Here is a 115,343-nt window from a genome sequence, read left to right as displayed (position 1 = left end):
AATCGCCATCTACACGCAGCCATTCATGCTCTTTTGTGAAATATAACGTCATGTCAGACTTTTCCTTAATAATCAGAATAAAAAATCAGAAAAAACCGGTGCTCAGCGCTTAAAACCAGCCGGCACAAATGGCAGAGCCGCAACGGTGACAGGCACAGCACGACCGCGCAGCTCTGCAAAAAGAGGTGTCTTCAACGCGGTATAAGCACTATCGACATAACCCATCGCAACAGGTGCCCCGACAGTGGGACCAAAAGCGCCAGATGCAATGTGTCCGACCTGCTGTGTTAATGCTTCATCCGCATACAGCTTTGTGCCGTGACGTACAGGCGCCCGCCCCTCAGGGCTCAGGCCAACACGACGGCGGCCTACACCCTGTTCAAGCTGCCTGAGAATAATATCAGCACCAGGGAAACCGCCTTCACGTTTACCACCTGCACGACGTGACTTCTGAACCGACCACTCAAGAGAAGCTTCAACCAGTGTTGTTGTCTCATCAATATCAACACCATACAGGCACAGACCACCTTCGAGACGCAGGCTGTCACGTGCACCGAGGCCGATGAGCTTCACTGAAGGGTGCTCAAGCAGTTTACGAGCAACACGCTCAACATCAGAAGAGGGAACAGAAATTTCAAATCCGTCCTCCCCCGTGTAGCCTGAGCGGGAGATAATGCAGGGCGCGCCATCAACATCAAAAGCCCGCACATCCATAAACGCCATATCTTTAACGTCAGGTACCAGAGCAGCCAGCACCAGCTCTGCTTCAGGCCCCTGAAGAGCAAGAAGCGAGCGGTCTGACAATAGCTCCGTCACACACTCTGTCAGCTCCGCTGTCAGGCGGGCAATATCTGCCTCTTTACAGGCGGCATTCACTACAAGAAGCAGTTCATCATCAAGGCGGGCGACCATCAGATCGTCGAACATGCCACCTGTCTGCGTTGTAAACTGGGTATAACGCTGCCGCCCGTTTTTAAGTGCGAGAATATCTGCCGGCACGAGGCGCTCAAGGGCCAGAGCGGCCGTATCAACATCACCAGAGCGTGCGCGCAAACGCACCTGCCCCATGTGAGACACATCAAACAACCCGGCATGCTGCCGTGTGTGACGATGCTCAGCCATAATACCGTCAGCATACTGCAAAGGCATTGCGTACCCTGCGAAGGGAACCATTTTGCCGCCGGCATCCACATGCAAATTATAAAGAGGAGTATGGAGAAGAGAATCTGTGCTCATGCACGCTGCCTTATGACAAAAGACACGGCAACCCTGCACATTGTTAACTCTGAAAACAGACAGAAAAACAACTCACGGGGCTCCGGATCAGGATAATACCGTCCACTGCCCCTTCTGTCTTTTTGCCTGAGATCGCTATCCCGTCGGCGGGTGAGTTAACACCTCTCTTCAGAAGTTTACTGCACAGGGTCCTTTTGCCTGAGAGTTTCCGGGGCGGTTGCTCCTTCGGCGCCGGCCTTGCAGCCGGTCTCTCCCTCTGTGCAGCTAAACTGGTGACATCATTACGCTAACAAGTCAATCGTGACCTGCTTACTTTACCTTTTTGTCAGCACCTGGCAGGTGGCGCGCAATGTAAGGTGGCAGATTAAACGCACCAACATGAATTTCAGGTGTCCAGTAATCCGTTTTACCCGCAATGCCAGCCTGAACTGCGCGAGCCCGCACTTCCTTTGCATTCTGCTGCGCAGGGTTTTTGCCTTTTGAAGCAATACCAAGTGTCATAAAGCCACCGACATAAGTCGGCACAGCAGCAACATAAGCTGATACATGAGGGAAGAACTGTGCACGACGCGCACTGGTTTCATGCAGCTCATCAGCCTGCATGAACGGCACACCGCACTGATTTACAATCAGCCCCTCGGCTGAAAGGATACGGGCACAGTTTTCGTAGAATTCGTCAGTAAACAGAACTTCGCCAACACCAATCGGGTCAGTGCTGTCAACAATGATCACATCGAACGAGCCATCAGCAGCACGCTTCACATAGTCAATGCCATCACCCACAATTACTTCAGCGCGCGGGTTGTTCCATGCATCACCGGCAATACCTGGCAGATATTTCTTTGAAAGCTCAATAACGCTGCCATCAATCTCAACCATGACTGCTTTTTCAACACCTGGGTGTTCAAGCACACGACGCAGCACACCGCCATCACCCGCGCCGATGATCAGAACACGACGTGGCTCAGCATGCGTAAACAGCGGCACGTGTGTCAGCATTTCCTGATAAACAAACTCATCACGCTCAGTAATCTGCACAACGCCATCAAGCAGAAGAACGCGCCCGTGAGAATCACTCTCGAAAACAACGATATCCTGAAAGTCACTTTTTACGCGGGCCAGTTCTTTAACCACGCGAAAACGCTGACCCCAGTTATCGTACAGGGTTTCTTCTATCCATTGCTGTGTCATGTATTTTATACCCGGTTCATAAAAACGAAGCCAGGACGCGCCACTTTCTGGCATGTCCCGGCTTCGGGCAGACTATCAGAAAAAAGAAAGTGACTGTGCTTACTTAACAGTAACGCGACCGCGACGCTGCTCATCCACTTCAATACGTTTTGCCTGGAAGAGACGCTGCATCACAGGAATAGCCAGATGCGGGTCACAAACACCACACATAAAAATATCCACAGCGGCGAAGTTACGCTCAGGCCATGTGTGGATAGAGATGTGGCTCTCTGCCAGAACGATCACACCTGACACACCACCATTGGGCGTGAAGTGATGAAAGTGACTGTGCAGAATAGTTGCACCCGCAGCAACAGCGGCTTCGCACAATGTACGATCGATCTGTGCCGGGTCATCAAGATTAGTAGCATCCCAAAGATCAATAAGCAGATGCGTGCCTGCAAATTTTTCGCCATCCCTTTCAACGAAATAATCTTTACGATCTTCGTCAAACGATGCGGGAAGAGTAGCTGTCTGGTTATCGCTCGGGAGTTCCGAGACCATCCCCAGTTGAGCAAGTGCGTTCATTGACGTACCCCTAAACCAGTAGATAGCCTGTTGGGCTGAATTGCCCCCTTGGGCCAAGAGGCCCCGTAACTAGGTCCTTATGCCTCCCTGGCGCAAGTGTTTTTTTTATATTTCACAAAAATAAATAAAAAATTAAAATATATCAGTGTGATGGCGGGCGAATCATTGCACCTTTAAACTGGCGTTCGAGAAGGAGATCCGCCTCATGCCCCATGGTCCGCCCGGAAAGAAAATTTTTAAGACGCTGCAGGGTATCTGTATCATGTGCTGAGACAGCATCAGCCGTAAGACGCGCCGCCAGACTTTGCTGCGCCTCAGTCAATGCCCCTGACTGAGGTAACTTCCGAGTCGCCAGACGACCGATAACCAGCACGGCATCAGGCCACTGATAGCTGGCCTCATACAGCTGACCACGCAAATCAAGCCCCTCATCTGTCTCATCATGAGCAAGCAGAGCCAGAGCCTGATCTGCTTTGCCTTTCTTTTTTGCCAGCAGGGCCAGATCATACGTTTTACGGGCTGCCAGAGCCGGAGAAAGGAACTGAGCCGGCATGCTCTCCAGCAACTGACCAGCCTCATCTGTCATCCCCTGAAGCAGAGCAGCGCGTGCCATCAGTTCTTTCGCCTGACTACGCTGTTCAGGTGCTGGGAACAGTACCATCGCCTGACTGAAAATATGCTGCGCTCGCGAAACATTATCAAGCGCCATCAGTAACTGACCATACCCCATCAGTATCTCTGCTTTTTCTGGCCCGTCAGTCAAAAAAGGTAAGTTCTGCCCTGACAGTGCAACTGTATCAGAAATCTGATTTTTCTGCGCAGAGGTAAGCTTTGTTGTATGTTTAATCAGATCAAGCTTCTCAAAAATCATTTTTCTGATGAGCTCGCGATACGCCTGCTCAAGTATATCCTGCGGAATCTCAGGTCCGGGCAACAGAAACGAAAGCATCATCATTGCTGATCTGTACTGCCTGAGCTGCATCAGGGCAGAAGAAAGCCCCAGATATAAAATCTGCCGCGATGATGCCGGTGCAATTCCCGCTTCATCTTCATCTTTCTGAAGACTGATATAATCCTGCACAATTTCATCAGGATAAGCGTGCCCCAGCACCTGCCGTAATCTGATTTGCATGACATGCCCGACAGAAGCCACTCCCCCGGAAGAGGAAGACGCCATCTGATCGAAGATAACCCGGGCGGCATCGCCTTTCTTCTCACGCATGAGTATCAGCCCGCGTACCAGAGCATACACCGGCGTATCAGGCAGATTACCAAGCTGTTTTACTTCGCCATTAGTACCATATCGTATTATAGCTGCCGCCACGGAAGACAAAATCAGATCGCGTAAAGCGTCAGGATATTGTTTAATTTTACTGATATTATCTGCGAGGTCGGGTAAGGTTTCCCAGCTTTTTTTACCAGCCTGCAGGCCATAAAAAGCACGCCAGAGAGTCATATCCGGCATCCCGATCCACCTGGTGTCCGCCAGAATTTCTGCGTCTTTTATTTTCCCGCTTAACAGAGCCACAACACCACTCAGGGCAAGGTTTTGCGGCGAATTTATAACTGCTTCGGCACCGCTTTTCTGAGCCTGTGATAACAACTCCTGTGCAGCTGGAAGATCCCCCGCAGCCAGAGCAGCTCGTACGGCATTAAACAATAAGGAGGGCTTCTCCTGACCTGAACTCTGCCCTGCTTTATCGGCAGCTTCCTTCTGACGATTCTTCAAATTCTGAGGTGTCGTATTCTGCAGCCCCTGGAAAATTAAATCCTGGTTCTGCGCGGTGTTATTAGCGTGAAAGACGAGAGCCCCCCCGACCGGGAGGCGCGTTGACTGAGCAGAAGATAAAACACCCCCTGCATGTGACAGAGAAAAAATAAGGCAGTCAGCATCAGCAATTACCACCACGCCTTCAAGAGAGGCACGCACGCGATAACCAGGACCACTGAAGGGAACTGTCACGCCACCAGATGCCGCTTTTGATGTCATCAACAACAACCGGGCACCTGTAGCAGGGTCAGGAAAAGAAACCACATGACCAGGCTGCGCCAGAGGGAACTCAAGCGCACCAGGCCTTACGACCGGCATCAGCCCGGATTTTGACGAGGCATGCCCGGCGACAAGCTGCCAGCCTCTCGAATCGCGTCGTATGCTCAGCTCAGGATGGGAAGGCAAATGGAACCGGATCAGCGTAGCATGATCAAGAGTGACAATACTCTGATCAGTAAAAGGCCCTGAGATTTTCCTGATACCATCCAGACTCAGCCCGATGCGATCAGCCACAATAATAAAATCATCACCAGACCAGAATGCTGCAATACCAGTCTGATCATCACATGGAATCAGAATAAAAGAATCATTCGGTTTTTGCGTCAGTGTCTCCTGCATCACTGCCACAGGGGGTAATTTATGCAGACCGTCGACTCCCTGTGCTACAGCCGCATCACTTATAGACGACACCGCAATAACCGCAGCTGCGGCTAATCCTGTTTTATAAAAATATCGCACAGAACTCTTAATTCTTTCTGGTCATAATAATTTAAAAAATTTCAGAAATTCCATGCAAATATATTATGCAGGAACGTATTACCCATGTTTTACGGGTCCATTACCACTTTCGATGTTATTATAATAGCAGGGTAAAAAGACCATTTCATACTATTTTAAAGAATATTTTTATCATGTTCTGCAATTACTAACTGAACACATAAGATTATACAGAAAACACATATTCAGACAAACAGAGGTCCGAAAACGTAAATTCATCCCATATGTGACAGATGCATCCACACAACATATTATCTGTGGATAACTGTGTGCATAAACTCTTTAATTTTTCTGCTTTAACATGAATAAAAAAGAAAAAACCCAGTAAAGCTGCCGTTTTTTCACGAGGAAAAATTAGCTTGCTTTTTGTGGAAAATATTTTTTTATAGATGGGGGATAATGGTGAGCCGGGAGGGACTCGAACCCTCGACCATTCGATTAAAAGTCGAATGCTCTACCAACTGAGCTACCGGCTCTCACCAAAGAGAAACACTTTTTAACCCTCTGAGAAGGCGGTGTGTTTCGTTGAAACGCTGTCTAAACGCATCATGCCCCCCCGTCAAGGCGCCTGGGGCATTTTTAACAGAATTAAATGAAAAAATTGCACCAGGAACAAAAAAAGGGAAGGCACCACAGATATGGCACCTTCCCTTTTTTATATAAAATCAGGCAGCGTCAGAGGAGGACGCACGCATCTTCGTAATACGATCCGGGTCTTTCACCTGACCGGACATGCCACTACCAGGCTTGATTTTATCAATAAACTCCATACCTTCGATAACTTCTCCAACAATCGTGTAATCACCATCAAGGTGTGGAGAAGGTTCAAACATAATGAAGAACTGGCTGTTCGCGCTATTTGGATTCGCCGAACGTGCCATGCCCACTGTACCACGCAGGAACTTAGCTTCGTTCGTAAACTCTGCTTTCAGGTCAGGCAGATCACTCCCGCCCATACCAGTACCTGTAGGGTCACCACCCTGGGCCATAAAGCCAGGAATAACACGATGGAACGGGACATTGTCGTAAAAGCCCTGCTCTGAAAGAGTCAGCAGACGCTCAGCAGCCAGAGGCGCCAGATCAGAGCGGAGCTGGATAACAACGCGACCGGCAGGTACGTCCATGTAGAGTTTGTTTTTATCAGAGTCAGATGACATTCTTTTTTCCTCAGACCGCTTTGAGCACTTAACGATCTTTTGCTTGTTTTGCCTTGCTCGCCTGTAAACAGGCCAGCAGACGCTCCTGCGTATATGGGGTCACAAAATGCGAAATATCACCCCCATAACGCGCAACCTCTTTTGTAAAACTTGATGAGATAAACTGAGTTCGCTCAGACGCCATAAGAAAAACTGTCTCAATCGACGAATCCAGACGACGATTAACCCCTGTCATCTGAATCTCATAGTCAAAGTCAGTCAGTGCCCGCAGCCCGCGAATAATAACAGAAGCTCCATGCTGCTTCACCGCATCAACCAGCAAGCAATCGAACGAAACAACGCGAATATCGCATTCCGTCTGTTCAACAACCGGAAGAATCACCTGCTCCATACAGTCTAACCGGTCGGCCAGGGGCATAAGCGGGTTTTTACGGGTATTTTCTGCAACGCCAATAATCAGCTTATCAACAAGTCGCGCAGCACGGGTAATAACGTCAAAATGGCCAGCTGTTACCGGGTCAAACGTACCGGCATAAAAGCCGGTACGCCGCGCCAGAGTCGTTGTCACCCTTCCTGCCCCGCGGCATCAGAGTCCGGAGCCGAAGACACCGGGGCAGACGAGGCTTCGTCAGAACTCTCGCTTTCCTCATCACCATCATCAATCACGGGGAACACACTGGTAACACGCTCATTCTCATTGAGACGGAACAATGTCACACCACTGGCCTGACGCGCCATAACGCGTACCTGATCAACCGGCACACGAATTAAACGTCCTGCATCTGTCACGAGCATCACGTCTGTGCCGTTAAGCACCTGCAGTGTTGCTGCCACTTCGCTCCCGCGCTTGTTCGCCGAGAAGGTCATATTCGTGAAACCCTGACCTCCACGACCGCTAACACGGTAATCGTAAGCTGAAGAACGACGACCAAAACCACCATCGCTCACGGTCAGCAAAATTTCTTCCGCTTCTTCCAGCTCGGCAAACCGCTCTGGCGTGAGAAGGTTCAGAGACTGAGAACCTTCCTCTTCCTCCTCTTTATCCTGAACGACAAGGTCTGCATCCTCCTCATCAGTCAGTTCAGCTGCATTCTCAGCACGGCGTTTCGCATTCGCCATACGCAGATAAGCCGAACGTTCTTCAACCGATGCCTCAACATGATTCAGCACTGAAAGACTGATAACCCTGTCATTTTTACCCAGCTTAATACCGCGTACGCCTGAAGAGCCGCGACCGGCAAATACGCGTACAGTTTCATCCGTAATCTGGAAACGGATGCAACGTGCATTACGGGTCGCCAGGAAGACATCCTGCCCTTCGCGGCAGGTTGCAACACCAATCAGGCTGTCTCCCTCATCCAGCTTCATAGCAATCAGGCCGGAGACACGAATATTACGGAAATCGCTAAGACGGTTACGGCGTACACCACCACTCGCTGTTGCGAAAACAAGGTGCAGGGCTTCCCACAGCTCCTCGTCATGCGGCAAAGGCAGTACAGCCGTAATCGTATCAGTACCAAGGTCAGGCAACAGGTTAACCAGCGCACGGCCTTTGGCTGTGGGGCTGGCTTCCGGCAAACGCCAGACCTTCTCACGATAGGCTTTTCCTCCCGATGAGAAGAACATAACCCACTGATGCGTGTGAGCGTTAAACGAACGCACAACAATATCGTCACCACGTGTGCCAGCACCGGTACGGCCACGGCCACCACGGTTTTGCGCACGGAAGACGTCAAGCGGTGTACGTTTAATAAAGCCATCACGCGTGATCGTTACAACCATCTGACCAGGCTCGATCAGACTTTCATCATCCTGATCACCTGCATAGTCAGAAATTTCGGTTGCACGCGGTGTTGCCACTTCAGCCCGGGCCAGCATCAGCTCATCGTGAAGGACTTCCATACGACGCACGTGGCTGCCGATAATCTCGAGCAGCTCGTTAATGCGAATGGCCACATCAGAAAGCTCTTTCTGAATTTTTTCACGTTCAAGGCCTGTAAGACGCTGCAGACGCAGCTCAAGAATACCGCGTGCCTGAGCCTCTGTCAGCCAGACTTTACCGTCAACAATCTGGTTGCCATCATCATGAATCAGCTCAAGTAGCGGAGCCACTTCACTGGCATCCCACTGGGCCTCCATAAGAGCAGCACGGGCCGCAGCTGCATCGGGCGCACCACGAATCAGAGCGATAACCGCATCAATATTGGCAACCGCAATCACCAGGCCAACCAGAATATGCCCGCGATCACGCGCTTTATTCAGTTCAAAGCGCGAACGACGCAGAATAACTTCTTCGCGGAAAGCAATAAAAGCTGTGAGAACATCTTTCAGGCCCATCAGGCGCGGCTGACCACCATCAAGCGCGAGCATATTCACGCCAAAAGAGGTCTGAAGCTGCGTGAAACGATAGAGCTGATTCAGCACAACCTCAGGGGTCGCATCACGCTTCACCTCGATAACCACGCGCATACCTGAACGATCGGATTCATCGCGGATATCTGCTACACCCTCAACCTGCTTATTGCGTACAAGCTCTGCAATACGCTCCTGCAGGGTAGCCTTATTCACCTGGTACGGGATTTCGGTAATAATGATCGCTTTACGATCTTTCCGAATTTCTTCAATCTCCGCACGGGCACGGATAATCACAGCGCCGCGTCCGGTCGCAAAGGCGTTACGAATACCAGAGCGCCCGAGAATAATACCACCGGTCGGGAAGTCAGGACCGGGGATGTAGGTCATCAGCTCTTCCAGCTCCATAGCCGGATTAGTGATCAGCGCAAGGGTCGCATCAATAACTTCAGCCGGATTATGAGGCGGGATATTGGTTGCCATACCAACAGCAATACCCGTCGCACCATTAATCAGCAGGTTCGGGAAAGCCGCTGGCAGAACTGTTGGTTCCTGCTCGCTTTCATCATAGTTTGGCTGAAAATCAACCGTATCACGGTCAATATCTTCAAGCAGAAATGTTGAAGCACGGGCAAGACGCGCTTCGGTGTAACGCATAGCGGCCGGGCTGTCGCCATCAACCGAACCAAAATTCCCCTGCCCGTCAATCAGCCGGACACGCATCGACCATGACTGCGCCATACGCACCATGGCATCATAAATAGAGGAGTCTCCATGCGGGTGATATTTACCCATAACCTCACCCACTGCACGGGCAGACTTACGGTAAGGCTTATCATGGGTAAAGCCACTCTCATGCATCGCGTAGAGAATACGACGGTGCACAGGCTTAAGGCCATCTCGCACATCAGGAAGTGCACGGCTCACGATTACCGACATCGCATAAGCGAGGTAGGAGGAGCGCATTTCCTCCTCAATCGTGACTGGCAAGAGAGCAGAAGGCTCGGGTGATCCCGGGTGATCAGGGGTATCGGTCAAGGTTTCATCCGTTCTGTCATGCCGCGTACCCGAGCAGCCAGGTACGCCTGAAGTAAATACATATCAGGCAATTCGCCAGGCAAGGCCGGGCGCCTGCTTAAACACCTGACAGGCAATGGACAATTTTTAGCACAAAATTGTGCCCGAACCTAGGGCAGGCATTTGTTTTCTGTTTTTTCCTCTACACCGAGAAAGAAGCACTGTATGCTACAGAACGTTGGCTCATTTTTACAAACCAGCGAGAAAACACACTATGCGTCTCCTTATAGCTCTTATCCTGCCATGGCTGTTATTTTTTACAATCAAACGCCCATTTGCAGGAATCATCTGCCTCATTTTGCATCTGACCATCATCGGCTGGGTGCCGGCAGCAATCTGGGCCGTTTATGCTCTGAATCAGTATGAAACAGACCAGAAACTTGCTCGCCTGGGTCGATGACCTGCAATAAGGTGATATAAAAAAAGCAGCCCTGACAGGCTGCTTTTTTAACATTTATATATCAGAAACCATCATCTCCCGCTGACAATTCTGTCAACGAGCTGCTGGACTGTTGGCACAAAACCATTCGCATAAAACGGATCTGAGCCAAAACGCCAGGCGTTTGTACCACCAAACATCAGATTATGATCCATAACAGCAGGACCATCAGCTACTGATGCATGGGCCGCATTTTGCAATGTTTTCTGAATACAGAAAGAACGCGGATCAGCTTTTCGGCCTGTAGAATAAGAAGGCCCGCGCTGGCTCCAGTTTGAGAATTTACATTCAGACAGACAACCCATGCATGCAACCTGATCAGCAACAATCTCACGCGCCTGGTCAGGTGTCACAAAGACAAGTGTTGAATCCGGGGTACGCAGTGCCTCTGTAAAGCCCTGCTGTTCCCAGCTCTGCATACGGGCGGCATCTTCTGCTGAGACAAAAATCTCACGCCTGCGCGCACCAATACCATAAGCCGTATTATGAACGTCAGTCTGCTCAGACGAAATACTAACCTGACGTTCTGAACGTGCTCTCAGATCCTGCAGGAAGCTATTATTAACCGCTGAGGAGTAAAATCCTGTCGGAGAAAAACGATTAAGATAAACGTCACCCTTTTTAAGAGTGAGCAACCGTTTTTTCCACGCATCAGGAATCGGGCTTTCCTGGGTCAGAAGCGGACGCGTACCAAACTGGAACACAACAGGCCCCAGCTCAGGATTATCAATCCAGTCCTGCCACTCTTCTAACCACCATACCCCGCCAGCCATGATAACCGGCACATGATCAAGGCCAAAACTACGCATAAGCTTACGCAGGGCAGCTACACGCTGGTATGGTTCTTCCGGGCTAAGTGGGTTTTCAGTATTAGAAAGCCCGTTATGCCCGCCGGCACGCCAGGGGTCTTCATACACAACGCCACCCAGCATGTCTGAAGCTTTGCTGTAAGAGCGCTTCCATAACGCATTAAATGCGCGTGCAGATGACACGATGGGGTAGTAGTACACCCCATGCTGTGCAGCGATCTCTGACAAACGATAGGGCATGCCCGCACCACAGGTCACACCATGAATGAGACCTTTAGCGCCTGACAGAACACCTTCTATAACATGCTCCGCCCCACCCATTTCCCACAGGATGTTTGCGTGGATACGTCCTTTTCCACCTGCCATCTCGTGAGCAATACGTGCCTGCGCGATACCGCCACGAACAGCATATTCTATCAGCTCTTCATGACGTTCACGCCGGGTGCGGCCATGGTAAATCTGGGGAATAATATTCCCCTCTTCATCATAACTATCTGCGTTCACAAGTGAAATCGTACCCGCACCGCCGGCCGCAGCCCAGGCCCCGGCCGAAGCTCCGGTAGAAACTGAAACACCTTTGCCACCTTCAATCAGTGGCAAAATTTCAGCTCCACCTATACGAACTGCATTGATCGACTTCATTCTTATCCTATCGTCGTTATGTCTGTCAGGATCAGCTGCTACCAAACCTCAGAGAAGAGGTTTATTCAGCATCCCGGCGCGGCGCACGACCAGGCTTTTCGCCTGCGATGTCTGTAATATCAGCACCGGTCTCCTGATTAACAACACGCATCGAAAGCTTAACTTTACCGCGGTCATCAAACCCGATCACTTTTACCTTCACAGCATCTCCCTGCTTAACAACATCGGTGGTTTTACCCACACGACCCTGTGTCAGCTCAGAGATATGCACTAACCCGTCCCGTGCACCAAGGAAGTTTACAAAAGCTCCGAAATCAGCTGTCTTTACGACTTTACCATCATAAATACGGCCAATTTCCGGCTCAGCTACAATACCATTAATACGCTCAATCGCTTTATTCGCCTGCTCTTCAGACATCGCAGCGATAGTAATAGTACCATCATCTCCGATATCGACCTTCGCACCCGAATATTCAACAATCTCACGAATAACTTTACCACCGGAACCAATCACATCACGAATTTTTTCGCGTGGAACGCTCATAGTGGTGATTTTTGGTGCTGTGGTAGAAACGCCTGAACGGCCTTCTGTCAGTGCACGGCTCATTTCACCCAGAATATGCATTCTGCCATCACGAGCCTGTTCAAGAGCGATCTTCATGATCTCAGGTGTGATTGAGGTGATTTTAATGTCCATCTGCAGAGCTGTAACACCCTGATCAGTTCCGGCCACTTTAAAGTCCATATCGCCAAGATGATCTTCATCACCCAGAATGTCTGACAGAACAGCAAAATTTTTGCCTTCTTTAATCAGACCCATAGCAATACCAGCAACAGGACGCTTCAGCGGCACACCGGCATCCATCAGAGCCAGCGAGCTGCCACACACTGTAGCCATAGAAGAAGAACCATTGCTTTCTGTGATCTCAGAAACAACACGCAGCGTATAAGGGAATTCTTTACGTGTTGGCAGCAGTGGATGCAGTGCACGCCATGCCAGCTTACCATGCCCGATTTCACGACGACCAGGAGAGCCAACGCGACCACACTCACCAACAGAGTATGGAGGGAAGTTATAATGCAGCAGGAAGTTTGTGCGATATTCGCCTTCAAGTGCGTCAATCACCTGTTCATCCTGAGCTGTACCAAGCGTGGTTACAACCAGAGCCTGAGTTTCACCGCGGGTAAACAGAGAAGAACCGTGAGCGCGTGGCAGAATACCAACTTCTGAAACGATCGGACGCACAGTGACCAGGTCGCGGCCGTCAATACGCAGGCCTGTTTTCAGCACAGCGGTACGTACAACGTCAGCCTCAAGGTCTTTAAGCATTGGTTTAGCGGCGTCAACATCGAGCTCTTCAGCTGTCAGCTTCTCAAGAATTGCTTCTTTCGCTGCACCAATTTTCTCATAACGCGCCTGCTTTTGCTTTTCTTTATAAGCTTCAGCAAAAAGCTTACGGCCTACTTTATCAACACGCGTACGCAGTTTCTGGGCTTCTTTTGATTCTTCAGGCAGATCCCACGGTGCTTTTGCAGCATGCTCAGCCAGAGAAATAATCGCATCAAGCACTGTCTGGAACGCTTTATGGCCAAAAGTAACGGCTTCAAGCATTACTTCTTCAGACAGTTCAGAAGCTTCTGATTCCACCATCAGAACGCCGTCGGCTGTACCTGCAACGACGAGATCAAGATCGGTATCTTTCATCTGCTCAAGAGTAGGGTTGAGCAGGAATGCACCATCTTTATATGCAACGCGTGCACCAGCAACCGGCCCGAAGAACGGAATACCAGACAATGTGAGTGCTGCTGAGCAGCCGATCAACGCAGCGATGGAAGGGTCATTTTCCATATCATGCGTGAGAACAGTCGCAATGACCTGCACTTCATTACGGAAGTTTTCAGGGAACAGCGGACGGATCGGACGGTCAATAAGGCGGGAAACCAGAGTTTCATTCTCTGACGGACGACCTTCACGCTTAAAGAAACCACCAGGAATTTTGCCCGCAGCATAGGCTTTTTCCTGATAATTAACAGTCAGAGGAAAGAAGTCCTGACCGGCTTTAACTGATTTTGCCCCAACAGCAGTACACAGTACAACAGTCTCACCGTAGGTTACGACAACTGCACCATCAGCCTGCCGGGCAATTTTGCCGGTTTCAAGAATCAGAGGGCGACCGCCCCACTCAATTTCTTTACGAAAATATTTAAAATCAATGCTCATTCAGCTCTGCTTTCGTTTTCAGTACCATCAGATTACAAAAAAACAGGTCAAACAGAAACTAACATAAACAGACAGCATCTCGGACGGCATGGAGACTGGCATGATTGCCCAGGCACCATGTGGTCGGAAACGCTGTGGTCCGGAAACTTCTGTTATCCCTCTTTATATCTGCAATCAGACTGACTGGTAATAAATCAAAAATAACACAAACAATGCGACAAGATTGTGAGGAAACGCAGCGATGCGCTCCCTCACGCTCAGCTTTTAGCGGCGCAGACCCAGACGGGCAATCAGTGCCTGGTAACGGGCAACGCTTTTACCGCGCAGATAGTCAAGAAGGCTACGACGGCGACCAACCAGAATCAGCAGACCACGGCGAGAGTGGAAGTCTTTCGCATGTTCTTTGAGATGTTCGGTCAGGTTGTTAATCCGCTCGGTCAGGATCGCGACCTGAACTTCAGGTGAACCCGTATCACCAGGTGAGGTCTGGTATTCGCTTATCAGTGCTGAGCGGCGTTCTGCAGTAATCGACATCACATATCTCCATTCAAAAAATCAGAAAATGCGTACCGGGCGCAGCAATCCGTCTCGCAGACGGCACAGCCCCAGCACACGCTCCCCCGTCATTGCCCGAATGGGTTCACCTTCACCAACCTCGGGGACACGCCCTTCAAGATCGGCAAGGCTCAGAGCCCGCCCATGCAATACAGAGGCTGCTTCATCCTCAGTCAGGGCCAGCGCCGGGATGTCGGCCAGCACGGTCGCAACCGGATAAAGCAGCTCCGGAGCAGTAGAGGATTTCTCATCATTTGTCACGAGCTTGTCGAGCGTTATTGCATCAGCTTCAGTAAAAGGACCAACCCTCAGCCGCCGAAGGGCCGTAATATACCCCACTGTACCGCAGGCGAGCGCCACATCACGCGCCAGAGCACGCATATAAACACCCTTCCCGGACTCGACTTCAAATATAGCCGTATCCCGATCTACACGCTCAATCAGTTCGAATCTGTCCACCCGTGCCGGGCGTGGCGGCAATTCGGGAGGCCTGCCTGCACGTGCCATATCATAAGAGCGCTGACCACCAACTTTAAGGGCTGAAAATACCGGAGGCACCTGCATAATATCGCCGGTCAGCGCCGGCAGAGCCGCCCGCAGCTCATCATCATCCGGACGAATAGCAGAATACCCCGTAACCGCACCTTCTGCGTCATCGCTGTCACGCGATTCACCCATTCTCAGGGTAAAGCGGTATACTTTTCTGCCATCCATTATATACGGTACTGTTTTTGTTGCCTTACCAAAGGCAATCGGCAACAGGCCGGTTGCCAGTGGATCAAGAGTACCTCCGTGACCAGCCTTACGGGCATCAAGCAGATAACGGGCACGCCCGACAACCTGTGTCGATGTCATACCTGAGGGTTTATCAATCACCAGCCAGCCATCAACTGGCATACCACGCTTGCGCCCCATGCATTCCCCCTCAGTTCGCACTCAATATCCTGCCTGGATATTTTCTGCCCTGTTATGGCAGAAAGCAGCCACTAGCGGAGCACACCCACTCCCGCAATAAAAAATTAATTACGTCATCCCAGGAAAAAATATCTTTAAAGAGCTTAGTGTTATCTGCTGCTGAATTATGGAAAAAAATTCACATTTTCATGATACGGGCTGGTCAGGTTAGTTTTTCTGCCTTAATGTCGTCACATATCATGACCAGCACACAGCCCCCATTGCCTTCAGAGGCCCGCACCGCACCGCCAGGAGGACCAGAATGGTCTCTTGATGTGCATGACACGACGATGGTCCTGTATGTTGGCGGAAACTGGAATAGCAGAAGCGATGATATTCCAGTTTTTAACACTGAGCATCTGAACGGGGGAACACCCTGTAAAAGCTGTGTCATTGATACGCAGGCTCTGGGCAGATGGGACTCCGGCTTCATCTCTTTCCTGTGGGATGTAAAACAAAAAGTAGCCGCAGCGCAGCTTGAACTGGACGATTCAGCCCTGCCCCCGGCAGCAAGAAATCTTCTTTCTCTGCTCCCGCAAAAAGCGGTGGAAGTAGCGGCCGATTATAAAAAGCCTCTGCCTTTCTTCGAAAAAGTCGGTGACAAAACACTTCAGACCCTTGAAGAGACTGGCACTCTCACAGATCTGGGCATTCAGACTGTTAAAGGAACCCTTCAGGCTCTGCGCGGCAAAAGCCGGATGCGGGTGAAAGACCTGGCTACAGATATCTGGAATGCCGGCCCCTCAGCCCTGCTGATTGTCGGAATTGTTAATTTTCTTATTGGTGCTATTCTGGCTTTTGTCGGGCTGATCGAATTACGCCGCTTCGCAGCAGAGATATATGTTGCGAACCTGGTTGGCATCGCATGTGCCCGTGAAATTTCTGCCATCATGACCGCCATTATTATGGCTGGCCGCACCGGCGGCGCTTACGCTGCGCGCATTTCGACAATGCAGGCCAATGAAGAGATTGACGCTCTGCAGGTCTTTGGCATTCCTGTCTCCACCTACATTCTGCTGCCTTCCATCCTCTCACTGTCTGTGATGATGCCTGTACTCTACGTATACGGTACGCTTATCGCTATTCTGGGTGGTTTCGTCGTGTCTATGACCATGATGAGCACCTCAGCCATTGGCTACTGGGTCACCACCATAAACGGTGTCTCCTTACATGAATTCGTGTTTGGATTTGTAAAGGCGTTTTTCTTTGCAGGCTATATTGGCCTGACCTCATGCCGGGTTGGTCTTAAAGCCGGGCGCAGCGCAGCAGATGTTGGTATTGCAGCAACCCGGGCTGTCGTGATTGGCATTGTCGGTATTATCGCTATGGATGCCGTATTTGCTGTCATTGCCAAAGTGCTGGACTTCTGACCATGACACACGATGAAACACTTATTTCAGTCCGTGATCTGAAAATTGCTTTTGGCCCTAAGCTTATTCAGCAAAATATTTCCTTCGACCTGAGGCGTGGATCTATTTTTGCCGTTATGGGCGGGTCAGGCTGCGGCAAAAGTACGCTGCTGAAAAGTATGATCGGATTGTTACGCCCTGCATCCGGGCAGATTCTGCTGGGTGGCGAGGATTACTGGGCACAGAACGAACAAAGACGCACAGAGCTTAACCACCGCTTTGGCGTGTTGTTTCAGAGTGGTGCCCTGTGGAGCTCAATGACAATCGGTGAAAACGTCGCCCTGCCTATGGAGATGTTCACCTCTTTCTCTGCAGACATGATCCATCGCCTGGTTAAGCTGAAACTCGGTCTGGTCGGTATGGAGCATGCCATCAACCTGATGCCTTCTGAAATCTCGGGTGGTATGCGCAAACGCGCAGGGCTTGCCCGTGCCATTGCCCTCGACCCCGATATCCTGTTTTTTGATGAACCGTCGGCTGGGCTTGACCCCATTACTTCTGCCAGACTGGATGAACTGATCCTGACTCTCCGTGACGGGCTTGGCGCAACGATTGTTATCGTCAGTCACGAACTCCCAAGCCTGTTTAAGCTTGCGGATGATGGTATTTTTCTTGATGCCCAGGCGCGCGAACCTATTGCGCATGGTGCACCTCGTGCCCTGCGCGACCACAACACAAACCCGACGGTCGTTTCTTTTATGAACCGTGCAGCAGACCTCTCATCTGCCCCCCAAACAAGAGGCTAATCGACTATGGCTGATACACATCACCGTAAAACTTTGCTTGGCGTCTTTGTCACCGGCGGTGCAGCACTGGGGCTGGGCATTATCATTTCATTTGGCCATATGAGACTGTTCACACCGACCCGTGAAGCCGTCGTAATTTTTCAGAGTTCAATTAACGGGCTTAGCCTGGGCGCTCCGGTAACTTTTCGCGGGGTTAAAGTCGGTTCTGTTCAGAACATCAAGCTCTCTTTTGATCCGCAGGATTATAAAGCCTATATTCCGGTGACTATCACGCTTGACCCCGACCAGGTTCATGTTGTTGACGGCTCAAACAAGAACTCCCCGGTTGACGTCAACAAACTCATTGCCAATGGCCTGCATGCTGAACTGAACATGCAAAGTTTTGTAACAGGCCAGTACAATATTAATCTTGATTTTGATAAAAATGCGCCCAGAAATCTGCATCCGCGCATTGCAACATTGCCGGAAATTCCTGTTCGCCTTTCTGATGTTGAAAAGCTCAGAACCTCACTTGGTCAGATACCCTTTAATAAAATTGCTGACCGTGCAGACAATACGCTTGCGTCAGCCAATTTACTCCTGGCCAGCCTGAATAAAGATCTTCCTCCTCTTATTTCAAGCCTGAAAACAACATCTGATGACTCGCATCAGACATTAACGGTTACCACCGAGGCGATCCGCAACCTGCAAACAAAGCTGGATGCGACATTAATCCATCTTGATACCCTGCTTGAAACCAGTAACTCTCAGCTCAATTCCCGTGGTGAAGACCTGCACAAAACACTGGTCTCTGCCACAAAGACGCTCGATTCATTGCAGGGTATGCTCTCGCCTCGTTCTGTTGACCGCGCCAACATGGATGCCGCCTTACGCGACATCGCCGCCGCCGCGGCGTCACTCCGTGGCTTTGCTGGCGATGTTGAACGTAATCCGCAACTCCTTCTGATGGGACGCCGCAAATGACATTCCTGATCCGTCGCCTTGCTCTGCCTGCTATGGGTGTGTCGCTGCTGCTGGCCGGCTGCGCCTCCTCAGCCCCGCCATTGAGTTTTTATACACTGGGCACACCCAACGGGCCTGCGGCAGCATCTCTGCCATCTTTATCAGCGCATACACCAACCGTTCAGATCGCGCGGGTTGTTTTGCCTGATTATATGGACACGCAGGATATGGTGCTGCGTGATCAGGAAAAAATAGTCCGCAGCGATAAAGGGCGCTGGGCTACAAGGCTTTCGGTCGGCGTTACCGATTTGATTACAAATCAGATCGCTCTCTCCCACCCTGACGAACTTATTACAGATCAGCCCGTCCCTGAAGCTGCCACCTGGCGGGTACAGATTAATATATCACGCTTTGATATTGATACGCATGGCCAGGCTGTACTCGACGCTAACTGGAGTGTACTGCCTGCAGATATGAAGCAGCCCATTGTGAAGCAAAGAGCACACATTGTAACTTCAGGCTCAGTCAGTTCAGATGCAAATGTCGCAAGCCTGATGCGTAAGCTGGTTGTTATCCTGGCGGGTCAGATTAATAGCTCCCTGCCCTCATAAAGTTTGAAAGACCTGATATCTGATGCAACACAGATATCAGGCAAAACCTCACGCAGGTTTAAGAGGCGCTTTGCGTCCCTTCATGTTGCGTGACATTCTGACAGATGTTTTTTTACTCGCAGCGGCACTGGCTGACGCCACCTTCCGTGTTGTCTTCCCCCTGGCAGGCGCTTTAACTGCATGAGATTTTTTTGATGCAGGTTCCTGAGAAATAACCTCAGGTTTATCTTTTTTCAGACGGCTAGCATTATCTGTAATGATGTGGTCGATCAGTTTTTTATATTCTGCAATAGAATGCTCTATATTCAGAGAATGTTCAGCCTCAGCCCGCGCCCCTTTACGAATAGTACGGGCCAGCACTTTGTCATTAAGTACCCTGACGATACCATCAGCAATCGCTTCAGGCTCATGGAAAGGTACCAGAACACCTGTCTCTCCATCCCTGATAAGTTCTCTGACCGGGGCTGTATCACTCCCGACAATTGCACAACCAGCAGCCATCGCCTCACGCAGAGACCATGACACCACAAACGGATAAGTCAGATAAACATGAGCATCAGAGCGTTTGATAAGTGTCAGGAAAGTCTCGTACTGCACCTTGCCAAGAAAATGTACACGAGAGAGGTCTGTCTGCCCCTCAAGCTCACGTAGCATAATCTCACGCCAGCAGCCTGCTGGCAGCTTCGCCCCGTAACTGATCTCATCACCACCTACCAGCAACACCCTGACATCTGGTTCCTGCTCAAGCAGGCTGGGAAGTGCACGCATAAACACATGAAAACCACGATAAGGCTCAAGGCCACGAGCGACGTAAGTAACAAGCTTATCTTTTGGTTTGATCGTTATATCACCAAAAACGACGTCTTTTCGGGCAAGTGTTTTATCAGCTTTACACTTTTCAAGATTAACACCCTCTTTTAGCACATGAATTTTTTTCTGTGCCCAATCAGGATACGTACTTAGCTGAAAAAGAGTAGGTGTCTGTCCATAACCGGGGTTGTTAAGTGCCAGAAGATTAATTGCATTCTTTGCCCGCACCAGCGACCTGAAAGCCTGATCCATAGGAAACTCAGGGTCAAAATCGACATCAAACCCGGGGCCTGAATGATAATAAAATTCGAAATAACCCAGCACAGGTACATCAGGATAAACATCCTGCATGTTCAGCAATTCACCCCAGCCATGGTGGCCGATAATAATATCTGGTGTGAAACCAAGCTGCCTGAGTGTCACAGCCGCAGCAGCGACTGCTTCAGCACGGATCATACCAGCTTCAAGTTCTTTTACGCCTGAATGGGCGCCTTCAGCGACAGGACGGGGCATACGGTAACGAACCCGCCGGACACCGGAGATAACATTATCATTATCTTCACTGATAAAAACAATTTCATGCTTCTCCTCGCGTGCAAGGTGCCTCACGAGATGTAAATACTGACCAGGAAAATTCTGGTGTACAAAAAGATACTTCAAGAAAAATACCTATAATATTTATTTTAATAATAAATGAAAAACCCGGCCATACAGCCGGGTCATTATAGTTTATCGGCGAGAAGCAGGTTTACGTCCACGGGTTGTTTTACGTGGAACGGAAACAGGCTTTTCTGCTTTCGGGGCAGCTGGCCTGCCGCGACGTGCTGGTACGGCTGGCACCGCTTTCACCGCCACAGCTTTCACGGCCACAGCTTTCGCTTTTCGGGCAGAGGTTTTACGCTTTTTAGGCGTTATAATTTCTTCTTCTTCAATAACCTCTGTAACCGGAGAATCGCCTTCTTCTTCGATGAACAGATCAAAATCATCTGCCTCGAAGATATCACCGTCCTCTTCGTCGAGCAGCACAGCCAGTTCAGCTTCAGCCTCTGCTTTTGCCTTAGCCGAAGCCTTCAGGCTTTTAGCTTTTTTGCCAGCACTGCCACGGGGAATAATTTCAAGTAAAAAAGCCTCAAGCGGAGCAAGAGATGCTGCTTCAACGGGCTCATCACCAGAAACTGGTCCGATCTCTGTACCATCTGTAAAGGTTGCTGTAATACGGCATTCAAATTTTTTCGCAGCCTGACCTTTGAGACGTACACGCAAACCAAGGATAGGAAGCGCCATACCACGGCTGCCACAATACTGCCCGCCGGCAACCCATGGTGACAACCAGCCTTTGCCCAGAACAGCCTGATATTCAATATCAGCCGGAGCGATCAGCGAAGCGGGAGCCACACCAAAACCTTCAATCCAGGCACGACTGCCCGGCTTACCCATCCATTCACCAAGGCGCGCGGCAACATCACCCCGGCGCTGAATATGCGCACCTATTTCAACTTCATCCTGTTTCACTGAGGCCTCAGCCTCCTGTGAGACAACAGCACCTTTAGCAGCCTGACCCTTTGTTGCTGCTGAAGCAACCAGCGGTGCTGCCGATGCGTCAGACTGCGCGCTGAGCTGAACGACCTGAAGACGGGGCGCTTCGTGCGGCGAACCATCTTCCTGATAAATTGTAACCATGACCTGAGCCGGACCCTGATGCACCCTGATCAGAGCTGCACCATTAACTGTGCTCATCCAGCCTTCACTATCAAACGTCAGAATTTCGACATTTGCTGTGTTTTTCACAGGTGGCTGCGAAATGCGTACACCAGGCAGGCCAGAGGCTGACGGAGGCTGTTGCCCTGGTGTAGAATACACACAGAACAGGCCCGTCTGAAGAGTCATCAGAGATCCTGAGACTTTTAAATCCGAAATTTTCTGCTGCGCCGACGCCTGGTTACTAGACATAAATCCTCATTCAATCAGGAATTTTTTTTAAAACTTACAAAAATAAGTTTAAATATCAGTGAATAAAGAAGCGAATGCTCCTGTGATCTCATCTCGTTCTATTTATTGCCTATATTTATGCTTTTTATCAACATCTCATTAAGCTCTGCACCTCTGAGATGCGGATTAATCACAACGCCCTGCCCTGTAGCACGAATGCGTTCAGCAGGCGCACCATGATCGAATGCAATAACAGACAACCCTGCTTTCCAGGCAAGCTCCAGTGTAAAACACCATGTTTCTGGCCAGACTGATGGTAAAAATGCAGCATCTGCCTGTATAGATTCCAGTAATGTGACTGCATCACCCTCTTTGTACCGACCGGTAATATAAACCCGACCAGTATTCAGCAAAGGAGTATCATCAGGGGTATGCCCGACCAGAACAAATTCAAGTGGCAAATCCCGGAGAGCCGCATCAAGAGCAGCCTGATACAGCACATCATACCCTTTTTCCCGGCCAACCGCGCCCACAATACATAGCCGTAAACGCCGGGATTCTGCCTGCCTGGGTGTTTTTAAAAAACCATCGGCAGGAACATAATGTCCTGCCGTTGCCTGTTTGCCACGACCTGGCAACTCTGCTCTCTTTACTCTCTTCTCAGCAGGTCTTACCACACAGGTGATTTCGGGAAAATGTTTCAACATTCTCTGCGCAGTATCACGAGACGGTACATATACAGTATCTGCCATACTGAGAACCGATGCAGAGCGCTGTACATATACTGCAACACTAATATCTTCTTCTATATTATTGCCGCCAGTAGAAATACAACGCTCGCACCCTGAAAGATCCGGCTCGCCACAATAGTTTCCAGATGGGTCAAGCAACGAGATACGCTGACAAAACCACATATAGTCATGTACAAACACATCACAGGAGCAGCATAATTCATTTGCAAGGTGTGCAATTGACGGATGGTGACCAAGCAGATGATGCAGCTCTACCTTCTGAACATTTTCATGCTGTAAAAGATCGAGCAGCCCGGCATGCTCATCAGGCAACGTAAAAACCAAAGACGGAAAATCCTCAGGGGCAGTACTATCTTCAATAAGGCATCCTTTTTTTGATGGCCTGAGAATTAAAACCCGAAAAGAACGCTTCCTGTAACTGGCGGCCCGCTCCTGAATAACCCGCTCAACTCCTCCGCCGTGATGATGCGTAACCAGTAAAACTGTTTTTTTACACACGCGGGCAGCCACCCCACGTGCGCGAAAACGCACCTGATCAAAACGCCGGCGCGCCTCAGACAGCGGATCACGCCTGATCCAGTCTGTCACCAGAGCATGATACCCAGGGTGCAGATCCTCAAGAATATCAGCATTGCGTGCCATCAGATCTGCCCGGGCACTGCCGAATGAGGCTGCCCCTGTATGTGCGACAAATACTCCTGGTGCGGCTTTATGCTTCCACCCCAGAGCACGGGCACGCATACAAAAATCATTTTCTTCGCCATATCCCTGGGCGAAAACATCTTCGCGCAACAATCCTGTCTGCTTCAGGCAATCATGACGTATATAAAGGCAAAATCCGTGACCTGTCGGGATGTCATATGACACCCCTTTATTGGCTACCAGTGCTGCAGCCATGAAAACCCTTGTCTGCATTGCATCAGGTTCAGCGTTTTCTCTCTCATGCGACGGGTATGACAAAATACTGGCATCGTTTGAAAATGGTGTCACCGTACCTGTCTGCTGATCACGGTAAGCAATCCGCCTCAGTTCTGCCAGCCAGCCCTCCGCGACGCATGTATCACTATTGAGCAAAATAACATCATGGCCCGCTAAAGCCCTCAGGCCCTTATTAACTGTACCGGGAAAACCAAGGTTACGCTCATTCTGATGACAGGAGAAATTATACTTCTCGCAAAAAGCGTTAACGAAATCGGTCAGCTCCCTCTCGGGGGAAGCATCATTGATAACCAGAACCTGAATTTTTATACCCTGAGTTGTCTTTCTGACAGCTTCAAGACAGCGCCTGGTACACGTCAGGTCACGAAATACAGGAATAATAATGGCAAGAGGTGCTCGCTGCCCTGAAACCTCGGGTGCGGGAATATTGTTTGTCAGGGCCGGAACGGGAAGAAAGCTTTCAGCCACACCTTTATCAGACGAAGAAAAAACCTCTGATGCAGTAAGGCGCATGCCGGCAAGGTACCTGGCAACCGCAACCGCACTCCGGGCCTTCTGCCCCGGAAAAAGCGGGCTGCCTGCCAGGTCGCGGCCATTTTCATCCCTGACACTTATAAAACCTGCAGGCAGCTCATGCTGCGAAAGTGAAAAATGACGGTACATGGCGCCCGGACGTTGAGCCCCGCCTGTTTCGTCAAGAACTGTTGCATGAACATGCTGCAGAGTTTTACCGCTCTGCACATCAATCACTTTGAGCACAGGCTCTCTTTGCGAGTCATAAGGAAACCAGGCCCAGCCTCTGAGACCTTCTGCCTCTTCTTCAACAAAGCCCTCGCATTTTATAATATGCTCTGGCCTGAAATCATTACCAAAGAAATGATCACCACCGGAAAATATAACTGAGACAACCTCAGCATGCTGCCAGCCTTCGGGGCAAAACCATTCTTTCCCTCTCCGGCATACAGGCTGAACCGTATCGTCATAACATACACTGACAGGCTTTAACGGAGAACGGCTCCCCCACCTGATCTGACCATTACCCTCAAGCCCGCACCAGCCTGCGGCCCCATTAAGATGGTAAATTTTGCTGACAAAATCAGCGATATCTGCATTACAGGAAAAATGAGACAACAAATGCTCTGCAGCGGCTAACGCACCAGCGACATCCTGCAATTCAAGGCGCAAACCTGAAAGCAGCATCCACCCTTCTTTAAAATCACACTCTGACAATAACGCAGAAAGAAGTATTTCTGCTTCAGACAGATCTCCTGTCATCTGGCGTGCAAGCACCAGGGCAAACATGACATGCTGGCTTTCAGGAGCCTGCCTGTTAGCATATTCAAGAAGGTCTCTGGCAGTTGCGTAGTCACGCTCTGCCCAGGCTTTCAGACCACTATAATAGGTTTTCTGCGCCTGCTGACTGGCAATGACCGCACGGGACCGGGCGCTCAGTGTCACATCCTGCCAGATCAGTGCTGCTCCGGAAGACCCGCTCATAAGAAAAACCTGGCTTTTCTGATACTCAAATAAAGAGACCGGCCTGCTGCTCAGCCGTCATGACTGGCGGCAGGAACACGGGTCTCAGCCTCAGCAGCCTCAAGGTTTGCAAGCTCAGCCGCTGCTTCAGAGATGCCCTGGGCTGCTGCCTTTTTATACCATATTTTTGCCTGTTCTGTATCCTGCTCACCAGCGCGGCCGGCAGCAAGGTAACGTCCCATCATCAACTGTGCAGGAGGGTTATTTTTCTCCGCCGCTTTCCTGAACCACTGCTGCGCAGCGACAAGGTCCTCAGGCACATCGTGCCCGCCGCCGTACATTGCACCAAGCGAGAACATTCCCCACACGTGCCCCTGAGCCGCTGCTTTTTTATATAACTCCAGTGCTTGCTGGTGGTCCATTGGCCCACCAGTGCCATTCACCAGAAGATCAGCATAAGCAACCTGGGCATCTGTCATACCAGCCTCGGCAGCTTTTCTGAGCCAGGCGCGACCTGCTTCGGGGTTCTTATCCGTGCCACGTCCATGCAGAGTAAGAATACCATACCAGTACTGTGCATTAACAATTTTATCAGCTGCAATACGCAGCCATCTGAGTGCCTCTGCATCACTCTTATAGCTTTGCTCTGTGCCTACCCCCTGAATAAGACACACGGCCAGATTAAAAGCTGACAAAGCATCACCCTGTTCAGCCTTTGTACGATATACCTGAATAAGGTCAGCGCTTATATCGGAAGAAGCCTGCCCCTGAAGCAGCATATTGCTCAGATCAATGGTTGCGTGATTGTGCCCCTGCTCGACTGCGAGCCTGAACCAGCGCTCAGCTTCACGCTCATCCCTGGCAACACCAACGCCCTCTTTAAACAGGGTCCCCAGCGTATAACTGGCAGCTGCATGACCGGCTTTTGCTGCCTGCTGATACCACGAAACAGCCTCGACATAATTTGGAGGCAAATCACCACCGCGACCGTACAGATCGCCCAGAGTAGCCGCCGCCTCTGCATCACCGCCTAATGCTGCACGCCTGAGCCAGGTCTCTCCGCGCACGACATCACGTTCCATACCGTGGCTACCAGCCATTAAGGCTACACCCAAACGAGCCTGAGCTTTTGGAACACCCTGCTCGGCAGCTTTACTGTAATATGAAAAAGCGGCACCTTCATCAGCAGAGCAGCCACCCATGCCATGCTCATACATCACACCCATCAGATATAATGCTGTAGATAAACCAGCATCAGCAGCCTTTCTCAGGTGCTGCGCTGCGACAATATAATCATCCTGAGAAGAGGCTGTCCCCAGTGTCAGCAGCCCCAGCCCAAGGTGGCCCTGAGCATTTCCCGCTTCAGCAGCCTTACGATACCAGTTTCGGCCTTCTTCAGGATTTCTGACATCCTCAGGCCCGTTACACAGCACATAACCATAAATTGCCTGGCCATCGACATCACCGAGCTCAGCCGACAATTTAGCCCAGACCGCGGCCCGGTGAAAATTAGGCTCACCTTTTTCAACAAGAGGCGAGCTCGCACCAAAAAGAGCACCGGAGCTGCCCTGATCTTCAATACTGGCCGGCAAACCGTTCAGATACAATGTTGCCATCGTAAAACCAGCTTTAGGCCAGCCTTTACGTGCAGCCTGGCGCATCCAGCGTACCCCCTCCGGCAGGTTGGGTGGCACCCCGTTACCTGTCAGATAAGCATCGGCAACAAGAAACTGCGCTTCAGGGATATCTTCACGAGCAAGCAGAGAAAGCTGCGAAAAACCCTTAATGGCTGTTTCGGGGGCAGCCATCAGAGCCTTTGCTCCCTCAAGACGGGCCTCGGCAGACCCATCGCGTCCGACCATCCGTTTGATTAAGCTTACGACCATAATGACTACCCTTATATTGTATGCCTGAACCGCAACTCTTCTTTTACGGCTCGCGCATTCCCTGGTTCATAAGCGGCATGATCGTATTAAGCATATACTGCATAATCGTTCTCTTACCGACCTTAATATCCGCTGTTATTGGCATACCAGGCTGAGGATGGAAGAAACTCGGAACGCCATGTAAAGTGTACTTATCAATTCTCATATGAACCCTGAAAAACGCCTGGTTTTTCGGATCAAGTGAGACACCGACCTGCTGCGCATCCTCATCCTGAACGAAGGAGTCCGCACTAATCGTTCTGACAACAGCCTCTGCACCGCCATACTGCTGAAAAGGGAAGGTTTCAAATTTAACCAGAGCTTTGTCACCCAGCTTTACAAAACCAACGTCTTTACCGGACAGAACAGTCTCAACCTCAAGCCCCTTACCAACCGGAATCAGGGTCATCATACGCTGCCCGGCAGAGAGAACACCGCCGACAGACACTCTGGCCAGACTAAGAATAATTGAGTCCTCAGGGGCCCTCATAATCACAAGCTGACTGTGAAGAACTGCTTTACGATATGATGCTTTTGATTCAGCCAGATGATGTTCAGCAGTATTCAGATCGCGATAAACCTCAGCCTTCCAGTTCTGAATATAACTCTCTTTTTCTGAAGTCTGTGCCGCAAGTTTATTGCTGGTTGATGCCGCCTGCTGCTGTGCAGCGATCTGCGAACGCTCAATATCCATCAGGGCATTCTGGGCACTCAGCGTTGAAAGCTTACTGCCAACCTGATCTTTCTGCAGCTGCATACGCATAGAGTGCACATCTGCTGCGACTTTACTTTGCGCTGCATACATAGCTGCACTTGCCTGATACCCTTTCATATCATGCTGAAGGCTGGCGATCATTTTATCATAATTAGTAATCTTGGCATTATACTCACCCTGACGGCGAATAAAGGCTTCAGCCTGCTGAGCTGATGCAAGATTCTGAGCTGTAGCCGTATACGTCCTGCCATCAGCCTCAGCCAGCAGACGATCTACCTCAGCCTGGTACTGATCTGTCTGGGCACGCATATTATCAATATCAGCACCGGTTGTTGTCGGATCAAGCTCAGCTAATATTTCGCCTTTACGAACGTAATCACCTTCACGCACCTTAATAGAACGTACAATTGACGCATCAAGAGGCTGAATAACTATTGGTGTTTCCGTTGAAATCAGCCGTCCTGACGTTGAAACCACTTTATCAAGCGGAAAAACAACCATAACTGTCAGGGTCGAGAGCATCAGTGCACCGATCAGCCAGATCATATACTGTGCTGATGCCGTTGGCGGCATGTTAACCAGAGCCGCAGTAGGCGAATGAAACTCAAGCAGGCCTATAGGCAGGTCACCAGGAGCGTAGGGGTCATCTGCCTGCCGGATAAAAGCTGTAGCTGTTTCATCTGGCATCTCATACTGAACAGGTTCCTGTGACTGAGGCTGCCCTGCGGGAATAATATCCTTCTCGCTCATGGCTTATTCTCCTTCCGCGATAAGGGAGGTATCATCCACGGCACTACCATGTGTATGACGGTTCTGCTGCATCCAGAGCGTACGATAAATATCACACCGCTCAAGCAAAACATCATGAGGCGCTATATCAACGACAGACCCCTTATCCATCACACAAATCTGGTCACAGTTCACAAGCGATGACAAACGGTGCGACACAATGACCATCGTGCGCCCTTTGCCTATACGTTCCAGGTTGGCATTCACCAGTGCTTCACTCTCAGGGTCGAGAGCTGATGTTGCCTCGTCGAGAATCATCAGTTTCGGATCGGTGATGACTGCACGGGCAATAGCAAGACGCTGACGCTGCCCACCGGAAATATTAGTCGAGCCCTCTTCAATAAAGGTCTCATACCCTGCAGGCATACGCTCAATAAACTCCTCAGCGCCAGCCATACGTGCTGCACGCATAACATCATCAATCGTATAGCCCGGACGACCCGCCGTAATATTTTCACGGATTGTACCACGAAACAGAAAGTTATCCTGCAACACAACACCGAAGGAACGACGCAGATGGGTAAGGTTAATTTCCCGCAGGTCAATACCGTCAAGACGCAGATAACCCGTATAAGAACGGCTGACACCCTGGAGCAGACGGGTTATGGTTGATTTACCTGAACCACTTCGCCCGACCAGACCCAGCATAGTGCCGGCAGGAATCTGAAAGTTCACATCTTTAAGCGCCAGACTTGTCGCGCCGGGATAGGTAAAGTTAACGCCATCAAAAACAAGAGCGCCTTTAATAGCCGGGCGCATTCCTGTTGTCAGCGCAACTGTCTCTGTCGGCTGATTCAGGACCGAAGCCGCCTCACCTAAGGAGGTCATCACTTCCGTATAATCATCCATCAGCTTGGCCAGGCCAACAAGCGGAGACGCAACACGACCACCCAGCATCATGAACGCAACAAGCGCACCAATACCTACTGTACCGGGACTTGTCAGCGTGAGATAAGCGCCAACAATAAGAATGCCGCGACTAATAAACAAATCCAGCGGCATCACCAGCGTTTGTGGCCAGTTCATCATACGTCCGGCAGCAAGCTTCCAGCGCACGACGCGGGCTGTCATTTCATCCCACACATGCTTACGGCTGTTTTCAAGAGCCAGCGTTTTGAGAGTACGAATACCAGCGACAGTCTCATAAAGAATCGCAGAACGATCACGTTCAGCAAGCATCTGATGCTGCATGACTTTAGTAACAGGGCCTGTAAACAACACTACAATGAGCCCGATAAAACCAGCGGCACCTATTGTCATCCAGGCCAGCGTCGAACTTAAGAAGAACAGAAACGGCAAAATTACAACAAGAGTAAACAAATCCAGAAAAGTGGTCATAAGCCTGCCGGTCAAAAAGTCACGCACTTTATAAATAGCCATGACACGACCAAGAAGGTTACCCGCCTGCTGCCGCTCAAAATACTCAAGAGGTAACGACACAAGACGATTAAAAATATTAAGAGATAAACGTGAATCAACACGGGTTGTCAGAACGAGGGAAACCTCACGCCGTGCATAAGACAAAAGAATTTCATAAACTGAAAACACGACGATCATACCGGTAATCGCCACCAGAGTAGACATCGAGTGATAATTAATAACTTTATCAATAATCTGCATCACGATAAGCGGCGGAAAAATCTGCAGTACACTTAATGTCATTGACGACAGTGCAATATCACGCAGGGATTTCTTCTCACGCAACACCATCTTGGTAAACCAGGCGAAACTGATTGGCGCATCAGCTTCTGACTGCCCCTCTCGTGCTTTCACCAGAACGATCTCACCTGTCCAGATACGGCTCAGGCGCAGCTCGTCAACTGGTACCGGGGGTGTCTCTTCCCCCTTCAGGGGATCACGCAGCCAGACAACACCGCGGTCGGGCGTTGTATTGACCATAATGGCTGCTGATCCATCTTTAAAAAGCAGAACAATAGGGGGCGAATTCGACATTCTGACAAGATAGCGCCACTTGATCTGCATCCCCTTGGCGGCAGCACCCTGCTCTTTCAGCCAGCGGCACAACGTTGCAGGAGACGGGCTGACCTCACCTGGCTCTGCCGCAAAATCCCGTATATCAAGCTCAAGCCCATGAAACCGCGCCGCTGCAATAACAGCACGCAACCGGATAATAGCGGGTGATACGCGTTCTTCACCCATATCAGTATGTGACTGAGAGCCAGAGACTTCCGGAACATTGTCAGAATGATTCACGAACAACCCTTTTGATAAAACGCAAACATTTCGTGTCGTTAAAAACTTTTTGTCACACAATCAGAGAGAATATAACTCTTTGAAAAAAATAATAATCAGAAATCAGGTGTTTTTTTGTGCAACAGAGCTTTGACACCTAACTGAACCACATTGAAAAATCACTCAAAAATTTTCACAAACTATCCTTAAGTCCGTACATTCCTGACACAACGCGGCTTTGCACAACCATATCGCACACCTCGTTTATGACATTTTTTTCACAAATAAGAAATACTTGTGTAAAAAAACAACATTGCCCCGTTGCACGATCGCGAAATATTTTCGCCAGAAGCTGGTCTATATCAAACGGATTAACACAACATGCACATGCGCGCCCGTGCCTTACCAGAGGACCATACCAGACACGGCTTTCTGCCCAGCTCTGCAGCAGATCAGAATGTGGCGTAAAATTGATAAATACTGCGGCACTCTGATTCCGCTGAGCCGGAACATTCTCCTCTGCCACGACGAACAGAGGCACTCGCCTGTCCTCTTCCCCTCTCCACCGCAGCCTTGCGGTGGACAGAGACGCCTGTCTCTGAAATAAGGTAGCGTCACGCAGCGCTGCTGCCTGCCCGTCCCCTCCCTCCTCTTTTCGCTCCATGGATGCCATGCCCTCTCGTCTCTCTCTCTCTGATGCCCTGCGTGAACACGTCCTGCTCTGCGATGGTGGAATGGGCTCGCGTATTCAGATGCTCGATCTGGACCTGACACGCGATTACTGGGGACAGGAAAACTGTACTGAAATTCTTACTCTGTCACGCCCTGAACTGATTCGTGAAATCCATCGCGGTTATTACGAAGCCGGTGCTGATATGGTCGAGACCAATACATTTGGCGGCTCTCCGATAACATTAAGCGAGTTCGGACTGACAGACAAAGCCCGCGAGATCAATCGTAATTCTGCCATTCTGGCACGTGAGGCCGCTGAAAGCTTCTCTGATGGCCGCCACCGCTATGTTCTGGGCGCTGTAGGCCCTGGCACAAAACTTCCCTCTCTGGGTAACGTTGATTACGACACTCTTGAAGCCGCACTGACTGAGCAGGGACGCGGCCTGATTGAAGGCGGTGTCGATGCGTTTCTGATAGAAACCTGCCAGGACACCCTTCAGATCAAAGCGGCTGTCAACGCCATGAAAGCTGCCCGTGCAGAAATGGGCGTACATCTGCCTATCTTTGTGCAGGTAACCGTTGAGGCAACAGGCACTCTGCTGGTTGGCCCTGACATCGCCGCCGCAGCCACGGTTATTCACAGCCTGGACGTTGACCTGATGGGCCTTAACTGCGCCACAGGCCCGCAGGAAATGGCAGAGCACGTGCACTGGCTTTCCGAAAACTGGCCACGCCTGATCTCTGTACAGCCTAATGCAGGCCTGCCTGAACTGATTGATGGTCAGACACATTACCCTCTCTCCCCCGAGGAGATGGCCGCATGGGTCGAGCGCTTTATTAACGAAGACGGCCTTAACCTTATTGGCGGCTGCTGTGGCACATCGACACCTCATATCGCGGCTCTTGATGCCATGCTGCGCCGCCGCGCAGAGGGCACTGGCCACCACCGCCCGGCCCCTGCCAGACGCACATCTGTGTGGGTTCCTTCAGTCGCCAGTCTGTATAACCAGGTACCACTGAGACAGGAAAACGCCTATTTCTCTATTGGCGAGCGCTGCAATGCCAACGGGTCTAAAAAATGGCGTGAACTTCAGGAATCTCACGACTGGGACGGCTGCGTCTCGCTTGGTCGCGAGCAGACCAAAGAAGGCTCAAACGCCCTCGACATCTGTACCGCTTTTGTCGGGCGTAATGAAACAGCAGAAATGAATGAAGTGATCAGGCGCTTCACCTCATCAGTTAACGCCCCTCTGGTCATTGACTCAACCGAAACACCCGTGATCGAAGCCGCCCTGAAGCTGCATGGTGGCAAACCCATCATCAACTCCATCAATTTTGAAGACGGAGACGGCCCGGCAGCAGACCGCATGGCCCTCGCCCGTAAATTCGGTGCCGCAGTCGTTGCTCTGACCATTGATGAAGAAGGGATGGCCCGCAAACCAGAAGACAAACTGCGTATCGCAAAGCGTCTGATCGAATTTGCCTGCGATCAGTACGGACTGCCGCAGTCTGACCTGATGATCGACCCGCTGACCTTCACCATCGCCACCGGTGCTGAAGATGACCGTAAGCTTGGGGTGTGGACACTTGAAGGCATTAAACTGATCCGTGACAACTTCCCGGATGTACAGATTGTTCTTGGTCTCTCCAATATTTCCTTCGGTCTGAATCCGGCAGCACGTGCCGTACTCAACTCTGTTTATCTCGACCATGCAGTCAAGGCCGGTATGACGGCTGCCATTGTGCATGTCTCAAAAATCCGCCCGCTGCACATGATTGCGCCAGAAGAAGTCAAAGTTGCAGAAGATCTGATCTTTGACCGCCGCACAGCAGATTATGACCCGCTGCAAACTCTGCTTGCCATGTTTGCGGATCGGAAGGCATCTGAAGCCGTCAAGCGTAAAAAAGCAGACACCGCGCAGGAGCGACTCAAAGACCGCATTGTTGACGGTGACCGAAAAGGCCTGGAAGCAGACCTTGAAGAAGCCATGACAGAAATGTCACCACTCGACATCATCAACACAGTACTTCTTGACGGTATGAAAGTAGTTGGTGAGCTGTTTGGCGCGGGTAAAATGCAGCTGCCTTTTGTGCTTCAGTCTGCCGAAACTATGAAGGCTGCTGTTGCCTGGCTTGAACCTCATATGGATCGGGCCGAAGGCCAGCAGCGCGGCACAATCGTCCTGGCAACGGTTAAGGGGGATGTACACGATATTGGCAAAAACCTGGTTGATATCATTCTGACCAATAACGGCTACCGCGTAGTGAACCTGGGTATTAAAGTGCCCGTAGCTGACATGATCGAGGCTGCAAAACGCGAAAAGGCCGATGCCATTGGCATGTCAGGTCTGCTGGTTAAATCAACAGTGATTATGCGTGAAAACCTCGAAGAAATCACCCGTGGCGGGCTCGACGTTCCCGTTCTTCTTGGAGGGGCGGCACTGACCCGCAACTATGTTGAAGAAGACTGCGTAGCCTCCTACAACCCTTCAGGGCGGGTCGCTTATGCCCGTGATGCGTTTGATGGCCTCACGTTAATGGACCAGATTACGCAAAACCGCTTTGATGACTATCTCTCCGCTATCAGCAAGCGTCGTGAGGGCAAAGCAAAACGTCAGGCTGCCCGTACACCTGAAGACAGCATTACACGCGGTTATGGTCCGGTCGACCGCGAAGCCGCCCGCGCCAGACGCACCAGACTGACACAGGATGAGGCTGTGCTGACCCCGCCTTTCTGGGGTAATAAAATCCTCTCTGTTCCGACAGAGGCGGTTATTCCTTTCCTCAATGAGCGCTCACTCTACCAGTTCCAGTGGGGGTTCAGAAAGCAGGGCCGTTCGCTCGATGAGTTTATGGTATGGGCGAAACAGGAGCTTCGACCTGTGCTCAGACGGATGATCGACATCGCCGCGGCAGATAATATACTCACACCGCAGGCGTCATACGGCTACTGGAAAGCCGCAGGCGATGGTAATGACCTCGTTTTATTTGATGAAGATGGCATAACGGAAGCCGCACGCTTTACTCTGCCTCGTCAGCCACGTGAAGATGGTGAATGTATTGCTGACTTTGTGCGTGATATTTCTGACGCACAGCGTGACGTTGTCGCCCTGCAGGTTGTTACCGTGGGGCAGAAAGCCTCTGACATTGCCCGCGACTGGTTTGAAGAGAACCGCTACCAGGATTATCTCTACCTGCACGGTCTCTCAGTTGAAATTGCTGAAGCTATGGCGGAATATACCCACAAGCGCATTCGTTCAGAACTTGGCTTTGCCATTGAAGACGACCGTAATATGGAAAAACTGCTTCAGCAGGGCTATCGTGGGTCACGCTATTCTTTCGGCTACCCGGCCTGCCCGCGCCTGGAAGATCAGCACCCTATTCTCAAGCTGCTGAATGCACCTGATATTGGGGTATCTCTGACAGACGGTGATCAGCTTCACCCGGAACAATCAACATCTGCGCTTGTTATTATGAACAAACATGCGAGATACTTCACTATCTGAGACTATCAGCCTGGATTTTTTCTTATAAAAACCCGGGCTGACGGTTTTTATAAGAAAAAGGAACGCCCATAACGTGGCTCTGCTAACGCTTATTAATCTGGCCGGAAGTATCGCGCTGCTGTTATGGGGCGTACATATGGTGCAGACCGGCGTACAGCGAGCCTGCGGTGCACGCCTTAACAGCCTGCTGGCCCGTATGCTGGGCAATCGCTTTCAGGCATTTCTGACAGGTCTTGGCATAACAGCCATCCTTCAGTCTTCAACCGCAACAGGACTGATGATTACAGGCCTGGCAGGACGTGGCCAGCTTGAGCTGGCACCGGCTCTGGCTGTTATGCTGGGTGCCAATGTTGGCACCACACTCATTGTTCAGCTCCTTTCGTTTGATGTCTCCTCCATCGCACCGGCATTTGTATTAACCGGAGTCATGCTCTTTCGCCGCAGTCAGGGTGCCTGGCGCGATTCAGGCCGTGCTTTTATTGGCCTGGGACTGATCCTGATCTCACTGCGACAGTTTCTGGTTCTGCTTGGGCCATATACTCATAAAGCAGAGTTTACGGCGGTTCTGGCCTCTATGGGCTCACATGATATTGCCGCTATTCTGCTGGGAGCTGTCATTACCTGGCTCAGCCATTCTTCTGTTGCCACGGTTATGCTGGTTTCAACCTTTGCAACCAGCAACACCATCACCCCGGAAACAGCTCTGGCCCTTATTCTGGGTGCCAATATCGGTACCTCCATTAACCCAGTAATGGAAGGGAACCGTACCAGCCCTATTGCCCGCCGTATTTCTATGGGTAACCTGCTGGTGCGTATCGTCGGAGCATGTATGCTGCTGCCGGTTCTGCCATGGATCAGCACCCTGATTACACGCCTCGAACCTGATGCCGCCCGCCAGGTAGCCAACTTCCATACTCTGTTTAATGTTGGCCTCGCGGTTATTATGCTACCCGCCCTGAAAATATATACCAGATTAATGGAAAAACTCATCCCGGACATTCCGGATGACAAAAAACAATCTCCTGGCACTCCACGCTATCTGGACACACTCCTCCTTGATAAGGCGCCTCAGCTGGCCATTGGCAGTGCCGCCCGCGAAGCCATGCGGCTGTGTGACCTTCTTGTAACCATGCTCGCGACTATGGGCGAAGGTATGAACACGACTGACCCGTCCCGTGCAGCATCAGCCCGCCCCTTAGGCAACGCCATTGAAGATCTGGGCGCGTCTATCCGTTCTTATCTGGCCGGGCTCGACCCCGAAACTGCCAGTGAACCGGAAATGGAGGCCGCTGAGGAAATTCTGGCATTCTGTAATCAGCTCCTGCATGCTGAAGACATTGTAGAACGCAGCCTTGTGCCTATGGTACAAAAAATGGCGCGCCAGCGTATTTCTTTACCTCCGTCACTTCAGGTGCCCGTGCAGAAAATGATGGATCAGCTCGCACGCAACCTGAATATCTGCGCGACTGTTCTGCTACGACAAAACACTTCGGAGACCAACCCACTGGCAGGCCAGAAGGATTTTTTCCGAACACTTGAATCAACAGCAACCGCTGCCTATTTTGAGCGCCTGCGCAAACAGCCCGGAGACAGCAATTCATCAGCTGAATATAATCTGCGGGAGGAAGTGGTGACCTATCAGCTCACCCTTTTACGTGACCTGCGCCGTGTCAATACGCATATTGTTGCCGCGGCGTCTTACTCACTCCCTACAGGAGAAGACTGAACGTGGCTGCGATCGATATTATCGCGCTTGTCCTCGTTACTTTATCTGTGCTGCATGGCCTTATACGGGGCTTTGCCAGGCAGGCACTTGGCATAGGGGGATGGGTTATCGCTCTGCTACTGGCCTGCCGTTACTATACTAACCTGATTCCCTGGACCCGCTCCTTCATCCACGACCATACTGTGGCAGATATTACCGCCTTTATTTTACTGATGCTCGTGCTGCTTGTCGTGGCTTCATTCGCCTCTTCCCTGATCGTTCGGGTGATTCATCAATCAGCCCTTCAGGGGCTCGACCACACACTGGGTGCCCTTTTTGGACTTGCGCGCGGGGTCCTTCTGGTTTTATTGCTTTTTGTGTCTGCACAGTGGCTTTTACCCCCGGAAGATATCCATGATATTGAAAATAAAGGGAAATTTACACCCTATATCCGGATGGGAGTCGCTTACATTCAGCCTTTTATGCCTGATTTTACGACAAAAGGGGTTGCGCCAGATCGCACAGCAGGTCATGACGCCACCTTATAGCTCATTTGGCACTTTTTCGGCTTTCTGCGGAGACCCTTCTTACTCATGAATGCCCCCGGTTCCTTACCCCCCGTACCATCAGCACATGATGATGATCATCTGCACGAAGAATGTGCTGTTTTTGGCATCTGGAACGCCAGAAATGCTGCCGCTCTGACTACTCTTGGCCTGCATGCTCTCCAGCACCGTGGCCAGGAAGCAGCTGGTATCGTCTCATGCGATGACAACTCTGAATTCTACTCCCACCGCGGACTGGGACTCGTCAGCGACGTTTTCAGTGACCCGCGCGTTATGGCAACACTTAAAGGCAACCGTGCCATCGGGCACAACCGCTACGCCACAACAGGCGCAACACTGCTACGCAACGTGCAGCCCTTATTTGCTGAGTTCGCCTTTGGTGGCCTGGCTGTTGCCCACAATGGTAACCTGACAAACTCAGAAACACTGCGTAAAGAACTGATCCTGCGCGGATGCCTCTTTCAGTCCACCATGGATACAGAGGTCTTTGTTCATCTGATCGCGACCTCTCTCTATGCAACTGTTGAAGATCGCCTGATTGACGCTCTAAAACGTGTTACCGGTGCTTACTCACTGGTTGTTCTGTCAGGTGATGCCCTGATCGGTGCCCGCGACCCTATGGGCGTTCGCCCGCTGGTTCTGGGGCGCCTGACCGGTACAGATGGTGATGGCGACAGCTGGGTTCTGGCGTCTGAAACCTGTGGTCTTGATATTATCGGCGCAGAGTTCGTCAGAGATATCGAACCAGGCGAGCTTGTCATTATTGATAATGATGGCGTGCGCTCTCTGCGCCCGTTTGGTCAGACCAAACCCCATTTTTGTATCTTTGAATATATCTACTTTGCACGTCCCGATTCTGTCCTTGAGGGGCTGCCGGTTTATGCGGTCAGAAAGCAGATCGGTCAGGAACTTGCCCGCGAAAGTGGCGTTGAGGCAGATATCGTTGTGCCTGTACCGGATTCAGGTGTGCCTTCTGCCATGGGATATGCTGAAGCCAGCGGTATTCCTTTCGAGCTGGGTATTATCCGCAATCACTATGTTGGCCGTACCTTCATTGAGCCCACTGACCAGATCAGAAACCTGGGCGTTAAAATGAAGCATTCGACAAACCGCCCCGCTCTGAATGGTAAGCGCGTTATTCTGGTCGATGATTCAATTGTACGCGGCACAACCTCACGTAAAATCGTCGACATGGTACGGGCTGCCGGCGCGAAAGAAGTGCACATGCGCATTTCCTCTCCGCCAACTCAGCACTCCTGCTTTTATGGTATCGATACCCCTGAGCGCAGCCAGCTGCTCGCCGCACAGCACGACCTGAAGAAAATGGCTGAACTGATTGGCGTTGACAGCCTTGCCTTTATCTCTCAGGACGGCCTCTACCGTGCTATGGGCTATGAAAGCCGTGAATCCTGCCGCGATCGTTATTGCGATGCGTGCTTTACCGGTGACTACCCTATTCCGCTCATTGACCATGATAAAGAATTTGGTACAGGCACTGCCTGAGGCAAAGCCAGACAAAAAAAGGGAGCTTCAGTAAGGAAGCTCCCTTTTTTTATAACCAGTCTAAAGCTTTTTATTTACTGAGACGTAACCTGCCGGGAGGCCTGATCTGCCTGCAACATTCTCAGCTGAGTTGCCGCTGTATCAGATAACTGCCCCAGCAGCAGACTCATATCCTGAATCAAAGCAGCTGAAGAAGACGGAGCCTTCCCCTCAAGAGTCAGACGCTGCATATAAAAAGGCTGATTTGTATCAATTGCACGCACTGACAAAATCGCTTCAAGCTGCGTACGACCAGACGGCCCCCGACTGAAGTGAGTGACCGAAAGCTCGACATAAGCATCCGGCTGCGTTGAAACAGCATCATTCTCAGCAAAAACAGCTGAGCCGGGCAAACGCTGTGCAATATCACCTGCCAGAGCATGACTTATCTGAGCAGAGAGAGAGTCACTCCAGGCATCATTCTGAGAAAGTGTCAGTCGATAACCTGAATCAGCCGTTACAATACGATCCCGATCCAGGCCAGAGGCAATGGTAGGAAGCCGCACTTCGACATAACGCGGACCACCTGATAAAGGCTGCCCGGGTGTAACGGCAAGCGTATAAAATGCCGGATTGGCACCTGAAGAGCAGGCTGTAAGTGATGTTGCCATAACACTCAGCACTGCAAAACCAGATAAAAAAGAACGGCGCCCAGAAAAAGAACGGGCAGACCGAAGAGCAAAAAGCATTTTCATGGCTTAACGTCCTGATATCAGCGCAGAAGGATGATTTGTCAGAAAATCAGCCAGGAAACGCATAGAACGGGCGGTCTGACTCAACTGAAGAATCATAGTTTGCATATTACGATAGAAGTCTGTGTTCTTGCCATAACTGCCCATAAGCTTGTTGGCATTCGCGATTGTCTGCTCAAGCTGCTTCGTCATGGCAGGCAGGCTTTGCATCAGTGGTGCAGTACCTTTACGCAGTTCGGTGCTCATGACCTGCAGATTCTGTAATGACGCTCTCAGACTGGTCAGGCTTTGACGCACATCCGGGCTAACCAGTGTCTGATCAGCATGAGCCAGAAGATTGCTTGCGTTCACACCAAGCTGCTCAAACGGCACACCAGCAAGACGTGCAGCCACTGTGGAGAGAGATTCCATAATGCCATTCATACCACCAGGCTGGCCAGGAATAACGAGGGTCGTGCCGTCCATCTCCACCTGAGCAGGCTGAGCATTTTTAACGAAATTGAGCGAGATCATACTTTCGCCGGTAAGAAAACTCACACTGTCAACAGAAGCACGCAGCCCGTGCTGAACCAGAGTTCTGAAAATATCTGTTAATGCACCATGCTTAAGCTTATTAGCGTCAAGAACACGCTCCGGCTGAATCTGCATACCAACACGAACGCGAGGCTGATCAGTCTTCGCATTCATCTCAAATTTCACGCTGGTCACATTACCTATCTGCAGGCCGAACATGCTCACTTTGCTGCCAACGGTCAGACCCTGCACTGAAGATGTCAGGTAAGTCACAAGCGGCACACGCTCATGATAACCAGCTGTTTCAGCATCTTCCCTGCTCTCATACAGCTTAAATAACGTATTCTCAGGCGCATCGTACTGCGTCACGGTGTCATATTTAAGCGGCAGGCCAAAAGCGACCCCCCCTGAGAACAACGCCTGCAACGACTGCAACTGCACCTTGAGGCCACCAGCACCAAAACCAACAGTGACACCCGACACGTTCCAGAAACGCGTGTCTGTGTGCAGATATCTGTCATAAGGCTGACGAATAAACAGCTCAATAAGTACTGGCCCAATCCCGCCAGGAGGCATGGTGTAACCCAGCACCTCACCAACAACCATATCACGGAAGAAAACCGGTGCTCCCGTACCAATAGACCCGATTGAAGAGGCAAGCAGATAATATGTCTGACCTGGCTGGTCAGAGGTTATACCTGGCGGTGATTCGAGGCCGCGAAAATGAGTAACATGCCATAGATCTTTCTCACCTGGCGTTACCAGCCCCGGGTCGAACGCGATATAGGCACCTGATAAAAGGGTCTCAAGACCTGTAATACTGGCCCCGTTAATACGCGGACGAACCACCCAGAACCTGGCGCGGTTTGTCAGCATATAGCTTGTGCCTGCATTCATGCGGATACGAACCTCAACATGGCTCATATCATCGACAAGCATAATTTTCTCGACAGTGCCGAGCACAACTGACTTATTTTTGACCTGTGTCTGACCACTGGTCAGACCATCAGCAGTGTCAAAAATCACCGTCACTTCGGGCCCGTTATTGGCAAAACTACGCCAGACCAGAAAACCTGCAATAAAAATAGAGAGAACAGGAATGATCCAGATAATTGAAAACCGGATACGACGCAGGGCAGAATCAGGCATAGCATCATCCTGATCCGGTGAGTTGTTATGTGTATTCTGCTTATTCACGCCTCGTCGGGCTCCATATTAGCTGAATAAAATTTCTCATCGCGAACCATAAGCGCCTTCTGAGAAGGCTGAAGTACACGCGAACTCCGGTCACCTTTGTTTTTTTGAGCAGCATCCCACATCAGGCGCGGATCAAAAGTATGAGCCGCAAAAATTGTCAGCACAACAACTGCGGCAAAACACACCATGCCACCATCCGCCGAGATGCTGGCAAGGTGACTAAACCTGACAACAGCAACGAGGATAGAGACCATAAAAACATCAATCATAGACCAGCGGCCAACAACATCGATAACTCTGAAGAGCTTTGACCTCAGAACCAGCCCTTTGGCTGAATGACGATATATTGTCACAACCATAACGGAAAGCCCAACCACTTTAAGCACCGGCACAGTAACGCTGGCAAATAACACCAGGATGGAAAGGGGTATCATATCACTCTGCCAGAGCTCTATTGCGCCCTGAATGATTGTATGACCCGAACCATTACCCAGACTGATCACTGTCATGACCGGATAAATATTTGCTGGCAAATAAAAAACAATCGCTGAAATCAGCAATGCTGTTGTGCGATGCAGACTGTTGGCCTTTCTTTGCCTGACCACATGCGAACATCGCGGGCAATGCCCTTCAGGATTGCTCGGATGTACATCGTGATCAAAAGCAAGGACCAGACCACAACTCAGACAGGAAACTCTGCGGGAAAAAGGATGCGTCTCGACTGAACACTGGTCAGCAGTAATCGTTTCAACAGGAACGCGGCTCCCGTTCATCATATGCATAAAAGAGTCAATTTTACGCTTACGCCATATCATTTCCATATCAAGCGTTGCATCTGTGGCTGCCATAGACACCATCAGAGCAGCAACCAGGTAAAGCGCCGGACCCACTTCAACAAAGGCCAAATCAACAAGCTTAGTGTAAGCAACAAATACACCAAGAATATAAACCTCGACCATCGACCAGGGCCGTAAGATTTCATACCATTTCAGGAGGTATGGCACCCATGATGGCAGCTGAGGGCGCAGGGCTGTTGTCAGAATGAGCCCCATCAGGGCAATCACCACACCAGGAGCCAGCACCGTTACCAGACCGACCAGAATGCCGGCCTCGCCCCAGCCTTCATGTAAAAGCTCTATAGGGCCTGTAACCATATCCACTGTTCTCTGACGGCCATACAGGTCAAGCGTCATAAGCGTAGAAAATAACATCGCAATATAAAGAGCAGCAGAACTAATGCAAAAAGCCAGAGGTGTCGCGATCGGAGCAGTCCTGTTACGGCGATCAAGTAACTGGTTGCAGCGCGAACAACGGGCCTGTGTCCCTTCTTTAAGCTCTGGCAACTTCTGATGCAGGCCGCAGCAGGGACACTCCATCACGTCCTGCACTACGTAAACCCGGCGCGACGTATCAACCGGTCCGGCCTGCTGGTACGCAGCCACATCCCGCTGCAAAGTCTGAAAAAGAGACATTTTCATGATTACGAGACTTTAACGCAAAAAAAATTCTGACGTAACAGAATAAATGAATAACGCTTCATCTTTTAACCTGGCCCTTTTTGTACAGAGTTTTTTCTGCAGTCGTGCTCATTCCTGGTTGCGTTTCCTATATGAGCATGATAGTCAGCGGTCGAAAATAAGTTATGCCCGCTTAGCTCAGTTGGTAGAGCACGTCATTCGTAATGATGGGGCCGGTGGTTCGAATCCGCCAGCGGGCACCATTTTCACTCCCTGATAAAATTACTAATAACCAGAGTTTAGCGCTCAATTACTCTGTTGTGCCAGAAAATACAGACTAATCGCAAGATGGTGGCCATTCGAATAATTCAACCCTGTTACCATCCCGCGTGACAGCAGGTCCGCCTTATCATCACCAAGAGCCGTTACAAAAGCCTCACGATCTCTCTGCGCAACAAGCGCAACCGTACAGGCTTTATCATTATGCATCAGGCGTGCTGCGGCCTGTGCACCAAGCAGCTTCACCTTCCCTCCCAGCAAAAATACAAGACTGGGCTCAGAAAAAGAAACTGAAATCACCTGTGTTTTATCACCGCAAGGACGGTACGTTTCAGCAAGAGCTGCGAGGCGGGGTGCCAGCCATATACTGTGCAACTTTGGCACAACAACCGTAAACAAACCGGCATAAAGCAGCAGTGCGCAGGTCGCACTGGTCACAAAAGCCTTAATAAGCTCAGAGCGTACCAGCATAACGGCTGAAATAATAACCAGAGGGCCACACCCTCCTGCCAGAATGAATGCTGGCAGCGAGAGCTGCCCCTCCAGACGCCACAGAAGAACCGGACCGGCGACCGACAAAGCAAGCCCTGTTATCGTCCATAATCCGCCATACACACAAAGAGCACCACGAGCCCAGAGTGCTTTTGGCCAGTTTCTCCAGACCGGGCCACCCTGTGCCAGAGCTCCGGCCGTGAGAACAGCAAGTGCCGGATAGGTCGGCAAAACATAATGGGGGAGTTTGGTTGCAATAGCTTCAAACACAAGCCAGTGGGGAATGATCCAGCATAAAAGATAGCGGACTGCCGGGGTTAAACGGTTACGCCACACCACAGGTAACGCTGCGACCACAAAAAACGACCCTGGCCAGAACGCCAGCAAAAACACAAGAAGATGATAACCTGGAGGTAAACCATGAGCCTGCTGCCCTGAAGCAACCTTACCCAGGAAATTCGTACCAACTGCATTACTAAAAAATGCACCGTGGCTCACTACGCCAATAGCAACACACCATGGCAAAACAATAACCAGTGAAACTATCCAGCCCCAGCCGGGTCGCAATCTGCGCCAGATATCAGCCTTACGCTCTGTCAGACAAAAAGCTGCAACCGTACCAAGTGTAGGAATGAGAATGACAGGACCTTTGAGCATCAGCCCAAGACCTACTGCCCCCCAGAATAGCAGAGCAGTTTTAATGGGTGTAGCACGCCTGGCCTCGCGATCAAGCAAAACCCGTACAAGGGCAACCTGCGCCAGCATAACAGAAAATAAGAGCGTGGAATCTATGGTCCCCATACGACTTTCAGCCGTAACGAGCACCGAAGCCATGAGCATAGCAGCTGCAAAAGAACCAGCTGAAGCGCCAAAAAGCACCGAAGCCATCCAGGCTGTTATCGCCACTGATGCAGACATGGCAAGCAGAGAGGGGACACGATACGCCCACACAGCACGGTCGTGCAGTGTACCACTCAGAGCAACTGAAGCCGCCTCGAGCCAGTAAATACCAGCCGGCTGAAGATATCGCGGCTTATCCTGAAAGCGCACATCAACAAAGTTGCCACTTTCGAGCATCTGCGCTGTGGCCTCCATATATCGTGGTTCATCACGATCAAACGGAGGCGTCGAGGCACGCCCGGGCAAAAATACCAGGAATGCAAAAATACCAATGAAAACAAGAGACCAGATAGACAGCCGGGACTTACCCTGGAAATGTCTCAACATTCCCGAACCGATTTTGGCAGTCTGGTGCGGTTGCGCAGCCACATAACCCCAAGCAGGTCACGCACGCCAACAATCGCCCTGTTAAGGTTTGTATATTTGGACTGACCATGCAACCTGGGACGATGCCCCACAGAGTGACACAGCAGCGGCACACCATAGGAATTGAGCAGAGCCGGTAAAAACCTGTGAAGCCCCTCAAACTGTGGCAGACGCAAAAAAACATCGCGCTGAAACAGTTTCATAGGCGCACCGGTGTCAGGGCAGTCATCATTCAGCAGCCTGCGGCGCAGCCCGTTAGCAAAACGTGTTGCCAGCACACGCGACAGACCGTCACGACGACGACGACGCACCCCCACAACTAAAGGCGGTGTGCCACTGGCTAACTGTGCCAGACGAAGCATTTCTATAAATTCGTGTGGATCATCCTGGCCATCACCGTCAAGCGTGGCAACCCACTCCCCCCGTGCAGCAGTAATGCCTGTACGCAGAGCAGCCGATTTCCCGCAACAACGTTCGTGACAAAGAATACGCAGCGTGGGCAATTGCTCATCACGCAGCTTTTGAAGAACAGCCACTGTGTCATCGCGGCTGCCATCATCAACAAAGATAATTTCTGTTTCAGGCAGGCTACGACAGGCGTCAGCCAGCTCCTGACAGACAAAAGAGAGGTTATCGCTCTCGTTAAGAACAGCGATAACAAAGCTCAGAACCGGTACTGTATCAGACCGGGAAGAAGAGTGGATGCTCAAACCGGGCAACAGCGCAGTTTACTTACGCTGCTGGTCGGGCCAGAGCTGCTGGCAGATCGGAAATAGCACGATCAACCAGTGCTGAAGCTCCATCTTCTTTAAGCGATTCAGCAATAACCTGACGGCTGGCTTTTATCGCAACATCAATAGCAGCCTGACGCACCTCACGGGTTGCTGCACGCTCAACAGCACTGATACGGTCACGAGCGCTCTGCTCATGCTGTTTCACTGCGGCTTCAGCGTCTTTACGTGCCTGTTCTGCCACTTCAGCAGCATGACGCAGTGACTGCTCAACCATTGTTTTGGCTTCAGCAAGTGCCTGCTCACGGTCACGGGTCGCATCTTCAAGCATCTGTTCAGCCTCACGACGCAGACGGGCTGCTTCGTCAAGGTCCTGACGGATACGCTCTGCACGGCTATCGAGAATAGTCACGATAGGGGTCCAGAGTTTGCGACCAAAAAATACGAAAAATAAAACGAAGGATACGGCTACCCAAAAGCCTGCTTCGTGAAAAATGCCATTCATGACGGTTCTTCCTCCCGAAGAGTAATCAGGCTACCCGTTCAGCCACTACGTTTTCAACTTTTGTGGCAACCAGAGCCGGCGCAGGCCGAGCACCAGTGACACGACTGACCAGCTCCTGAGTTGTCTCAACAGCAATATCTGTCAGTGCGGCAAAAGCACGCTGCTTTTCAGCAGCAACCTTGCTCTCTGCTTCAGCAATCTCAGCAGCAAGACGCTCTTTAATTTCCTGAATTTTTGCTTCAGTGTTACGCTTTTCATCGTCAAGCGCTTTTTGCAGGTTAGCCTTCGCCTCAGCCATAGCCGTTTTACGGGCATGCTGAAGTTCGGCTACCGCATTATCGGCATCATGCTTTGCAGCACGTGCGACTTCAAGATCACCCGAAATACGGGCACTACGATCTTCAAGAACGCGACCAACACGTGGCAGCATTACCCGGCTGAGCACCAGATAAAACACCAGGAAGATAAATGCCCCCCAGATTACCTGACCGGTAACCAGAGGGTTTTTAAAGTCAAGCTGAGGCATTCCTGCGGCGTGAGCACAGGGTGCCGCCACGACGAGAAGGGACACGCCGGCAGCAAAAGAGAATATGCCGGCACGAACAGTCTTTATCATGACACCCACAGGAATCTCTCCTTTTTCCGTCTTCTGATCAGACGAAAAGAATCAGGAACGCAATAAGCAGAGCAAAAAGCGCAATCGCTTCTGTCAGTGCAAAGCCGAGCATACCCAGGCCGAACACGTGCGGACGAGAAGCCGGGTTGCGAGCAATGCTGCTTACCAGAGTTGAAAAGATGTTGCCGAGGCCGATACCAACGCCGGCAAGGGCGATTACGGCGATACCTGCACCGATTTCCCGGGCTGCAGCGATGTCCATATCAGTCACTTCCTTGTTAAAAGTACAGTTCAAACGAAACGGGCAAAGCAGCTCAGTGAGCCACGGCCTCCCGCAGGTAGATGCAGGTCAGAATGGCAAACACATAGGCCTGCAACACACCAACCAGCAACTCAAGAGCCACAAGCGCTACGTTAATAGCGATTGGCCCAATCGCAAACACGTCACCTACCACACCAAAACCGGCGAGCATAATGACAAAGCTTGCGAAAATCTCAAACATGACGTGTCCGGCAACCATGTTAGCGAACAGTCGGATAGAAAGACTTACAGGGCGTGACAGAAAAGAAAGGATCTCGATAGGGATCAGCAGGGGCGCAAGTGCCAGGCTGGCACCAGCAGGCATGAAATGCGCAAAAAAGCGAATTCCCTGAACTTTCAGTGAGACCACGACTGTAAGGACAAATACCATCATAGCCAGAGCAAATGTTACCGCAATGTGGCTTGTGAAGGTATAAGAGAAAGGCAGCAGACCGAGATAGTTACCGGCCAGAATAAAGAAGAAAAGCGTAAAAATAAACGGGAAAAAGGAAGCACCTTCAGGCCCGATTGTATCAATCGCCATATTACGAATAAATTCGTAACACACTTCTGCTGCGGCCTGAAAACGACCAGGCACAACGGCTGCGGGACGCATGCCGAAATAAAGAAAAGCCAGAACCAGCACTACGGCCAGCATCATGTAGACAGGCGACTGACTGAAGTGCAGTGCGTCACCAAGGCCACCAAAAACCGAATGAAGTTCAAACTGACCAAGGACGTCGATACTGGAACCGCCTGCCAAAACCGCTCTCCTACCTCTAACTAAACCAGAAACTCTTTTCTGGCATCGAGTCGTTTAACTCAGACCGGGGGTGGCTTGACCAGCCGCCAGACATTGAGCACACCAGCTCCGCCTCCGAGCAGCGCAAAGATAATGAGAAAAATCGCACGGGTATGAAGCCACTTATCAAGCCCCCACCCGATACAGACACCAACAATCAGAGCTGAAATCATCTCTGTTCCGGCACGAAGCGCCAGAGTTGCAAGAGACTGCCCGTCTTTATCGTCTGCACTTTCCTTCGTATCATCCTCTGTTTTCAGCCCGGAGCGACGCTCAGCTGCTTTCAGACGAGATAAAAAAGAATCGTTTTTATCCTCACTCATACTTCGCACCTCCGGAACAGGTGCAGGCGCTTGCTAACGAGGTTACTATGCCCTGTCAAGGAAGCTCTGACACCCAAAGCAGGAAAACTGGTTTTTTTTATAAAAAGCGTCTTTCCGGTCACTCTTTATTCTCAGCACCAACCTGCCCCACAAGCCCGTTTGCATAATCACGGGCTTCAAAGGGACGCAGATCTTCAGCCTGCTCACCCACCCCTACGGCATGCACAGGCAAACCAAACGTATCTGCAAGGGCAACAACAATGCCGCCACGTGCTGAACCATCAAGTTTTGTTACGACCAGACCTGTCACGTTGACCAGCTCACGGAAGACCCTGACCTGCTCAATCGCATTCTGACCGGTTGTCGCATCAAGAACCAGTAATACTGTATGGGGCGCACTTTCATCGAATTTGCGCATAACGCGGATAATTTTAGCCAGCTCTTCCATCAGAGCGCTTTTGTTGTGAAGACGCCCGGCCGTATCAACAAACAGCAGATCAGCCTGCTCAGCCTTGCCGCGCTTGAGTGCCTCAAACGCAAGGCCTGCCGCATCACAGTTAGGCGGGCCGGCAATGACCGGACAGTTGGTACGCTGCCCCCATACCTGCAACTGCTCGACAGCAGCAGCACGGAATGTGTCGCCGGCAACCATCATAATTTTTTTGCCCTGATCGCTGTAAAAACGGGCCATTTTGCCGATTGTTGTCGTTTTACCGGTGCCATTCACCCCGACAACCAGCACAACATGCGGCTTGTTAGACGGATCAGGCTCAAACGGCTTAGCAACCGGCTCAAGAATAGTCGCAATTTCTTCTGCTAAAGCAGTGCGGATCTCTTCATCTGTCACCTCAGAGCCAAAGCGGGAGTGGCGGAATGATTCAATCACACGCTCAGCGACAGCCGGCCCCAGATCGGCCGTAATCAGGATATCTTCCAGCTCTTCAAGGGCGGCGTCATCAAGCTTGCGCTTTGTAAAAACAGATGTCAGCCCGTCGCCCAGCTTTTGTGTAGAACGCGAAAGCCCCTGTTTAAGGCGTGAAAAAAAACCTAGCGCCATCTCAAATCCTCTCTGCCAGCAAACCTGTCGCGCTGGCTTCAATTACTCTCATATCTATAATCTCGCCCGCCTGGGCATCAGCTTCTTCAGCCTTCAGACGTACAGGAGCAAACTGCTCACTATGACCCGACTGAGGGGTTTCCATTAACACCCTCACATTCTGCCCAATAAAGCCCTCAAAATAGACTGTTGCCGCCTCAGCCCCCACGTCGCGCAAACATGCGGCCCGTGCCTTACGCTCAGGCACATTTACAGCCCTCATTCTGGCCGCAGGCGTTCCAGGACGTTCGCTATACGGGAAAACATGCAGATAAGGGATGCTCTGCTCAGCCAGAAAAGCCCGCGTTTCTTCAAACAGGGCATCATCTTCGGTCGGGAAACCCGCAATAACATCTGCGCCAATACCAATCCCCGGGCGCAGGCTACGCGCGCGCGCGATCACACGGGCTGCATCTTCAGCCAGGTGACGGCGTTTCATCCGCTTCAGGATCAGGTCAGAACCAGCCTGGAGCGACAAATGAAGGTAAGGCATAAAGCGCGGCTCTTCAGCCAGAAGACGCCAGATATCCTCATCAATTTCGACCGGATCAACAGATGACAGGCGCAAACGCTCAAGCTGCGGGACCAGGGCCAGCACACGCCGACACAACTGCCCCAGTAGCGGCTTACCTGGCAGGTCACCACCCCATGAGGTCATATCAACACCAGTTAGCACGATCTCGCGGTATCCCGCATCAACAAGCGCTCTAACCTGTTCGACTACTACCCCGACCGGTGCTGAACGTGATGGCCCGCGCCCGAACGGAATAATGCAGAACGTGCAGCGATGGTCACACCCCTGCTGCACCTGAACAAAAGCCCTGGTGCGACCGGCAAATTCTGTAACAAGATGAGCGGCTGTCTCTTTCGCTGCCATGATGTCAGAAACCGCGCGGGCCTCCTGCATGGCGGAAGCCGACCAGCTCTCAGCTTTTAGTTTCTCTTCGTTGCCCAGCACCCTGACCACACCTGGCAAAGCAGCCCAGCGATCAGGGTCAATCTGTGCGGCACATCCCGTCACGACAATGCGCGCGCCGGGCTTATCACGATGCGCACGCCGGATAGCCTGCCGCGCCTGCCGTTCGGCCTCACCGGTCACTGCACAGGTATTAACAATAATAACGTCCTCAAGCGGGGCAGCATGCTCACGCATCACCTCGCTCTCCCACGTATTGAGACGACATCCAAAAGTCAGGATTTCAGGTTTTGTCATGACGGATACGCAGCGAGATCCACTGTTCCTTCAAAAGCCACAGTCGCCGGGCCTGTCATAAGCACATGGTTATTGCTGCCCCACTCAATACGCAGCACACCGCCATCAAGCTCAACCTGACAGGTACGCTCTGCAAGGCCGCGTCTGACAGCATTCACAACCGCCGCACAGGCGCCAGAGCCGCAGGCTTCAGTAACCCCCGTACCACGCTCATGCACTTTAAGGCGCATTTTTGTCCGGCTTTCCATTCTGGCAAAGCCAATATTAGCCCGTTCAGGAAAGAGCGGGTCGTGCTCGAGGCTGTGCCCCTGGTCAAGCAACGAGAAATCTTCCACAAAAAAAGTGGCATGCGGGTTGCCCATTGATACAGCCGCCGGGTCACCTGGTAACGGCAGGTGCAATGTATCATGCTCTGCAGCCAGGGGAACATCCTGCCACTGCTCACGCGGCTGCCCCATATCAACAGTGACTTCCCCATACTCACCAACATAAGCAGAGAGCAGGCCAGCCTTAGTCTGCAGCGTTGAATGACGCTTGCCATTCTCATGCCAGAGCAGACTGGCTACACATCGTGAAGCATTGCCGCAGGCTCCGGCCTCTGATCCGTCAGGGTTAAAGAAGCGCACCAGCACATCTGCCTCTCTGGTGAGAGACAAAGTCACCAGCTGGTCGCAGCCTATACCGCGCCTGCGATGAGCCAGAGCGGCGATACGAACCGGTGTCAGAGCCAGAGAATTTGCGCGTTCATCAAAAATGACAAAATCATTTCCCAGGCCATGCATCTTACGAAAGGAAGTCAACAGTGGGCGTCTCATAAGCCAGATTGCCTGTCAGAATTTTTCAAAAAATGGGTAAACTCAGCCTGCTTGTGCCAGAAATCTCTGATCTACACAAAACGCCCCGGCGCACCACGCTGAAGAACCTCTATACTATATCCGTCAGGATCTTTGAGAAAAAAGAAAGTACCAACGACCCGGCCCTTATTTTCCAGAGTTTTAACCGGAGTGACCGCAAAACCAGCCCGCGTCAGGCGGGCATGTTCTGCCTCTGTATCTTCGACTGAGACGGCCAGATGACCATACCCTTTACCCAAATCATAAGGTTCGGTCCGCCCATGATTCACTGTCAGCTCAAGCTCAAATGTCTGCTCGCCATTTGATAAATAAATCAGTGTGAAATCATCAAAAACAATTTTATCTGCAATTTTAAGACCCAGAGCCTCCTCATAAAAAACAACAGAACGGGCCTCATCAAGCACTCGAATCATAGAATGAATCATCTGCGCCATCATCTTACTCCTTCATAACATGGCAGGTATGTCCGTGCCTGTAATTACACACACGGAACATAAAATTATATTTGAGACAATCTGTTCTTTACTCAAGAGCGCCTGAGATGCTTTACAGTTCTTAAATTTTTATTAATAAAGTTTATTCGTGTCAAACAATGATATTTTCTCGTTTTCTGCACCACACCAGCCCTTTCCTGCTCACCAGCGCATTGCTGGCAACAGTTAGCATATCCTCTCTCACCACCAGCACCTCAGCACTTGCTGCAGCAGGGAACAGCGCTTCTCTCGATGCGCTTGAAAAGCAGATGGCACGCATCCAGGCCCAGCAGATGGAGCTGCAGAAAACGCTTATCAGCATGCAAAAACAAATTGCAGCTCAGCGCGCGGCCTTATCTCCCAAAGGTCATAAAACCGCTACAAATCATACTATAACCGCCCGTTCAACCACACCTGCTACCAATGGATATGAATGGGCGGACAGTAATGAAGGGCCCTCCGGTAAGCCGCGCACGGCAACAGCTATGAACACCAGGCCACCACGTCACCTGCGTAATGGCGACACCTCAGAAGCGCAGCCTGTCTTTGACGATACGAATGCCAGGCCTGAAGTTGATGCCGTGATTGGTCACCGCGATGAAGATGTCATTGCCCATCTGGCAGACAACGCCGTTGGCCCCCACCCGCGTGAAACTGTTGGTGCTCAGGCTACTGGTGCCCTTGGTGACCATGGCGTGTTTCACATGGGGCCGGTTGCGATCATCCTCGGTGGCTTTCTTGATGCCTCAGCCGTATATGAAAACCGTCACATTCCGAGTGGTACGTTTAACTACTGGCAGGATATGCCTTACCCCAACGAGCCACGCTATCACACGAACAATTTCGATGGCAGCGCGCGATACAGCCGTATCTCTCTGATGGCGCGAGGCAATGTAAACTCCCACTCTACCATTTCGGGTTTTTATGAAATGGATTTTGGTGCCGGCGCGTCTACGACAGATGCCTATGAAAGTAACAGCTACGCTTTTCGTATGCGCCAGCTTTACCTGGCGTATGATAACAGCAAAACTAACTTCCATTTTCTGGCAGGCCAGGCGTGGAGCCTCCTGACACCCGGACGCGTTGGTATTACCCCCCGCCAGGAAAGTCTGCCTGAGACCATCGAATCCTCAATGCTGGCTGGTCAGACATGGACCAGACAGCTTCAGCTACGCTTCGTAAAAGATTTTTTTCAACATCGTCTCTGGCTGGGGCTCTCTCTTGAAAACCCGGCAACATTGTACGACACAACCGGCTTTCAGAATAACAACGGCACGGTTACCCTCCCCAACGGCAGTGTGGCGACCATCAGCAGCAACGGCACAGGTCTGACAAACGATGCCCCGTTCTCTAACGAAATTGCTCCTGATGTCATCGCCAAGATAGCGTGGGATCCGTCATGGGGACATTATGAGGCAGAAGGCATCGTAAAATTTCCGCATAACCGGGTCTCATCCCTCGGGCAAGGGCACAATAATACGGTTGTTGCGGGCGGCGGCGGCGGTTCAATGATTCTGCCTCTCATCCCTCATACACTTGAGATGCGCATGGCAGGCCTGGCAGGTGTGGGAATCGGTCGTTATGGCTCAGTTCTGCTTCCAGATGCGACACTCAGGGCAAATGGCAGCCCCGCCCCTCTTTTTTCTGCTCAGACAACCGCAGGTCTTATCGCACATCCTAATCCCCGTATTGATGTTTACGGTTATTTTGGGTATCAGGCAGCCGGCAGACGTTTTTCTAACTACAATGGCAGCCCGTATGGATACGGCAACCCTGCCTACTCAAACCTTGGGTGTGAAACAGAACTTTCAACCCTGGGCTGCACCGCCAACACCCGCAGCGTTATGGAAGGAACAATCGGCGCGTGGTATCGATTCCTGAAAGGGAAATACGGAACAGTTGAAACGGGCATTCAGCTTGCCTACTCCCGCCGACAGGCCTGGAAAGGTGTCGGAGGAGCACCTGATACGAGTCTGAGTCAGATATTTATGGACTTTCGCTATCTTCCGTTCCAGTAACCACTATATGGCTTAGAAAAAACGTCTTCAGAAAAAAGTTCTCCTGTCAGAGTCTGGCTCGTCGTGCGGGGAATTTTTTGTTGCCACCCCATTCCTTGTTGCCTGGACTTAACGATTTATGCCTTTTAAAAATACCCCCGCTGCTCTCGCTAGTGCTCTTGCTGCTCGCGGTTATGAATCAGCAACACCTGTACAGACCGCTGTCATGGCTGAAGAAGCCGATGGCCGCGACCTGCTTGTTTCAGCCCGTACCGGCTCTGGCAAGACTGTTGCTTTTGGTATCGCCATGGCCCGCACTCTGCTTGATGAGACGGGTAAACTTCCACCACCAGGCGCACCGCTGGCTCTGGTTATTGCCCCCACCCGCGAGCTGGCCCAGCAGGTTGGTAAAGAGCTTGAGTGGCTGTATGGCCTGGCCGGTGCACGTATTGTCACCTGTGTTGGTGGTATGGAACCACGCAAAGAAGCCCGTGCACTTAATGCCGGCTGTCATATTGTTGTCGGTACACCTGGCCGCCTGTGTGACCATCTTGGCCGCAAGCAGCTTAATTTATCGAACCTGAAAGCCGTTGTGCTTGACGAAGCCGATGAGATGCTTGACCTCGGCTTCCGTGATGAGCTGGAAACCCTGCTCAAAGCCATGCCGGAAGATCGCCGCACGCTGCTGTTCTCAGCAACAATTGCGCGCGAGATTGCGTCTCTGGCTAAACGCTACCAGCGTGATGCCCTGCGCATCAACACTCAGACAGACAGCGCACCACACTCTGACATTTCATACCAGGTTCTTCTGGCAGACCAGGGCGATATGGCCGGCGCCATTGTTAACGTGCTGCGCCTGATTGAAGCCCCTTCAGCCATTGTATTCTGCCACACACGTGAAGCCGTTCGTCAGCTTCAGTCTATCCTGACAGAACGTGGCTTCTCTTCTGTCGCGATTTCAGGTGATCTCGGCCAGAACGAGCGTAGCCGCGCCATAGAAAGCCTGCGTAACGGCCAGGCTCGTGTCTGTGTTGCTACGGACGTTGCTGCACGTGGCATTGACATTCCTGAGCTGGGCCTGGTTATTCACGCCAGCCTGCCTTCCAACCCGGCTACACTGCTGCACCGCTCAGGCCGCACAGGCCGTGCCGGACGCAAGGGAACCTGTGTTCTTCTGGTGCCACCAGGTCGTCGTCGCCTGGCAGAACGCCTGATGGAAGCCGCAAAAATTGAAGCAGAATGGGGTGGTGCACCAACACCTGAAAAAATTGCCAGCGCTGACGCTGAACGTCTGCTTGCGGCCCCTGCCCTGAACGCTGAAGTTTCAGAAGCACCGGAAACTCAGGAACTTATCAGCAAACTGACAGAAAACCGCTCCGCTGAGCAGCTTGCTGCCGCCCTGATCGGGCTGTGGCGTGCCAGTCTGCCTAAAGCATCTAATGTGCGCGTTATCTCTCCTGGTTCGATCAAAAAAATGCCACGTGAAAGAACACGTGACGAAGGCCCGAGAGAACGCGGCCCACAGGAAGAAGGCAGCTGGTTCCGCCTGTCTGTCGGTCGTGAAGACCGTGCCGACCCCAAATGGCTGGTGCCAATGCTGTGTCGCCTGGGTAATATCAAAAAGCAGGATATTGGCGCGATCCGCATTCAGGGCGACCACACGCTGGTTGAAATTGCAAAGAGCAAAGCTGAAAGCTTTAAAGAGTGCGCTTCAGCAACTGACCCTGATGAAATCAGCATTGAGCCAGCCTCTGCTCCTGCTGGCGGCGGCCGCAAAAGCGGTGGCGGCGGTGGCTTCAGAAACAAACCAGCTGGTGGTGGTTTCAGAGGCAAACCATCAGGCGATGGATATCGTGGTAAAACAGCAGGTGAAGGCGGCTTCAGAAGCAAGTCATCAGGCGATGGTGATGACCGACGTCCTGCTTACAAAGATAAGAAAAAAAGCGGCGGCTCTTTCAAAGGGTCTTCTGACAGAAAACGTAAAAAGAACTAAAAACACTTAATAAAAAAGGCCTCTTCCTAACTAAGGAAGAGGCCTTTTTTACATCTACGACAGCTTAAAAAAGCTATCAGCACTAAAGCTATTATCGAATGCTGGGCAGCGTTGTTGCGTCTTTCCAGTCTGATTTTACACGCTCTTTCTGGCTTTTCAGGGCCTCTTTTGTGTCGTGACCTGCATTGTTCCAGCGGCTTTTTGCTGCCTCAGCCTTCGCCCTCTCCTCATCTGCTTTCGTTCTCAGCTGATCAGTCTGAGACTGGAAACGGTCACGTGCAGCCGTATTTGAATTTGTCAGTTTATTTTGTTCACTCTGAAGACGATTCTCTAAATTCTGCTTTGCAGCGCTGTCTGCATGCTCCAGCGTCTCTTTGTTCTGGTGTGCCGCGCTACGGGCGCTGTCCATACCGGCTTTAAGAGGGTTCTGAAACATCTGGGCGTGAGCACCAGGAGCTGCCATCAGTGCCGCAGCAAGAGGGAAAGCCATAAGAGACAGCTTATAATTAAAACGCATAAAGCATACCTTTCTTAATATTTTTTGTAGCTTATCAGGGGTCCTGGTAATGATACAAACATGTAATTTTGTCAAAAACGTGCAACCTTCTATCTATCTCGAAACATCTTTGCGATCAGACAGGATCTCTGCAATGCACGTACCTTATTTTGTAAAAAAAACAGGTTTTCCATCTCTTTTAACGTCATGCAGTATAGCAGCATTACTTTGTCTGTCTGCTTTTTCTGCACCTGTTCATGCCGAACAGGCTGAAGCTCCATCTAAAACGCAAGGCAGCACTGCAAAAGCAGATACCCCTGCTTTTGAAGGAAAAGGAGCGCTGCTACCTCAGGATGCTGTGACCCACCACACAGCGACCTTTAATGGGCACAAAATCAGCTATACAGCACGAGCCGGCACGCTGACACTGCGAGACAAAGACGGCCACCCTTCCGCACGTATTTTCTACGTTGCTTACACACAGGATGGTGCAGCACCTGAAAACCGACCTGTTTCATTCTTTTTTAACGGTGGCCCGGGCGCAGGTACGGCCTACCTGCATCTTGGTGCAGCAGGCCCCGAAATTCTTTCTTTTCCTGCAGGCAACCCGACTGATGGGGCTAACGCAAAGCTGGCAATAAACCCTGACAGCTGGCTGCCTTCTACTGATATGGTTTTTCTCGATGCACCGGGCACTGGCTGGTCTGTCCCGACAGATGAAAAAAAAGCAGCCAAAGAATTTTATGGTGTCAAACAGGATGCCAGAGCTTTTGCAAAAGCTATTCAGCTCTGGTCCAGCACCAGTAAACGACTGACATCTCCACGCTATCTGGTCGGTGAAAGCTATGGCGGCATTCGATCTATAGAAGTTGCTAACGCTCTGATGGAACAGCAAAGCATTATTGTAAACGGGTTGATTATGATTTCACCCGCGCTCGACATGTCCCTGCTTGAAACCGGGATCAACCCACTCGCAACGGCTATGGCACTGCCTACTTTTGAAGCAGCGAATCTGTCTCTTCATCATCAGTTACAGCCAGACACCACAGCCCGGCAGCTCAACAGTGCATATAGCTATGCTCTGGGGCCTTATCTGAATAAACTGGTTAACACACCACCTGCAGGCGATGCAGCGGATACATTTTACAATGAGATCGCACAACGCACAGGTATACCTGTTAATATTGTCAAAAAAGAACGCGGCGCACTTGAGGCCTCAGCGCATGATATCAGAAGCCGGGACGGACGACTTTACTCGCTCTATGACGCTACACTCTCAATTGCTGACCCTTACCCCGAAGGTGTAAGCGACAGTGACAGCCCTGAACCAACATTGTCGGGTTTTGGTCGCGCTTATGGTAGTGCTTTCGAGCAATATGCGGCCTCAGACCTGAAGTTTGCAACACCGATCACGTACAATCTGCTTGATCTTAACGTCAATGCTTCATGGGATTACAGAGCGGGTCAGGGTCTTCTCGCCCATCAGATCCCGGTTCTGCGGCAGTTGCTGGCCCTTAATCCCTCTATGCGGGTTTTTATTGCCAATGGCTATTTTGATCTGGCGTGCCCGTTTGCAACATCACGCTGGGTAAAAGAGCATATTCCTGTCGGGCAGGACCGGATTAGCCTGCATCTCTATTCAGGTGGACACATGCTATACACACGCCCTGAAAGTCGTGCTGCACTGACACAGGATGTCAAAGCTTTTCTGTCTCACTCATAAGCAGAAAGCAGATAATAAAAAAGGCAGGAGAAACTCTCCTGCCTTTTCCGAAAGCAATAAGGTCTTCTGACCAATCAGCGTTTGCTGAACTGGAAAGAACGACGTGCTTTTGCACGACCGTATTTCTTACGTTCAACCTGACGGGAGTCACGTGTCAGGAAGCCTGCAGCTTTCAGGATGCTGCGCAGACCTGGCTCGTAATGCGTCAGGGCACGGCTGATACCGTGACGTACTGCACCAGCCTGACCTGAAAGACCGCCACCGGTAACGGTGCAGACAACGTCAAACTGGTTATAACGATCAGCAACAAGGAAAGGCTGTGTCAGCAGCATACGCAGAACCGGACGAGCAAAATATGTGCCAACCGGACGACCGTTTACTGTGATATCGCCTTTACCAGGCTTAATCCATACGCGGGCAACAGCGTCTTTACGACGGCCGGTTGCATATGAACGGCCCTGTGCATCGCGTTTTACTTCATAGACAGGAGCTTCAGCAGGAGCGGTTGTTACAACCCCTTTAAGATCAGCCAGCGTGCCTGTACGTTCCTGAGTTTCAGACATAATGCTCAGCCTTTCTGTCCGTTAACAACGTTTTTACGATTCAGAGCCGCAACATCGAGTGTCTGCGGGTTCTGACCGCCATGCGGATGCTCTGAACCAGCATAAACATGCAGGCTGCGCATCTGCTGACGCTGCAACGGACCACGGGAGATCATGCGCTCAACAGCCTTAACCACAACGTGGTCAGGGTTTTTGCCTTCAAGACGCTGCGCAATGGTGCGAGTCTTGATGCCACCAGGATAACCTGTGTGATAGTGAAAAAGCTTCTGGCCAGCTTTGTTACCGGTCAGAGCAACTTTTTCAGCATTGATCACAACGACATGGTCGCCACAATCAACATGTGGGGTGAACTGAGGTTTATGCTTACCGCGCAGACGGTTAGCAATGATGACAGCAAGACGACCAAGAGCGAGGCCTTCGGCGTCGATCAGGATCCAGTTTTTTGTCACCTCCGCAGGTTTTAGCGAGAGAGTGGTCTTCATCAGGGTACGATTCCGTTAAAATCTGAACTTATAAAGAGGGCCACCTTATGAGCGAACAGAGTTTTCGCGTCAAGTAGTTTGGTATTAATCGCTGTTATTTCAGTAATTTTTTTTAAAGGTAACATAATACCGCACTGAGACTTGCAGAGCCCCCCCGCAGTGGATTAAAGAGCATCGCTGAAATAGCTTAATTCTTGGTGAAAACAGGCAGGGTTTCCGGCTGGTGAAAAAAAATGTTCTCATTACTGTAGGTGTACTGACCGGTGTTGCCTGCCTGGGCTGGTTTGGCGTTACCCAGACAAAACACGCTATGCTTAAAAAGAGCATTGAAGAATTCAGACAAAACCTCGGGCCGTCCACCTCTCTCTCTTATCATAAGGCGCGCCCTGGCCTTCTGGGTCGCAGTGTAAAATTCGACCAGCTTGTCATTCGCCATGGGCCTGAAACAATCACGGCGGACCTGGCTGAAATTTCTAAGCCTTCTGCTTCATCAGGTGATGTAAGCCATAAAATCAGTTCTATCTCTTTCCATAATTTCCGCCTGATCGATCCGGCTGGCAGCCTTAGTCTTGAGACGCTGCAACTTGAAGATGTCACTCTTCCTGCAGATGGCGATGACCGCAGAGGAATCCCCCGGCAGACTTTAGAAATTCATCATGCACAGGCTCATAAACTGCAGGGCTTTATAAGCAGTCTGCAGTCTGACCTGTCGGCTGATACGGTTGAGCTTGAGAACTACGGTGACGACATCCCCTCTCGCCTGGAAAGCCAGAACTTCAGGCTTTCAACTGATGTCGCACCTCAGCGTCACATTAAAGCAGACCTGATTATGATCGACGGGGTCGACCTGTTCGGCCTTTATAACAGTCTGGCGACAGGCACACCGCTGGCATCGCGCAATGGCACACGCGACATTCAGGTACAACGCCTCAGTCTGTCAGGCGACACGCCGCTTATGCAGGTCGGCACGCTCCGCTCACGCTCAGTACGCTCTGATACCAGCGAGCAGGAAGTTTCAAGCCTTAACAAGCTGGAACTCTGGCCGGATGTCCCCAACCTGTCTGTTCTCCCCTCTATGGGATACAAGCTTTTTGAGGGAAATCTGTTACTCAGCGACACCCGTGATTTTACAAAAAACACATTTAAAATTAATGAGTTTCATATAGATGGCCATAAAATGGGCCGTCTCGATATCACAGGCACATTCGGGCAGACCAATGCGACCACACTACTCAGCGTAGGGGCCGCTGATATGCCTGTACATAATATTGTTCTGACCTATAAGGATGATGGCCTGGTTGAGCGTGCTCTTACGGCCAGCGCCAAAGCGCATAACACAACGCCTCTTGAACTGCTGACCGGGCTGCAGGCAAAGTTTGCGCCAAATGGCGCAACTCCCTCCGACTTCTTTGCGTCCTTAACGACTTATTTCATGCACCCCGACAAAGGGCCGCTTGTTATTAATATCAAACCAGCCCGCCCTCTGCCTCTTATGGCTCTTATTGCTGGTGTCAGTATGATGTCAGCGAATCCGCAACTGGTCAGTCAGATAGGTATCTCAGTACAGGCCCCTTAATTTTTCAGGTGCCACGACTCAAAAAACGCCCCGTAAAATTTATTACGGGGCGTTTTTTATACTCAGAATATTTCAGTTGGTATCAGCTGCGCTTTGCAGCCTTACCACCACGAGGACGAACCGCAGGCAGCATATCGCCTGTCACGGCATAATAAACACGCTCAGCGATATTCGTTGCATGGTCGCCAATACGCTCAAGATTTTTAGCCACAAATAAAAGATGAATACATGGGCCAATCTTACGCGGGTCTTCCATCATATACGTCACGAGCTCACGAAACATCGCCGTATAAAGCTCGTCAATAACAGCATCTGAATTCCAGACCTCCATCGCTCTGGCGCTGTCGTCAGAGGTCATAGCCTCAATCGTATTGTGCAGATTTTCCTGTACAAGACGAGCCATACTCCGCAATGCACTGAAAGATAATGCGCCATCCAGCGGCTCTACTTTTAACGCCCGGCGAGCAATAGATGAGGCATAATCCCCGATACGCTCAAGATCACCGGTAATTTTAAGAACTGCAATAATCTGACGCAGATCAACCGCCATAGGTGCCCTCAGGGCCAAAATACGAATCGCCAGAGATTCAGCCTCGCGCTCAAGCGCATCAACCTCTGCATCGAGTTCAGGCGGCTCGAGAGCTGCGTCCTCATTCTGATCTACTACAGCGGCAATGGCCTGAGCTGTCTGGCGTTCAACCAGCCCGCCCATACGCGCCACCATCCCCCGCAAACGGTCAAGCTCCTGATCATACCGCGTTACGGTATGCCCAACGTCTGTTGTCATAACCCTGCTTCCCTCAGTTAGCCAAAGCGACCGGTAATATAATCCTGTGTGCGGCGTTCCCGCGGCGTGGTAAACATACGGTCCGTATTATCAATCTCGACCAGATCGCCCAGATAAAAGAACGCCACCTGGTCAGCACAGCGTGCAGCCTGCTGCATGTTGTGTGTTACCATAATAATGGTAAATTCAGCCTTCAGCTCGTCAAGCAGCTCTTCAATACGCGCGGTTGAAACCGGATCAAGCGCACTGGTTGGCTCATCGAGCAAAATCACCTCAGGATGTGTGGCAATAGTACGGGCAATACATAAACGCTGCTGCTGCCCGCCTGACATGGCTGTGGCATTAGATTTAAGGCGGTCCTTCACCTCTGACCACAAAGCGACACGACGCAGAGCATCTTCAACCCGGCCATCCATCTCAGAAGAGCTGACCCGCTCATGCAGTCGGATGCCAAAAGCAATATTATCATAAATCGACATTGGAAAAGGGGTCGGTTTCTGAAACACCATGCCAATGCGCGAGCGTAAAAGATTAAGATCAACACCCGGAGCAAGGATATTCTGGCCATCAAATATGACCTCACCCGTCGCTTTCTGGCCGGGATAGAGGTCATACATCCGGTTTAACACACGCAGCAATGTTGATTTACCGCACCCTGACGGCCCGATCATGCCTGTGACACTCCGCAGGGGGAAGTCCAGAGAAATATTATGAAGTGCGTGCGTTTTGCCGTAATAAAAGTCCAGATTTTTGACCTGAAGAGCAAGTTCAGGCGCGGTAGCCGTCTTTGCACCCTCTGATAAGGTACTGTTCACACCGTGCTCGCTCATGCTTTGCCCCCGCGGATCCCGATCCGCACCACAATATTAATAATCAACACACCAAATGTCACAAGCAGGGCACCTGTCCAGGCCTGCTGTACCCAATCCTGATAAGCAGACCCTGCATACTGATAAATTGCCAGGGGCAGGCTCGACATCTCACGCCCCATATTAAACGACAACTCTGAATTCCCTAATGACGTAAACAGCAATGGTGCAGTCTCACCTGCAACACGCGCAACTGCGAGCAGAACGCCGGTCATGATACCACCCCGTGCAGCCCTGATGCAGATAAAGCAGGTCACACGCCACTTTGGCGCACCAAGGGCAATGCCCGCCTCACGCATGGAAAGAGGAACCAGCCTGAGCATATCTTCTGTTGTGCGCACCATAATAGGCATAGCAAGGACAGCCAGCGCCACTGCGCCTGCAAAACCTGAAAAATGACCAAACGGGGCAACCAGAATCATATAAATAAACAGGCCGATCAGAATAGACGGCGCTGAAAGCAACATATCCGAAACAAATCTCACACTATCAGCCAGTTTGCTGTGGCTGCCATATTCAGCAAGATAAATACCGGTAAATATACCCATCGGCGCGCCCAGCAGGACAGCAAGCCCTGTTTGCATAAGGCTGCCAACAATCGCATTAGCAAGGCCACCATTCTGCCCCGGCGCTTTCATTGATTTTGTAAAAATCGACAAATGAAGCCCAGGCAGGCCTTTCTCTAACAGGGTCCATAAAATAGAGCCCAGCACAAAAACAACGAGTATTGTTGCACACCACGAAAACAACGTAGCCAGACGGTCAGCCATTCTGCGGCGGGCAGCGCGAAAGCTATCCGGCGTTCTGCGTGCAGTCATGAGCGTTTTCCTGTGCTGTTCTGCCCGCGAGCCAGCAACATGCGCGAGCACCATAAGGTCACGAATGAAATCGCCATAAGAATAGCTCCCAGAGCCATAAGAGAAGCCAGCTTAAGACTGCCGGCCGGACTTTCAGGAAACTCGAGAGCAATCAGCGATGCAATAGTATTTGCCGGTGCAAATATCGACCAGCCAATATGGTTACTGTCACCAATGACAAAGGTTACAGCCATAGTTTCACCCATAGCCCGCCCCATGCCCAGAACAATACCGCCGACAACACCCTGACGAGACCAGGGCAGGACAACCCGACGCATCACTTCCCAGCGGGTAGCACCAAGGCCGTAGGCACTCTCACGCAGAACAGAAGGAATCGAAGCAAAAACATCACGCATAACAGCCGTAATCGAAGGCATAATCATAATGGCCAGAATAACCGCTGCCGTGAACAGACCCGTACCAAATGGCGGCCCTGAAATGAGTACTGACACAACCGGTACGTGACCAAAAAGAGCTTTGACTGCGGGCTGCACATAATGGGCAACCAGTGGTACCAGAACAAAAAAGCCCCACATGCCAAAAATAATTGATGGAACAGCCGCAAGCAGCTGAACGGCCATACCAATCACAGATGAAGCCGCTGGCGGAGCCAGCGTTGTCAGCCAGAATGCCGTACCAAACGATAAGGGGACCGCAATAAGCAACGCCAGAACACTACTGGCAACAGTACCAAAAACAGGCGCAGCAGCACCAAAATGCTGCGTGACCGGATTCCAGACCTTAGAGATCAGAAACCCGGGACCAAACTGCCCGAATGCCGGCATACCACCGACCACCATAACGACAATAACAGCCCCGAGAATGAGCAGAACACCCACACCGGCTGACAGAACAAGCCCTCTGAAAAAGGGATCTCCCGTCAGGGTTTTAGGGCGACCAGGCTTCAGCACGGCTGACTGAACCGGCTGCTGGGTGGAAACGTCCATCTATGCTCCGTATCACACTCTCACTGACAGAATATGTTCAAGAAATACTGAACAGCCCGCCCTGCTGCAACCGAATGACAGCACGGCTCTCGCAGAAAAGAGAATTTGTCATAAAACTGTAGTAAATCAATCATCATCAAAAAAGAGAGATAGCACCTGACAGCCAGGGGTTTCTACCGTAGATTACCGCCGCGCGCGTGATCGCACGCACAGCCTGCTTTCCCGCAACACTGCAGGTTCCGTCATAACCACTGATCAGACCAGAAAGATTAATAATGGCCGGCTACCGCTCCCGCACCACTACTCATGGACGCAATATGGCAGGTGCACGCAGCCTGTGGCGCGCAACCGGAATGAAAGACAGCGATTTTGGCAAACCCATTATTGCCGTCGCTAACTCCTTTACTCAGTTTGTACCGGGCCATGTTCACCTCAAAGATTTGGGACAGCTGGTCTGTGGTGCTATTGAAAAAGCCGGCGGTATTGGCCGTGAATTCAACACGATAGCTGTTGATGACGGCATTGCCATGGGTCATGGTGGCATGCTGTACAGCCTGCCTTCACGCGAGCTGATTGCCGACGCCGTTGAATATATGGTCAACGCCCACTGCGCTGATGCCCTGGTCTGCATCAGCAACTGTGACAAAATCACTCCCGGTATGCTTATGGCTGCCATGCGACTGAATATTCCGGTTATTTTTGTCTCGGGCGGACCGATGGAAGCCGGGAAAGTCACGATTGACGACATTGAACAGCGCGCCGACCTGGTGACCTCTATGGTTGCCGCCGCCAACCCAAATGTCAGCGACGCCGATTCGGAAACAATCGAACGTTCAGCCTGCCCGACATGCGGGTCATGCTCTGGTATGTTCACCGCGAACTCAATGAACTGCCTGACCGAAGCTCTGGGTCTCTCACTCCCTGGTAACGGCAGCCTTGTAGCAACACATGCTGCCCGCCGTGATCTGTTTATTGAAGCCGGTACCCGCATTGTCGAACTGGCACGCCGCTTTTATGAGCAGAACGACCAGAGTGTTCTGCCCCGCAATATTGCTTCGGTTGAAGCTTTTGAAAATGCCATGTCAGTTGATATTGCCATGGGTGGTTCAACCAACACTGTCCTGCATCTGCTGGCAGCCGCACATGAAGGGGAAATTCCCTTCACCATGAAAGATATTGATCGTCTTTCACGCCGTGTACCTAACCTGTGCAAGGTCTCACCATCCCGTTCTGACATTCATATGGAAGATGTTCATCGTGCCGGCGGTATTCCTGCCATTATGGGTGAGCTGAACCGCATGGAACTGCTGCATAACACTGTGCAGATGGTGCATGCCTCATCTCTGACCGAAGCTCTGGATCGCTGGGACATTCGATCAGAAGATGGCGAGAGCAAACAAAAAGCACGCACCTTCTTCCGTGCCGCACCTGGTGGTGTACGCACGACAGAGGCTTTCTCGCAGTCTGCACTGTATAAAACACCTGATACAGATAAAGTCAGCGGTGCTATTCGCGATTCAGAGCATGCCTATAGCAAAGATGGTGGTCTGGCCGTGCTGTATGGCAACCTTGCTGCAGAAGGTGCAATTGTTAAAACGGCAGGTGTAGCAGCAGGGCTGGAAACATTCTCAGGACCGGCACGCATTTTCGAAAGTCAGGATGATGCTGTTACAGCCATCCTCAAAGATCAGATCAAAGCTGGCGACGTAGTGCTGATTCGCTATGAAGGCCCCAAAGGTGGTCCTGGCATGCAGGAAATGCTCTACCCTACCAGCTATCTCAAATCAAAAGGTCTGGCTGAAAAATGTGCTCTGATTACTGACGGGCGTTTCTCTGGTGGCAGCTCCGGTCTGTCCATTGGCCATATTTCGCCCGAAGCTGGTGAAGGTGGCGTAATCGGCCTGGTTGAAGAAGGCGATATCATCGACATCGACATTCCGGCACGTCGCCTGTCTGTTGCTGTAACAGAAGATATTTTACAAAAACGCCGCGAGCAGATGGAAGCCAGAGAGAATGAAGCATGGCAGCCAAAGCGTGAACGCGTGGTTTCAACGGCTCTTAAAGCCTATGCCGCTCTGACAACCAGTGCTGCCCGGGGTGCTGTGAGAGATCTTTCACAGCTGACCCGCCGCACAGGGCGCTGATTTCTCACTTATCTCTCTGGTGCCTCTGACACCAGAGAGATAGTCTCAGCTCTTACTACCGCGCAAAACCCACAAAATTAAAAATGGCAGAAAATAATACCCTGCCAGAACTACAAGAAGAATACGCAGGATAAGGTCAAGCTGTGTATTCAGCATGAAGCGACATGCCATTTCGACAAGACCAAGCATAGCCGCAACACAGAAAAAACCTATAATATTAGCCAGAAAAGACCGTCCTCCGTTCATATCATCCAGTATTTGCACAACCCGCGCGCCTGATAGTTTTTTCCCAGCCATTTCTCACTCCTGTCAGTCGTCACTTACATGACATATGATGTAAGTCTTATCGTATTTTACACAAACAAAAAGAGCGCCCGTAAAGGCGCTCTCTTCATGCAATATATTTTACAATATTGCTTATTTTGCAGCTGGTGCAGATGCAGCAGGAGCGGCGACAACCGGAGCCGTCGGCACTGTTACCTGACCTTTAATCACATAAGAAATTGATTCCATGCGGGTGATATCGACAACATCACCAACCTTCAGTGTTTTCAGGAAGTCCTGCATGGCTTTTGTACGTAAAACAGCAATATGGCTGTCGCCATCATCTGTCACGAAAGAAACAGTGTGTGTAGCAACATCTACAGAAGTAATTTTTGCCCGCTCTCTGCGAAAGGAAGCAATAACACCACGTGGATGACCTTTTACATAACCACGAGCAACCTGAACCGTTGATTCAGGCAGCGGACTGCCAGGTTGTGCCAGCTCTGCACCAAGAGTTTCAACAAATGAAATGCTCAGTTTATCACCAGCAGCAAGATGCGGCAGGTCACGAACTGAAGAACCATACTCAATCGTTACCAGATTACCTCTGGCATCACGCAGCAGCAACTCACGGGTGCTGGTATCAATCGTTTCAACAATCGCTGTTGTTGTCTGGTGCTTAAGCAGAACTGAAGCCTGCGCATGCGCCTGAGGAGACAAGCCTGTGGCCACCTCTCCGCCCATAATAAAAGCACATACCGTCATGACGCCGGCAGCCAGAGAAGCAAGACGAGACACTGAAGACCGCAAAGTCTTTCTCCTTATTTAAAATCCGTCCGAACGCCACACTGCTTCAGACGTTACTGAGAAAATCTTACGCCAAACATTACCCTGCGTAACGTAAAATTTTTACTCATCCTTTTTACAGCACTGTAACTCTGTCGTCTGGCATTAAAAATAACCAGATGACGAAGCATGCCAGCCTGTTTTTATTCCTCAATCACTTTTTCCAGTGTGTCGATCACCTGCTTACCGGTAATCAGACGTGAGCATTCAAACTGCCGGGGCGTGTTTTCATGCCGTGGGCACCACATGAAGTTATGATGATCAAAACGCACACGCGGATCATTCCAGCATGAATTACAGGTATGCCAGTTAATCACACGATAAGGGGTCTCAAATTCATTAGTAGGATGTGTGAAACCGGATATCATCACGACTTTAGTGCCAGCACCCCAGGCAAGCCAGGCAAGCCCTGAGCTCACACCAATAAACGCCTCAGCATGCTGCAACCAGCGAATACGCTCCGTCAGCGGGCGATCTCCGGTCTGGTCCTCTGAGCCATAAGGAATGTGGTTCCAGACAACACCGGTACCGTGAATAGGCTTCTGATCGATACAGATAACCCGGTAACCTTTTTCTTTGAGAAAGGTTACAACCTCTCGCCATCCCCCTGGGTTATTCCAGTATTTACACTGCGTACTGGCCTGCACAGCAATACATACATATTTCTCTTTTATAGGCCGGCCTTCTTTGCTCAGTAAAAGACGAGGAGGTTCTTCTTTTGGAGAAACTCCCAGAATATAACCAGCGGTACGGTGCAGCCCGACAAAGCGGAAATCTGTCGGCTGCTGAACATTCTCTGCATCATCAAAGAACAGGCCAAGGCAATATGTCGCATAAGCCTTTTCACAGACCTTCTCTTTTTCTGCCTCTTCCGAAGTCAGCAAGCGGATATTGGGATAATCATTCATCAGAGCTGGCTTAATGAGCCCTGACAGCAGACAGGTCACCCGGGCACCACGCTCCTCAGCAAAGCGTACGACATAGGGAAACCACGCAAGCGTATCACCAAGCGTGCCAACCGGAAGCTGAATAACAACCTCTTTATTGCGACAGTCCAGCTCATGGGTGAAAATAATTTTCTCTGTACCATCAGCCTGAACATCGGTGATCTCAATACCAAAACGCACATAATAGCGTTTTGATGAGGCAACCATGGCACCTGTATTCTCATTAAAGAAAAGAATATTACCGGTATCAAGGTCACGCAGCACAATCCGCCACTTGCCTTCGCTACGATTAGGCAGCTGAATGCGCGCACCCATATTAAAGTCATAACGAATGCCATGACCACAACTCTGTGTAGGCGACTGTGGTGCCGGCAGATAAGCGGGCTTTGCCTTAGAAGGTTCTTTTCCTTCTTCTTTTTCAGCTTTTGTATCGGCTGTCTGACCAAGAGGTGCTGCAGCCGCTGAAGCCGCCATAGCAGCAACAGGAGAAACAGGCTGCGGCTCTGATGCTGAAGATACGACCGGAGCAGATAATGGAGAAGAAAGCGGAGTCGATGCGGAAGAAGGAACCGAAGGTGTTGCTGTCACTGGTGACTGCACAAATTTTGCAACAGCAGCTGAAACCTTGGCAAACTCAGCCGCAGCCGCGACATCAGATGCATGATGCAAAGAAGACATAGAGTTCTTCTCTTCACTTGGACTCAACGCAAGCTCCTCTTCATTCTCAAATAAATGACCCGCCGGAAGGTCCAGGCGGGCCTTAATATAAAAATACTACTCAATTCACAGTTAAGCAGCGGCCGCGTAATAGCCTTCGCGCGGCCAGAAGTTTTTTATTTTAGTTGCTGCACTTCTTTTTGCGCCAGAAATATGCAGCGGTGGCAACGAGACCAATAAAAAATACACCATAAAAACAAGGAGATTTGCAACGCTTTGCAGGACATTTAGTCATCAGGGGCTTCCTTTATACTTGAGTGACCATATTGCTCTGAACGGACAGCTGAGCATCCCCTGAGCAGGTATGCGCCATGCCTGAAGTATCATCACATTATAGTCGTTAACATTATATGTCATTCTTTAAAAAAAAAACAATTTATTACCAGAATATTCATACAGAAAGATCATCTCCGCCAAGCTGATGAATCAATGTAATCAGATCTTTACGTAAAATAGCCAGCACAAAACGCACAACCTCATCCGGATGGTCGCTTTCAGCAGGAAGTGTGGCAATGATCTCAGCCGCGATATCCGGCTTCGTGGCCTTACGACTCACGGCCTCAGCTTCACAGCGCGCAATAATCCAGTCAAAACTGGCCATAGTCTGCGGCTTTAAAATATCACCGGCCTGGCGGAGAATAATAGCCCTGGCGACAACAATCGTGTCCATCTGCAACTGCCGCAGTGCCGTTGGCAAAGACGCCAGCATCGGATCACGCTCCTCAAGAGGAACCCACCGTTCACGGCGGGCTTCTTCAACAGCAGTCTGTACTTTTCTTAAAACGGCAGCACAGTCATCATTCAGATCCTGAAACTCCGACCACGCAAGGTCATGTCTTTTGGCATGGCTCAGAATACCCACAATTTTTCGGACGGTCTCAGCCGCATTACGAAATGCATCACGACGGGCCTGCTCATGCAACACCATGTAAGACACGAACATAGACACACTGACACCGAAGAGAATGGCCAGAACACGCTCAACCGGCCTGAGGTACGGGTCACCTTCGATCGGGAAAAGCGTTGCGATCATTAACGTAACGACCGCCATGCGTGTGTTTGGACGCCAGGAGGCCAGAATGGCCAAAGGCACAAACGTAATACTAAAACTCAGCCATAGCGGCCAGTGCAGCAACATCAATGTAATCGGCACCACACTGGCACAGGCGCCTATAAGCGTGCCAACAAGCTGATACCGGCCGGAAGACATGGTTTCTGTGATACTGCTTTGTGTCACAATCACCGATGTAATCAGGGCCCAGGCGGGCTCCTGCAAATGCGTAACCTGAGTAACAAGGCAACACAGGGCCACTGACACAATAAGACGAATGGCCTGCCGCAAGGTCTGGTTTCTTAACCAGTAAGACGGGTAACAAGAAGACGGTATCTGCAAAACAACTCACTCTTTACTGACTGTTTTTAGTGCGTATCAGCACTGGTCAGGGTGAAAGGAATATAACGCGCACCATCATTATCGTGCACAAGCAGGAGGACTGACTTCTTTTTCGCTTTCTGAGCATCCTCAATCCGGGTTTTTAATTCAGCAGGGGTATTCACTTCGGCCTGCTGCACCATAGTAATAACATCACCTTCTCTCAGCCCCCGATCAGACGCCAGACCATCATCCTTCACTGAGGTGACAACCACGCCCCTCTGGGTAGCAGAAACAGAGTATTTCTGCCGTGCAGCCTCATCGAGCTGTCCGACTGTAAAGCCAAGAGCTGACAGACTGACCTCTTTCGAGTTTTTCGTCTCAGGCGCTTTTTTTGTCTCAGGTTTGTCAGCGGCTACATCAGGCAATGCTGCAATCGTAACAGGCACATCAATAACCTTGCCATGACGCCAGACACCAAGATGCGCGACCGTACCTGCGGGAATATCAGCTGAAAGACGCGGTAATGCCTTACCTTCAATAGGATGGCCATTGAGCGACTGAATAACATCACCCATTTGCAGTTTTGCTTTTGCTGCAGGACCATTTTTTTCAATACCAGCCACCAGTGCACCACGTGCCGGCGTCAGATTCAGGCCATCTGCGATATCCTGCGTCACATTCTGGATGCGTACACCAAGCCAGCCACGCGACACTTTGCCGTTTTTACGCAGCTGCCCGATAATACCTCTGGCTTCACTTGACGGAATAGCAAACCCAATACCAACAGACCCGCCGGAAAGCGAATAAATGGCTGTGTTAATACCAATAACATTACCATCCATATCAAACAGAGGTCCGCCGGAATTCCCCCTGTTAATTGGCGCATCAGTCTGAATAAAATTGTCATAGGGACCCTGATCGATATTGCGGCCACGTGATGAAATAATGCCGGCCGTCACCGTGCCGGAAAGGCCAAACGGATTACCAATGGCAAGCACCCAGTCACCCACCCGACGCTTTTCACTGTCCCCAAACTGTACGAAAGGTAAAGGCTGCTTACTTTCAACCTTCAGCAACGCAAGATCAGTGCGGTCATCATGACCGATCTGCCTGGCCTGCAGCACCGTGTTATCCTGCAGCGTAACCGTGATTTTATCAGCATGACTAATAACGTGATTGTTGGTTACAATATAACCGGCCGGATCAATGATAAAACCTGAGCCCAGAGCCTGCATCCGCCGCGGCGGTGAATCGGGGCTGGTGTTACGGTTCATAAAGTCATGAAAAAATTTCTCAAACGGAGAACCATGTGGAAAGTCTGGCATCTGTGATGACTGATCATCATCACCCTCGTCATCATCACCCTCTCCTTTTTTCACGGTCTGAGATGTAGAAACATTCACTACAGCAGGCAAAAGGCGGTCAGCGAGGTCAGCAAAACTGTCTGGCACCATATGCACTTTGCCAGCTCCGGCAGGTGCTGCGACTGGCACGGCTGCATCTGCACTCCAGGCAGAAGACATGCCTGCTGTACCGGCAAGCAACAAACACGACAGTGAACTCACAGACAAAAGGCGAACTGACAAACGCATAAAAATTACCACTCTCATCATTTCTGGCTTCAGACACTATGCCTGCTTATCACACGATCAGCCTGATACGTCAGCCTGCAGCTGCCAGAGCCTGCGACTGCTGCCGTTTTCGCCGGGCGTCCAGCCAGCCGGCCAGCGCAAACAATACACCCAGAACAACCACATTCACGACAATCTGCAATATCCAGCCATCACCAAAGCTCGTAAAAACCAGACGCGCATAAAGATCGAGAATGGTGCCGACAACGAAAACATCCAGTGAATAGCGCCCAACTCTGGCCAGAATTTGTCCGACACGTGTATCTGACGCCCATACACGCGCAACAGATGATGACTGCATCAGATAAAAAATAGCCAGCACATCGAAAAGACGCAGCGGTGACAGCCAGCTCTTGGCGGGAGACACTAAGTCACCCAGCGGGCGCAGATCAGGCAACGACCACTGAGCCCATGGAAAAGCCTGAAAAGCTGAAAAAATAAGGTAAGCGATACAACAGACGGACAGAACCGGAATGCGGGGAAAATCAGTCCCCCTCCGCTCTGTTTCAGCAGAAGCTGTTACCCCAAGAGCAAACAAAAACTGCCAGGCCAGCGGGTTAAAATACCAGCCGTCAGGGTCAAGCCAGTTTGGAAAATTAACATCCGGGTCAAGATTAATTAAAAACCACAGCGCTCCGGCAACAAGCAGTGCCAGATAGCGCTGTAAGCGCATCAGCAGAAAATAAAGAGGGAAGCCTGCCAGAAAAACAATATAAAGAGGCAGGATATTAAGGTTACTGGGCAGGGCATCAAGCGTCATCGCCCGCCAGATCCAGCCTATGCCATGTGCCAGCTCAGGCTCAAGAAAATCAACCGGCACGGGGGTAAAATGACGCCATACCCTGATACTGGCTACTGAGACAAACACCATAATAGCCTGAGCGATATAGAGCTGTACGCACCGCCGGAAAATCCGTTTCAGGCACCCGACCACCCCATATTTCTTAAAGCCCCGGCCATAAGCCAGCCATGAAGCATAACCCGCCAGCAGTACAAAGACCTCGGCGGCATCAGCAAAACCAACATTACGCATTGTAAAACGATTCAACAGACTTTGCGGAATATGATCCACAAACATCATCAGCAATGCAGCCCCGCGCATAGCATCAATACGATGGTCTCGCCCCTGACCATTTTTTACAGGTGCCACCTGAACAGGCGTAATGGCCGATGCCTCATGCTGAGCTACCATAAACGCAAACAGAACCTCTGCATATCAAGATGAAGGGCTGCCTCTGATAAGATACAGCCTGACCGGAAAACGAAACTATCCTGACGCATTATGTCATTCAGAGCAAATTCGGGTATAGTCCCGTTTTTCTTACAAGGCCTCTGTTACCGCCACCCGCACACGGTTACATGTCTTTTTTATAGCGAATCAGGACACTGACTGTGACAAAGCCCCTCTTCCATTCCGATGATATCGCAAAGATTCTTGACTCGGTACAAGATACAGGCACTGGCCACTCGCTGCTCTCGCTCAGCAAACTTGAAGGTTACACAACAGATGGCGGCAAGCTCTCTGTCGCTCTGGCTGTCGGCCGCGAAAAAGCCGGTGCTCTCGCCCCCTTATGTGACAAAGCTGCTGAGTTACTTAAAGCACTTCCTGGCGTGAGAGACGCTGCTATTATTCTGACAGCACACCGCCCGGCCGCCCCTGCGTCACCCCCGGCACCAAAAGGGCACAGGCCTTTTGGCGGAAAAGCACCTGCACCAGATGCCCCTGTGCTGCCCGGCGTTAAAGCTATTATCGCCGTTGCCTCAGCCAAAGGGGGAGTTGGTAAGTCAACAACAGCCACCAACCTTGCCGTAGCCCTGGCACAGCAGGGGCTGCGCACAGGCCTGCTTGATGCTGACATTCATGGCCCCTCTCAGCACCGTATGCTCGGTGTCAGCAGCAAGCCGGAAGTTATAAACGGCCGCCTTCAGCCCGTTAATGCCTGGGGCATTAAGTCTGTGTCTATTGGTATGCTGGTGCAGGAGCAGCAGGCTATGATCTGGCGCGGCCCTATGGTCATGGGTGCGATTAACCAGTTTCTGACAGATGTTGACTGGGGTGAGCTGGATATTCTGGTTATCGACATGCCTCCGGGCACGGGCGATGCTCAGCTTTCACTGATGCAGAAAATAAAGCTGGCTGGCGCAGTTATTGTCTCCACCCCGCAGGATATCGCACTGATTGATGCCCGTCGTGGTGTCAGCATGTTTAAAAAGATGGAAGTGCCCGTGCTGGGCGTTATCGAAAACATGTCATATTTCTGCTGCCCTAACTGTGGACATAACACAGAGCTGTTCGGTCATAGCGGAGCCAGAAAAGAAGCTGAGGCGATGCAGGTGCCGTTCCTTGGTGAAGTACCGCTGCTTCTTGATATCCGCACAAGCGCTGATAATGGTATGCCTGTTGTCGCCAGTGCACCTGACAGTGATGCCGCCCGCGCATTTTATCAGATCGCCCAGGCAACCACACAGGCCCTCCAAAAGAATTCGGCGCTCTGATTTTATAAGACTTCGGTGCATGGCAGGAAAAATAAGAGAATATTTCGATACTGTATTATTATCCTGCCTGCATTATCATTTAACACGATCCAATAGTGTTTTTTTATATTGGACACCATGTGCACTTATTTTATATTAAACTATGAATTTTGTGTTATAATACCGCTATCATCCCAATGTAAATTAAAGTGCATCCTTCATGTCGCTCCCTCCTCTCTCCCGGCGCTCTGTGCTTGCCCTGATAAGCACGGCACCTCTGACTGTTAATTTTGCTCATGCTGAAGCACAAAAAGTTATCCGTGTCGGCATTATGGCGGGTGAAGATGAAGACGTCTGGCGTGTTGCTGCAGAAAATGCTGCCAAAGCGGGCCTGTTACTGAAAATTATCCCTTTTTCAGATTATAACGCACCTAACGAAGCACTTCAGCAGCACGAGCTGGATGCTAATGCGTTCCAGCATGGTCCCTTTCTCGAAGCACAGAAAAAAGCAAGAAATTATACAATCGTACCCGTAGGTAATACGTATTTTGCACCGATCAGCCTGTATTCAACACGCTGGAAATCTCCTTCTGAATTACCTCAGAATGCTAAAATTGGCGTACCAAACGACCCAAGCAACGAAGGCCGGGCGCTACACCTGCTCCAGTCCCTTGGTGTCATAAAACTGTCTGATAATGCCGGACTTACCCCTACCGCGCTCGATATTGCTGACAACCCCGGAAACATTACGATCCAGGAGCTGGATGCAGGCATGGTCGGGCGGGCTTTGCCTGACCTTGATGCCGCCGTCGTCAACACTGACTGGGCCCTTAAAGCCGGCATTGATGTTAAAAAAGACAGTATTGGCAATGAAGGATTAAAAGATAATCCTTACATTAATTTTATTGCTGTGACCGAAGCTGATAAAAATGCCCCCTGGGTTGCAACGCTGGTCAAATCCTACCAGCAGCCCAATGTGCATAAAGCTCTGACTGATGTGTATCACGGGGCCATCGTGCCAGGCTGGTCATGACACTACTTGCCGTTGAAAATATCAGTCGTAGTTTTGGGTCTCATACGGCACTGCACAACATAAGCTTTAACGTTGAACAGGGCGACAGCTTTGGCATTATCGGCCGCTCAGGAGCTGGTAAATCAACGCTGCTGCGCTGCCTGAACGGTCTTGAAAAACCAGATAGCGGGCGCATTCTGTTTTGTGGTGAAGATCTCGCAGCCTTACCTGAAAAACGCCTTGTACCCCTGCGCCGCAAAATTGGTGTCGTATTTCAGCATTTCAATCTGCTTTCATCACGCACAGCAGCGGCTAATGTTGCGCTGCCGCTTGAAATAGCTGGCATTGCAAAAGCACAGAGACAAAAACGCGTTAATGAACTACTCGATCTGGTAGGTCTGGCTGACCACGGCCATAAATACCCCGCCTTTCTCTCAGGTGGTCAAAAACAACGTATCGGTATAGCGCGAGCTTTAGCCGCTAACCCTGTATTGCTGCTGTGCGACGAGGCAACCTCAGCTCTTGACCCTGAGACCACTGACTCTGTTCTGGCCCTGCTGTCTGACATTAATCGTAAGCTCAGGCTTACTCTGCTTTTTATTACGCATGAAATGGATGTCGTGCACAAGCTCGGTCATCATGTTCTGGTGCTGAAAGATGGCCATATTGCCGCACGCGGCACGCCGGCAGAAATTCTGCAAAACTCAGAAAATTCCACTATGCCATTACCTGATAATCTGAGCACAGATGCGCAAAACGGGTCACAGGCGATCGTCAGACTCACGCTTGACCTGAAAGAGCACCCGCTTACCCCTTTTCTTATAAAGCTTGAGCAAAACACGATTTCTGCCACTGTTCTGCGCGCTCAGCCACACCAGAATATCGAACAGCCCGCGATGGACGTTCTGCTTCAGCTTCCCGCCCCGACAGAAGAGAACCTCTCTCTTCTGAATAGTCTTGCCCGTTCTGTTGAGGTCACAGGTTATGTCACGCCTGATCTTTAATCTGCTCCTTCAGGCCACATGGCAAACACTTGAGATGGTGCTCATTTCAGGCTTTCTCGCCGTTGCCGGAGGACTGCCTTTGGGTATTCTTCTGGTACTGACCGGCCCCTCCGGCCTGTCACCCATGCCGTGGCTGGCGCGCCCTCTGGGATTACTGACAGATGCAGTACGTGCTGTGCCGTTTATTATCCTGCTGGTTTTGCTTATTCCCTTAACACGCTTCATTGTTGGCACATCTCTGGGCACAACGGCAGCAATCGTACCTCTGGCTATTGCCGCCATTCCTTACTTCGCACGCATTGCTGAGGTCTCGTTACGTGAAGTTGACCCTGGCCTTGTCGATGCGGTACGGGCCATGGGCGGCACACGCTGGATGGTGATACGTTATGTACTTCTGCCAGAAAGCCTCCCTGGTATGATTTCAGGGCTGACCGTCACTCTTGTCACGCTGGTTGGAGCGTCAGCAATGGCTGGCACAATTGGTGCCGGAGGACTTGGAGACCTGGCTATTCGTTATGGCTACCAGCGCTTCAACACCACCATTATGTCTGGTGTCGTTGCCGTGCTTATTGTGCTGGTCACCGGGCTTCAGGCAATCGGCAACCTGCTGTCACGCAAAGCACGTCATGATGCAGCCGGTCACTGACATTACCGGCCCCAAAGACCTTTAAACACCCGGATGGTCTTTACCTGAAGCTATGGTCTCTTTCAAAAAGGCTACCAGCACACGAGGATGATTATATACCGGGTCACGGGCAGCATAGAGCAAAGTCACTCTTTCTTTTCGCACCAGGTCAATAAGCTGCCTTACTTCCGGATCATATAATGCCAGCTCCTGCCGGTATTTTACCTGAAACTCATCCCAGTGCGCAGGGTCATGACCAAACCAGCGGCGCAGTTCAGACGAAGGCGCCACCCCCTTCAGCCACAGGTCCATTTTGAGATCTGCCTTGCGGATACCTCTTGGCCATAGCCGGTCTGTGAAAACACGCATACCGTCCTCTGAAGACGGTGAATCATAAACCCGTTTTAGTCTGATATCAGGAAGCATGGCATGCCCATCTCTTCTTCAATGTAGAAAAATACATTACAGAGAAAAGTGTTTTTAATACCATTTAAAAATACAAAAAGGGCAGACGACTGGCCTGCCCCTTCTGCTTTAATATTTTTTCAAACACCTGACCGGCAGGATATAAAACCTGCCGGACGAGTATATCAGGCGCGAAGAGTTGCAGCCTCGGCTGCTGTTTCTTCAACCGTATAGTGCGTGGTTTCTTTAATCTCAATTGAGAGAAGTGCAATGCTGTCAGCAGCGCGCTCACCCAGAGACAGAAGTGCATTACCTGAGGTCCAGCGCATGTCATGACCCTGGAAACCGTTCCAGCCATCAATGTCGTGCTCAACCAGGTGAGAAGTAACCTGACGCATTTTATTACGTTCAAATACACTCACTTCACCAACAGCAATACCGAAATAACGACGATCATCAATAAATGGTCCGATCACGTCACTTGGGCGGCTTGCTCTGGTAACAATCCGAACGGCATTCACGCCACCCGGGATCATGAAAACTGCACGACCATTATGCTCACGGGCCTGACGAATAACCGCACCGCTTTCAGTGGTGAGATGCAGTTTTGTCTCTTTCGTCAGTGGCTGTGGCTCAGCCTGAACAACACGATTTGCTTTTTCTGCACGTGCTTCAATTTTACGATAAACAGGCTCAACAAAATCACGTGTTACGCCAAGCGGTGCAGCCGCATCATCCCAGGTCAGCTCACGTGTTTTTGCCATAGAAATAACAGCACTTTTCTGCGTGAACGCTCTGCGGTTACCTGTATCCAGATAACTTTCGGTTAAGGTGCCGTCAGCCATGATAACAGAATGCTGCTCGGTTTCGATATGATAATAGTCATAAGATGTAATTGACTTATCATAGAAAACTGAACGGCCATTCACGAGCATACGGGCTGGAATAAATTTACCATCAAAAAACAGGCAATGTTCAGCCGTAATCAGAAGATCTTTAAATGGTACACCCTTTTCAATCGCATCTTTCAGAATACGAACAGGGTAACCGGCTTCATCATCCGTCAGTTCAGGACGCACAGTGCAGTGTGCCTGACCTGCCCAGGTAACGCGCTGTGTAGCAGGCTGACCATTGTCATAAACCAGCACATCATCACCTGTTTCAAGCGCTTCAACCGCGGTCAGACCTGATGGTGTTCTGATCATTGAGCCTGCCAGGAAGCACACAACCGTATCATCACCGCCCGTAATCGATGCGTTGTCATCTGTTGCCGGATCGGTAAAGTCTGAAGCTGTATAATAAGATCCGTCAGATTTCTGCCCTGTATGCAGATAAGTCAGAGTTTGGCCACTCTTACTTAAGACCTTAATAATACCGGTGCCATCATCAACCAGACTAACTTCACCGTATGAGTTGTGCAGGTTAATTGTGTCCTCTGGTGTAACATTGGTAAATGTCACATTACTCAGAGCATAAGCATCAAGGGTCACTGTAGATGGTGTTGAACCAAAAGCGATAGTCAGCGGACCTGATGATGATAACGCGTTGGTGTTATTCAGTGTGCCACCATTGAGTGTAATGGTGCCAGACGGCAGTGTGCTCTGATCAAGGGTCAGATTTGTACCGCTGTCGATTGTAACAGAAGCATTACTATCAAGAGTAAGCTGCTGAAGCGTTACATCACCATTGCTGCCAAAAACAACATTCCCTTTTACAGTCCCGCCATCAAGAGAAGAGGTTGACGTGCCGGTTACGGTTGTTGTCTGACCGTCAGCACCAATAACCTTACTGGCATCCGAAAATTCACTCAGAGATACAGTTGTGTTGCTCATTATATAAGACCACTCACTCACGTAATTGTCATAAACCGGACCACAACGGTTCCGAACATCAAGACTTAACTGGTCCTCTATTTTGTTTAATTAAAAATGACAATAAGAATGTAAGTAATTTATGGTGATATTTTTGTAATATTATTCATCTTCAGTAATTATTTTTCTAAAAATTTAAATTAATTTTATGCAATGAATAAATAAGATGTTCATAAATAACATTATAATTTTGTTTATATTGAATAAAAATACGACTATTTCTTGATTATATTGTGAGTAATTAATGTAAATATGATTTTTAATACTTAAATAATAAAAACATTAACAGACTGGACAACGAAAAAAGAAAAAAAATCCACTGAAAGAACAGAATTTCTTTCAAAAGAAAAAATAAATTATGTTAGAATTTCATTAATAATAACCTTAATAATTTATAAAAACATAAGGAACAAAACGGGAATATGTCGTCTGGGAAGATTTTTATGATCCGGGCAGACAGGTCAGGAATCACCATCATGCTGGCAGGCGGGGCCCTCGATTCACGCATACGTGATCGTTTTATGCTGTATGTCACAGCATATCACCCGGCAGGCGTCGTCTTATAAGTTATGGAAGAAGGTGACTACACACAGAAAACACATAGCTCATCTGCTATCAGCGAAAGCAAAAGCCCTGACCGCTTTCTGTCTGTGTGGAGTGACAGATATAAACACTCTTGTCTTTCTGGTCAGCGGGGCTGGTCCACCATAAAATGCCCAGCACTCCGGCCAGAAACAAAGCAACCACCACAAAAGGGGTAAGGCTTGGCAATGATGAAGATGAAGGCGAAGTGATTTGATACACTTCGCCCTCTTCAAACGATTCTTTCTCTTCGAAAGACGCTTGTTTTAAATTTTCTTCTTCCTGCACCAGGAACGTCCTTTTATACAGTGCAGGTAATTATGACTGCTCCCTGAGCACAGCCATCATCTCATCCCACTCGCGCCGGCTCAGACCAGAGTCCGCTACCTCAACGGCCTCACCTGCAAGCATACGCCGCAACACTTTAATCATGCTTGCTGAGAACGTAACCGCACCACGGCGATATTCTTCAAAAGCCTTCGCCGTCTGTGGCACCCATGCGTGCAGAACTTTCAGCATTTCCTCGGCATAAGCACGAATTTCATACTGAGCATGCGGGTCAAGACGCAGCGCCAGGAAGTGCATCAGATTATGCAGATCCACCTTCCAGTACCACTGCGTGTAAGTGTTCAGAGTCAGGTTAATACGTGCCAGCTCACGAGCCAGGCCATAACCATTTTCAGCATCCAGCATGGTTTCATAGTGGCTGTATGTCTGCATCGCATCCTGTCGCAGAAGATTCAGCACCTCAGCGGCATCATCTCCGTTCAGTACTGAACCACGTCCCTGACGGTTCACTTCACTCTGTGCAGCCATATGCTCAGGTGCGGGCAGATAAAACTCACTATCAAGAATAGAATAGCGTGCAGAATACTCGTTTACACTGGCCATACGATGACGAATCCACTGTCTGGCAATGAATATCGGCAGTTTGACGTGAAATTTAATTTCACACATCTCGAAAGGAGAGGAATGACGATGGCGCATAAGATAACGGATCAGCCCGGCATCCTCTGACACTTTGCGCGTACCACGCCCGTAGGACACACGCGCGGCCTGCACAATGGCAGAATCATCACCCATATAATCAATCACACGAATAAAACCGTGATCCAGCACATTCTGAGGCGCATACAGCATAGCCTCAAGTGACGGCACTGTTGGCCGGCGCGTTGGCGTGGTTTCACTGGCATGAGCAGCGATTTCTGCACGCTGGGCATCAGTCAAGGACATTGCGGCTCCCCCCGAAAAGCTCAAACAATCTGGTGCCTGACCTGTTACACCACCCACCTCTGTGATGCCAGACGTGATCTTGCAATTCGCCTCCCCTCTCTCTATATACAGAGGTGCAGGAGGGTTCGACCCTTGGCTATGGCGATAAACGGAACGTGGAATAAGCGTAGTGGACCCGGGGGCAGTACCCGGCGTCTCCACCATATACACCGGGGCTTTGCGGCTCAGGCAGATGGGGACGAAACAGGCTCGACACGCGTGGTAAAGACCTTCCTTTTGCCCGGCATTGTACCGCCGTTATCGGGCTAAACTTACAAGTGCCAATGATAACACTGAGGTGCTCGCTGTTGCTGCATAAGCGATAAGCGCGGTTCGGGAGGGCACCGGGCAACAGAAGCCCTCCCACTTCAGATGTCAGAGCGACAACCCCGACAAAAAACGACACATCCATAAGCTACGGCCACAAGTCTGAAGCGAAAATAAAATATAGAAAAATACACGATATAGAAAAGAAATATCGCAATTATTCTCCTTACTGTATCGGATAACACATACTGGCTTGTGTTATGCTGAATCAGGCAAACACGGCTATTACTGAAGCCCGTCAGCACAGCCTGTATTTCTGCCCTGCCGGCCATGACAAAAAAATATTAAATTTTATGCCCTCATTCTCACCTTGTCTTTGCCCGCGCGGCTGATCTCTGGCATATAAATGCCTCCATAATGACAAGCTCTGTTTTAGCAGCGCAAACCATCATGTTTGAAGGAGAGCCTTTATGACCGACGATTATGACAACACCCAGGGGGGTGGGGGCTTCCCGTTTGACAGCGAGCTGCCTTATGAGACGTGGCTTGAAGAGGCACACCGTCAGGTCATGCTCAGCGCTTTTGAGCATGTCAGCAAAAACGGTCTGCCGGGTGAGCATCATTTCTACCTGACTTTCCGCACCGATTTTCCAGGGGTCGATATCCCTTCGCGTCTGCGCGCGCAGTACCCGCATGAAATGACAATTGTACTGCAACACCAGTTCTGGAATCTTAAAGTCAGCCGCGAAACCTCTGAGATCTCCGTTGACCTGACTTTTGGGGGCGTAAGCTCGACCCTGGTTATTCCGTTTAACGCGATCACAACGTTTGCTGACCCGGCGATTCACCTGTCTCTGCATTTCAGTGAAAAAGAGCCTGAAACTACAGCCGAAACACCAGATGAAACGCACACGGCAGAACAGCACACATCAGAAAGTGATGGCTCTTCCCAGGTGGTAAGCCTTGACGCTTTTCGTAAAAAAGGCCCATCACCCGGTTAAAGGCTCCCGGTTAAAAAGGGGGCCACGGCCATGGAGATGATTTCACATGAACAGTCAGCCCCCCCGCCCGTCTGCGCCCCCTGCATTCGCTTACTCTCCCCTCTTCCCCACCGGGGAAGATAAAACCCGTTACCGTAAGCTTGATATCGATGGCGTCAGCACTTCACACTGTGGCGGTAAAACAATCCTGCATGTTACCTCTGAAGCCCTGACAGAGCTGACAGCGCAGGCTTTTCATGAAGTCGCGCACTACCTGCGCCCAGCACATCTTGAAAAACTCGCTCTTATTCTCAAAGACCCCGAAGCTTCTGACAATGACCGCTTTGTGGCCCTCGACCTGCTGAAAAACGCCTGTATTGCAGCAGGCGGCGTACTGCCTATGTGCCAGGATACCGGGACAGCGATCGTCTTTGGTAAAAAAGGACAACGCGTCTGGTGTGATGGCGACGAAGAAGTTGCTTTCTCCAAAGGCGTGTATGAAACCTACACCCGTACGAACCTGCGTTATTCACAGATGGCGCCTCTCTCTATGTTTGAAGAGAAAAATACCGGCACCAATCTGCCTGTACAGTGCGATATTCTGGCAAACCCTGCCACCTACCACGACGAGCAGTTCGACCTGATGTTCGTAGCGAAGGGTGGTGGCTCCGCCAATAAAACCTTCCTGTTTCAGGAAACGCGCGCCCTGCTCGGCTCTGAGCAGAAACTGCTTGACTGGCTCGACACCAAAATTAAGACACTGGGAACATCTGCCTGCCCGCCTTATCACCTTGCAATAGTCATTGGTGGTATGTCAGCTGAACAGACACTCAAAACAGTCAAACTGGCCTCAACGCACTGGTATGACGAACTGCCGACATCCGGAAGTATTGGCGGTCATGCCTTCCGTGATACTGAAATGGAAGAAAAAGTGCTTCAGCTCAGCCGCACACTGGGTATTGGTGCACAGTTTGGCGGCAAATATTTCTGCCACGACGTGAGAGTGATTCGCCTGCCACGCCATGGTGCTTCTCTGCCTGTTGGTATTGGTGTCTCCTGCTCTGCTGACCGTCAGGTTAAAGCACGCATTACGGCTGAAGGCTTCTTCCTTGAACAGCTCGAGCATGATCCCGCACGATTCCTGCCAGAAACGACAGACGAACATCTGGAGGGTGAGGCTGTTAAAATTAACCTCAGCAAACCCATGGATGAAATTCGTAAAGAACTCTCAGGCTATCCGGTTAAAACACGTGTTGCTCTGACCGGCACGCTCATTGTCGCCCGTGACATTGCTCATGCCAAATTCAGAGAACGCCTCGAACGCGGGGAAGATCTGCCACAATATCTGAAAGATCACCCGGTTTATTATGCCGGACCAGCCAAAACACCAGCAGGCATGCCAACAGGATCTTTCGGCCCGACGACAGCCGGGCGTATGGATTCTTATGTTGATGAACTGCAGGCCCATGGCGGATCAATGATCATGCTGGCCAAAGGGAATCGTTCAAAAGCTGTGAAGGATGCCTGCCAGAAATATGGTGGCTTCTATCTTGGTTCTGTAGGTGGCCCTGCTGCCAGACTGGCTCAGGACTGTATTCGTAAAGTAGAAGTGCTCGAATACCCCGAACTGGGTATGGAAGCTGTGTGGAAAATTGAAGTTGAAGACTTCCCTGCCTTTATTGTTATTGACGACAAAGGGCATGATTTCTACGCTGAGCTGAGTTAATCTTGCTGCACCCGCCTCCTGATCAGGGGGCGGGCCAGCTCTGAGGAAGCAGCTATTCCATGCGTTTTACTGTAGACCGGATGGACCACGCAGTCCTGACCGTTAAAGACCTCGAAATCTCGGCCTCATGGTATCAGCGCGTTCTGGGTATGGACCGGGAAGAATACGGCAGAAACAACCGTACTTCGCTTTGTTTTGGTGGCCAGAAGCTCAATTTACGCCCCTATGACGCAACTGGCTGGGACACGGCTGTTCACGCTCTGCCAGGCGGCAACGACCTGTGTTTTGTCACCGCTGTTACAAGCGAGGATATTGCCGACCATCTCAGACAGTGTGGCGTGGCTATCGTTGAAGGCCCGGTCGCCCGGCTTGGTGCTCTTGGCCCCATCACCTCCGTCTACTGCCACGACCCTGATGAAAACCTGATAGAAATTGCGTCGTATCAAAGCTGAAAGACTGCCGGACTACTGTCCGGCAACTCTCTGCCTGCCTTATATTTTATAACGAAAAATATTCAGATCCTGACTCGGGATCTCAGTTTTGCGGCCGGATATAATATCAGCCAGCACCCGCGCCGACCCACAGGCCATTGTCCAGCCCAGCGTACCATGCCCTGTGTTTAAAAACAGGTTTCTGAGGCCTGTTGTACCAATAACGGGTGTACCATCCGGCGTCATAGGACGAAGGCCACTCCAGAAAACCGCTTCGGAAACATCACAACTCCCGGCGAACAAATCCGTCACAGAATGCTCAAGGGTTTCACGACGATGTTTGCGTAAACTGCGGCTGAAACCTGCCAGTTCAGCGGTGCCACCAACACGCACCCGATCCCCCAGGCGGGTAATACCAATTTTAAATGTTTCATCCATAATAGTTGAAACAGGTGCCCTGGCTTCATCCTTAATATCTGCCGTAAGAGAATATCCCTTAACCGGGTAAACTGGCAGGTGAATATTAAGCGGGCGCAGCAAAGAGGGCGAAAAGCTGCCTAAAGCCAGCACATAAGCATCAGCTTTGATCACACCTCTGCTCGTCACGACTGACGTAATCTTTTCGCCTTCTTTAACCAGTCTTTCAATTCTCGTGTTATAAAGAAACTTCACACCAGCTTTTTCGGCCATAGCAGCAAGGCGTTGCGTAAACAGAAAAGCATCGCCTGTTTCATCAGTCGGCAAACGTAAACCACCGACGATTTTATGAGCGGCGCTGGCAAGCCCTGGCTCAGCCTGAACACACTGCGCACGGTCAAGCACCTCATAAGGTACTTCGTACTGTTTCAGCACAGCAATATCAGCGCCGGCAGAATCAAACTGCTTTTGCGTACGAAAAACCTGCAATGTACCCTGCTGACGGTCATCGTAGCGAATGCCGGTTTCATTGCGCAGATCCCGCATCACATCACGACTATATTCAGCCAGCCTGACCATGCGACCTTTATTGCGGTCATAAGCCACGCTCGTGCAGTTTTCGAGCATCTGCACCAGCCACCGCCACAAATGCGGGTCAGGCATTGGCCAGAATACAAACGGACGATATTTCATCAGTAGCCATTTTACAGCTTTGACAGGCACACCAGGGCCCGCCCATGGCGCTGAATAACCGGGCGACACCTGCCCTGCATTGGCGTAGCTGGTCTCCATTCCCACGCCAGACTGACGGTCAATAACCGTTACCTCATGTCCTGCCTGCGCCAGATACCAGGCCGAAGTCACACCGACAACGCCGCCACCAAGAACAAAAACTTTCATCAGACTGCCTCTGTTTCATAATTAGCGTCTTCAGTCGCGGAGTCGTGCTGATAAACGCGATGATATCTTCGACCCAGTGAGGTCAGAACTTCATAACCAATTGTGCCTTCTGCCCGGGCAACCTCATCTACACCATGACGGGCATTCAGCAGGTCCACCAGCATATCGGGTTTAACCTCTGCTTCAGGCACAGCTGAAATATCAACCACCATCGAATCCATGGAAATGCGCCCAAGCACCGGGAGACGCCATGTTTTGAACCAGGCACAGCCAGCCTGCGCACCCTGTCGCGCAAAACCATCAGCATATCCGGTCGCCAGTACAGCAACGCGACACGATTCTGTTGCCTGCCAGGTAAGGCCATATCCCACTCTGTCACCAGGAGAGAGCTGACGAAGTTGCAGAACATGCGTTTGCAGACGCACAACCGGACGGATCACATCCGGGCTCTGTTTATTGGGAGCAACTCCATATAATGCAGCCCCGGGCCTGACCAGATCACCATGAAAAGCCTCCCCCAGAAAAATACCCGAAGACGCGGCCAGACTCAGCGGTGCAGGTGGCAGCATACGGGCACAGGATAAAAAACAATCCAGCTGCTGCTTATTTGCCGGGTCTTCCGGCGTGTCAGCACAGGCCAGGTGGCTCATAATGAGAGACAGCGAAATTCCATCAAGCAAGGAAGGGTCATGTGCAATTTTATGCACATCTGCCTGAGACAGCCCGAAGCGGGACATGCCCGTATCAACCTGCAAAATCGCATCCTGTTTTTGGCCCAAACGCGCGGTCAGAGCTTTCAGCTGCCCGATCTGCTCCAGCGAATTCAGTACCGGGCGCATACCGGCGGCAATACAGGCCTCAAGTGCCCCGGGCCGTGCACCGTGCAAAACTGAAATGCGAGCCTGCTCTGATAAAAATGGAGCAAGAGCAAGCCCTTCATCGACATGGGCAACAAAAAATTCCCGCGCGCCAGATCTGAGAAGAGCAGGAACAACCTTCTCTGCGCCAAGCCCATAGGCATCTGCTTTAACCACCGCCGCACAGACAGCTTTTTTTGCCTTATGCGTCAAAAAACGATAGTTCGCAGCAAGGGCTGCAAGATCAACTGTCAGCACCGCACCTGCTCTGCTGGCAGGCCAGCGTACGTCTGAAGCTACGAGAGAAGGCATCATGCCACCTATATTGTTTTTATCTTACAATTTTAGCAGAGAAACTACGATATATCCTGCGAATCTGACGCAGAATAATGCAAATAATAGCCTGTTTCTTACAGAATATACGAATAGTGTGGAAATACTCTTATGATCTTCGATCGTATGACAGATCTCATACTCCGGCATCTGCAACAGGATGGCCGTCTGACAAACGCTGAGCTGGCACACCGCGTCGGGCTTTCGCCATCAGCGTGCCTGCGGCGTGTCAAACTGCTTGAACAAACCGGAATTATTCAGGGATATCGGGCCATTGTTGATCGTAATGCAACACACTCTATGGCTACCGTAATTGTTCAGATTACACTTGAACGGCAAACTGAAGAATGTCTGGGGCAATTTGAGAAAAGTGTTCGCAACTGCCCGGAAGTCAAAGAATGTTATCTGATGACAGGCGATGCCGATTATCTGCTGCGCGTTGAAGCACGAGATATGTCAGACTACGAGCGCATTCATAAAGAAGAGCTTTCCCGCATGCCAGGAGTGGTACGGATTCAAAGTAACTTTGCAATCCGCCCGGTTGTTCAGGAATGGAAAAAATAAGCAGCGAAGAAGAGGCTAGTCTTCAGCCTCTTCATCTGTTTCTTCGTCGAGATCACGCATAACGTCAGGTGATCTGAGCAGGGCATTCATATGCATGGCCTGATCAAGTGTTGTATCAGGCTGAAAATGCAGCTCCGGCACAATACGCAGGCGCAGTTTACGCGACATCTGAGAGCGCAGCCATGGAGCCACTTTTTTCAGAGCTGGCAGATGCGCCTCAATATCGCTCTGCCCCATAAGAGCAACGAAAACCGTAGCATGTCTGAAATCTGGTGACAGGCGGACTTCAGTCACAGTCACCATAATACCAGCAAGCTCGGGGTTACGAAATGTGCTGCGAGAGAATAACTCAGCCAGAACACGCCTCACCTCTTCGCCTACACGCAGCTGACGCTGCGAGGGGCCTGATGGTGAAAGACCGGCGAGATACCCCGCCGGCCCACTGTGTTTCGACTTATCTGACCCGTGACGACTCATGCCGGAACCAGTTCACTTTCAAAACATTCAACCACGTCACCTTCGCGCAGGTCATTATACCCGGCGAAAGACAGACCACATTCGTAGCCTTTGGCGGCTTCTTTAACATCATCTTTAAAGCGTTTGAGCTGGCTCAGATCACCTTCATGGATCACCACACCGTCACGCAGCAGACGTACACCACAGCCACGCTTCACAACGCCCTCTGTGACATAACAACCGGCGACTTTACCCACACGGGTAATATCAAACACCTTGCGAATTTCGGCATACCCAAGGAACACTTCGCGATGTTTCGGAGCAATCTTGCCACGAACCAGCTGTTCCACATCATCAGCCACCTGGTAGATGATGGAGTAATAACGAATATCAACATCTTCACGCTGCGCCAGCAGACGAGCCTGAGAGGTTGCACGCACGTTAAAGGCAATGATTACAGAGTCAGAAGCTTTAGCCAGCTGCACATCACTTTCGGTGATCTGACCAACTGTTGCATTCACAACGCGAACACCAACTTCCTCATGAGCAAGCTTAAGAACCGTTGCCTGAAGAGCTTCAGCCGAACCACGAACGTCCGCCTTAATCAGAACTGCAACTTCTTTCTGCTCACCAGCCTGAATACGTGCCAGCATCTGATCAAGTGTGCCACGGGCCGCAACCTGACCAGCAACATGATGTTCTTTTAGTTTTCTCTGACGGAACTCACAGATCTCACGGGCACGCATTTCGTTCTCAACGACAACGAAAGGAGCGCCTGCGGCAGGCACACCAGTCAGACCAAGAACCTCAACCGGTGTTGACGGACCAGCTTCAGAAACCTGACGGCCACGGTCATTGACCAGGGCACGCACACGGCCCCACTCAGCGCCGGCAACCACGATATCACCTTTATTGAGAACACCTTTCTGAACCAGAACAGAGGCAACAGAGCCACGGCCCTTATCCAGACGGCTTTCAATAACAGCGCCTTCAGCTGAACGGTTCGGGTTAGCCTTAAGATCAAGGATTTCTGCCTGAAGCAGAATAGCTTCCTCGAGCTTATCAAGACCTTCACGTTTCTTAGCTGAAACTTCAACGTCCTGAACGTCACCACCAAGAGATTCAACAACAATCTCGTGGCTCAGAAGTTCCTGACGAACCCGCTCAGGGTTTGCACCTGGTTTATCAATTTTGTTGATGGCAACAATAATCGGCGCGTCAGCAGCCTTAGCGTGCTTAATCGCTTCAATTGTCTGCGGCATAACACCGTCATCAGCAGCAACAACCAGAACAACCACATCGGTGATCGAAGCACCACGGGCACGCATAGCAGTAAATGCTTCATGTCCTGGCGTATCGAGGAAGGTAATCTTCGCACCGGATGCGAGTGTCACCTGATATGCACCGATATGCTGGGTGATACCACCGGCCTCGCCACCAGCCATATCTGTCGTGCGCAAAGCATCGAGCAGAGATGTCTTACCGTGGTCAACGTGACCCATAACAGTAACAACAGGCGGACGCGCAACCAGATTTTCAGGCGTATCTTCGATACCCTCAATACCCAGCTCAACATCGCTTTCAGCCACACGACGAACGCGGTGACCAAATTCTTCAACGATAAGCTCAGCAGTATCAGCATCAATCGTCTGTGTAACGGTCGCCATAACGCCATTTTTCATCAGAGCCTTGATAACTTCACCCTGACGGGCGGCCATACGGTTTGCCAGTTCCTGAACGGTAATCGTTTCAGGCAGAATAACATCACGTACGACACGAACCTGGTCGGCACGCAGGCGCTCAAGCTCGGCCTGACGACGCTCACGCTCACGCTGACGACGTACAGAAGCGAGAGAACGGGTTTTATCATCATCCCCTTCAATCGCTGCACGCACATCGATACGACCTGAACGACGACCACTATCACCACGACGCGCACCGGCACTCTTACGGGGAGGAGGTGCACCATTACCACCAGGGCGACGGGGCGAACCTGCACCACGACGTGGCTCTTCATCAGCTTCTGCTGCACGACCACCACGCAGACGCAGAGTCGGCGCTGCAGTCTGTTCAGCAGTCGAAGTCGAGGGCTGAGAACGCGCAGACTGAGAAGCCTGAGGTGCGGGCTGCTTTTTAAGCGGCCTCGCAGGCATCACAGCACGCTCAGCAAGCGGCTTCAAACGGTCAACAGGCGGTGCAAGAGTAACTTCGCCCGGAATAGGAACAGCTGAAACAACTGGTCCCTTCAGCTCAATTGGCTTAATTGCATCGATACGTGACTTACGCTCGGCTTCAGCCGCAGCGACCACTTCTTCAGCTGCACGCTTTTCATCTTCTTCACGGCGACGTGCTTCTTCTGCGGCAGAAAGAATCTGAATCTTTTCCTGCTCACGACGTTCAGCCTCGCGACGTTCAGCTTCTTCTGCTGCTTTTTTCTGCTCCAGAAGCACACGCTGACGAATAGCCAGCTCAGCTGCTGTCAGAGTACGGCCACCGCCACCACGTCCGCCGCTGCCAGAGCCGGGACCACGCTTTTTGCGCACCTCGACCTGAACAACCTTGGAGCGGCCATGGCTGAAACTCTGCCGTACTGACCCGGCATCAACCGTCCGCCCTACGTCCGAACGACCCGCCGTCCGAAGGGACAAACGCCCTTTACCCTGATCCTGATCCTTGCCTTCGCTCATTGACCTGCCTGTTCAAACCCATCCGCCGAAAAAGTCCGACGAACCTGGGGAGCACTGATGGCAACCCCGATAAAACGCCCATTTTCGCAACACAGACGGGAGGCCATGCCCCCGTGCGCCAGTGCCACATTCACCACTCGCTCACGACCGAAAGCCTGCGTAAGGTCCTTCACCGAAAGCGTCCTGATTACGGGCAGCTCGCGCGCACCTGACAAAAGCCGGCGCAACTCATCTTCACTGCCATCTGATGCGTGCACAATAACTGCGGCCTGCTGCCGCGCTATCATTTCACGTACCTTCGTAAACCCACTCACAGACTGCCCGGCACGCCGGGCAAGCCCTAAAACATTTATCATACGCTGATGCAGACCTTTTTCGATCTGAAACATCAGATCATCAGGTATCTGCACCTGACAACGCGCGGCCCGGGCAAAAACACCACGCTTGCAGGCCTGTTCTACCACATCCTGCCGCGCACTCAACCATATTCCTCGCCCGGGAAGTTTCGCACCCAGGTCAGGTGTAATAACAGAAAATGGCGAAACCACGAAACGAATCATGTCCTCAGGCTGCCCCTGCTGCCGTGTCACGGCGCAGCGACGCAATGGACCCGTTTCTGTATCAGCTTCACTCTCTGACAAATATTATCCCCTGCTATCAGACCTGAAAGGGCTCTGACGACTATCCTTCAGAAGGAGAGGCTCCCTCCCCTTCATCAAACCAGTGTGCACGAGCTGCCATAATAATTTCATTTGCAGCATCTTCCTCGATCACATCAGCTCCGAGGATATCAACCAGCTCATCACCTGCCAGGTCGGCAAGGTCATCGAGGGTCTTTATACCCTTTTCACCGAGAGTCACAAGCATCTGATTCGTAAATACGCCCAGATCGGCAATCTCGTCAGAAACCAGCAGCTCTTTGCGGCGACTATCAAGATCATCTTCCTTTTTCACAAGGAAAGACTCCGCACGCTGCACCAGCTCACCAACGACCGATTCGTCAAAACCTTCGATACCAATCAGCTCGTCTGGCTCAGCGTAGGCCAGCTCCTCCACTGAGTGGAAACCTTCAGTAACCAGAAGCCCTGCAATAACATCATCAACATCAAGCGCGCTGACAAACAGGTTTGTCCGACGGCGGAATTCTTCCTGACGACGTTCAGATTCTTCTGCTTCAGTCAGAATATCAATATCCCAGCGTGTCAGCTGGCTGGCCAGACGTACGTTCTGACCACGACGACCGATTGCCAGAGAAAGCTGTTCATCAGGAACAACAACCTCAACACGACCGGCTTCCTCGTCCATAACCACTTTAGACACTTCAGCCGGAGCAAGTGCATTCACGACAAAAGTAGCCGCCTGCGGGCTCCAGGGAATAATATCAATTTTCTCGCCCTGAAGTTCAGCAACAACAGCCTGAACCCTGGACCCGCGCATACCCACACAGGCACCAACCGGGTCAATAGAGGCATCACGCGAAATAACAGCCATCTTCGCACGTGAACCAGGGTCACGGGCAACAGCCTTAATTTCGATAATACCGTCATAAATCTCCGGCACTTCCTGTGCAAACAATTTTGCAAGGAATGCAGGATGGGTACGGGAGAGGAAAACCTGCGGGCCACGTGGCTCGTCGCGCACATCATAGATGTAAGCACGAACACGATCAGAATTACGGAATGTCTCGCGGGCGATCAGCTCATCACGACGCAGCAGCGCCTCTGTCGAACCGATTTCAACCATAAGATTACCGTATTCAGTACGCTTAACCGTGCCATTAACAATCTCGCCAACACGATCTTTAAACTCGTTATACTGGCGCTTACGCTCATACTCGCGCACACGCTGCACGATAACCTGCTTAGCGGTCTGCGCGGCAATACGTCCAAAATCAATCGGAGGCAGCGGGTCAACGATATATTCGCCAATTTTCAGGTTTTCCTGAAATTTTTTGGCGATCGCCAGAGGAATTTGTGTTTCCTCATTTTCTACCTGCTCAACCACCTCGGTCCAGCGGGAAAGACGAACCTCCCCGGTGCGGCGATCAATGGTCGCACGAATATCTTTTTCGTGACCGTATTTAGCACGCCCGGCCTTTTGAATGGCCTGCTCCATGGCTTCCAGCACTTCGTCGCGATCAATTCCTTTCTCGCGCGAAACAGCATCTGCAACCAGCAGTAATTCAGGACGGGAAACAGAGGTATCCATGCTCTCAGCTCTCCAAAACAGGCAGCTTGATCAGTTCAGTCTGAAATCAGCAGAACCATCAGACTCTACATTATCTTCGTCGTGATCACCCGCAGCAGCCGGGCGGGCCATACGTGCACTCGACTCGATGAGAGCGTCCGTCAGAACCAGACGGGCGCGGCGAATTTCAGCCAGGGGCAACGCAACTTCCGTGCCGTCATCCAGCTTTAAGCGTGCCGCTGTCTCGTCGGCACCAAGCACCACACCAAGAAAGCGACGACGTCCGTTTAATGGCACAATCAGTTCAGCTTTAGCCTGATGTCCGGCAAAGCGATTCCAGTCTTTCACGCGTGTAAGAGGGCGATCAATCCCTGCTGAAGACACTTCAAGCGTCCAGTTACCCGGAATAGGATCTTCAACATCAAAGATAGCGCCGGCAGCACGGCTAATGCGCTCACAATCATTGACACTGATCAGAGAGCCGTCCTTGCGGTCTGCCATAATCTGTACAGTCGGCCTCTCGCGCCCGAGCACAGAAATGCGAACTATTTCATACCCCATATCCTCGATCATCGGCGCAATAAGCGCAACCAGTCTGGATTCGAGGCCTGAATGAGCAGAGAGATCAGCGTCCAATACAAAACCAGGCGGCCCGTCAAGGCCACCCCCCAATTTTTTATATTCATGAAAGGAGATATTTGTGTGTAAGCGATTTCCACTATCTCTGCAAGTGTCCTGAAGTTAATCTTATATGCCTTTTTCAGGCCTCATAACGATATTATAATTATATGTCTTTTTCGGGCTTCATACGGTATTATAATCAACCGGCGACGCTTACCATATTAACTATACTGCTTGGGCAATTCGCATGAGCTTCACCCCTCAGCCAGAGAGAAAACTTCGTGCAGAAGAGGAAAAAAAAACCTCTGGCCTGAAAGCTGCATGTATTCTCACAGGTACGGTTATTCTCCTGGCCGGAGCGGGTGTTCATTTTACCGGCAGTAAGACGTTTTTATCATCCATGGCCGGGGAGTCTGCCTCTTCATCGGAAATTATTTCCATGGGCAATCAGGCCACTCAGGTGCGCCTCATCTCCCCTGATTCCGCGGCTGAGGCTTTAAGTCACTCTGAATTTTCACCCGATGAACAAAGCCAGATTCTTGCAGCGGTAAAGCGTCGGGAACTCAGACTTGTAGAAATGCCTGTATTTGACGCTACCGGCAGCGGTGGCATTGTTACGATATCATGCGGCACAATGTCTCAGACCGTGCACCTTGCACCCACCCCGAAAACTCTCATTCTTCCGATTACGGTCGCAGGCACGGTCAGTGTTACGCCGGCTTCTGACCCGGGGATGTCAGGAATCGGTACTGGAGTTATTACGATGTTTGGACCTCAGGCTCTCCCTGTTATTCATGGTGGACAAACACTAAGCATGACTGTGATTGCCCAATGAAAGGTTTACTCCCCGCTCTTAACCGCCTGATGCCGTTAATGATGGTGATCTTCCTGATTCTGGCCAGCATACAAATGGCCATCAGCCTTCACCTTTCACTGGCTTCTGTCGGGCATTTTATGAAGTGGTGCGCTCCGGCATGGCCTGTACTGGCTGCAGCAGGTAGTATTCTGACAATAAGCGGACTGTTATTTGAAGCAAGAGCGGAGCGACTTGCCCGTAAAGGTTTGTTGCGCCAACAAGGATGGATTATGGATATTCTCAGCAGACTAACGAACCGCAACGCTCTCGAAGAAATGCTGGCACGTGAGCAGCGTGAAACCAGCCTTGATGCGGAAGAACTTGCCGCTAATCTGCGCGCACGCGTTATCGGCCAGGATCAGGTCTGTGAAGACATTGCTGCTCAGCTGCGCCGGCGCCTGGCTCTGCAGGTGCGTGGCAAACCCGTTGGTATCTTCCTGCTTGCTGGCCCCCCTGGCACGGGCAAAACCTATCTGGCAAAGCAGATGGCCCAGCAGCTTGAACGCCCTTTACTGCATTTTGATATGACGCAGATGAGTGACCCCCATGCTGCAACTCAGCTCTTTGGTTCACCTAAAGGATATGTCGGGTCAGACACCTATGGTAAGCTCACCGGCGGCCTTAAAGAAAAACCAGATGCTGTTGTTTTGCTTGATGAGATCGAAAAAGCACATCCTGATGTTTTCAAAAAATTCCTGACCGCATGGAATGACGGGCACATTACTGAAGCCTCAACCGGGCAGCAGGTCTCAACAGTAAGGGCTATCTTTGTTCTGACCTCAAATATTGCGACAGAAGCTCTGACCGAGATTGCAGACCGCCTGCATGACGACCCGGACCGTATGCGTGCCGAATCGGTTGAGGCCCTGCGTCAGGCTGGCTTTGCTGCCGAAGTCCTTAACCGCCTTGATCGTATCTTTGTTTTCCGCGCCCTCAAAGGCCTTGATATTGCACGTGTTGCTGCCCTTGAAATTGAAACTATGATTGAAGGCTATGGCCTGAAAATTGAAGTTGGCGGAATTGACCCGACCCTGCTGATGGACGTCATGCGTCGCCAGATTCGTATGGGAGATGGTGCCTCTGCCCGTGACCTCGTACGCTCCATCGAAGATATGATCAGCGAATCACTGATTGTTGCCCGCCAGCAGGGAGCCCGGATGGTCACGATTGACCGGGCAGAAGATGGCACCATCACGGCCAGAACCGCTGATAACAATCCAAACTCTACATCTTCCCATGCTCGTCTGATGCCCTGAAAACATGTCTGCCATAAAACGCCTCTGGAATCGTGCGCCGCTATGGCGCACTGCTCTGCTTACTGCCTGTCTGTGCACCCTGCTGTCTCTTATCTTCCCGGCTCCCTGGCTGGTGCAGATTGCTCCCCCATATAAAGTGCTGACCAGCAAAATCGGTCATACTCTGGGAAGTGACACCTCCTCTTTTCAGGATGCTGATTCTTCCGGCCAGCCTGACCAGGCAGCGGCAGAGCACCACACTGCATCAGCACCCCCTTTTGATGCCGAATTTACCGGGGTTATTCCCTTTGCCGGGCGTCAGCTCCCGCTTCCCGCAGGCAAATGGCATGCTATCGCAAACCAGCAGGATGACCAGAATCATAGTGAAGTTCTGTCATCCGTTCTGGTACGCGTCGACCAGGGCCTGGTAACAGGCCTGATTGTTGCTCAGGCAACAACTCAGCCTGTTTCAGCAGAAAATGCTCAAAACCTCGAAAGCCTTTGCAATAACGGGTATAATTTTCTGGTCGGCAGCCTGCCACAGGATGGCAGACAAACTGAATGCTGGATGACATCACCAGTGCGCGTGCTTGACCACTCCTTCATGGCAGCCAATCAGCCTCTGCAGGGCCTTATGGCCAGCCCCATACTGGCGTTTACGCTTAACCGCCTGACGGAAATGAAGTTTATCCTGCCGCCGGCTATGGTTGATGCCGCATGGTTACATATTGAAAAAACAAAATCAGGCTCAGGTGTCGATGTCGCCTCTGTTCATACGCTCATCAGCCCTGCAACCCCGGGACAAAAAAACTTCCCTGGCGCGCCTGAAGACTGGACACGCACCGGCATGCAAAATGACCCGGCTGTTGCGAGCTTTGTAAACTCAGTCAATGTCTGGCTGGTAAAATGGCTGCCTTACCTGCGCAAGGCCTATGCTAATAAGCTTGAGGCCAATACTATCCCGGCAACTATCGCAGCTGACCCGGGATACCATAACTAGCGGTCCCTGTTTCAGCCTCACTCACGCCGTGTGTGAGGCTGTGCCAGTTTCTTCTCTGCCATACGAGCAAGACGCACAAATGGCAGACCCAGAATAAGATAGGCCCCTCCAACCATCAGGCCGGTGCCAAAATAATCAAAATATGTAGAAGACAAACGAATGTAAGTCTGTGTCAGCTCGGTCAGAGTGATTACGCTGACAAGAGATGAATCTTTTAAAAGAGAAATAAAATCATTCGTCATCACTGGCATAACCAGACGAAACGCCTGCGGCACCACCACAAAACGTAAGGCCTGGAAATGCGTCATATTAAGAGCCAGAGCGGCCTCCATCTGTCCTGGCGCGACAGACTGTAACCCGGCCCTGTAATTCTCTGCCTCATACGCTGCATAGTTAAGACCCAGACCAAGCACACCGGCAAGAAATGGCCCAAGACTGATACCAAACTCTGGCAGACCATAAAACAGAAACAAAATCTGAATAAGCAACGGTGTACCGCGCACAACCTCAACATAAACAGATGTCAGAGAAGCCAGTGGGCGGGGACCATATAAACGTATCAGCGCCAGGGCCAGCCCAAGTGCCACTGCCAGCACCATGGCACATAATGATACCAGCAGGGTCAGCGCAGCCCCTTTTGCCAGGAAGGGTATAAAACTAACATAACGCCAGAAACGTGCCTTCCATGACGTGGCGCTGTGCAAAACCTCTGTGTATCTGATCCACCCTGCAGGCTCTGCCGCCAGAGTGGTTCTGTCCCCGGTCATTGCCGCCATTTCTGGTGACCATAACTTCCAGTTAGCCAGAATTTTATGCAGGCTGCCATCCTGCATCATTGCAGCCAGAGCGGTATTCACCTGCTCACGCAAGGCACCATGCTTGCCTTTAGCAAAAGCAACGCCATAGGCAACGCGCCCTATGGGTGCACCGACCACTTCAAGTGCGGGGTTGGTACTCCCATAATACTGAGCAATCGGCCCATCAATCAAAATAGCATCTGTGCGCCCGTTTACCAGATCAAGAAACACATTGGTTTCCTCATCATAGGTGCGCATTTCTATCTCCGGGTGATTTTGCAGAATACGCTCAGCCTGTGTCGCCTTCAGCGTACCAACAATATGCCCTTTAAGCTGATCAAGCGTATCAAAATGCGGGCCATCACGCCTGACAACAAGCCGCTCTGATGTCACATAATACGGATCACTGAAATCAATACCCTCGGCATGTTCAGGGGTGATTTCAATACCGCAGATAACCATTTCATACAGACCACGCTCCAGCCCGGGAATAAGACCATCCCAGTCATTTTGCACAAACTGCAGCGGGTTTTTCATATGCCGGCCAAGTTCCTGCACCAGATCATATTCAAAACCTGTCAGCTGCGTCTGATCTTTCAGGTCATGAAACGTAAAAGGCACATCTGCTGATGCATCAGCTGCCCAGCGTACAGGATGAGATTCCCCTCTGGCAGAACCGGCAAAAAGAGCCAGCACAATAAGGCAGGCAGGCAACCAGCGGCTTACATGACGGGCAAAGGCAAAAAAACGAGTAGAATGCTGCGTCACAGCAACGCTCCCAGAAAACGTCGTGTTCTTTCATCCGTCGGTCTGACACACATAACATCAGGCGGACCTGCCTCAATAATATGGCCGCCATCCATATAAACGATGGTATCTGACGCAACACGGGCAAAACGCATGTCGTGTGTCACGACGATCTGCGTCATGCCTTCTGCATCAAGCTGGCGCATCACATTCAGCACCTCTTCAGCAACCAGAGGATCAAGGGCCGAAGTAGGCTCGTCATAAAGCATAATATCAGGGTTCATCGCCAGAGCCCGCGCTATTGCGGCACGCTGCTGCTGCCCTCCGGAAAGAGAGAGGGGATACCGCCCGGCCACCCGGCCCAGCCCCACTTTTTCAAGCAATGCCATAGCCTGATCACGCTTAACGGTGTCAGTCTGGCGCTTAACAATACGTGGCGCGAGCAAAACATTATCCAGCACCGTCAAGTGCGGGAACAGGTTAAAACTCTGAAAAACCATCCCGACATGGGTGCGCAGCCTGTGTGCCATATGCTCATCTGCACGACGCCAAGGCCCGCCCTGCCGGTCAATGGTCACACCAGCGGCTGTAATCCGTCCACGATCTGGTATTTCAAGGAAATTCAGGCAACGCAAAAATGTGGATTTTCCACATCCTGAAGGCCCGATAACGGAGACCAGATCCCCTTTATGCACCTCAAGCGAGACGCCGTTCAGAATAATGGTTTCGCCAAATTGCTTATGCACATTTTGTGCATGCAGCACTACAGGCTCTTTAACAGAAAAAGCCGACCCGGTTTGCACCAGGCCGGCCCCGTCATGTTTATCAGAAACAGAACGATTCTCAGGCAGCTTTAGTCATCCCACGCAATACATACTGAAGAATGCCACCATGCCGGTAATATTCAACTTCGTCCAGTGTATCGACACGGCAGAGCAGCTGAACATCCTGCGTGCTGCCATCAGCACGCTTAACGGTCATCGTTACATCCATACGTGGTGTAATTGTCTCAAGCCCTTTGAACGAAATAATCTCATCACCTTTGAGATTAAGAGTTTTTCGAGTTGTACCTTCTTTAAACAGCAATGGCAGAACCCCCATTCCAACAAGGTTGGAACGATGAATACGCTCAAAACTTTCTGCAACAACGGCTTTGATACCCAGCAGCAGCGTGCCTTTGGCAGCCCAGTCACGCGAGGACCCCATGCCATATTCTTTACCACCAAAGACAACCAGAGGGGTACCCTCTTCTTTGTATTTCATGGCTACATCATAAATGAAACCCTCTTTACCATCAGGGTAATGTCTGGAAAGACCTCCCTCCGTGCCAGGAAGCATTTCATTTTTGATACGAATATTAGCAAAAGTGCCACGTACCATTATGCGGTCATTACCACGGCGTGAGCCGTAAGAGTTAAAATCGCGCTGCTCAACGCCATTTTCAATCAGATAACGTCCTGCCGGGGAGTCTTTTTTAATCGCACCGGCAGGGGAGATATGATCGGTCGTGATATTGTCACCTAACAGAGCAAGAATACGCGCATTTTCAATATTACCCGGCGCAACAGGCTCGTGTGTAATACCTTTAAAATATGGCGGGTCCTGCACGTAGGTAGATGTTTTGTCCCACTGGTAAGTTTCAGAACCTGTTACAACCTTCAGATTCTGCCACTCAGGCGTACCTTTAGAAACATGCTTATAGCGTTTGATAAATTCCTCACGATTAATAGAAGAACCCATCAGCTCAGCAATCTCTTTATTAGATGGCCAGATATCTTTCAGATAAACAGGTTTGCCATCCTTCGAGGTACCAAGAGGATCTTTCGTAATATCCTGGCGCATCGTACCCAGTAAAGAATAGGCAACGACAAGTGGAGGGCTGGCAAGATAGTTTGCCCTTACGTTCGGAGAGATACGCCCTTCAAAGTTGCGGTTACCTGACAAAACAGAAACAGCAACCAGATTATTGTTTTCAATTGCATCAACAATATCAGGTGCCAGCGGGCCTGAGTTACCAATGCAGGTTGTGCAGCCATAACCAACGGTATTAAAACCAAGCGCATCCAGATCTTCTGTCAGACCAGCACGAAGCAGATAATCTGTAACAACCTGAGAGCCGGGAGCCAGGGAGGTTTTTACCCATGGTTTTGGCGTCAGCCCAAGAGCCCGTGCCTTACGCGCAACCAGACCAGCCGCAATCAGTACTGCCGGGTTTGATGTGTTGGTGCACGAGGTGATAGCCGCAATAACGATATCACCCTGGCCAATTTCATAGTTAGTTCCTGCAACAGGTGCTTTTTTATTCGCATCATTTGCCGGAATACCAAGAGAAGAAGTCAGCTCTTTTTCAAACTCTGTTTTCGCAGCAGTCAGGACAACCCGGTCCTGAGGGCGTTTTGGACCAGAAATAGACGGTACAACAGTTGCCAGATCAAGCTCAAGAATATCTGTGAAAACCGGCTCAGGTGTTTCAGCAGTGCGGAACATACCCTGCGCGCGTAAATACTCTTCAGTCAGCCTGATACGATGTTCGTCACGACCTGTTTCATGCAAATAATCAAGCGTCAGCTTATCAACAGGGAAGAAGCCACAGGTCGCACCATATTCAGGCGCCATATTGGCAATCGTTGCACGGTCAGCAACAGGCAGATGATCAAGAGCAGGGCCAAAAAACTCAACAAATTTGCCTACAACACCTTTGCGGCGCAACATCTGCGTAACAGTCAGCACCAGATCGGTAGCCGTCGCCCCTTCAGGCAGCTTACCTGTGAGACGGAAACCGATCACGTCAGGAATAAGCATAGCAATAGGCTGCCCCAGCATTGCGGCCTCAGCCTCAATGCCACCAACACCCCAGCCCAGAACACCAAGGCCGTTAATCATAGTTGTGTGGCTGTCTGTACCATACAACGAGTCAGGGTAGACGTAGTCTTTACCACCAACATTTGCTGTCCAGGCGACCTGTGCAATATATTCAAGGTTCACCTGATGGCAGATCCCTGTATCAGGCGGAACAACTGAGAAGTTTTCAAATGCCTCCTGCCCCCAGCGCAAAAAAGCATAACGTTCTGCATTACGCTCAAACTCCAGCGTAATATTCTTCTGCAGCGCATCAGGTGAGCCATAAACATCAACCATCACAGAATGGTCGATCACCAGGTTAACCGGCACCAGCGGGTTAACCTTTTGTGCATCCCCCTTCAGCTTCACGATGCCATCACGCATAGCGGCAAGGTCAACAACGGCGGGGACACCGGTGAAGTCCTGCATCAGAATACGGGAAGGCTTAAACGGCACTTCCTTCGTGCTGCTGCCTGAAGGGAGCCAGCCTGCAATCGCCTTTGCATCGTCAACGTTATAGGAGCGGCTGTCTTCAAAACGCAGAATGTTCTCAAGCAGAACTTTCAGCGATACAGGCAGGCGACTGATGTCACCGATTGACTTCGCCGCCTCAGGAATTGAAAAATAGTGATATACTTTGCCGTCAACAGTAAGCGAACGGCTGGTTTTAAGTGAATCGTGCCCAACGGTTTTCATTTACTTTAATCTCCCCGATCACAGCCAGTGGCTGGTGATACGCTCAGGAAGCCGACACACAACATTATGCTGTATATGCATCCAGATTCCCGGATGCCCGGCTTGATATCCTTACGGGTCTAGAACATACCGGCGAGGCATTGTGATACAAGGCGGTCTGCGACCACGAGAACGCGAGCAGGCCTGCTTCTGCGGGTTTTGATGGTAACATTAAGGAGAAGTCCCATCTCCGGGCATTCATTTTCACCAGGTTGTTCATCCATGTCGGTTATACCCTTACTCAAAGGCGACTCTTTGTGTGTGTTCAGAGGTGAGCGGCTCGTTCTCAGCAAGATCAGCCTCTCCCTGCATGCAGGGGAGGCTATGCTCCTGACAGGGCCAAATGGCGCAGGAAAATCAACACTTCTGAGGGTTCTGGCCGGGCTAAGACACCCTGATGCCGGTACGTTGTTATGGCAGGGACAACCTGTAAAAGATGACATAACAGCCCATACACAACGCGTCGCTTACCTTGGTCACCAGGAGGCTCTGAAACCTGGCCTGACGGTTACTGAAAACTTAAAAATTTATGCGACCACGACAGGCAGCAACATTGCCGAAGCTCTGAAAACCTTTAATCTTCCGGAGCTGGCTGACCTGCCCGCCCGCCAGCTCTCTGCCGGGCAGAAGCGGCGTACCGCTCTGGCCCGCGTTTTACTGAGACAGGCCCCTTTATGGCTGCTGGATGAGCCCACACTTGGCCTGGATAATGCAACTATTAGTCTGCTGGGCGAGGCTCTGACCCGCCACCGTCAAAAAGGCGGCATGATAATTGCAACCTCACACGTTCCTCTGCCAATGGATACAACCTCTCACCTCGACCTGCCAGCGGCACCAGATCAGGCTGTCATGCCAGATACGTCACCGGATGACTGGACCTGGCATGAGCATTCAGGAGCCGCGCCATGATGCCTTTATTCTTTGCCGTTATTACGCGCGACCTGCGCCTGGCACGCCGGCATGGTGCTGACACCCTGGGCGCGGTTCTCTTCTTTATTCTTGCCGCGACCTTATTCCCGCTGGCACTGGGGCCTTCGCCAGAGCTGTTACGCCACATGGCACCGGGTATTATCTGGGTCTGTGCGTTGCTCGCAGCCCTTCTGCCGCTCGGAAGATTATTTGGCGCAGAGTTAGAAGATGGTTCACTTGACCAGCTCATGCTGCTTGGGCTCCCCCCCTCTCTTGTCGCACTGGCAAAGATGACAGCACACTGGCTAACAACCGGCCTGCCTCTTTTAATCGCAGCGATTCCCATGGCTGTTATGCTGGGCCTGCCACAGGTTAGTATTCTGGTTTTAACAGGCGGATTATTTCTGGGGTCAGTGATCCTGTCACTGATTGGCGGCATGGCCGCTGCCGTTGTGCTGGGAGCAAGGCGGAGTGATGTACTTCTGCCTCTTTTAATTCTGCCCCTCACCTGCCCTGCGCTGATTTTTGGCGCAGCAGCACTGGATGCCATCAGTAATGGTCTGCCCTGGATACCTGACCTTGAATTACTGGGAGCTTTCCTGGGTGCAGCTTTACCGCTCTGCCCACTGGCAGCCGGAGCGGGTCTCAGGGCGGCGGTTGAATAGCCGCTGCCCTGCTTTTTTAATCAGACCTCAGATATAATACTCTTCAAGAGGCTGGAACCCGTTGAAGCTCTGAGAACAGTATGTCGAAATATAAGCACCGGCAGAATGCAGCTCTATCTGCTCACCTGATTCAAGAGAGAGAGGCAGCTCATATGGTGCTTTTTCATACATAATGTCAGCGCCATCACAGGTCGGGCCGGCAATAGCAACCGGACCAACAGGTGACCCATCCCGGCTCGTATGAATAGCATACCGGATAGCCTCGCCTTCTGTCTCGGCCAGGCCACCAAAACGACCAATATCAAGATAAACCCAGCGAGGCCCGGTTTCGCGCCCACGCTGGCTGACCAGAACAACCTCTGAACGCACAACGCCGGCTTCACCAACGATATAACGGCCAGGCTCGACCAGCATTTCAGGCAGAGCATTACCAAAATGCTCTGTCATGGCGTGGCTGATAACCTGCGAGAAATGATCAATACCCGGTACATCATGACGATATCTGACCGGGAACCCTCCGCCCAGATTAACCATCCGCAGATCCAGACCTGTGTCAGCCAGTTCAGAAAATACACTGGCGACACGGCTGATAGCGACTTCATAAGCCTCGGCTGAAAGCTGCTGGCTACCAACATGAAAGGACAGACCATAAGGGTCGAGGCCCAGGTCAGCCGCTTTGAGCATCAGTTCTTTTGCTGATTCAGTGCTTGTGCCGAATTTACGGGATAACGGCCACTCAGCGCCTTCGTTATCAACCATAATGCGGCAATAAACACGCGAACCGGGGGCATGCGCTGCAATTTTTTCCAGCTCTTCAAGGCAGTCAAAAGCATACATCCGCACGCCTGCAACATAAGCTGCCTGAATAGCCTGAACTTTCTTTACAGTATTCCCAAAGGAGATCGATTCTGGTTTTGCACCGGCTGAGAGACAAAAGGAAATCTCTTCCCATGAAGCCGCGTCAAAGCAGGAATCCAGCTCAACCAGGCGCGAAAGCACAGGCATAGCCGGGTTTGCTTTCACAGCATAATAAATGCGTGCCTGTGGCAAAGCATGACGCAGCGCCTGATAGCGTGCCTCTACCTGATCGACATCGACAACAAGACAAGGTGTAGCCGGTTTGTTTTCGGCAAAAAAACGAGCAATTTTAGAAGTCACCACTCACATTCCCCGATATCAGGACTCCCGTTTTACATCACTGTATTAAGGAGCGACTTAAAGACTTGGCCTATAAGGCCATAAACAATAAAAAACCTTTACCCTCGAAGGTCCTGCCGCACGGATTATCCGGCTTTATCGCTCAGCTTTGGGAAAGCAACGCCACGTGCATCAGCCGTGGCAAGGGGTGTGCATATGCGACTAAACAAACACAAGCGCAAGACAAAAATAACATTTTTTGAAAAAAACATAGAAACTCATAGCATCGCACGGTAGAAGGTCTGTGCATCTCATTAAAGTTTTCTCATGTTCGTGTCAGAGAACATGTGAAACGTTTTTTCGTCGTTACTGTCAGTCTTACGACAGAGACAATAGCCGATACTATGCCGAAAACCGGAGATACACCGTATCAGAGAAGACCTCCTCTTCTCTGAAATATGAGTATAAGGATATTTCAGAAACAATGCAGGCCGATTGCAGCCAGGCTGAACACGCCCCTTCTGAGACAAAAAATCAGAGTACCCTTAATACATCTTCTTCCGCACCTGTTCGCACTATTGCACGCCCTTCGCAGTTTTCCAGGCACGAATGGCGTATGATTCTGTCACAGGCCATCAAAAATATTTTCTCCGGCCCTATTACTCTGGTGGCTGCGGGGTGTGCTTTCTATACCACCCTGTCTCTCTTCCCGGCGATAAGTTCACTCATCTCAATCTACGGGCTGGCTTTTGACGTACAGACTGTCACACCGCAGCTGCGTGTTCTGCGCAGCCTTCTCCCTCCGGCAGCATATTCTCTGATTTATGACAGAATACAAACACTGGTTGCTGAACCTCACAGCTCACTAACCCTCAACCTGATCATTTCACTTAGTGTCGCCCTGTGGTCGGCATCTGCGGCAACACGCTCAATTCTTGCTGCACTTAATATTGCCTACAATACTAAAGAAACCCGCAATTTTTTTGTCTTTCAGATTACCGCTCTGTCGATGACACTTTTTGCCATTCTCGGCGCAGTGCTTACAATAGCCATTATGGTCGCGGTACCTCTGCTGCTCAATATGACAATGTGGCTGCACATCCCTACTCCACCAGGATCAATTGAATTTGTCGCACAGTGGAGCGGGCCTCTGGTTGTTTTTCTGTTCCAGACGCTGGCAACATGCGCATTGTACCGTTTTGGACCAGACCGCCACTATCGCACAAACTGGCGATGGGTTTTACCAGGAGCCTTGTTTTCAACAATTACCTGGGTCATTTCGGCTCTCGGTTTTTCTTATTATGTCGCTCACATCGCAAGCTACAATGCAACCTATGGCCCGCTCGGAGCCTTCATCGGCATTATGATGTGGTTTTTCGTAAGTGCCTGGGTTGTTATGATGGGTGCCGAGCTCAGCGCCCAGATGGAAGGGCAGGCACTGGAGATTTCAGGCAAAGCACCTCAACAGCATTAATGAGATGCTGTTGTGTGTCGCTTACGCAGGAAAGGTTTTGAATATTTAACCGTGGGCTGAGCTTCAGGATTCTGAACGGATGAAGCCCTGTTTTCTGCGTCATCAGCTATCGGAGCCTGAGCAACTTCTGTTGCCTCAGGTACTGGCTGAACCTCAACATGAGCAACGCCTTTTTTTAGCATACCCAGACGTTCAGCGGCTGCCTTTGAAAGATCAATAATTCTGTTATGAACGTATGGTCCTCTGTCATTAACCATAACGACAACTGACCGCCCCGTTTCCTTCGACGTTACCAGAATTTTGCTCCCAAGCGGTAATGTCGGGTGCGCAGCCGTAAGAGCTGTTTTATCAAACATTGTTCCTGAAGACGTACGGTGGCGATTAAAATGCTCACCATACCAGCTTGCCAGCCCTTCCTGGTGCAGGCGATGCTTCATGGAATCAACACTGCTCATCAATGCACGTTTACGCGCCGCCAGAGCGTTACGAACAGACTGCGCCCAGGGCGTAGAGACCGGCTCACCTGTATTATCAGAAGAGGCCAGAGCGGTATCAGGGGAATTTCCTGTTTCTGCAACTGCTGCCCCGGCAGAGGATGATCCAAGAGCTGTCATTAAAACGACCCCTCCCAGAAGTGTTCGGCGCAAAGCTGACATCGTGTGTTGTTCCCTCCTCATTAATAATCAGGGCAACCCGGATGCCTTCTATACCCGATGTAAAGCGCAAATGTGGCATAAAAAATCAAAAATATGTTTTTTTCTATACCTGACAAGCATAAAAAACGCACTGCTATTAAATCAGTTAGCGCAAATAAACACGACATATCTTATTGGTTTTTAATTGTTTTTTAATATTTCCGATAATAAATTTTTTCATGAAAATTAATTCATCTCACCAGCTTATCTTGGAGAGTTTATCCCCTCTGTGCTAGCATCTCCCCACCATGGAAAGACCTCTTATTGCCGTACTTAACGGCCCTAATCTCAACATGCTCGGCCAGCGCCAGCCCGAAATTTACGGACATGCGACGCTCGACGACGTGGAACAAATCTGTATTCAGGCAGCAGATAAGCTTGACCTGGCTATCGATTTTCGACAGACGAATATAGAAGGTGAGCTGATTTCCTGGGTGCAGGAGTGCCGTAAACGTGCCCGGGGCATCATTATTAACCCTGCAGGATATAGCCATACATCTGTTGCGCTGCTAGATGCTTTGCTTGCAACAGATTTGCCAGTAATTGAGGTACATATTTCCAATATTCACCGTCGCGAGCCATTCCGTCACATGTCTTATGTTTCGCGCGCTGCTGTTGGCGTTATATGCGGACTGGGCGTGGCCGGATATTCCCTGGCGCTGCAGGCAATAACTGATTTTATTTTTCAAGAGGATGATCACCGATGAGCGGATTGCTCGTGGATGCGGATACCATTAGAACACTCGCTACCATTCTGGCCGATACCGGCCTGACAGAAATTGAAGTTACCGAAAAAGACAGTCGCATCCGTGTGGTACGCGCTCTGCCGCCCGTACAGGCAGCTATTGCTGCACCGGTAGCAGCTCCTGTTGCAGCGGTTGCCCCGGCTGCTGTTGCAGCTCCGGCACCGGTTGCTGCTCCGGCTGACCTTTCCGCTCACCCCGGAGCCGTTAAAAGCCCGATGGTTGGTGTAGCCTACCTCACACCTGACCCGTCAGCTCCACCTTTCATCAGCGTCGGACAGACCGTCAGTGCCGGTCAGACTCTGCTCCTGATTGAAGCCATGAAAACTTTCAACCAGATCAAAGCGCCAAAAGCCGGCACAGTTAAATCTGTTCTCGTCGCTTCAGGTGATCCGGTAGAATTTGGTCAGCCTCTGGTCGTTATTGAGTAATGTTCTCTAAAATTCTTATCGCCAATCGTGGCGAAATTGCCTTGCGTATCCTGCGCGCCTGCCGGGAGCTTGGCATCAAAACCGTGGCTGTGCATTCAACTGCTGACCAGGATGCAATGCATGTTCGCCTTGCTGATGAAGCAGTCTGCATCGGCCCGGCCTCATCACGCGATTCGTACCTGAATGTTGCCGCCATTCTTTCTGCCGCAACCATCACCGGTGCGGAGGCAATTCACCCCGGTTATGGCTTCCTGTCAGAAAACGCCGACTTTGCCGAAACGGTAGAATCGCACGGTCTGGTCTTTATTGGCCCAACCGCACAGCACATCCGCATGATGGGCGATAAAATTACCGCTAAAACCACCATGCAGGCACTTGGTGTTCCTCTGGTTCCAGGCTCTGATGGTGAACTGGCCAGTATTGAGGAAGCACGTAAGGTCGCAGCTAAAGTTGGCTATCCTGTGCTGATTAAAGCTGCAGCAGGTGGTGGTGGCCGTGGCATGAAAGTTGCTCCGACCGAAGCTGACCTGGAAGAAGCCTGGAATGTAGCCCGTACAGAAGCTCGTGCAGCTTTTGGCAATGACGCAGTTTATCTTGAAAAATACATGGATAAGCCCCGTCATATAGAGCTTCAGATTCTTGGCGATAACTATAATAATGTCGTCCATTTTGGTGAGCGTGACTGCTCTTTACAGCGTCGCCACCAGAAACTGCTTGAAGAAGCCGGGTCACCTGCTATTTCAGCAGAACAGCGTGATGAAATTGGTAAGACCGTTACCGAAGCCCTGTCAAAAATGGGCTACCGTAACGCTGGCACTCTTGAGTTCCTGTATCAGGATGGCCAGTTCTGCTTTATCGAAATGAACACACGTCTTCAGGTTGAACATCCTGTGACAGAAATGGTCAGTGACGTTGACCTTGTGCGTGAGCAGATTCGTATCGCAGCCGGTGAGAAACTTGGTTACACACAAAAAGATGTAACATTCTCTGGTCATTCCATTGAATGTCGTATCAATGCTGAAGACCCTAACGACTTCTCACCCTGCCCCGGTACTGTAACAGTTTATCACCCGCCAGGTGGACTGGGTGTGCGCGTTGATAGTGCACTTTATACCGGCTATCGCGTACCGCCTTACTATGACAGCATGATCGCTAAGGTCATCGTTCATGCACCAACACGTGCAGAAGCGATTGCCCGGATGCAACGCGCTCTTGATGAGTTTGTTGTTGAAGGGATTAAGACGGTTATTCCTCTGCACCGTCGTATTCTTGAAAATCCTGAGTTTCAGAAAGGTGACTACACCATTCACTGGCTTGAGAATTTTTCAGCACAATTACAGGAAGTCTGACGCGTTTTTTAAAACCTTCAGACTTCAGTCAGGGGAGGGTTTTTACCCTCCCCTGACGTGTTTTTAAGCACCCAAAAAACCTGTTTTATTCAGCCGGAATGTAAACTTTACCGCCAGCCTTGCGGAACTCTTCGCTTTTCTCTTCCAGTCCGGCGAGACGCTCAGCATCTTTTTTAATGTCCTGGCTAATGCGCATAGAGCAAAACTTAGGCCCGCACATAGAGCAGAAATGTGCTGTTTTATGCGCTTCACGTGGCATTGTTTCATCATGATAGGCACATGCCGTATCAGGGTCGAGAGACAGATTAAACTGATCCTCCCAGCGGAATGAGAACCGTGCACGGCTTAACGCATCATCACGCAGCCTTGCCGCGGGGTGACCTTTAGCCAGGTCAGCCGCATGAGCAGCCAGGCGATAGGTGATAACACCGGTTTTCACATCATCACGGTCTGGCAGCCCCAGATGCTCTTTTGGCGTGACGTAACACAGCATTGCGGTGCCAAACCAGCCAATCATAGCAGCGCCAATAGCTGAGGTAATATGGTCATAACCAGGTGCGATATCAGTGGTTAGTGGCCCAAGCGTATAAAAAGGAGCCTCACCACAATCTTTGAGCTGTTTATCCATATTTTCTTTGATCTTGTGCATAGGCACATGCCCAGGCCCTTCGATCATCACCTGACACCCTTTTGCCCAGGCAATTTTGGTCAGCTCACCAAGGGTTTCCAGCTCAGCAAACTGCGCAGCATCATTCGCATCGGCAATACTACCCGGGCGCAAACCATCTCCCAGAGAGAAGGAGACGTCATAAGCGCGCATAATGTCGCAGATTTCTTCAAAATGCTCATACAAAAAGCTCTCACGATGCCCGTTGAGGCACCAGCTTGCCATGATCGACCCGCCACGTGATACAATGCCTGTCACACGGCTGGCTGAGAGCGGCACATGCTGCAGGCGAACCCCCGCATGAATGGTAAAATAATCCACTCCCTGCTCAGCCTGCTCGATCAGTGTATCACGAAAAACTTCCCAGCTGAGTTTGCTGACATCACCACCAACTTTCTCAAGCGCCTGATAAAGTGGCACTGTACCGATGGGTGTTGGCGAGTTACGAAGAATCCAGTCACGAATATTATGAATGTTACGACCTGTTGAGAGGTCCATGACCGTATCCGCACCCCAGCGAATCGCCCAGACAAGCTTTTCCACCTCCTGAGCCGCAGTGGAGGTCACTGCTGAGTTGCCAATATTAGCGTTCACCTTAACAAGAAAATTACGCCCGATAATCACCGGCTCAAGCTCAGGGTGATTAATGTTAGCCGGAATAATGGCACGGCCGCAGGCAATTTCCTGCCTGACAAACTCAGGCGTTACAAACTCAGGCACAGAGGCACCAAATGAGTTACCATCCTGAAGACGTGCAGCGGCTCCCTCAGCAGCAATCTGGCGGCCAAGGTTTTCGCGGTGTGCAACGTAAATCATTTCTTCTGTAATGATACCCGCACGTGCAAACTCATATTGCGTGACCATCTGCCCTTCAGCGCCTTTTAAAACGGCATGAGGTGCAGGACAGGCAGGCACCAGATGCTCACCCTGGGCGTTACCATTATCTTCAGGTTTCACAGCACGTGGTGTGACCTGCTGGAAATTACGTTTTTTAAGCCACCCGGTACGCACCTCTGACAAACCCTGGCGCAAATCTATCTGCGCATCTGTCTCGGTATACGGGCCAGAAGTGTCATACACCCACAAAGGTTTTTCCTTCGCTGACGGGTCGAGCTTAATTTCCCGAAACGGAACACTGATATCCGGGTGGCCTTCAGGGCTTGAATAGACTTTGCGTGAACCACGTACAGGACCAGTTGTCACATGCCCGGGATCAGCAGCAAACATGCTCCTGACATCCGGCGCCTGATTTTTTTTAGTTTCAACAGGGGCAGTCATCTCGCTTACTCCTCATTACGGAGGAGCGGAGAGCAGAAAAAACCCGGCAGGCACCCCACAGGAGAGGTCACAGAACTACACCGGTCGTTTTTTCATTTCACCAGTCCCTCCGCCGGCATGACCCGGATCAGGTTCCCCGTCGCAGCTACATGCTGCGAACGGCAGGGTCGCCACGCGTTCTGACCAGCAGAACCAGTAGCCTCTCAGTTCCTTGCCGGAACCCCCCTTGGTAGTTTTCATGAAATAACTTTCTGTTTGAAAATGTCAAGCATCTGTGCAGGAGTTGAGCTTTCTAACACAAAAGCAATCAAGTCTTTGCAAAATCACAACAAATATGGCATGTATAAAATATGCAAACAGAAAAGAAACGCGCTCAGGAAGCCATAAATAACACTGAAATCTCTCCTAATGCCAACCTCCTCTTATGGATAGCCGCCTTTGTTGCCGCTATTTGTGGTGGGCTTTACGGATATGATACTGGCATCATATCCGGAGCACTTTTGCTCATAACAAAAGATTTTCATCTGACCTCTGGTCAGGAAGAAATCGTTACTTCTGCTATTCTTATTGGTGCCGTTACAGGTGCTCTTGGTGTCTCATACTTCTCTGAAAAATTTGGTCGTCGTATATCTGTCATGCTTGTCACAGCCATTTTTGTTATTGGTGCTGTGGCCTGTTCTTATGCGCCCGATATGATTTTTTTAGTTATAGCACGTGTTTTTCTTGGTTTGGCAGTAGGGGGTGCAACACAGGTTGTACCAACTTATATTTCCGAACTCGCGCCGGCCAGCAGACGCGGCAACCTCGTCACGCTCTTTAATGTTGCAATTGGTGTCGGTATTTTTCTTGCCAACCTGGTTGGCTTTACTATGCGTGATGCCTGGGGATGGAGACCCATGGTCTCCATTGCAGCACTACCGGCCGCTTTTGTGTTTATCTGCATGTTTTTCATGCCCAAAAGTCCTCGCTGGACAGCTGAAAACGAAGGGCTGGCCTCTGCGGTAGAGCAACTGAGCCGGGTGAGAACTTCACGCAAAACAATCAAACGTGAAATTCACGAAATTCACGAAAATGCTTCAAATATCAATGAAAACGAACGGGGCTGGAAAGGACTGAAATTACCCTTTGCCCGTCCGGCTCTTATCGCTGCTCTGGGTATCGCCTTTTTTACACAGGCAGGCGGTCTGGAGATGATGATTTACTATACACCGACCTTCTTGTCCGATGCAGGATTCGGTCATTCAGCCGCTTTGCTGGCCAGCCTTGGTGTTGCTGTTGTTTACCTGGTTATGACACTGCTTGGCTGTCTGCTGGTTGATAAAATCGGTCGCCGTCGCCTTGTTTTAATTATGGGACCAGGCTCAGTTATCAGCCTGATCGGCCTGGGTATTATGTTTGCCATCCATCCTGACAAAGGCAGTGCTGGCAGCTGGATTACAATTCTCTTTCTCCTGCTGTTCATGATGTTCAATTCAGGTGGCATACAGGTCGTAGGCTGGCTCCTGGGGGCTGAGCTGTTCCCTCTTTCTATGCGTGCCGCTGCAACCAGCGTTCATGCTGCTGTACTCTGGGGTGCTGACCTGCTGGTAACAGCAACAGCACTGACACTGGTGCAGCTTGTTACCCTTGGTGGCACCATGTGGGTTTATGCTGCTGTGAATCTGGCTTCTGTTATTTTCGTTTATTTTTATGTACCTGAAACAGCAGGGGCATCGCTCGAAGATATTGAGACAGCACTGCGCAAAGGCGAGTTTAAACCTAAGCCCGGACAGAGCCCTCAGATTCGCAACTATGACGATGAAGAAAAAGATACTGTTCTGAACTGAAGGATTCGAACTGAGTATGTCAGTGCATACTCAGTGCAATAAAAACCTGATGCTGCTTTTTTATTATTATAAAGCGCAGCATCAGGTTTTTTTATGGGCACGACGCCAGGATGTACCAGGTACGCCCCCATACCCTACATCCGGCTTACGACCCTTTTAGTGCAATTAATAATCATATGCAACTAGAATTTAAAATTTACCCTGCAGCATAACCAGCTGCAGGATCATATTCTCATCTTTATCTGTTTTCAGGCTGGCCTGACGTTGAAACGATTGCAACGGAACTGACGAGCAACATGCTGAAGTAAACCGCAAAAATCAGGTTTTACAGCATCATGAATTCCACGCACACTCTCATGTGCGGCATAAAAACGCGGATGACTTTCCTGATCCGAAAACACGGCGGTTCCAAGAAAAACACCATCAATTTCAATAATTTTAGAGAGTAACACAGCACGACAACCTTATAAGCACGCAGCTATTATTTTTTATAAGACAGCCTAAGCAGCTGTCAGCTTTTCAAAGGCAAACTGCCTTAATGGCTTAATGCCTACATCGCATTATCGTACGGGTTGCAAACACACCTCAAAACCCCTGAAAACATTGTTGTTTCATTTCGTAACATTAATTTTCTAAAACCAACAACGAAAAGATGTCAATATAAAACTATATATTTTCGTATTATTTTTTCTGAAAATCATATATTTGTTACTCTAATTTTACATATAATCCTTTCTAAAATATGACGTTATCATGACATTGTTAATTTTTAATGAATTGTATTTCACTTAAAAAATAATCAAAATATAAAACATAAAAAAAATAACTAATGTTAATAGTTGTATATTAAATATACTATAATTTTATGTATTTTATAAAGTTTCCTTTTTCACCTGATTCCTTGCCTTGATTTTAGCTTTTCTTTAATAATAATTATTCTCAAATAAGCAAGCAAACAGGGCAATATCGATGACACAAAAAAAATGGCTGGCACTGTTTGCAAAACAAAAAAAAGAACAAGCTGCTCTGTCTCTTCCACCAGACATAGAAGAGATTCGTCAGAAAGCTTTTCTGGGGCACTGCCTCGAACAGGTGCTCTGGGGTAAAATTCTTCTCAACAGCACATATGTTCCCTCCAACCCGGCACAAGCCCGCGTTTGGTTTAGAATAGCTGCTGACGCCGGTTATGGCCCTGCCTGGAATATGCTCGGACGCTGTGCTCACTTTGGCTGGGGAGATACCGTCAACTTACTCTTTGCAGCAGAATGTTATGAAAATGCAGCCCGACTCGATGACGAATGGGGACGCTACAATTTAGGAATCCTCTTCATGCGTGGTCTTGGTATGCCACAAAACCTAAAAAAAGCTTTGATGCTTTTTCAGCAGGCTGCACATAACGGGCATGCTAAATCTATGAATATTCTTGCCCGTTTTCTCGAGGAAGGCTGGGAAATCAAACAGGACAGGAACGCTGCAGTTGAATGGTACAGGCAATCAGCAGAAAATGGTGATTACAGAGGACAACATAATTACGCGACTTATCTGATAGAAAATAAAAAAACAGAAGAAGCCCTTCTCTGGTGGGAGAAAGCATTGCCTGATGCAACGTCTGATATTCTCTTCGCAATGCAACGTGCTTTAAACAAACTAAACCACGATAAAGCGATAGCTTTACGTCAATCTCTTTTAAAGCGACTTGAAAACTTCCATCAAAACAGTGCTCTTTCTTTACCAGATTAAAAAAGAACTCCAGTTAAAAATAATTATCATTTCAAGTAAATATAAAAATCCAGATATTTTTCACAGAAAAAATACAAATATATTATATTTTTTTGTTGATATTAATAATCAATTAGATCACTATAAAAGTATCTCTGATTATTTTTATTGATCATCGCCTGGGAATGCTCTACATAATGCTCAAGACATTCATTTCCTAACAAGAAAATGAGAGAGCATATGGCTAAAGATCCAAAAGTTATCGAACATCTTAACACTCAGCTGACAAACGAACTGACAGCTATTAACCAGTATTTTCTTCATGCCCGTACCCTGCGCCACTGGGGTGTTACTCTTCTGGGTAAGAAAGAGTACGAAGAATCTATTGAAGAAATGCGTCATGCCGACTGGCTGATTGAGCGTATTCTTTATCTTGGCGGTCTGCCAAACGTACAGCGCCTCAACACCATTCTGATTGGTCAGGATGTTAAAGAAATTCTCGAGTGCGACCTGAAGCTGGAAGAGAAAGCCATGGCTGATCTTCGTGAAGGCATTGCCTACTGTGAAA

General features: G+C 50.6%; 99 protein-coding genes, 2 tRNA genes, 1 other RNA gene and 2 riboswitches (1 of these 104 running past the window's edge). Of the genes, 36 read left to right on the top strand and 66 right to left on the bottom strand.

Going from position 1 to position 115,343, the window contains the following annotated elements:
• The 9 genes from gcvH to gyrA form a co-directional block, all read right to left on the bottom strand.
• A protein-coding gene (gcvH, locus tag HK11_RS03535) for a glycine cleavage system protein GcvH (RefSeq protein WP_086553952.1) crosses the window boundary here: on the bottom strand, positions 1 to 52 show its 5' portion. The gene continues 314 nt to the left of window position 1, outside the view; only the first 52 of its 366 coding nucleotides appear in the window; its start codon is at positions 50 to 52; its stop codon lies beyond the left edge, outside the window.
• Positions 53 to 102: 50 nt separating this feature from the next.
• Positions 103 to 1,236, bottom strand: coding sequence for a glycine cleavage system aminomethyltransferase GcvT (gcvT, locus tag HK11_RS03530; RefSeq protein ID WP_086553951.1), 1,134 nt, complete (start codon positions 1,234 to 1,236; stop codon positions 103 to 105).
• A gap of 177 nt (positions 1,237 to 1,413) precedes the next feature.
• A riboswitch (glycine riboswitch) is annotated at positions 1,414 to 1,502 on the bottom strand.
• A gap of 43 nt (positions 1,503 to 1,545) precedes the next feature.
• Positions 1,546 to 2,427: a polyamine aminopropyltransferase gene (gene speE / locus HK11_RS03525; RefSeq protein ID WP_086553975.1), complete on the bottom strand. Its 882-nt coding sequence runs from the start codon at positions 2,425 to 2,427 to the stop codon at positions 1,546 to 1,548.
• 99 nt (positions 2,428 to 2,526) lie between these two features.
• Positions 2,527 to 2,994, bottom strand: coding sequence for an adenosylmethionine decarboxylase (gene speD, locus HK11_RS03520; RefSeq protein WP_086553950.1), 468 nt, complete (start codon positions 2,992 to 2,994; stop codon positions 2,527 to 2,529).
• A 142-nt stretch (positions 2,995 to 3,136) separates the two neighbouring features.
• Positions 3,137 to 5,503 carry a hypothetical protein gene (locus HK11_RS03515; RefSeq protein ID WP_086553949.1) on the bottom strand — a complete coding sequence of 789 codons (2,367 nt, stop codon included), beginning with the start codon at positions 5,501 to 5,503 and terminating at the stop codon, positions 3,137 to 3,139.
• 439 nt (positions 5,504 to 5,942) lie between these two features.
• Positions 5,943 to 6,018 (bottom strand) — tRNA-Lys (locus tag HK11_RS03510).
• Between the two features lie 189 nt (positions 6,019 to 6,207).
• Complete coding sequence (locus HK11_RS03505) at positions 6,208 to 6,699, bottom strand: peptidylprolyl isomerase (protein WP_086553948.1); 492 nt, start codon at positions 6,697 to 6,699, stop codon at positions 6,208 to 6,210.
• A gap of 28 nt (positions 6,700 to 6,727) precedes the next feature.
• Positions 6,728 to 7,267, bottom strand: a complete 540-nt coding sequence (gene coaD / locus HK11_RS03500) for a pantetheine-phosphate adenylyltransferase (protein ID WP_086553947.1) — start codon at positions 7,265 to 7,267, stop codon at positions 6,728 to 6,730.
• A complete protein-coding gene (gyrA, locus tag HK11_RS03495) occupies positions 7,264 to 10,017 on the bottom strand; it encodes a DNA gyrase subunit A (RefSeq protein ID WP_369822916.1) in 2,754 nt (917 codons plus the stop codon). The genes coaD and gyrA overlap by 4 nt, the downstream gene beginning before the upstream one ends.
• Before the next feature lie 325 nt (positions 10,018 to 10,342).
• On the opposite strand from gyrA, the gene HK11_RS03490 reads away from it, so the two are divergent.
• Positions 10,343 to 10,528, top strand: coding sequence for a YqaE/Pmp3 family membrane protein (locus tag HK11_RS03490; protein ID WP_086553945.1), 186 nt, complete (start codon positions 10,343 to 10,345; stop codon positions 10,526 to 10,528).
• A 71-nt stretch (positions 10,529 to 10,599) separates the two neighbouring features.
• Here the strand turns inward: HK11_RS03490 and HK11_RS03485 are convergent, their stop codons facing one another.
• The 4 genes from HK11_RS03485 to truB all read right to left on the bottom strand — a co-directional run bounded on the left by HK11_RS03485 (position 10,600) and on the right by truB (position 15,709).
• A complete protein-coding gene (locus tag HK11_RS03485; RefSeq protein WP_086553944.1) occupies positions 10,600 to 12,018 on the bottom strand; it encodes a nitronate monooxygenase family protein in 1,419 nt (472 codons plus the stop codon).
• Positions 12,019 to 12,079: 61 nt separating this feature from the next.
• Positions 12,080 to 14,239 (bottom strand): polyribonucleotide nucleotidyltransferase, encoded by a 2,160-nt coding sequence (gene pnp, locus HK11_RS03480; RefSeq protein ID WP_086553943.1) that lies wholly within the window; start codon positions 14,237 to 14,239, stop codon positions 12,080 to 12,082.
• A 264-nt stretch (positions 14,240 to 14,503) separates the two neighbouring features.
• Positions 14,504 to 14,773 carry a 30S ribosomal protein S15 gene (gene rpsO / locus HK11_RS03475; RefSeq protein ID WP_086553942.1) on the bottom strand — a complete coding sequence of 90 codons (270 nt, stop codon included), beginning with the start codon at positions 14,771 to 14,773 and terminating at the stop codon, positions 14,504 to 14,506.
• A gap of 21 nt (positions 14,774 to 14,794) precedes the next feature.
• Entirely contained in the window at positions 14,795 to 15,709 is a 915-nt protein-coding gene (gene truB, locus HK11_RS03470) for a tRNA pseudouridine(55) synthase TruB (protein WP_086553941.1), read from the bottom strand.
• A 239-nt stretch (positions 15,710 to 15,948) separates the two neighbouring features.
• On the opposite strand from truB, the gene HK11_RS03465 reads away from it, so the two are divergent.
• The 4 genes from HK11_RS03465 to HK11_RS03450 are packed head-to-tail and all read left to right on the top strand — an operon-like array spanning position 15,949 to position 19,456.
• Positions 15,949 to 17,118, top strand: coding sequence for an ABC transporter permease (locus tag HK11_RS03465; protein ID WP_233127804.1), 1,170 nt, complete (start codon positions 15,949 to 15,951; stop codon positions 17,116 to 17,118).
• A 2-nt stretch (positions 17,119 to 17,120) separates the two neighbouring features.
• Entirely contained in the window at positions 17,121 to 17,903 is a 783-nt protein-coding gene (locus tag HK11_RS03460; RefSeq protein WP_086553940.1) for an ABC transporter ATP-binding protein, read from the top strand.
• Positions 17,904 to 17,909: 6 nt separating this feature from the next.
• The gene (locus tag HK11_RS03455) at positions 17,910 to 18,866 is read left to right on the top strand and encodes an MlaD family protein (RefSeq protein ID WP_086553939.1); all 957 of its coding nucleotides are present in this window, start codon (positions 17,910 to 17,912) and stop codon (positions 18,864 to 18,866) included.
• Positions 18,863 to 19,456, top strand: coding sequence for a membrane integrity-associated transporter subunit PqiC (locus tag HK11_RS03450; RefSeq protein WP_086553938.1), 594 nt, complete (start codon positions 18,863 to 18,865; stop codon positions 19,454 to 19,456). The genes HK11_RS03455 and HK11_RS03450 overlap by 4 nt, the downstream gene beginning before the upstream one ends.
• A 48-nt stretch (positions 19,457 to 19,504) precedes the next feature.
• Here HK11_RS03450 and HK11_RS03445 read toward each other — a convergent pair whose 3' ends face one another.
• The 7 genes from HK11_RS03445 to HK11_RS12535 form a co-directional block, all read right to left on the bottom strand.
• Positions 19,505 to 20,926 carry a glycosyltransferase family 4 protein gene (locus tag HK11_RS03445; protein ID WP_086553937.1) on the bottom strand — a complete coding sequence of 474 codons (1,422 nt, stop codon included), beginning with the start codon at positions 20,924 to 20,926 and terminating at the stop codon, positions 19,505 to 19,507.
• 69 nt (positions 20,927 to 20,995) lie between these two features.
• Positions 20,996 to 22,153, bottom strand: a complete 1,158-nt coding sequence (locus tag HK11_RS03440; protein ID WP_233133288.1) for a hypothetical protein — start codon at positions 22,151 to 22,153, stop codon at positions 20,996 to 20,998.
• Between the two features lie 161 nt (positions 22,154 to 22,314).
• Entirely contained in the window at positions 22,315 to 25,383 is a 3,069-nt protein-coding gene (locus HK11_RS03435) for a glycosyltransferase (RefSeq protein WP_086553935.1), read from the bottom strand.
• Between the two features lie 50 nt (positions 25,384 to 25,433).
• Positions 25,434 to 27,248 carry a tetratricopeptide repeat protein gene (locus HK11_RS03430; protein WP_086553934.1) on the bottom strand — a complete coding sequence of 605 codons (1,815 nt, stop codon included), beginning with the start codon at positions 27,246 to 27,248 and terminating at the stop codon, positions 25,434 to 25,436.
• A gap of 43 nt (positions 27,249 to 27,291) precedes the next feature.
• The gene (locus HK11_RS03425) at positions 27,292 to 28,752 is read right to left on the bottom strand and encodes an HlyD family type I secretion periplasmic adaptor subunit (protein ID WP_086553933.1); all 1,461 of its coding nucleotides are present in this window, start codon (positions 28,750 to 28,752) and stop codon (positions 27,292 to 27,294) included.
• 3 nt (positions 28,753 to 28,755) lie between these two features.
• The gene (locus HK11_RS03420) at positions 28,756 to 30,951 is read right to left on the bottom strand and encodes a peptidase domain-containing ABC transporter (protein WP_086553973.1); all 2,196 of its coding nucleotides are present in this window, start codon (positions 30,949 to 30,951) and stop codon (positions 28,756 to 28,758) included.
• Positions 30,952 to 31,177: 226 nt separating this feature from the next.
• Entirely contained in the window at positions 31,178 to 31,648 is a 471-nt protein-coding gene (locus tag HK11_RS12535) for a hypothetical protein (protein ID WP_086553932.1), read from the bottom strand.
• Here HK11_RS12535 and metH point away from each other — a divergent pair.
• The 4 genes from metH to purF all read left to right on the top strand — a co-directional run bounded on the left by metH (position 31,647) and on the right by purF (position 38,936).
• Entirely contained in the window at positions 31,647 to 35,162 is a 3,516-nt protein-coding gene (gene metH, locus HK11_RS03410; RefSeq protein ID WP_369822915.1) for a methionine synthase, read from the top strand. The two genes, HK11_RS12535 and metH, sit on opposite strands and share 2 nt — an antisense overlap.
• A gap of 73 nt (positions 35,163 to 35,235) precedes the next feature.
• Positions 35,236 to 36,888 carry a Na/Pi cotransporter family protein gene (locus HK11_RS03405; protein ID WP_158092779.1) on the top strand — a complete coding sequence of 551 codons (1,653 nt, stop codon included), beginning with the start codon at positions 35,236 to 35,238 and terminating at the stop codon, positions 36,886 to 36,888.
• Between the two features lie 2 nt (positions 36,889 to 36,890).
• Positions 36,891 to 37,415: a CvpA family protein gene (locus tag HK11_RS03400; protein ID WP_086553930.1), complete on the top strand. Its 525-nt coding sequence runs from the start codon at positions 36,891 to 36,893 to the stop codon at positions 37,413 to 37,415.
• Positions 37,416 to 37,460: 45 nt separating this feature from the next.
• Positions 37,461 to 38,936: an amidophosphoribosyltransferase gene (purF, locus tag HK11_RS03395; protein ID WP_086553929.1), complete on the top strand. Its 1,476-nt coding sequence runs from the start codon at positions 37,461 to 37,463 to the stop codon at positions 38,934 to 38,936.
• Between the two features lie 74 nt (positions 38,937 to 39,010).
• Here purF and HK11_RS03390 read toward each other — a convergent pair whose 3' ends face one another.
• Genes HK11_RS03390 through HK11_RS03380 form a run of 3 tightly spaced genes read right to left on the bottom strand, consistent with a single transcriptional unit; the run spans position 39,011 to position 42,855 of the window.
• Positions 39,011 to 39,670, bottom strand: coding sequence for a membrane integrity-associated transporter subunit PqiC (locus tag HK11_RS03390; protein WP_086553928.1), 660 nt, complete (start codon positions 39,668 to 39,670; stop codon positions 39,011 to 39,013).
• A gap of 3 nt (positions 39,671 to 39,673) precedes the next feature.
• Positions 39,674 to 41,329 (bottom strand): intermembrane transport protein PqiB, encoded by a 1,656-nt coding sequence (locus HK11_RS03385; protein WP_086553971.1) that lies wholly within the window; start codon positions 41,327 to 41,329, stop codon positions 39,674 to 39,676.
• 44 nt (positions 41,330 to 41,373) lie between these two features.
• Positions 41,374 to 42,855 carry a paraquat-inducible protein A gene (locus HK11_RS03380; RefSeq protein WP_233133287.1) on the bottom strand — a complete coding sequence of 494 codons (1,482 nt, stop codon included), beginning with the start codon at positions 42,853 to 42,855 and terminating at the stop codon, positions 41,374 to 41,376.
• A 166-nt stretch (positions 42,856 to 43,021) separates the two neighbouring features.
• Between HK11_RS03380 and HK11_RS03375 the strand changes: the two genes are divergently transcribed.
• Positions 43,022 to 43,097, top strand: a tRNA-Thr gene (locus tag HK11_RS03375).
• A gap of 43 nt (positions 43,098 to 43,140) precedes the next feature.
• Here HK11_RS03375 and HK11_RS03370 read toward each other — a convergent pair.
• The 11 genes from HK11_RS03370 to HK11_RS03320 all read right to left on the bottom strand — a co-directional run bounded on the left by HK11_RS03370 (position 43,141) and on the right by HK11_RS03320 (position 51,746).
• A complete protein-coding gene (locus HK11_RS03370; RefSeq protein WP_086553927.1) occupies positions 43,141 to 44,832 on the bottom strand; it encodes a glycosyltransferase family 39 protein in 1,692 nt (563 codons plus the stop codon).
• On the bottom strand, positions 44,826 to 45,590 hold the full coding sequence (locus tag HK11_RS03365; RefSeq protein ID WP_369822914.1) for a glycosyltransferase: 765 nt from the start codon (positions 45,588 to 45,590) through the stop codon (positions 44,826 to 44,828). The genes HK11_RS03370 and HK11_RS03365 overlap by 7 nt, the downstream gene beginning before the upstream one ends.
• A gap of 13 nt (positions 45,591 to 45,603) precedes the next feature.
• Positions 45,604 to 46,098: a F0F1 ATP synthase subunit B gene (gene atpF / locus HK11_RS03360; protein WP_173560227.1), complete on the bottom strand. Its 495-nt coding sequence runs from the start codon at positions 46,096 to 46,098 to the stop codon at positions 45,604 to 45,606.
• A gap of 34 nt (positions 46,099 to 46,132) precedes the next feature.
• Positions 46,133 to 46,723, bottom strand: coding sequence for a hypothetical protein (locus HK11_RS03355; protein ID WP_086553968.1), 591 nt, complete (start codon positions 46,721 to 46,723; stop codon positions 46,133 to 46,135).
• Positions 46,724 to 46,760: 37 nt separating this feature from the next.
• Positions 46,761 to 46,985 (bottom strand): ATP synthase subunit C family protein, encoded by a 225-nt coding sequence (locus HK11_RS03350; RefSeq protein ID WP_003624142.1) that lies wholly within the window; start codon positions 46,983 to 46,985, stop codon positions 46,761 to 46,763.
• Between the two features lie 52 nt (positions 46,986 to 47,037).
• Positions 47,038 to 47,787, bottom strand: a complete 750-nt coding sequence (locus HK11_RS03345) for a F0F1 ATP synthase subunit A (RefSeq protein ID WP_086553925.1) — start codon at positions 47,785 to 47,787, stop codon at positions 47,038 to 47,040.
• 59 nt (positions 47,788 to 47,846) lie between these two features.
• Positions 47,847 to 48,149, bottom strand: coding sequence for an AtpZ/AtpI family protein (locus tag HK11_RS03340; protein ID WP_086553924.1), 303 nt, complete (start codon positions 48,147 to 48,149; stop codon positions 47,847 to 47,849).
• 118 nt (positions 48,150 to 48,267) lie between these two features.
• Entirely contained in the window at positions 48,268 to 49,206 is a 939-nt protein-coding gene (gene ftsY / locus HK11_RS03335; RefSeq protein ID WP_086553923.1) for a signal recognition particle-docking protein FtsY, read from the bottom strand.
• 1 nt (position 49,207) lies between these two features.
• Positions 49,208 to 50,458: a tRNA (N(6)-L-threonylcarbamoyladenosine(37)-C(2))-methylthiotransferase MtaB gene (gene mtaB / locus HK11_RS03330; protein ID WP_086553922.1), complete on the bottom strand. Its 1,251-nt coding sequence runs from the start codon at positions 50,456 to 50,458 to the stop codon at positions 49,208 to 49,210.
• Positions 50,455 to 51,261, bottom strand: a complete 807-nt coding sequence (dapF, locus tag HK11_RS03325) for a diaminopimelate epimerase (protein WP_086553967.1) — start codon at positions 51,259 to 51,261, stop codon at positions 50,455 to 50,457. Before dapF ends, mtaB begins: the two co-directional genes overlap by 4 nt.
• A gap of 83 nt (positions 51,262 to 51,344) precedes the next feature.
• A complete protein-coding gene (locus HK11_RS03320; protein ID WP_086553921.1) occupies positions 51,345 to 51,746 on the bottom strand; it encodes a VOC family protein in 402 nt (133 codons plus the stop codon).
• A gap of 158 nt (positions 51,747 to 51,904) precedes the next feature.
• Between HK11_RS03320 and HK11_RS03315 the strand changes: the two genes are divergently transcribed.
• Both HK11_RS03315 and HK11_RS03310 read left to right on the top strand, forming a co-directional pair.
• Positions 51,905 to 53,803 carry a hypothetical protein gene (locus HK11_RS03315; protein ID WP_086553920.1) on the top strand — a complete coding sequence of 633 codons (1,899 nt, stop codon included), beginning with the start codon at positions 51,905 to 51,907 and terminating at the stop codon, positions 53,801 to 53,803.
• A gap of 118 nt (positions 53,804 to 53,921) precedes the next feature.
• Positions 53,922 to 55,775, top strand: coding sequence for a DEAD/DEAH box helicase (locus HK11_RS03310; RefSeq protein WP_086553919.1), 1,854 nt, complete (start codon positions 53,922 to 53,924; stop codon positions 55,773 to 55,775).
• A 91-nt stretch (positions 55,776 to 55,866) separates the two neighbouring features.
• On the opposite strand, the gene HK11_RS03305 is transcribed toward HK11_RS03310, so the two are convergent.
• Positions 55,867 to 56,292 carry a hypothetical protein gene (locus HK11_RS03305; protein ID WP_086553918.1) on the bottom strand — a complete coding sequence of 142 codons (426 nt, stop codon included), beginning with the start codon at positions 56,290 to 56,292 and terminating at the stop codon, positions 55,867 to 55,869.
• A 133-nt stretch (positions 56,293 to 56,425) separates the two neighbouring features.
• On the opposite strand from HK11_RS03305, the gene HK11_RS03300 reads away from it, so the two are divergent.
• On the top strand, positions 56,426 to 57,994 hold the full coding sequence (locus tag HK11_RS03300) for a S10 family peptidase (protein ID WP_086553917.1): 1,569 nt from the start codon (positions 56,426 to 56,428) through the stop codon (positions 57,992 to 57,994).
• 74 nt (positions 57,995 to 58,068) lie between these two features.
• Here the strand turns inward: HK11_RS03300 and rpsI are convergent, their stop codons facing one another.
• Both rpsI and rplM read right to left on the bottom strand, forming a co-directional pair.
• Positions 58,069 to 58,557: a 30S ribosomal protein S9 gene (gene rpsI, locus HK11_RS03295; protein ID WP_086553916.1), complete on the bottom strand. Its 489-nt coding sequence runs from the start codon at positions 58,555 to 58,557 to the stop codon at positions 58,069 to 58,071.
• A 5-nt stretch (positions 58,558 to 58,562) separates the two neighbouring features.
• The gene (gene rplM, locus HK11_RS03290) at positions 58,563 to 59,039 is read right to left on the bottom strand and encodes a 50S ribosomal protein L13 (RefSeq protein WP_086553915.1); all 477 of its coding nucleotides are present in this window, start codon (positions 59,037 to 59,039) and stop codon (positions 58,563 to 58,565) included.
• 223 nt (positions 59,040 to 59,262) lie between these two features.
• Between rplM and HK11_RS03285 the strand changes: the two genes are divergently transcribed.
• Positions 59,263 to 60,615 (top strand): hypothetical protein, encoded by a 1,353-nt coding sequence (locus tag HK11_RS03285; RefSeq protein ID WP_086553914.1) that lies wholly within the window; start codon positions 59,263 to 59,265, stop codon positions 60,613 to 60,615.
• Between the two features lie 82 nt (positions 60,616 to 60,697).
• Here the strand turns inward: HK11_RS03285 and phoU are convergent, their stop codons facing one another.
• From phoU to pstC, 4 genes are read right to left on the bottom strand one after another with little or no spacing between them, the layout of a single operon-like run.
• Positions 60,698 to 61,402: a phosphate signaling complex protein PhoU gene (phoU, locus tag HK11_RS03280; protein ID WP_086553913.1), complete on the bottom strand. Its 705-nt coding sequence runs from the start codon at positions 61,400 to 61,402 to the stop codon at positions 60,698 to 60,700.
• A gap of 17 nt (positions 61,403 to 61,419) precedes the next feature.
• Entirely contained in the window at positions 61,420 to 62,232 is an 813-nt protein-coding gene (gene pstB / locus HK11_RS03275) for a phosphate ABC transporter ATP-binding protein PstB (RefSeq protein WP_086553912.1), read from the bottom strand.
• Positions 62,229 to 63,089, bottom strand: coding sequence for a phosphate ABC transporter permease PstA (gene pstA, locus HK11_RS03270; RefSeq protein WP_086553911.1), 861 nt, complete (start codon positions 63,087 to 63,089; stop codon positions 62,229 to 62,231). Before pstA ends, pstB begins: the two co-directional genes overlap by 4 nt.
• The gene (pstC, locus tag HK11_RS03265) at positions 63,086 to 64,075 is read right to left on the bottom strand and encodes a phosphate ABC transporter permease subunit PstC (protein WP_086553910.1); all 990 of its coding nucleotides are present in this window, start codon (positions 64,073 to 64,075) and stop codon (positions 63,086 to 63,088) included. Before pstC ends, pstA begins: the two co-directional genes overlap by 4 nt.
• 275 nt (positions 64,076 to 64,350) lie before the next feature.
• Here pstC and ilvD point away from each other — a divergent pair, with 275 nt between their 5' ends.
• Positions 64,351 to 66,219, top strand: a complete 1,869-nt coding sequence (gene ilvD, locus HK11_RS03260; protein WP_086553909.1) for a dihydroxy-acid dehydratase — start codon at positions 64,351 to 64,353, stop codon at positions 66,217 to 66,219.
• Positions 66,220 to 66,264: 45 nt separating this feature from the next.
• On the opposite strand, the gene HK11_RS03255 is transcribed toward ilvD, so the two are convergent.
• The 6 genes from HK11_RS03255 to HK11_RS03230 form a co-directional block, all read right to left on the bottom strand.
• Positions 66,265 to 66,516 (bottom strand): hypothetical protein, encoded by a 252-nt coding sequence (locus HK11_RS03255; protein ID WP_086553908.1) that lies wholly within the window; start codon positions 66,514 to 66,516, stop codon positions 66,265 to 66,267.
• Between the two features lie 120 nt (positions 66,517 to 66,636).
• Entirely contained in the window at positions 66,637 to 67,248 is a 612-nt protein-coding gene (locus tag HK11_RS03250) for a hypothetical protein (protein ID WP_233127806.1), read from the bottom strand.
• A gap of 224 nt (positions 67,249 to 67,472) precedes the next feature.
• The gene (locus tag HK11_RS03245) at positions 67,473 to 68,750 is read right to left on the bottom strand and encodes an autotransporter strand-loop-strand O-heptosyltransferase (RefSeq protein WP_086553966.1); all 1,278 of its coding nucleotides are present in this window, start codon (positions 68,748 to 68,750) and stop codon (positions 67,473 to 67,475) included.
• A 634-nt stretch (positions 68,751 to 69,384) separates the two neighbouring features.
• The gene (locus tag HK11_RS03240) at positions 69,385 to 70,386 is read right to left on the bottom strand and encodes an aromatic acid exporter family protein (RefSeq protein ID WP_233133286.1); all 1,002 of its coding nucleotides are present in this window, start codon (positions 70,384 to 70,386) and stop codon (positions 69,385 to 69,387) included.
• A gap of 26 nt (positions 70,387 to 70,412) precedes the next feature.
• Positions 70,413 to 71,960: a DegQ family serine endoprotease gene (locus HK11_RS03235; protein ID WP_086553964.1), complete on the bottom strand. Its 1,548-nt coding sequence runs from the start codon at positions 71,958 to 71,960 to the stop codon at positions 70,413 to 70,415.
• A 70-nt stretch (positions 71,961 to 72,030) separates the two neighbouring features.
• A complete protein-coding gene (locus HK11_RS03230; RefSeq protein ID WP_086553907.1) occupies positions 72,031 to 73,191 on the bottom strand; it encodes an OpgC family protein in 1,161 nt (386 codons plus the stop codon).
• 200 nt (positions 73,192 to 73,391) lie between these two features.
• Between HK11_RS03230 and HK11_RS03225 the strand changes: the two genes are divergently transcribed.
• From HK11_RS03225 to HK11_RS03210, 4 genes are all read left to right on the top strand, one after another.
• On the top strand, positions 73,392 to 74,495 hold the full coding sequence (locus tag HK11_RS03225; protein WP_086553906.1) for an Mrp/NBP35 family ATP-binding protein: 1,104 nt from the start codon (positions 73,392 to 73,394) through the stop codon (positions 74,493 to 74,495).
• Between the two features lie 199 nt (positions 74,496 to 74,694).
• A complete protein-coding gene (locus HK11_RS03220; protein WP_086553905.1) occupies positions 74,695 to 75,507 on the top strand; it encodes a MetQ/NlpA family ABC transporter substrate-binding protein in 813 nt (270 codons plus the stop codon).
• Positions 75,504 to 76,490, top strand: a complete 987-nt coding sequence (locus tag HK11_RS03215) for a methionine ABC transporter ATP-binding protein (protein ID WP_086553904.1) — start codon at positions 75,504 to 75,506, stop codon at positions 76,488 to 76,490. Before HK11_RS03220 ends, HK11_RS03215 begins: the two co-directional genes overlap by 4 nt.
• Positions 76,471 to 77,136 carry a methionine ABC transporter permease gene (locus HK11_RS03210; RefSeq protein ID WP_086553903.1) on the top strand — a complete coding sequence of 222 codons (666 nt, stop codon included), beginning with the start codon at positions 76,471 to 76,473 and terminating at the stop codon, positions 77,134 to 77,136. Before HK11_RS03215 ends, HK11_RS03210 begins: the two co-directional genes overlap by 20 nt.
• Before the next feature lie 21 nt (positions 77,137 to 77,157).
• On the opposite strand, the gene HK11_RS03205 is transcribed toward HK11_RS03210, so the two are convergent.
• From HK11_RS03205 to thyX, 4 genes are all read right to left on the bottom strand, one after another.
• Positions 77,158 to 77,541, bottom strand: a complete 384-nt coding sequence (locus HK11_RS03205) for a DUF488 domain-containing protein (RefSeq protein WP_086553902.1) — start codon at positions 77,539 to 77,541, stop codon at positions 77,158 to 77,160.
• A 164-nt stretch (positions 77,542 to 77,705) separates the two neighbouring features.
• On the bottom strand, positions 77,706 to 79,352 hold the full coding sequence (locus tag HK11_RS03200; protein ID WP_086553901.1) for a Hint domain-containing protein: 1,647 nt from the start codon (positions 79,350 to 79,352) through the stop codon (positions 77,706 to 77,708).
• A gap of 654 nt (positions 79,353 to 80,006) precedes the next feature.
• Positions 80,007 to 80,261 carry a hypothetical protein gene (locus tag HK11_RS03195; RefSeq protein WP_086553900.1) on the bottom strand — a complete coding sequence of 85 codons (255 nt, stop codon included), beginning with the start codon at positions 80,259 to 80,261 and terminating at the stop codon, positions 80,007 to 80,009.
• Between the two features lie 30 nt (positions 80,262 to 80,291).
• Positions 80,292 to 81,206: an FAD-dependent thymidylate synthase gene (gene thyX, locus HK11_RS03190; RefSeq protein ID WP_086553899.1), complete on the bottom strand. Its 915-nt coding sequence runs from the start codon at positions 81,204 to 81,206 to the stop codon at positions 80,292 to 80,294.
• A gap of 75 nt (positions 81,207 to 81,281) precedes the next feature.
• Here thyX and ssrA point away from each other — a divergent pair.
• From ssrA to HK11_RS03170, 4 genes are all read left to right on the top strand, one after another.
• Positions 81,282 to 81,613: a transfer-messenger RNA gene (ssrA, locus tag HK11_RS03185) on the top strand.
• 369 nt (positions 81,614 to 81,982) lie between these two features.
• Positions 81,983 to 82,513, top strand: a complete 531-nt coding sequence (locus HK11_RS03180) for an SspB family protein (RefSeq protein ID WP_086553898.1) — start codon at positions 81,983 to 81,985, stop codon at positions 82,511 to 82,513.
• Between the two features lie 46 nt (positions 82,514 to 82,559).
• A complete protein-coding gene (locus tag HK11_RS03175; RefSeq protein ID WP_086553897.1) occupies positions 82,560 to 84,218 on the top strand; it encodes a fumarate hydratase in 1,659 nt (552 codons plus the stop codon).
• Positions 84,219 to 84,277: 59 nt separating this feature from the next.
• Entirely contained in the window at positions 84,278 to 84,670 is a 393-nt protein-coding gene (locus HK11_RS03170) for a VOC family protein (protein ID WP_086553896.1), read from the top strand.
• A gap of 39 nt (positions 84,671 to 84,709) precedes the next feature.
• Here the strand turns inward: HK11_RS03170 and HK11_RS03165 are convergent, their stop codons facing one another.
• Both HK11_RS03165 and alr read right to left on the bottom strand, forming a co-directional pair.
• A complete protein-coding gene (locus HK11_RS03165; protein ID WP_086553895.1) occupies positions 84,710 to 85,966 on the bottom strand; it encodes a D-amino acid dehydrogenase in 1,257 nt (418 codons plus the stop codon).
• A complete protein-coding gene (gene alr / locus HK11_RS03160; protein WP_086553963.1) occupies positions 85,966 to 87,135 on the bottom strand; it encodes an alanine racemase in 1,170 nt (389 codons plus the stop codon). Before alr ends, HK11_RS03165 begins: the two co-directional genes overlap by 1 nt.
• Before the next feature lie 132 nt (positions 87,136 to 87,267).
• Between alr and HK11_RS03155 the strand changes: the two genes are divergently transcribed.
• A complete protein-coding gene (locus tag HK11_RS03155; RefSeq protein WP_086553894.1) occupies positions 87,268 to 87,720 on the top strand; it encodes an Lrp/AsnC family transcriptional regulator in 453 nt (150 codons plus the stop codon).
• 15 nt (positions 87,721 to 87,735) lie between these two features.
• Here the strand turns inward: HK11_RS03155 and rbfA are convergent, their stop codons facing one another.
• Genes rbfA through rimP form a run of 5 tightly spaced genes read right to left on the bottom strand, consistent with a single transcriptional unit; the run spans position 87,736 to position 93,686 of the window.
• Complete coding sequence (gene rbfA, locus HK11_RS03150; protein WP_086553893.1) at positions 87,736 to 88,197, bottom strand: 30S ribosome-binding factor RbfA; 462 nt, start codon at positions 88,195 to 88,197, stop codon at positions 87,736 to 87,738.
• A complete protein-coding gene (gene infB / locus HK11_RS03145) occupies positions 88,194 to 90,863 on the bottom strand; it encodes a translation initiation factor IF-2 (protein WP_086553892.1) in 2,670 nt (889 codons plus the stop codon). Before infB ends, rbfA begins: the two co-directional genes overlap by 4 nt.
• The gene (locus HK11_RS03140; RefSeq protein ID WP_233127679.1) at positions 90,860 to 91,504 is read right to left on the bottom strand and encodes an RNA-binding protein; all 645 of its coding nucleotides are present in this window, start codon (positions 91,502 to 91,504) and stop codon (positions 90,860 to 90,862) included. The genes infB and HK11_RS03140 overlap by 4 nt, the downstream gene beginning before the upstream one ends.
• Positions 91,505 to 91,544: 40 nt before the next feature.
• Positions 91,545 to 93,071, bottom strand: coding sequence for a transcription termination factor NusA (nusA, locus tag HK11_RS03135; protein ID WP_086553891.1), 1,527 nt, complete (start codon positions 93,069 to 93,071; stop codon positions 91,545 to 91,547).
• Positions 93,072 to 93,101: 30 nt separating this feature from the next.
• A complete protein-coding gene (rimP, locus tag HK11_RS03130; RefSeq protein WP_086553962.1) occupies positions 93,102 to 93,686 on the bottom strand; it encodes a ribosome maturation factor RimP in 585 nt (194 codons plus the stop codon).
• A 232-nt stretch (positions 93,687 to 93,918) separates the two neighbouring features.
• Here rimP and HK11_RS03125 point away from each other — a divergent pair, with 232 nt between their 5' ends.
• The 3 genes from HK11_RS03125 to HK11_RS03115 are packed head-to-tail and all read left to right on the top strand — an operon-like array spanning position 93,919 to position 96,762.
• Positions 93,919 to 94,506 carry a hypothetical protein gene (locus tag HK11_RS03125; RefSeq protein WP_086553890.1) on the top strand — a complete coding sequence of 196 codons (588 nt, stop codon included), beginning with the start codon at positions 93,919 to 93,921 and terminating at the stop codon, positions 94,504 to 94,506.
• A complete protein-coding gene (locus HK11_RS03120) occupies positions 94,503 to 95,783 on the top strand; it encodes an AAA family ATPase (RefSeq protein WP_086553889.1) in 1,281 nt (426 codons plus the stop codon). Before HK11_RS03125 ends, HK11_RS03120 begins: the two co-directional genes overlap by 4 nt.
• Positions 95,784 to 95,787: 4 nt before the next feature.
• A complete protein-coding gene (locus HK11_RS03115; RefSeq protein WP_086553888.1) occupies positions 95,788 to 96,762 on the top strand; it encodes a hypothetical protein in 975 nt (324 codons plus the stop codon).
• Between the two features lie 17 nt (positions 96,763 to 96,779).
• On the opposite strand, the gene HK11_RS03110 is transcribed toward HK11_RS03115, so the two are convergent.
• From HK11_RS03110 to HK11_RS12530, 4 genes are all read right to left on the bottom strand, one after another.
• Positions 96,780 to 98,273, bottom strand: coding sequence for an ABC transporter substrate-binding protein/permease (locus HK11_RS03110; RefSeq protein WP_086553961.1), 1,494 nt, complete (start codon positions 98,271 to 98,273; stop codon positions 96,780 to 96,782).
• Positions 98,274 to 98,323: 50 nt separating this feature from the next.
• Entirely contained in the window at positions 98,324 to 99,109 is a 786-nt protein-coding gene (locus HK11_RS03105; RefSeq protein WP_086553887.1) for an amino acid ABC transporter ATP-binding protein, read from the bottom strand.
• Positions 99,110 to 99,149: 40 nt separating this feature from the next.
• Complete coding sequence (acnA, locus tag HK11_RS03100; protein WP_086553886.1) at positions 99,150 to 101,843, bottom strand: aconitate hydratase AcnA; 2,694 nt, start codon at positions 101,841 to 101,843, stop codon at positions 99,150 to 99,152.
• A 119-nt stretch (positions 101,844 to 101,962) separates the two neighbouring features.
• A complete protein-coding gene (locus tag HK11_RS12530) occupies positions 101,963 to 102,106 on the bottom strand; it encodes a hypothetical protein (RefSeq protein WP_158092916.1) in 144 nt (47 codons plus the stop codon).
• Here HK11_RS12530 and ccmA point away from each other — a divergent pair.
• Both ccmA and ccmB read left to right on the top strand, forming a co-directional pair.
• A complete protein-coding gene (ccmA, locus tag HK11_RS03095; protein ID WP_408736136.1) occupies positions 102,045 to 102,791 on the top strand; it encodes a heme ABC exporter ATP-binding protein CcmA in 747 nt (248 codons plus the stop codon). The genes HK11_RS12530 and ccmA overlap by 62 nt on opposite strands.
• Entirely contained in the window at positions 102,788 to 103,456 is a 669-nt protein-coding gene (gene ccmB / locus HK11_RS03090) for a heme exporter protein CcmB (RefSeq protein ID WP_086553884.1), read from the top strand. Before ccmA ends, ccmB begins: the two co-directional genes overlap by 4 nt.
• 27 nt (positions 103,457 to 103,483) lie before the next feature.
• On the opposite strand, the gene HK11_RS03085 is transcribed toward ccmB, so the two are convergent.
• The gene (locus HK11_RS03085) at positions 103,484 to 104,614 is read right to left on the bottom strand and encodes a type III PLP-dependent enzyme (protein ID WP_086553960.1); all 1,131 of its coding nucleotides are present in this window, start codon (positions 104,612 to 104,614) and stop codon (positions 103,484 to 103,486) included.
• Between the two features lie 463 nt (positions 104,615 to 105,077).
• On the opposite strand from HK11_RS03085, the gene HK11_RS03080 reads away from it, so the two are divergent.
• Positions 105,078 to 106,067: a YihY/virulence factor BrkB family protein gene (locus HK11_RS03080; RefSeq protein WP_086553883.1), complete on the top strand. Its 990-nt coding sequence runs from the start codon at positions 105,078 to 105,080 to the stop codon at positions 106,065 to 106,067.
• On the opposite strand, the gene HK11_RS03075 is transcribed toward HK11_RS03080, so the two are convergent.
• Complete coding sequence (locus HK11_RS03075) at positions 106,064 to 106,723, bottom strand: septal ring lytic transglycosylase RlpA family protein (protein ID WP_086553882.1); 660 nt, start codon at positions 106,721 to 106,723, stop codon at positions 106,064 to 106,066. The genes HK11_RS03080 and HK11_RS03075 overlap by 4 nt on opposite strands.
• 287 nt (positions 106,724 to 107,010) lie before the next feature.
• Here HK11_RS03075 and aroQ point away from each other — a divergent pair, with 287 nt between their 5' ends.
• From aroQ to accC, 3 genes are read left to right on the top strand one after another with little or no spacing between them, the layout of a single operon-like run.
• Positions 107,011 to 107,469: a type II 3-dehydroquinate dehydratase gene (gene aroQ, locus HK11_RS03070; RefSeq protein WP_086553881.1), complete on the top strand. Its 459-nt coding sequence runs from the start codon at positions 107,011 to 107,013 to the stop codon at positions 107,467 to 107,469.
• Complete coding sequence (gene accB, locus HK11_RS03065; RefSeq protein ID WP_086553880.1) at positions 107,466 to 107,936, top strand: acetyl-CoA carboxylase biotin carboxyl carrier protein; 471 nt, start codon at positions 107,466 to 107,468, stop codon at positions 107,934 to 107,936. Before aroQ ends, accB begins: the two co-directional genes overlap by 4 nt.
• Positions 107,936 to 109,285 (top strand): acetyl-CoA carboxylase biotin carboxylase subunit, encoded by a 1,350-nt coding sequence (accC, locus tag HK11_RS03060; RefSeq protein WP_086553879.1) that lies wholly within the window; start codon positions 107,936 to 107,938, stop codon positions 109,283 to 109,285. The genes accB and accC overlap by 1 nt, the downstream gene beginning before the upstream one ends.
• A gap of 85 nt (positions 109,286 to 109,370) precedes the next feature.
• On the opposite strand, the gene thiC is transcribed toward accC, so the two are convergent.
• Positions 109,371 to 111,179 (bottom strand): phosphomethylpyrimidine synthase ThiC, encoded by a 1,809-nt coding sequence (gene thiC / locus HK11_RS03055; protein WP_086553959.1) that lies wholly within the window; start codon positions 111,177 to 111,179, stop codon positions 109,371 to 109,373.
• A gap of 137 nt (positions 111,180 to 111,316) precedes the next feature.
• Positions 111,317 to 111,467: riboswitch (TPP riboswitch) on the bottom strand.
• Positions 111,468 to 111,580: 113 nt separating this feature from the next.
• Here thiC and HK11_RS03050 point away from each other — a divergent pair.
• Positions 111,581 to 113,056 carry a sugar porter family MFS transporter gene (locus HK11_RS03050; RefSeq protein WP_086553878.1) on the top strand — a complete coding sequence of 492 codons (1,476 nt, stop codon included), beginning with the start codon at positions 111,581 to 111,583 and terminating at the stop codon, positions 113,054 to 113,056.
• Positions 113,057 to 113,304: 248 nt separating this feature from the next.
• Here the strand turns inward: HK11_RS03050 and HK11_RS03045 are convergent, their stop codons facing one another.
• Positions 113,305 to 113,508, bottom strand: a complete 204-nt coding sequence (locus HK11_RS03045) for a hypothetical protein (RefSeq protein WP_086553877.1) — start codon at positions 113,506 to 113,508, stop codon at positions 113,305 to 113,307.
• A 517-nt stretch (positions 113,509 to 114,025) separates the two neighbouring features.
• Here HK11_RS03045 and HK11_RS03040 point away from each other — a divergent pair.
• Both HK11_RS03040 and bfr read left to right on the top strand, forming a co-directional pair.
• On the top strand, positions 114,026 to 114,796 hold the full coding sequence (locus HK11_RS03040; protein WP_086553876.1) for a tetratricopeptide repeat protein: 771 nt from the start codon (positions 114,026 to 114,028) through the stop codon (positions 114,794 to 114,796).
• A gap of 219 nt (positions 114,797 to 115,015) precedes the next feature.
• The coding region (gene bfr / locus HK11_RS03035) for a bacterioferritin (protein WP_086553875.1) at positions 115,016 to 115,343 on the top strand (328 nt) is incomplete at its 3' end.

This window comes from Acetobacter sp. DmW_043, from assembly GCF_002153485.1.
GTDB lineage: Bacteria > Pseudomonadota > Alphaproteobacteria > Acetobacterales > Acetobacteraceae > Acetobacter > Acetobacter thailandicus.
This window is presented reverse-complemented; position numbering and strand designations above follow the sequence as displayed.

Coding starts and splice junctions, on each gene's coding strand:
- metH (WP_369822915.1), top strand. CDS start 31,647: ATGGATGCCATGCCCTCTCGTCTCTCTCTCTCTGATGCCCTGCGTGAA.
- acnA (WP_086553886.1), bottom strand. CDS start 101,843: ATGAAAACCGTTGGGCACGATTCACTTAAAACCAGCCGTTCGCTTACT.
- HK11_RS03485 (WP_086553944.1), bottom strand. CDS start 12,018: ATGAAGTCGATCAATGCAGTTCGTATAGGTGGAGCTGAAATTTTGCCA.
- HK11_RS03165 (WP_086553895.1), bottom strand. CDS start 85,966: ATGAAAGTTTTTGTTCTTGGTGGCGGCGTTGTCGGTGTGACTTCGGCC.
- HK11_RS03460 (WP_086553940.1), top strand. CDS start 17,121: ATGACACACGATGAAACACTTATTTCAGTCCGTGATCTGAAAATTGCT.
- HK11_RS03340 (WP_086553924.1), bottom strand. CDS start 48,149: ATGAGTGAGGATAAAAACGATTCTTTTTTATCTCGTCTGAAAGCAGCT.
- HK11_RS03390 (WP_086553928.1), bottom strand. CDS start 39,670: ATGAAAATGCTTTTTGCTCTTCGGTCTGCCCGTTCTTTTTCTGGGCGC.
- gcvT (WP_086553951.1), bottom strand. CDS start 1,236: ATGAGCACAGATTCTCTTCTCCATACTCCTCTTTATAATTTGCATGTG.
- nusA (WP_086553891.1), bottom strand. CDS start 93,071: ATGGATACCTCTGTTTCCCGTCCTGAATTACTGCTGGTTGCAGATGCT.
- purF (WP_086553929.1), top strand. CDS start 37,461: ATGAATGCCCCCGGTTCCTTACCCCCCGTACCATCAGCACATGATGAT.
- rplM (WP_086553915.1), bottom strand. CDS start 59,039: ATGAAGACCACTCTCTCGCTAAAACCTGCGGAGGTGACAAAAAACTGG.
- HK11_RS03300 (WP_086553917.1), top strand. CDS start 56,426: ATGCACGTACCTTATTTTGTAAAAAAAACAGGTTTTCCATCTCTTTTA.
- HK11_RS03075 (WP_086553882.1), bottom strand. CDS start 106,723: ATGTCAGCTTTGCGCCGAACACTTCTGGGAGGGGTCGTTTTAATGACA.
- HK11_RS03455 (WP_086553939.1), top strand. CDS start 17,910: ATGGCTGATACACATCACCGTAAAACTTTGCTTGGCGTCTTTGTCACC.
- HK11_RS03305 (WP_086553918.1), bottom strand. CDS start 56,292: ATGCGTTTTAATTATAAGCTGTCTCTTATGGCTTTCCCTCTTGCTGCG.
- pstA (WP_086553911.1), bottom strand. CDS start 63,089: ATGACTGCACGCAGAACGCCGGATAGCTTTCGCGCTGCCCGCCGCAGA.
- HK11_RS03235 (WP_086553964.1), bottom strand. CDS start 71,960: ATGCGTTTGTCAGTTCGCCTTTTGTCTGTGAGTTCACTGTCGTGTTTG.
- HK11_RS03355 (WP_086553968.1), bottom strand. CDS start 46,723: ATGATAAAGACTGTTCGTGCCGGCATATTCTCTTTTGCTGCCGGCGTG.
- truB (WP_086553941.1), bottom strand. CDS start 15,709: ATGGGGCGCAAGCGTGGTATGCCAGTTGATGGCTGGCTGGTGATTGAT.
- HK11_RS03315 (WP_086553920.1), top strand. CDS start 51,905: ATGATATTTTCTCGTTTTCTGCACCACACCAGCCCTTTCCTGCTCACC.
- HK11_RS03440 (WP_233133288.1), bottom strand. CDS start 22,153: ATGACTCTTCAGACGGGCCTGTTCTGTGTGTATTCTACACCAGGGCAA.
- HK11_RS12535 (WP_086553932.1), bottom strand. CDS start 31,648: ATGGAGCGAAAAGAGGAGGGAGGGGACGGGCAGGCAGCAGCGCTGCGT.
- rbfA (WP_086553893.1), bottom strand. CDS start 88,197: ATGAGTCGTCACGGGTCAGATAAGTCGAAACACAGTGGGCCGGCGGGG.
- HK11_RS03230 (WP_086553907.1), bottom strand. CDS start 73,191: ATGGTAGCTCAGCATGAGGCATCGGCCATTACGCCTGTTCAGGTGGCA.
- speE (WP_086553975.1), bottom strand. CDS start 2,427: ATGACACAGCAATGGATAGAAGAAACCCTGTACGATAACTGGGGTCAG.
- accB (WP_086553880.1), top strand. CDS start 107,466: ATGAGCGGATTGCTCGTGGATGCGGATACCATTAGAACACTCGCTACC.
- rpsO (WP_086553942.1), bottom strand. CDS start 14,773: ATGTCGATTACTGCAGAACGCCGCTCAGCACTGATAAGCGAATACCAG.
- HK11_RS03430 (WP_086553934.1), bottom strand. CDS start 27,248: ATGGTCGTAAGCTTAATCAAACGGATGGTCGGACGCGATGGGTCTGCC.
- HK11_RS03220 (WP_086553905.1), top strand. CDS start 74,695: ATGTCGCTCCCTCCTCTCTCCCGGCGCTCTGTGCTTGCCCTGATAAGC.
- phoU (WP_086553913.1), bottom strand. CDS start 61,402: ATGACAACAGACGTTGGGCATACCGTAACGCGGTATGATCAGGAGCTT.
- HK11_RS03435 (WP_086553935.1), bottom strand. CDS start 25,383: ATGAGCGGGTCTTCCGGAGCAGCACTGATCTGGCAGGATGTGACACTG.
- thyX (WP_086553899.1), bottom strand. CDS start 81,206: ATGTCCTTGACTGATGCCCAGCGTGCAGAAATCGCTGCTCATGCCAGT.
- pnp (WP_086553943.1), bottom strand. CDS start 14,239: ATGAGCATTGATTTTAAATATTTTCGTAAAGAAATTGAGTGGGGCGGT.
- HK11_RS03370 (WP_086553927.1), bottom strand. CDS start 44,832: ATGTTGAGACATTTCCAGGGTAAGTCCCGGCTGTCTATCTGGTCTCTT.
- infB (WP_086553892.1), bottom strand. CDS start 90,863: ATGAGCGAAGGCAAGGATCAGGATCAGGGTAAAGGGCGTTTGTCCCTT.
- HK11_RS03205 (WP_086553902.1), bottom strand. CDS start 77,541: ATGCTTCCTGATATCAGACTAAAACGGGTTTATGATTCACCGTCTTCA.
- HK11_RS03115 (WP_086553888.1), top strand. CDS start 95,788: ATGTCTGCCATAAAACGCCTCTGGAATCGTGCGCCGCTATGGCGCACT.
- gyrA (WP_369822916.1), bottom strand. CDS start 10,017: ATGCGCTCCTCCTACCTCGCTTATGCGATGTCGGTAATCGTGAGCCGT.
- HK11_RS03215 (WP_086553904.1), top strand. CDS start 75,504: ATGACACTACTTGCCGTTGAAAATATCAGTCGTAGTTTTGGGTCTCAT.
- HK11_RS03350 (WP_003624142.1), bottom strand. CDS start 46,985: ATGGACATCGCTGCAGCCCGGGAAATCGGTGCAGGTATCGCCGTAATC.
- HK11_RS03320 (WP_086553921.1), bottom strand. CDS start 51,746: ATGGCGCAGATGATTCATTCTATGATTCGAGTGCTTGATGAGGCCCGT.
- ilvD (WP_086553909.1), top strand. CDS start 64,351: ATGGCCGGCTACCGCTCCCGCACCACTACTCATGGACGCAATATGGCA.
- HK11_RS03490 (WP_086553945.1), top strand. CDS start 10,343: ATGCGTCTCCTTATAGCTCTTATCCTGCCATGGCTGTTATTTTTTACA.
- HK11_RS03380 (WP_233133287.1), bottom strand. CDS start 42,855: ATGAAAATGTCTCTTTTTCAGACTTTGCAGCGGGATGTGGCTGCGTAC.
- mtaB (WP_086553922.1), bottom strand. CDS start 50,458: ATGACAAAACCTGAAATCCTGACTTTTGGATGTCGTCTCAATACGTGG.
- HK11_RS03120 (WP_086553889.1), top strand. CDS start 94,503: ATGAAAGGTTTACTCCCCGCTCTTAACCGCCTGATGCCGTTAATGATG.
- HK11_RS03040 (WP_086553876.1), top strand. CDS start 114,026: ATGACACAAAAAAAATGGCTGGCACTGTTTGCAAAACAAAAAAAAGAA.
- HK11_RS03505 (WP_086553948.1), bottom strand. CDS start 6,699: ATGTCATCTGACTCTGATAAAAACAAACTCTACATGGACGTACCTGCC.
- ccmA (WP_408736136.1), top strand. CDS start 102,045: ATGGTAACATTAAGGAGAAGTCCCATCTCCGGGCATTCATTTTCACCA.
- HK11_RS03450 (WP_086553938.1), top strand. CDS start 18,863: ATGACATTCCTGATCCGTCGCCTTGCTCTGCCTGCTATGGGTGTGTCG.
- accC (WP_086553879.1), top strand. CDS start 107,936: ATGTTCTCTAAAATTCTTATCGCCAATCGTGGCGAAATTGCCTTGCGT.
- rpsI (WP_086553916.1), bottom strand. CDS start 58,557: ATGTCTGAAACTCAGGAACGTACAGGCACGCTGGCTGATCTTAAAGGG.
- speD (WP_086553950.1), bottom strand. CDS start 2,994: ATGAACGCACTTGCTCAACTGGGGATGGTCTCGGAACTCCCGAGCGAT.
- HK11_RS03155 (WP_086553894.1), top strand. CDS start 87,268: ATGATCTTCGATCGTATGACAGATCTCATACTCCGGCATCTGCAACAG.
- aroQ (WP_086553881.1), top strand. CDS start 107,011: ATGGAAAGACCTCTTATTGCCGTACTTAACGGCCCTAATCTCAACATG.
- HK11_RS03125 (WP_086553890.1), top strand. CDS start 93,919: ATGAGCTTCACCCCTCAGCCAGAGAGAAAACTTCGTGCAGAAGAGGAA.
- HK11_RS03465 (WP_233127804.1), top strand. CDS start 15,949: ATGACCAGCACACAGCCCCCATTGCCTTCAGAGGCCCGCACCGCACCG.
- pstB (WP_086553912.1), bottom strand. CDS start 62,232: ATGAGCGAGCACGGTGTGAACAGTACCTTATCAGAGGGTGCAAAGACG.
- HK11_RS03310 (WP_086553919.1), top strand. CDS start 53,922: ATGCCTTTTAAAAATACCCCCGCTGCTCTCGCTAGTGCTCTTGCTGCT.
- HK11_RS03255 (WP_086553908.1), bottom strand. CDS start 66,516: ATGGCTGGGAAAAAACTATCAGGCGCGCGGGTTGTGCAAATACTGGAT.
- HK11_RS03200 (WP_086553901.1), bottom strand. CDS start 79,352: ATGAGCAACACAACTGTATCTCTGAGTGAATTTTCGGATGCCAGTAAG.
- HK11_RS03180 (WP_086553898.1), top strand. CDS start 81,983: ATGACCGACGATTATGACAACACCCAGGGGGGTGGGGGCTTCCCGTTT.
- HK11_RS12530 (WP_158092916.1), bottom strand. CDS start 102,106: ATGGATGAACAACCTGGTGAAAATGAATGCCCGGAGATGGGACTTCTC.
- HK11_RS03425 (WP_086553933.1), bottom strand. CDS start 28,752: ATGAGCGAGAAGGATATTATTCCCGCAGGGCAGCCTCAGTCACAGGAA.
- thiC (WP_086553959.1), bottom strand. CDS start 111,179: ATGTTTGCTGCTGATCCCGGGCATGTGACAACTGGTCCTGTACGTGGT.
- HK11_RS03385 (WP_086553971.1), bottom strand. CDS start 41,329: ATGCCTGATTCTGCCCTGCGTCGTATCCGGTTTTCAATTATCTGGATC.
- HK11_RS03210 (WP_086553903.1), top strand. CDS start 76,471: ATGTCACGCCTGATCTTTAATCTGCTCCTTCAGGCCACATGGCAAACA.
- HK11_RS03175 (WP_086553897.1), top strand. CDS start 82,560: ATGAACAGTCAGCCCCCCCGCCCGTCTGCGCCCCCTGCATTCGCTTAC.
- HK11_RS03170 (WP_086553896.1), top strand. CDS start 84,278: ATGCGTTTTACTGTAGACCGGATGGACCACGCAGTCCTGACCGTTAAA.
- alr (WP_086553963.1), bottom strand. CDS start 87,135: ATGCCTTCTCTCGTAGCTTCAGACGTACGCTGGCCTGCCAGCAGAGCA.
- HK11_RS03245 (WP_086553966.1), bottom strand. CDS start 68,750: ATGGCGGCTTCAGCGGCTGCAGCACCTCTTGGTCAGACAGCCGATACA.
- HK11_RS03420 (WP_086553973.1), bottom strand. CDS start 30,951: ATGGGTGAAGAACGCGTATCACCCGCTATTATCCGGTTGCGTGCTGTT.
- ccmB (WP_086553884.1), top strand. CDS start 102,788: ATGATGCCTTTATTCTTTGCCGTTATTACGCGCGACCTGCGCCTGGCA.
- HK11_RS03250 (WP_233127806.1), bottom strand. CDS start 67,248: ATGACGGTATGTGCTTTTATTATGGGCGGAGAGGTGGCCACAGGCTTG.
- HK11_RS03080 (WP_086553883.1), top strand. CDS start 105,078: ATGCAGGCCGATTGCAGCCAGGCTGAACACGCCCCTTCTGAGACAAAA.
- ftsY (WP_086553923.1), bottom strand. CDS start 49,206: ATGGCGCTAGGTTTTTTTTCACGCCTTAAACAGGGGCTTTCGCGTTCT.
- pstC (WP_086553910.1), bottom strand. CDS start 64,075: ATGGACGTTTCCACCCAGCAGCCGGTTCAGTCAGCCGTGCTGAAGCCT.
- HK11_RS03050 (WP_086553878.1), top strand. CDS start 111,581: ATGCAAACAGAAAAGAAACGCGCTCAGGAAGCCATAAATAACACTGAA.